General features: G+C 37.0%; 90 protein-coding genes, 4 tRNA genes and 3 pseudogenes. 58 read left to right on the plus strand and 39 right to left on the minus strand.

Annotated features, from left to right (window positions below):
- Positions 1-104: 104 nt before the first annotated feature.
- Together BZK16_RS07040 and ygfZ are read right to left on the minus strand one after the other, a co-directional pair.
- A complete protein-coding gene (locus tag BZK16_RS07040) occupies positions 105-1,133 on the minus strand; it encodes a 6-phosphofructokinase (RefSeq protein WP_077928197.1) in 1,029 nt (342 codons plus the stop codon).
- A 24-nt stretch (positions 1,134-1,157) separates the two neighbouring features.
- Positions 1,158-1,838, minus strand: coding sequence for a CAF17-like 4Fe-4S cluster assembly/insertion protein YgfZ (gene ygfZ / locus BZK16_RS07045; RefSeq protein WP_077928198.1), 681 nt, complete (start codon positions 1,836-1,838; stop codon positions 1,158-1,160).
- Positions 1,839-1,991: 153 nt separating this feature from the next.
- Here ygfZ and alr point away from each other — a divergent pair, with 153 nt between their 5' ends.
- Positions 1,992-3,059, plus strand: a complete 1,068-nt coding sequence (gene alr, locus BZK16_RS07050) for an alanine racemase (RefSeq protein ID WP_077928199.1) — start codon at positions 1,992-1,994, stop codon at positions 3,057-3,059.
- A 77-nt stretch (positions 3,060-3,136) separates the two neighbouring features.
- On the opposite strand, the gene BZK16_RS07055 is transcribed toward alr, so the two are convergent.
- From BZK16_RS07055 to BZK16_RS07065, 3 genes are read right to left on the minus strand one after another with little or no spacing between them, the layout of a single operon-like run.
- Entirely contained in the window at positions 3,137-3,886 is a 750-nt protein-coding gene (locus BZK16_RS07055) for an SDR family NAD(P)-dependent oxidoreductase (RefSeq protein WP_077928200.1), read from the minus strand.
- Between the two features lie 35 nt (positions 3,887-3,921).
- Positions 3,922-4,872: an EF-P lysine aminoacylase EpmA gene (gene epmA, locus BZK16_RS07060; RefSeq protein ID WP_077928201.1), complete on the minus strand. Its 951-nt coding sequence runs from the start codon at positions 4,870-4,872 to the stop codon at positions 3,922-3,924.
- A 60-nt stretch (positions 4,873-4,932) separates the two neighbouring features.
- Positions 4,933-5,640, minus strand: a complete 708-nt coding sequence (locus BZK16_RS07065) for a FimV/HubP family polar landmark protein (RefSeq protein WP_077928202.1) — start codon at positions 5,638-5,640, stop codon at positions 4,933-4,935.
- Between the two features lie 3,193 nt (positions 5,641-8,833).
- Between BZK16_RS07065 and BZK16_RS07075 the strand changes: the two genes are divergently transcribed.
- Positions 8,834-9,769, plus strand: coding sequence for a 2-hydroxyacid dehydrogenase (locus BZK16_RS07075; protein WP_077928204.1), 936 nt, complete (start codon positions 8,834-8,836; stop codon positions 9,767-9,769).
- Between the two features lie 42 nt (positions 9,770-9,811).
- Positions 9,812-10,072: a hypothetical protein gene (locus tag BZK16_RS07080; RefSeq protein ID WP_077926498.1), complete on the plus strand. Its 261-nt coding sequence runs from the start codon at positions 9,812-9,814 to the stop codon at positions 10,070-10,072.
- 84 nt (positions 10,073-10,156) lie between these two features.
- Here BZK16_RS07080 and rlmB read toward each other — a convergent pair whose 3' ends face one another.
- The gene (rlmB, locus tag BZK16_RS07085) at positions 10,157-10,906 is read right to left on the minus strand and encodes a 23S rRNA (guanosine(2251)-2'-O)-methyltransferase RlmB (RefSeq protein WP_077928205.1); all 750 of its coding nucleotides are present in this window, start codon (positions 10,904-10,906) and stop codon (positions 10,157-10,159) included.
- Between the two features lie 70 nt (positions 10,907-10,976).
- Positions 10,977-12,053 (minus strand): class II fructose-bisphosphate aldolase, encoded by a 1,077-nt coding sequence (gene fbaA / locus BZK16_RS07090; protein WP_077928206.1) that lies wholly within the window; start codon positions 12,051-12,053, stop codon positions 10,977-10,979.
- A gap of 445 nt (positions 12,054-12,498) precedes the next feature.
- On the opposite strand from fbaA, the gene BZK16_RS07095 reads away from it, so the two are divergent.
- Positions 12,499-13,365, plus strand: a complete 867-nt coding sequence (locus BZK16_RS07095) for a hypothetical protein (protein ID WP_077928207.1) — start codon at positions 12,499-12,501, stop codon at positions 13,363-13,365.
- A 20-nt stretch (positions 13,366-13,385) separates the two neighbouring features.
- Here the strand turns inward: BZK16_RS07095 and mfd are convergent, their stop codons facing one another.
- Positions 13,386-16,757, minus strand: coding sequence for a transcription-repair coupling factor (gene mfd, locus BZK16_RS07100; RefSeq protein ID WP_077928208.1), 3,372 nt, complete (start codon positions 16,755-16,757; stop codon positions 13,386-13,388).
- A 43-nt stretch (positions 16,758-16,800) separates the two neighbouring features.
- Complete coding sequence (locus BZK16_RS07105; RefSeq protein ID WP_143691151.1) at positions 16,801-17,391, minus strand: hypothetical protein; 591 nt, start codon at positions 17,389-17,391, stop codon at positions 16,801-16,803.
- A gap of 1,200 nt (positions 17,392-18,591) precedes the next feature.
- Between BZK16_RS07105 and rlmKL the strand changes: the two genes are divergently transcribed.
- From rlmKL to BZK16_RS07140, 6 genes are all read left to right on the plus strand, one after another.
- Complete coding sequence (gene rlmKL / locus BZK16_RS07115; protein ID WP_077928211.1) at positions 18,592-20,793, plus strand: bifunctional 23S rRNA (guanine(2069)-N(7))-methyltransferase RlmK/23S rRNA (guanine(2445)-N(2))-methyltransferase RlmL; 2,202 nt, start codon at positions 18,592-18,594, stop codon at positions 20,791-20,793.
- Positions 20,794-21,011: 218 nt separating this feature from the next.
- Positions 21,012-21,464, plus strand: a complete 453-nt coding sequence (locus tag BZK16_RS07120) for an SUF system Fe-S cluster assembly regulator (RefSeq protein ID WP_077928212.1) — start codon at positions 21,012-21,014, stop codon at positions 21,462-21,464.
- A 10-nt stretch (positions 21,465-21,474) separates the two neighbouring features.
- Positions 21,475-22,923: a Fe-S cluster assembly protein SufB gene (gene sufB / locus BZK16_RS07125; protein ID WP_077928213.1), complete on the plus strand. Its 1,449-nt coding sequence runs from the start codon at positions 21,475-21,477 to the stop codon at positions 22,921-22,923.
- A 25-nt stretch (positions 22,924-22,948) separates the two neighbouring features.
- Entirely contained in the window at positions 22,949-23,716 is a 768-nt protein-coding gene (gene sufC / locus BZK16_RS07130; RefSeq protein ID WP_077928214.1) for a Fe-S cluster assembly ATPase SufC, read from the plus strand.
- 10 nt (positions 23,717-23,726) lie between these two features.
- Complete coding sequence (locus BZK16_RS07135; RefSeq protein ID WP_077928215.1) at positions 23,727-24,818, plus strand: SufB/SufD family protein; 1,092 nt, start codon at positions 23,727-23,729, stop codon at positions 24,816-24,818.
- A gap of 14 nt (positions 24,819-24,832) precedes the next feature.
- On the plus strand, positions 24,833-26,050 hold the full coding sequence (locus BZK16_RS07140; RefSeq protein WP_077928216.1) for an aminotransferase class V-fold PLP-dependent enzyme: 1,218 nt from the start codon (positions 24,833-24,835) through the stop codon (positions 26,048-26,050).
- Positions 26,051-26,117: 67 nt separating this feature from the next.
- Here the strand turns inward: BZK16_RS07140 and BZK16_RS07145 are convergent, their stop codons facing one another.
- On the minus strand, positions 26,118-27,497 hold the full coding sequence (locus tag BZK16_RS07145; RefSeq protein WP_077928217.1) for a toxin-antitoxin system YwqK family antitoxin: 1,380 nt from the start codon (positions 27,495-27,497) through the stop codon (positions 26,118-26,120).
- Positions 27,498-27,708: 211 nt separating this feature from the next.
- On the opposite strand from BZK16_RS07145, the gene BZK16_RS07150 reads away from it, so the two are divergent.
- Complete coding sequence (locus tag BZK16_RS07150; protein ID WP_077928218.1) at positions 27,709-28,659, plus strand: DMT family transporter; 951 nt, start codon at positions 27,709-27,711, stop codon at positions 28,657-28,659.
- A gap of 89 nt (positions 28,660-28,748) precedes the next feature.
- Here the strand turns inward: BZK16_RS07150 and BZK16_RS07155 are convergent, their stop codons facing one another.
- Together BZK16_RS07155 and BZK16_RS07160 are read right to left on the minus strand one after the other, a co-directional pair.
- Positions 28,749-29,492 (minus strand): alpha/beta hydrolase, encoded by a 744-nt coding sequence (locus BZK16_RS07155; protein WP_077928219.1) that lies wholly within the window; start codon positions 29,490-29,492, stop codon positions 28,749-28,751.
- Positions 29,493-29,563: 71 nt separating this feature from the next.
- On the minus strand, positions 29,564-30,043 hold the full coding sequence (locus BZK16_RS07160) for a hypothetical protein (protein WP_143691152.1): 480 nt from the start codon (positions 30,041-30,043) through the stop codon (positions 29,564-29,566).
- Between the two features lie 237 nt (positions 30,044-30,280).
- On the opposite strand from BZK16_RS07160, the gene BZK16_RS07165 reads away from it, so the two are divergent.
- From BZK16_RS07165 to BZK16_RS07185, 5 genes are all read left to right on the plus strand, one after another.
- A complete protein-coding gene (locus BZK16_RS07165; protein WP_077928221.1) occupies positions 30,281-30,904 on the plus strand; it encodes a DMT family transporter in 624 nt (207 codons plus the stop codon).
- Positions 30,905-30,942: 38 nt separating this feature from the next.
- Entirely contained in the window at positions 30,943-31,386 is a 444-nt protein-coding gene (locus tag BZK16_RS07170) for a DMT family transporter (RefSeq protein ID WP_077928222.1), read from the plus strand.
- Positions 31,387-31,652: 266 nt separating this feature from the next.
- Positions 31,653-33,188 (plus strand): AbgT family transporter, encoded by a 1,536-nt coding sequence (locus BZK16_RS07175; protein ID WP_077928223.1) that lies wholly within the window; start codon positions 31,653-31,655, stop codon positions 33,186-33,188.
- 26 nt (positions 33,189-33,214) lie between these two features.
- A complete protein-coding gene (locus BZK16_RS07180) occupies positions 33,215-34,402 on the plus strand; it encodes a M20 metallopeptidase family protein (protein ID WP_077928224.1) in 1,188 nt (395 codons plus the stop codon).
- 257 nt (positions 34,403-34,659) lie between these two features.
- Entirely contained in the window at positions 34,660-35,970 is a 1,311-nt protein-coding gene (locus tag BZK16_RS07185; RefSeq protein ID WP_077928225.1) for an MFS transporter, read from the plus strand.
- Positions 35,971-36,049: 79 nt separating this feature from the next.
- Here BZK16_RS07185 and BZK16_RS07190 read toward each other — a convergent pair whose 3' ends face one another.
- Positions 36,050-40,024, minus strand: coding sequence for an SEL1-like repeat protein (locus tag BZK16_RS07190; RefSeq protein WP_077928226.1), 3,975 nt, complete (start codon positions 40,022-40,024; stop codon positions 36,050-36,052).
- Between the two features lie 154 nt (positions 40,025-40,178).
- Between BZK16_RS07190 and BZK16_RS07195 the strand changes: the two genes are divergently transcribed.
- The 18 genes and pseudogenes from BZK16_RS07195 (at position 40,179) to BZK16_RS07275 (ending at position 54,208) form a co-directional block, all read left to right on the plus strand.
- Entirely contained in the window at positions 40,179-40,601 is a 423-nt protein-coding gene (locus tag BZK16_RS07195; protein WP_233145222.1) for a rhodanese-like domain-containing protein, read from the plus strand.
- A gap of 9 nt (positions 40,602-40,610) precedes the next feature.
- Complete coding sequence (gene grxC, locus BZK16_RS07200) at positions 40,611-40,862, plus strand: glutaredoxin 3 (protein ID WP_077928228.1); 252 nt, start codon at positions 40,611-40,613, stop codon at positions 40,860-40,862.
- A 40-nt stretch (positions 40,863-40,902) separates the two neighbouring features.
- Positions 40,903-41,361, plus strand: coding sequence for a protein-export chaperone SecB (gene secB, locus BZK16_RS07205; RefSeq protein ID WP_077928229.1), 459 nt, complete (start codon positions 40,903-40,905; stop codon positions 41,359-41,361).
- A 65-nt stretch (positions 41,362-41,426) separates the two neighbouring features.
- Complete coding sequence (holA, locus tag BZK16_RS07210) at positions 41,427-42,458, plus strand: DNA polymerase III subunit delta (RefSeq protein WP_077928230.1); 1,032 nt, start codon at positions 41,427-41,429, stop codon at positions 42,456-42,458.
- Positions 42,455-43,036 carry an SMC-Scp complex subunit ScpB gene (gene scpB / locus BZK16_RS07215; protein WP_077928231.1) on the plus strand — a complete coding sequence of 194 codons (582 nt, stop codon included), beginning with the start codon at positions 42,455-42,457 and terminating at the stop codon, positions 43,034-43,036. The genes holA and scpB overlap by 4 nt, the downstream gene beginning before the upstream one ends.
- Positions 43,037-44,302 carry a lipoprotein-releasing ABC transporter permease subunit gene (locus BZK16_RS07220; protein WP_077928232.1) on the plus strand — a complete coding sequence of 422 codons (1,266 nt, stop codon included), beginning with the start codon at positions 43,037-43,039 and terminating at the stop codon, positions 44,300-44,302. It abuts the gene before it with no gap.
- Entirely contained in the window at positions 44,295-45,389 is a 1,095-nt protein-coding gene (locus BZK16_RS07225) for an ABC transporter permease (RefSeq protein ID WP_077928233.1), read from the plus strand. The genes BZK16_RS07220 and BZK16_RS07225 overlap by 8 nt, the downstream gene beginning before the upstream one ends.
- Before the next feature lie 20 nt (positions 45,390-45,409).
- On the plus strand, positions 45,410-45,772 hold the full coding sequence (locus BZK16_RS07230; RefSeq protein WP_233145223.1) for an FtsX-like permease family protein: 363 nt from the start codon (positions 45,410-45,412) through the stop codon (positions 45,770-45,772).
- Positions 45,765-46,448 carry a lipoprotein-releasing ABC transporter ATP-binding protein LolD gene (gene lolD / locus BZK16_RS07235; RefSeq protein WP_077928235.1) on the plus strand — a complete coding sequence of 228 codons (684 nt, stop codon included), beginning with the start codon at positions 45,765-45,767 and terminating at the stop codon, positions 46,446-46,448. The genes BZK16_RS07230 and lolD overlap by 8 nt, the downstream gene beginning before the upstream one ends.
- Before the next feature lie 2 nt (positions 46,449-46,450).
- Positions 46,451-47,110: a DedA family protein gene (locus tag BZK16_RS07240; protein WP_077928236.1), complete on the plus strand. Its 660-nt coding sequence runs from the start codon at positions 46,451-46,453 to the stop codon at positions 47,108-47,110.
- Positions 47,111-47,269: 159 nt separating this feature from the next.
- Complete coding sequence (gene rho, locus BZK16_RS07245) at positions 47,270-48,529, plus strand: transcription termination factor Rho (protein WP_077928237.1); 1,260 nt, start codon at positions 47,270-47,272, stop codon at positions 48,527-48,529.
- A gap of 100 nt (positions 48,530-48,629) precedes the next feature.
- Positions 48,630-48,872: a type B 50S ribosomal protein L31 gene (locus BZK16_RS07250; protein WP_077928238.1), complete on the plus strand. Its 243-nt coding sequence runs from the start codon at positions 48,630-48,632 to the stop codon at positions 48,870-48,872.
- 154 nt (positions 48,873-49,026) lie between these two features.
- Positions 49,027-49,332 (plus strand): annotated as a pseudogene (locus BZK16_RS14970) (citrate/2-methylcitrate synthase); the annotation flags it as partial.
- A 27-nt stretch (positions 49,333-49,359) separates the two neighbouring features.
- Positions 49,360-50,493 (plus strand): annotated as a pseudogene (locus BZK16_RS07255) (citrate synthase); the annotation flags it as partial.
- 5 nt (positions 50,494-50,498) lie between these two features.
- Positions 50,499-51,071: pseudogene (locus BZK16_RS07260) on the plus strand (citrate/2-methylcitrate synthase); the annotation flags it as partial.
- Positions 51,072-51,140: 69 nt separating this feature from the next.
- Complete coding sequence (pyrB, locus tag BZK16_RS07265) at positions 51,141-52,148, plus strand: aspartate carbamoyltransferase (RefSeq protein WP_077928240.1); 1,008 nt, start codon at positions 51,141-51,143, stop codon at positions 52,146-52,148.
- Positions 52,149-52,227: 79 nt separating this feature from the next.
- A complete protein-coding gene (gene eno, locus BZK16_RS07270; RefSeq protein ID WP_077928241.1) occupies positions 52,228-53,514 on the plus strand; it encodes a phosphopyruvate hydratase in 1,287 nt (428 codons plus the stop codon).
- A 118-nt stretch (positions 53,515-53,632) separates the two neighbouring features.
- Positions 53,633-54,208 (plus strand): GNAT family N-acetyltransferase, encoded by a 576-nt coding sequence (locus tag BZK16_RS07275; protein ID WP_077928242.1) that lies wholly within the window; start codon positions 53,633-53,635, stop codon positions 54,206-54,208.
- A gap of 54 nt (positions 54,209-54,262) precedes the next feature.
- Here BZK16_RS07275 and BZK16_RS07280 read toward each other — a convergent pair whose 3' ends face one another.
- The 12 genes from BZK16_RS07280 to BZK16_RS07335 form a co-directional block, all read right to left on the minus strand.
- On the minus strand, positions 54,263-54,688 hold the full coding sequence (locus BZK16_RS07280; protein WP_077928243.1) for a hypothetical protein: 426 nt from the start codon (positions 54,686-54,688) through the stop codon (positions 54,263-54,265).
- A gap of 25 nt (positions 54,689-54,713) precedes the next feature.
- Positions 54,714-54,986, minus strand: coding sequence for a hypothetical protein (locus BZK16_RS07285; protein ID WP_077928244.1), 273 nt, complete (start codon positions 54,984-54,986; stop codon positions 54,714-54,716).
- Positions 54,987-55,056: 70 nt separating this feature from the next.
- Positions 55,057-55,971, minus strand: a complete 915-nt coding sequence (truB, locus tag BZK16_RS07290) for a tRNA pseudouridine(55) synthase TruB (protein ID WP_077928245.1) — start codon at positions 55,969-55,971, stop codon at positions 55,057-55,059.
- Positions 55,964-56,341, minus strand: coding sequence for a 30S ribosome-binding factor RbfA (gene rbfA, locus BZK16_RS07295; protein ID WP_077928246.1), 378 nt, complete (start codon positions 56,339-56,341; stop codon positions 55,964-55,966). The genes truB and rbfA overlap by 8 nt, the downstream gene beginning before the upstream one ends.
- Positions 56,342-56,353: 12 nt before the next feature.
- Positions 56,354-59,026 (minus strand): translation initiation factor IF-2, encoded by a 2,673-nt coding sequence (infB, locus tag BZK16_RS07300; protein ID WP_077928247.1) that lies wholly within the window; start codon positions 59,024-59,026, stop codon positions 56,354-56,356.
- 11 nt (positions 59,027-59,037) lie between these two features.
- The gene (locus BZK16_RS07305; RefSeq protein WP_077928248.1) at positions 59,038-59,280 is read right to left on the minus strand and encodes a helix-hairpin-helix domain-containing protein; all 243 of its coding nucleotides are present in this window, start codon (positions 59,278-59,280) and stop codon (positions 59,038-59,040) included.
- Between the two features lie 27 nt (positions 59,281-59,307).
- Positions 59,308-60,798, minus strand: a complete 1,491-nt coding sequence (gene nusA / locus BZK16_RS07310; RefSeq protein ID WP_077928249.1) for a transcription termination factor NusA — start codon at positions 60,796-60,798, stop codon at positions 59,308-59,310.
- A gap of 23 nt (positions 60,799-60,821) precedes the next feature.
- A complete protein-coding gene (locus tag BZK16_RS07315) occupies positions 60,822-61,337 on the minus strand; it encodes a ribosome maturation factor RimP (protein WP_143691153.1) in 516 nt (171 codons plus the stop codon).
- Between the two features lie 65 nt (positions 61,338-61,402).
- Positions 61,403-61,479: transfer RNA gene (locus BZK16_RS07320), tRNA-Met, on the minus strand.
- A gap of 62 nt (positions 61,480-61,541) precedes the next feature.
- A complete protein-coding gene (locus BZK16_RS07325; protein WP_077928251.1) occupies positions 61,542-62,774 on the minus strand; it encodes an extracellular solute-binding protein in 1,233 nt (410 codons plus the stop codon).
- A complete protein-coding gene (locus BZK16_RS07330; protein ID WP_077928252.1) occupies positions 62,771-63,154 on the minus strand; it encodes a hypothetical protein in 384 nt (127 codons plus the stop codon). Before BZK16_RS07330 ends, BZK16_RS07325 begins: the two co-directional genes overlap by 4 nt.
- 13 nt (positions 63,155-63,167) lie before the next feature.
- Positions 63,168-63,482 carry a hypothetical protein gene (locus tag BZK16_RS07335; protein WP_077928253.1) on the minus strand — a complete coding sequence of 105 codons (315 nt, stop codon included), beginning with the start codon at positions 63,480-63,482 and terminating at the stop codon, positions 63,168-63,170.
- Positions 63,483-64,174: 692 nt separating this feature from the next.
- On the opposite strand from BZK16_RS07335, the gene BZK16_RS07340 reads away from it, so the two are divergent.
- Together BZK16_RS07340 and rdgB are read left to right on the plus strand one after the other, a co-directional pair.
- Entirely contained in the window at positions 64,175-64,939 is a 765-nt protein-coding gene (locus BZK16_RS07340) for a transporter substrate-binding domain-containing protein (protein WP_077928254.1), read from the plus strand.
- 151 nt (positions 64,940-65,090) lie between these two features.
- Positions 65,091-65,702, plus strand: a complete 612-nt coding sequence (gene rdgB, locus BZK16_RS07345; RefSeq protein WP_077928255.1) for an RdgB/HAM1 family non-canonical purine NTP pyrophosphatase — start codon at positions 65,091-65,093, stop codon at positions 65,700-65,702.
- Here the strand turns inward: rdgB and BZK16_RS07350 are convergent.
- The 5 genes from BZK16_RS07350 to BZK16_RS07370 all read right to left on the minus strand — a co-directional run bounded on the left by BZK16_RS07350 (position 65,647) and on the right by BZK16_RS07370 (position 68,786).
- The gene (locus BZK16_RS07350) at positions 65,647-66,480 is read right to left on the minus strand and encodes an endonuclease/exonuclease/phosphatase family protein (RefSeq protein WP_233145225.1); all 834 of its coding nucleotides are present in this window, start codon (positions 66,478-66,480) and stop codon (positions 65,647-65,649) included. The two genes, rdgB and BZK16_RS07350, sit on opposite strands and share 56 nt — an antisense overlap.
- 123 nt (positions 66,481-66,603) lie before the next feature.
- Positions 66,604-66,679: transfer RNA gene (locus tag BZK16_RS07355), tRNA-Thr, on the minus strand.
- 94 nt (positions 66,680-66,773) lie between these two features.
- Positions 66,774-68,519 (minus strand): GNAT family N-acetyltransferase, encoded by a 1,746-nt coding sequence (locus BZK16_RS07360; protein WP_096777508.1) that lies wholly within the window; start codon positions 68,517-68,519, stop codon positions 66,774-66,776.
- Between the two features lie 53 nt (positions 68,520-68,572).
- Positions 68,573-68,648 (minus strand) — tRNA-Lys (locus BZK16_RS07365).
- A gap of 62 nt (positions 68,649-68,710) precedes the next feature.
- Positions 68,711-68,786, minus strand: a tRNA-Lys gene (locus tag BZK16_RS07370).
- Between the two features lie 164 nt (positions 68,787-68,950).
- Here BZK16_RS07370 and BZK16_RS07375 point away from each other — a divergent pair.
- The 7 genes from BZK16_RS07375 (at position 68,951) to BZK16_RS07405 (ending at position 74,596) form a co-directional block, all read left to right on the plus strand.
- Complete coding sequence (locus BZK16_RS07375) at positions 68,951-69,889, plus strand: asparaginase (protein ID WP_077928257.1); 939 nt, start codon at positions 68,951-68,953, stop codon at positions 69,887-69,889.
- Positions 69,890-69,905: 16 nt separating this feature from the next.
- Positions 69,906-70,025 carry an LPS translocon maturation chaperone LptM gene (lptM, locus tag BZK16_RS07380; protein ID WP_077926554.1) on the plus strand — a complete coding sequence of 40 codons (120 nt, stop codon included), beginning with the start codon at positions 69,906-69,908 and terminating at the stop codon, positions 70,023-70,025.
- Complete coding sequence (lysA, locus tag BZK16_RS07385; RefSeq protein WP_077928258.1) at positions 70,026-71,267, plus strand: diaminopimelate decarboxylase; 1,242 nt, start codon at positions 70,026-70,028, stop codon at positions 71,265-71,267. It begins immediately after the preceding gene.
- Positions 71,257-72,279, plus strand: a complete 1,023-nt coding sequence (gene queA, locus BZK16_RS07390) for a tRNA preQ1(34) S-adenosylmethionine ribosyltransferase-isomerase QueA (protein WP_077928259.1) — start codon at positions 71,257-71,259, stop codon at positions 72,277-72,279. Before lysA ends, queA begins: the two co-directional genes overlap by 11 nt.
- Before the next feature lie 10 nt (positions 72,280-72,289).
- Positions 72,290-72,706, plus strand: coding sequence for a GNAT family N-acetyltransferase (locus tag BZK16_RS07395; RefSeq protein ID WP_077928260.1), 417 nt, complete (start codon positions 72,290-72,292; stop codon positions 72,704-72,706).
- Between the two features lie 525 nt (positions 72,707-73,231).
- Positions 73,232-73,888: an IS1595 family transposase gene (locus tag BZK16_RS07400; protein ID WP_077928261.1), complete on the plus strand. Its 657-nt coding sequence runs from the start codon at positions 73,232-73,234 to the stop codon at positions 73,886-73,888.
- Positions 73,889-73,933: 45 nt separating this feature from the next.
- Complete coding sequence (locus tag BZK16_RS07405) at positions 73,934-74,596, plus strand: HEAT repeat domain-containing protein (RefSeq protein ID WP_143691154.1); 663 nt, start codon at positions 73,934-73,936, stop codon at positions 74,594-74,596.
- A gap of 47 nt (positions 74,597-74,643) precedes the next feature.
- Here BZK16_RS07405 and clpB read toward each other — a convergent pair whose 3' ends face one another.
- The 4 genes from clpB to focA form a co-directional block, all read right to left on the minus strand.
- Positions 74,644-77,247, minus strand: a complete 2,604-nt coding sequence (clpB, locus tag BZK16_RS07410; RefSeq protein ID WP_077928263.1) for an ATP-dependent chaperone ClpB — start codon at positions 77,245-77,247, stop codon at positions 74,644-74,646.
- A gap of 109 nt (positions 77,248-77,356) precedes the next feature.
- Positions 77,357-78,223, minus strand: a complete 867-nt coding sequence (locus BZK16_RS07415) for a class II glutamine amidotransferase (RefSeq protein WP_077928264.1) — start codon at positions 78,221-78,223, stop codon at positions 77,357-77,359.
- 143 nt (positions 78,224-78,366) lie between these two features.
- Entirely contained in the window at positions 78,367-78,570 is a 204-nt protein-coding gene (locus tag BZK16_RS07420; protein ID WP_008316013.1) for a cold-shock protein, read from the minus strand.
- 181 nt (positions 78,571-78,751) lie between these two features.
- Entirely contained in the window at positions 78,752-79,561 is an 810-nt protein-coding gene (focA, locus tag BZK16_RS07425; RefSeq protein ID WP_077928265.1) for a formate transporter FocA, read from the minus strand.
- Between the two features lie 104 nt (positions 79,562-79,665).
- Between focA and folK the strand changes: the two genes are divergently transcribed.
- Positions 79,666-80,178, plus strand: a complete 513-nt coding sequence (gene folK, locus BZK16_RS07430) for a 2-amino-4-hydroxy-6-hydroxymethyldihydropteridine diphosphokinase (RefSeq protein ID WP_077928266.1) — start codon at positions 79,666-79,668, stop codon at positions 80,176-80,178.
- Here folK and BZK16_RS07435 read toward each other — a convergent pair.
- Positions 80,146-81,411 carry an MFS transporter gene (locus tag BZK16_RS07435; RefSeq protein ID WP_077928267.1) on the minus strand — a complete coding sequence of 422 codons (1,266 nt, stop codon included), beginning with the start codon at positions 81,409-81,411 and terminating at the stop codon, positions 80,146-80,148. The genes folK and BZK16_RS07435 overlap by 33 nt on opposite strands.
- Before the next feature lie 374 nt (positions 81,412-81,785).
- Here BZK16_RS07435 and BZK16_RS07440 point away from each other — a divergent pair, with 374 nt between their 5' ends.
- The 4 genes from BZK16_RS07440 (at position 81,786) to BZK16_RS14705 (ending at position 97,458) form a co-directional block, all read left to right on the plus strand.
- Positions 81,786-81,998, plus strand: a complete 213-nt coding sequence (locus BZK16_RS07440) for an ESPR-type extended signal peptide-containing protein (protein WP_077928268.1) — start codon at positions 81,786-81,788, stop codon at positions 81,996-81,998.
- 87 nt (positions 81,999-82,085) lie between these two features.
- Positions 82,086-89,696 carry an autotransporter outer membrane beta-barrel domain-containing protein gene (locus BZK16_RS07445; RefSeq protein WP_077928269.1) on the plus strand — a complete coding sequence of 2,537 codons (7,611 nt, stop codon included), beginning with the start codon at positions 82,086-82,088 and terminating at the stop codon, positions 89,694-89,696.
- Between the two features lie 4,944 nt (positions 89,697-94,640).
- Entirely contained in the window at positions 94,641-96,959 is a 2,319-nt protein-coding gene (locus BZK16_RS14975; RefSeq protein ID WP_456300686.1) for an autotransporter outer membrane beta-barrel domain-containing protein, read from the plus strand.
- A gap of 7 nt (positions 96,960-96,966) precedes the next feature.
- Positions 96,967-97,458 (plus strand): autotransporter outer membrane beta-barrel domain-containing protein, encoded by a 492-nt coding sequence (locus BZK16_RS14705; RefSeq protein WP_077928271.1) that lies wholly within the window; start codon positions 96,967-96,969, stop codon positions 97,456-97,458.
- Positions 97,459-97,512: 54 nt separating this feature from the next.
- Here the strand turns inward: BZK16_RS14705 and BZK16_RS07460 are convergent, their stop codons facing one another.
- Positions 97,513-97,977 carry a GNAT family N-acetyltransferase gene (locus BZK16_RS07460; RefSeq protein WP_077928272.1) on the minus strand — a complete coding sequence of 155 codons (465 nt, stop codon included), beginning with the start codon at positions 97,975-97,977 and terminating at the stop codon, positions 97,513-97,515.
- Positions 97,978-98,123: 146 nt separating this feature from the next.
- Between BZK16_RS07460 and bioB the strand changes: the two genes are divergently transcribed.
- The 8 genes from bioB (at position 98,124) to torD (ending at position 105,752) form a co-directional block, all read left to right on the plus strand.
- Positions 98,124-99,086 (plus strand): biotin synthase BioB, encoded by a 963-nt coding sequence (gene bioB / locus BZK16_RS07465; protein WP_077928273.1) that lies wholly within the window; start codon positions 98,124-98,126, stop codon positions 99,084-99,086.
- A gap of 195 nt (positions 99,087-99,281) precedes the next feature.
- Complete coding sequence (gene aroA, locus BZK16_RS07470; protein WP_077928274.1) at positions 99,282-100,559, plus strand: 3-phosphoshikimate 1-carboxyvinyltransferase; 1,278 nt, start codon at positions 99,282-99,284, stop codon at positions 100,557-100,559.
- Positions 100,560-100,564: 5 nt separating this feature from the next.
- Entirely contained in the window at positions 100,565-100,945 is a 381-nt protein-coding gene (locus tag BZK16_RS07475) for a type II secretion system protein GspG (RefSeq protein WP_077928275.1), read from the plus strand.
- A 185-nt stretch (positions 100,946-101,130) separates the two neighbouring features.
- Entirely contained in the window at positions 101,131-101,289 is a 159-nt protein-coding gene (locus tag BZK16_RS07480) for a periplasmic nitrate reductase, NapE protein (protein ID WP_233145226.1), read from the plus strand.
- 106 nt (positions 101,290-101,395) lie between these two features.
- Complete coding sequence (locus tag BZK16_RS14765; protein ID WP_456300687.1) at positions 101,396-101,770, plus strand: NapC/NirT family cytochrome c; 375 nt, start codon at positions 101,396-101,398, stop codon at positions 101,768-101,770.
- Positions 101,692-102,585 carry a NapC/NirT family cytochrome c gene (locus BZK16_RS07485; RefSeq protein WP_332881385.1) on the plus strand — a complete coding sequence of 298 codons (894 nt, stop codon included), beginning with the start codon at positions 101,692-101,694 and terminating at the stop codon, positions 102,583-102,585. The genes BZK16_RS14765 and BZK16_RS07485 overlap by 79 nt, the downstream gene beginning before the upstream one ends.
- Positions 102,586-102,612: 27 nt before the next feature.
- A complete protein-coding gene (gene torA / locus BZK16_RS07490) occupies positions 102,613-105,111 on the plus strand; it encodes a trimethylamine-N-oxide reductase TorA (protein ID WP_077928277.1) in 2,499 nt (832 codons plus the stop codon).
- Positions 105,108-105,752, plus strand: a complete 645-nt coding sequence (gene torD / locus BZK16_RS07495) for a molecular chaperone TorD (protein WP_077928278.1) — start codon at positions 105,108-105,110, stop codon at positions 105,750-105,752. Before torA ends, torD begins: the two co-directional genes overlap by 4 nt.
- A 41-nt stretch (positions 105,753-105,793) precedes the next feature.
- Here torD and BZK16_RS07500 read toward each other — a convergent pair whose 3' ends face one another.
- Together BZK16_RS07500 and pbpC are read right to left on the minus strand one after the other, a co-directional pair.
- Positions 105,794-106,315, minus strand: coding sequence for a GNAT family N-acetyltransferase (locus BZK16_RS07500; RefSeq protein ID WP_077928279.1), 522 nt, complete (start codon positions 106,313-106,315; stop codon positions 105,794-105,796).
- 267 nt (positions 106,316-106,582) lie between these two features.
- Complete coding sequence (gene pbpC / locus BZK16_RS07505) at positions 106,583-108,712, minus strand: penicillin-binding protein 1C (RefSeq protein ID WP_077928280.1); 2,130 nt, start codon at positions 108,710-108,712, stop codon at positions 106,583-106,585.
- A 136-nt stretch (positions 108,713-108,848) separates the two neighbouring features.
- Between pbpC and msrA the strand changes: the two genes are divergently transcribed.
- Entirely contained in the window at positions 108,849-109,361 is a 513-nt protein-coding gene (gene msrA, locus BZK16_RS07510; protein ID WP_077928352.1) for a peptide-methionine (S)-S-oxide reductase MsrA, read from the plus strand.
- A 338-nt stretch (positions 109,362-109,699) separates the two neighbouring features.
- Entirely contained in the window at positions 109,700-113,200 is a 3,501-nt protein-coding gene (locus tag BZK16_RS07515; RefSeq protein WP_077928281.1) for a hypothetical protein, read from the plus strand.
- A gap of 66 nt (positions 113,201-113,266) precedes the next feature.
- On the opposite strand, the gene BZK16_RS07520 is transcribed toward BZK16_RS07515, so the two are convergent.
- Positions 113,267-114,712: a catalase gene (locus BZK16_RS07520; RefSeq protein ID WP_077928282.1), complete on the minus strand. Its 1,446-nt coding sequence runs from the start codon at positions 114,710-114,712 to the stop codon at positions 113,267-113,269.
- Positions 114,713-115,343: the final 631 nt, after the last annotated feature.

Genomic DNA, 115,343 nt, shown 5'->3' on the forward strand with positions numbered 1-115,343 from the left:
TCAATTCATGCAGTATTTGCACTAACAATACTTCTATTAAAGAAAAAGCCTTCGTAAACGAAGGCTTTTATATACATATAATATGGCTAACATATATAAGAGGATTAAACCCCCATGCAAACGCCTGTTGCTTTTAATGTCTCTACTAATAAATGATCTTTTGGTAATAGACGAGGCTTACCCGCAACTTTCTCTAATGGTACAGCAACTAAATCACCGCCTTGACTCGCAACCATCACGCCAGTGATATTTTTCTTTAAGAACTCAATGGCTTTACTACCGCATTGTGTTGCGAAAATACGATCATTAGCCGTTGGCGTGCCGCCACGGCTCACATAGCCCAATGTTGTTAAACGTGCTTCAATCCCTGTTAACTCAGGAATTTGATCCACTAACTTCATAGCAGCAGCATGTTTCTTAGGTTTTAAACCTAACAATGCATCTTCTTGAGAAATCGCCCCTTCCGCTACAACTAATAAAGCAGCCTTATGCTCAAAAATTTGTGCTTTCAATGATTTCACAATTGCAGTTGTTGAATAAGGAATTTCTGGCACTAAACAAATATCCGCACCACCAGCCAATGCAGCACCTGCTGCTAACCAACCAGCATCACGCCCCATCACTTCCAAAATCATTAAACGATGATGAGAATCTGCTGTTGTACGTAAACGATCCAGAGCCATCACAGAAACCTGAACAGCAGTATCGTAACCAAATGTGATATCCGTTTGAGCAATATCGTTATCAATCGTCTTAGGCAATGTCACAACTGGAATGCCTTTCTTAGACAACTCATAAGAAAAACGTTGCGTTCCATCACCACCTAAACATACTAGCGCATCTAAACCCAATGCTTCAAAACTACGTACACAGTTATCGACAGCTTCTTCTGTACCTTTTGCACGACCGCCACCGCGACCTGTACCTAAAATTGTACCGCCCAAACCAATAATTGGGCTAACTGCTGCCTTATCCAAAGGCATCACACAACCTTCAGCCAAGCCTAAGAAGCCATCATGAATACCAGTAACTTTCCAGCCTTCATTAAGCGCGGCCAACGTTACTGCTCTCAATGCAGCATTCAATCCCTGACAATCACCACCAGCTGTTAAAATACCGATATTCTTACTCATTCAATCTGCCTCTTAAAATTGATTTTATTCGTTATCGTCTTTCCAGACGTTCAATAACTCTATATTATCAGAAAGCTTAAGCGTTTGATGCAATTCAGCCAAAACTAAAACCGCCAAAGCTTCATTTTCTTGTACTAGAACAATTTCACCTGCCACAACATCATTATCCGTGTGAATTGTGTCACCAATATTAATATTGCTATTTTGCCCTAAAGAAATTTTGCCCAAACGCTTTTTATTCTTACCTAAATCACGTAAACGCGTCACAATTTCTTGCCCGATGTAACAACCTTTACGAGGGTGAACACCTTTTAATACATCCAAGCTCACCATTTGCGGCACATATTTACCTTGTGTTGCTTCGATGATCCAAGGAATATTAAAATCTTGCGGCACAACTGTTGCAAATTCATCATTTGCATCCACAATTTCAATCGTCACCTTTGAACGAAACACAAAACGCTTCAATAATGTTGCAATACTTTCGCTGATGCATTTTGGCAAATAGAGATCAAAACCATTCTCGATCTTCTGAATCCAAAACACCGCTTCCAATCGGCCTTTGATATTACATAAACCGCCCAAGCCTGAGTTTTCAGGATGATCATACAAATAATCTAAATGATCCATATCCGCTGTCAATTGCCCATGCAAAAAATTACGCGCATCCGCACCTGTTACAACCAACTTTGCAAAATCCATCATCGCTTCATTCCTTAATCAACTGTTCTATTGAGAACTTACTCCTTTATTATAGTGGCTATTTTATAATTTCCACTTATTCGTTTGCATGCTGCATTCTTTCCAAGCATAATCATTGCGCTCTTTATATTACCCAAACAGCCAACTGAGGTTTATATGCGTCCCTTAAAAGCTTATCTCTCTAAAAGTGCATTACAACACAATGTCGCCTTTTTAAAACAACAAGCGCCACAAAGCAACTTGTGTACAGTTTTAAAGGCAAATGCATATGGTCATCGAGTGGAACTCGTTGCCCCAATTATTGAGAACCACGCAGATTATTTTGCAGTCGCAGCCATCGAAGAAGCACAAGCTATTCGTGAAGTTAGCCCAAACATTCCTATCATTTTACTCGAAGGCGTATTCGAGCATTATGAATATAACTTATGTGATGAATTCAATTTTTGGCCAGCAATTGGCAATGAACATCAACTAAATGGTTTACTAGAAGCTAAATTACAAAACCCAATCAATGTATTCATCAAAGTGAATAGCGGAATGAATCGCTTAGGCATTCAAGCTGAACAATTGGCACATTATCATCGCTTATTATCTGAATCAGCGAATGTGAAAAGCATCCAACTGATGACGCATTTATCTTCAGCAGATGAAAAGCTATCACCTGAAACTGAGAAACAACTATCTATCATGGCAAAGTTGGATCCTACGATCCAAGCAACAATTTCTAACTCTGCTCACATTTTCTATGATGATAAACCTGCTCAATCTATCGTACGTGCAGGATTATCTCTATATGGCGCATCACCTTTTGATGGTAAAACAGGCTCAGACATTGGCTTGAAACCAATTTTAGAATTACGTTCTAAGATCATTCATATCAATCACCTCAAATCTGGTGATCATGTTGGCTATGGTGCAACATTTACAGCAAAAAATGATATGCCAATTGGTGTTGTAGCCTGCGGTTACGCAGATGGTTATCCAAGAGAAGTCAAAGATGCGTATGTATTGATTGATGGTTATAAAGCACCATTGGTTGGTCGTGTTGCGATGGATATGTTTATGGTGGATTTAAGTAATGTACCTGAATCAAAATGGCAGCATGATGTGATTCTATTTGGTGAGCAATTACCAATCGAGCATGTGGCAACTTGGGCGAATACGATTCCTTATACAATTTTCACACATCTAGCGAAGCGCATTCGCTTCCACGTGATTGACTAAATTATCTAGGCTCAAAAAACTTTAAGCCATCTTCTTTATGGGAAGATGGCTTTATTTATTTCAAAACATTATCTTTATTACTCAGCGTAATGAACTTTCAAGCCACCAAATGTTTGGCTCGTTGGCATCACTTCGATGCTATTAATATTAATATGTTTTGGTTGATTCGCTAGCCAAAACACAATATCGGCAATGTCTTTACCTGTCACAGGATGTGCGTTTTGATATAAAGCTGCGGCTTTATCATCATCCCCTTTAAAGCGAACATTAGAAAATTCTGTTTCACCACATAAACCTGGTTCAACATTCGTCACTCGAATATTTTTACCAAATAAATCTGCACGTAAATTTAAACTGAACTGTTTCACAAATGCTTTTGTTGCGCCATAAACATTGCCACCAGGATAAGGCCAGTTACCTGCAATCGAGCCCATATTAATCACATAACCTTCATTTCTTTCTGCCATATATGGCAAAAATAGCTGTGTTAATGAGATTAAGCCTAAAACATTCGTTTGCACCATTGTCTGCCAATCGTCAAAATTAGCTTCATGCGCACCTTCCAAACCTAATGCTAAACCTGCGTTGTTCACCAAGATATCCACACGCCCAAACTGTGCCATGATCTCTTTCACAACAATCTCTGCATTAGCACGATTGGAAACATCCAATTCAAACCCATGAAAACGCTCACCCAATTCTGTACGAATTGCTTCTAAACGATCTTGTCTGCGTGCAATGCCAATCACTGTATGACCAGCTCGTGCAAAAACCTTTGCCATTTCATACCCAAAACCTGATGATACGCCCGTAATCACTATATTCATTCCATTCTCTCCCTGCTGATATTGGTGGATTTTATTTAACTCTCTTCAAAAGCAAATAAAATGACATCATTAATATTATGCGCATTTTCAACTGCCATCAATAGGCGATCAATTCCCATTGCAACACCGCTGACTAATGTTGGCATCTGTGCCATTTCTTGTAAAAACAGTTCATCAATTTCTACAGGTGCTAAACCATATTCTTGGCGCAGAATATTTTCTTTCTCAAACCTTGCCCGCTGTTCAATAGGATCAGTCAGCTCCTCATAACCATTAGCAAGCTCTAAACCTTTCCAATAAATTTCAAAACGTTTGCCAATCGAATGACCAGCACAATCTTTAGCAATCTTTGCCAATGAAGCTTGTGATACAGGATAGCTATGCAACACTGTAATCACGTCAGGATCAAAGCTTGGCTCCAAAATATGGCTCATGATCAGATCCAAATATTCATCTTTTGTTTTGGGTTCAAATGCTAGATCTATATTGTACTGAGCTAATAAATGCTTCAATTCACCTTCCGTTGCAAAAAAGGGATTAATGCTGAGCTTTTCCATAAATAAATTCAGATAGCTATATTCTTTCACAGCTAAATCTTGCTGTGCCATTAAACGCACAATGTGGATGACTTCTTTAATGAGATCAAATAAATCATAATCCACACGATACCATTCTAGCATTGTGAATTCTGGCGTATGTTTTCGGCTGAGTTCTCCATCACGAAATACTTTGCCCAAAAAATAAATAGAGCCAGCATCCTGTGCCAATAAGCGTTTCATATGATATTCGGGCGATGTGATCAAATAAGTTGTGGCATTGAACAGCTTCCCTGGGCCATTAAACTTGCTTGTAAAATTTAATAACGCAGGATCGCTATTGCCAAATTGGCTCATAATTGGCGTATCCACTTCCATCACTTGTTCAGCCCAGAAATATTCTCGCAATGATCTTAAAAACATTGCTCGCTTTTGCACAACCTGATTCACATCTTTCTCCCAATAAAAAAGCCTAGATAATTATCTAGGCTTTATCACATTAAGTCATTATTAATTTATTTGCGCTAATAATGCTTGTGCTCTTGCTATTTGACTAGGACTACCATCTTTCACAACTTCATCCAATAATGGTTTTGCTAAACTCTTATCAAAATCCATATAAGCAACAGCCAATTCCAATTTCACTTGTTCAGATTCAAAGTCAGCATCATGCGCTGTATCCAATGCTTCAACCATAACCGTAGGATGTGCCACTAGTTCAATGATTGGTTCAGGCATAACAACTTCTTCGATAACTGGCTCAGCAATTGTAATTTCAGGAATTGTAACTTCTTCTACGACAGGTGCTTCAATCACTGGTTCTACCAAAGTAATTTCTGGTATTTCAATTTCTGCCACGATAGGTTCTTCAACCTGTACTTCTTCTACAACACCTGCATCCAATATAGGTAAAGCTAATGTATCTAAATCAATTGCTATTGGTTCAGGAACATCAATTTCTTCCATAGATTGCGCAACATTATCTTTCACAGAACTATTAATTGGATCATCCAACATAACTTCATTTGTCGTATCTAATGAATCTAAGAACGCAAGGCTTGCAGCATCTTCATCGGCATCTGCAACAAAAGCTAAGTCTAATTTAGGTTCTGCTTCAGATTGTTTAGAAACTTCCATCAAGTTTGCTAAACCAGCTTCTTCATCCTCTAAGAAATTACCAAAATCTAAAGGTTTTTCAGCTTCAATATCATCTTTCACTAGAGTATCTTCAGCATTTTCCAATAAATCAGGGAAGCTGATATATTCTTCAGGCTCGCTCGAATCAGATGTTTCTTCATCTNAACATCAATTTCTTCCATAGATTGCGCAACATTATCTTTCACAGAACTATTAATTGGATCATCCAACATAACTTCATTTGTCGTATCTAATGAATCTAAGAACGCAAGGCTTGCAGCATCTTCATCGGCATCTGCAACAAAAGCTAAGTCTAATTTAGGTTCTGCTTCAGATTGTTTAGAAACTTCCATCAAGTTTGCTAAACCAGCTTCTTCATCCTCTAAGAAATTACCAAAATCTAAAGGTTTTTCAGCTTCAATATCATCTTTCACTAGAGTATCTTCAGCATTTTCCAATAAATCAGGGAAGCTGATATATTCTTCAGGCTCGCTCGAATCAGATGTTTCTTCATCTGCAATTGCTTCAATAGCATTCACTGTGCCTGTTTGTGGTGCAAACAATGGATTGTTTTCACCAAAACTATCTTCTACCACAACTGATGCCGTTGGTACCTCAGTCGCTTCTTCAACCACAGCTTCAACAACAGGCGTTTCTTCAACTTTGAAATCACCCAAATCAAAATCTAAAGTCGCACCCATATCAAAAGATTCTTCTTTCGGTGTAGAAGCTTCTACTGCTGGTGTTGAAAATGCAGAAAGATCAAAATCTAAACCGCCATATTCTTCAGCTTTAGTTTCTTCTCCTGGTGCAGGTGTTGATCCTAAATCCAATGAAGATAAGTCAAAGTCTAAACCGTCCATTGATTTTTCAACTTTAGGCTCGTCTACTTCAAGAGATGTTGTGCCAAGATCCAATGATGATAAGTCAAAATCTAGTCCACCTGTTGATTCTTCTGCCTTAGGAACTTCTGCTTCAACAACTGTTGTACCTAAATCCAATGATGATAGATCAAAATCTAAAGCATCCATCGCTTCTTCAACTTTAGGTGCTTCTGCTTCAACCGTTACAGTACCTAAGTCTAAAGATGATAAATCAAAGTCTAAACCTGCTTCTTCTTTTTCTTCAACAACAGCTGTAACAGCTGGTACTACATCATCAGTGAAAGATAGATCAAAATCTAAGCTCTCAATCGTTGTTTCATCTTTTGTTTCTGCTACAGCTGTAGCAACCGCCGCGGTTGCAATAGCAGCTGCAACTGGTGCCACTTGTGGTTTTGCTACTGCTTTCACTTCAGCTGGCTGCGCTACTGGCACAGCCTGTACTTCAACAACATCATCTTCTACAGGTACAGCCTCTGCTTTTTTCTTACCTAAACCAAATAGGCCTTTAGATGCTTTTTCTTTTTTCTCTTTCTTTGCCTTCGGCGCTGACGTTTCTGCTGATGCATCTTTCTTCTTACCAAATAAACTTAAGCCTTTTTTCTTTGGCTTTTCTGTTTGTTCAACTTCTTCAGAATACTCAGCAACATCTGCAGTTGCTTTAGCTACCTTTGCAACTTTCGCTTTTTTCTCTTTCGGCTGCTTTGGCCCATCACCTTTACGGCGGCGCATTACAACTGCTAATAAACCTAAAATTAATACAAGTGCACCCGCACCAATATAAACAATATTTTCGAAAATTAATTCAACAATACCTGGCTCTGGTTCTGGCTCAGGCATAATGTAAACAGGACGTTTCTTTGGCGGTTCTACAGGCTTAACTGCTTCTTCTTTCGCAGGCTCGACAACTTTTACTGGTTCTGTTTTTACAGTTTCTACTACTGGTTCCGTTGCAGGCGCAACAGTTTCAACTGGTTTTGCCACTTCTACTACTGTAGCAACTACGCTAGCATCTGCTTGTTCTCTTTTTTGGCTTTCTGCCAGTAGCTCTTCTGCCATTTGAGCATTTTCTGGTGTTAAATCCTGTAATAAATCAGTATTCATGACCACAGTAGTAGTTCCATTATCCACTGGGCGAACAACCTTTACAGTCACTTCTTCATTATTTTCAACAATAGCAACTTCTGGCTCTACTACTTTAGCAGGCTCAGCAACTTGTTGCACAGGTGGTTCTGGTAATTCATAAATATACCCAATGCGAACATCTGATTTTTCATTTGTATCTGCCGAAGCAACAAAATTATGTTTAACCTTCGGCGTTTCTGTTGGGATCAACAATGTAACATCTGCGCGTAAAACACCGCCTGCTGTAAATGCAGAAGGGTTATTTGCTTTGATGATTTCAATCATTTTCTGTGGCGTTACATTTGCAGGGCGAACTTTATTCGCAATGCTCCACAACGTTTCCCCTTTTTCTACAGGATAACGTTTCAATAAGTCTGGATTAGTGTTGCTAGCTTTTGGCAACGCTTTAGTTGGTGCTTTTGCAGGCGCTTTAGCTTCTTCTTTTTCTACTTTAGCAACTTCAGTTTTTGCCTTTGCTTTTTCAGGCTCTGCCTTCACTGCGACTGCAACTGGTTTTTCAGCAACTTTCGGTTTCACCTTTGTTTCTTCTTTCGCAACAGTTGGCACTTCAGCCAAAGCGACTTTATCTGTTGCTGTTGTTGCAACTGGTGCATCCACTGCAACGCCATCAATCACAATTTCAGAATCCGTTGCTTCTGCAACCACAGGTTCAGCAGTTGGTTCTGGTTTGAAATCTAAAATAATCGGTAATTCGAATAATTGTCTACGATTATCTTTATCACGGCTTTCTAACAATAATGTTAGCGCGGGAGATTCGATCTCTTCTGTAGTTGTTAATACAACTTGTTTTTGTCCGTTTTGTTCAACAATATTAACGGATAAATCATAGCTTGGAATAGGATGATTGAGTCGCAAATATTCCGTTGGCGCAGCCAGAATAATTTCACCTTCGCCAACAACATCGGCTTGCAAGCGTAGTGGCTCGTTCAGATATGAAAGGGTTCTTAAGTTCTCAACATCTGCTGCGTGAGATAACCCAAAAACGCCCAATAATGCAATTGCTAGTATATTTTTTCTTATCATAATTTGTTCCGAGTACTCAGTCTGAATTCGTCCTAAAAGATTGGAGCGAGCTTTAAAATCGCAAAACTACTTATATTCTAACGAAAATTTTTAAAAACTGTTATAAAAAAAGTAATATTAGTGCGCAACATGATTTATCTTATAGTTTATGCATTTTTGTATATACTCGGACATTATAATATTAATAACAATAACAATCCCATTTTTAATTTCAGGAGTTTGATATGGCTATTTTATGTTTGAGTAATGTACTACCAAATTTTGACCAATGGATCAAAAACTTACATGCAATTGATCCAACGTTTGATTTGAGAACAATGGATAATCCTGGAGATTTATCTGAGATTACCACGGTCTTAGCTTGGAAACCAGATGATGCTCAATTTAAAAAACTCCCAAATTTAAAATTTGTACAATCCACAGGTATGGGCATTGATCACTTAGTTGAATGCCCAAGCATTCCCAAAGACGCAATGATCGCTCGCATCATTGATCATGATATGCGCGAGCAAATGGCTGAATATGCGTTATATGGCGCATTGAAAGCTTATCGTAATATTCAATATTACAACCAATATCAAGCAGAAAACCTTTGGAAGATGAAACGCCGTCCTTTTAAAGAAGATTTAACTGTAGGTGTTTTAGGCTTAGGTGAATTAGGTGCTTATGTTGCGAATGCACTGAAAGATTATGGCTTCAATGTGATTGGTTGGAAAAATAGCGCATCCAAACCAGATAGCGATATCTCTTATTATCATGGAAAAGATCAACTCCCTGAATTTTTAAAGCAGTGCAATATTCTCGTTTGCCTATTGCCATTAACAGAAGATACACGACACATTTTAAACAAAGATACTTTCGCATTATTACCAGAAGGCGCTTATTTAATTAATCCTGCACGCGGTGGTCATGTGAATGAGCAAGATTTATTAGCAGTAATCCAATCTAAGCATTTAAGCGGTGCACTTTTAGACGTATTCCAAACTGAGCCACTACCAACTGATCATCCTTTCTGGAATGAATCCTCAATTGAAATCACACCGCACATTGCAGCGATGACAAACCCCATCACAGCTAGCCAACAAGTTGCTGAAAACTTTAAACTTGTTCGGGAAGGCAAGTTACCGAATAATCTTGTGGACTTAAACCTCGGCTATTAACTTATGTTATAATGATAGGAATTAAGAAACGGCGAGGTCATCATGCTTAAATTTAATACTGTTATTTTTTATCTCGGCATCGTACTAACTGCGATTGGTGTTTTAGTGGGATTTCCGCTGATTTTCTGGGGTAATCAGGATGTTGGCATGTACTTTGTAACGATGATTGGTCCATTGGGCTTTTTGTTATTCTTCACAGGCTTTATTGGTGCAATTGCTTTCAGACCGCACACAGATCGTATGCAATCTGAAGTGGAATCTCGCAAGAAAGCAGAAGCATATCAAAGAACTGTTCCAGACTAATCTACAGTTAATCCAAATCATTTAAAATAAAACCGCCTGATGGCGGTTTTATTTTGTCACACAATCAATTTAATGATATTTATATTACTTACGTTTATGAAAACGCTGACGATGGCTTTCTGATAACACAACGCCCGTTGCCACAGAAACGTTCAAGCTCTCGATTCTGCCTTCCATTGGAATCTTCAACAAGAAATCACAAGCTTCTTTCGTCAAACGGCGCATGCCTTCGCCTTCTGAACCCATAATGATTGCCATTGCGCCCGTTAAGTTAGCTTCGTAAATAGTTTCAGTTGCTTCACCCGCTAAGCCCGCTAACCAAACACCGCGCTCTTTTAGATCATCAATGGTACGTGCTAAGTTTGTCACTTCGATGAATGGCACACGCTCAGAACTACCGCTTGAGATTTTACGCACAACTGGTGTTAAACCACATGCGCGATCTCTAGGTGCAATCACTGCATGCACGCCAAATGCTTCTGCACTACGTAAGCATGCACCCACATTATGCGGATCAGTCACGCCATCCAAAATCAATAATAGTGGTGATGATTGTTCTTCCAACAATTCAAATAAGAAGTTCTCATTCTTAGCACCCATTACTCGTACTTCTGCTGCAATGCCTTGATGACGCGCTTCTTCACCTGTTTTAGATTCCAACATTTTTTGGTTAACCATATTCACAGGCACTTTTTGGTCTTTTAATTTTGCCAAAAATGCTTGTGCGCGCTTATCCAAACGCTGGTCATTCAACCAAATTTGTACAACAGAGCCTTCATCAAAAGCTGCTTCCACAGCATGGAAACCGTGAATCCATATCGTTGTATTACTCATAAAGTTACCTTTATATTATTTAAATGCAAAAAACCGCACCCAGTGCGGTTTTTAGATATTCAAGTTAAAATTAGTTGCGGTTCATAGCATTCAAATCTTCGAATGCTTCTAATACGCGGTTCACTAAAGATACTTGACCTGCACGCAACCATGCACGTGGATCATAATATTTCTTGTTTGGCTTTTCTTCGCCTTCAGGATTACCCAATTGACCTTGTAAGTAATCTTTATGTTCGTTGTAGTAGCCTAATACACCTTCCCAAGTTGCCCATTGTGTATCAGTATCAATGTTCATTTTGATTACACCGTAAGAGATTGCATCACGGATATCTTGTAAATCAGAACCTGAACCACCGTGGAATACGAAATCTAAATGCTTAGCTGGTAAGTTGAATTTCTCAGAAACGTATTTCTGTGAGTTATCCAAAATTACTGGCGTCAAACGTACGTTACCTGGCTTATAAACGCCATGAACATTACCGAATGAAGCTGCGATTGTAATGCGTGGACTGATTGCTACTAATTTTTCATAAGCATATGCAACGTCAGCAGGTTGTGTGTATAGCAATGAGTTATCGATGTCTGTGTTATCCACGCCATCTTCTTCACCGCCAGTACAACCCAATTCGATTTCCAATGTCATACCCATTTTAGCCATACGCTCTAGGTATTTACCTGAAATTTCGATGTTTTCTTCTAATGATTCTTCAGATAAATCAATCATGTGAGATGAGAATAATGGCTTACCTGTTTCTTTAAAGAATTGCTCACCAGCATCCAACAAACCATCGATCCATGGCAATAATTTTTTAGCTGCGTGATCCGTATGTAGAATTACTGGAACACCATAAGTTTCAGCAACAGCATGAACATATTTAGCGCCTGCGATTGTGCCCAAAATAGCAGCTTGCTGACCTTCTAATTTTAAACCTTTACCAACGAAAAACTGACCACCACCATTAGAGAACTGAATAATCACTGGTGATTTTGCTTTTGCAGCTGCTTCTAAAACACCGTTTACTGATTCTGTGTTCACAACATTCACTGCTGGTAATGCAAAACCTTCTGCTTTTGCGATTTCAAATACTTTCTGTACATCATCACCAAATAAAACACCTGGTTTCACTGCGTCTAAAATTTTAGCCATTGCTGGATCTCCTAAATTACAGATAATTTCTCGCCGTATTCTACCACAAGGAACAATATTTTTTTCCTTTCTAAAATGATATTCTCAGTAATGATTCGGGAACGTGCTATTTCCCATAATTTACCTATAATAATTATCCATTCAGATTAGTTATCACAATAATATAAGGCTCAACATCATGAGTGATTACTTAAATAACCNAAATACTTTCTGTACATCATCACCAAATAAAACACCTGGTTTCACTGCGTCTAAAATTTTAGCCATTGCTGGATCTCCTAAATTACAGATAATTTCTCGCCGTATTCTACCACAAGGAACAATATTTTTTTCCTTTCTAAAATGATATTCTCAGTAATGATTCGGGAACGTGCTATTTCCCATAATTTACCTATAATAATTATCCATTCAGATTAGTTATCACAATAATATAAGGCTCAACATCATGAGTGATTACTTAAATAACCCACAAAAAATCCATTCAGACATCATGAATGCGCTCAAAGCTGTTTCAGTTTTGATCATTCCAGCCGCGGGATTATTTCTATTTAATATCGCTATTTATACTTATAAAATGGCATATTTTGATACATTTCATTTGCCATTCATTCCGCTAGAATCTTCTTTGTGGCTCGATGTTGTGCAGAATAAAACTTTAGTGATTCTGCTCATCACATTATTATTCTTTGCGATTGGCTTCATTGTGGGCGGTGTTTTCATGTTTCGCCACAGCATTGAAAAAGTATCAGCTCAAGAATTTTCATGGCCTGTATTCATTGCAACATTTACATTATTGAGCCCTTTTGTATTCAGCTTGCCAGGGCTTGCTGTGAGCACTCAAGTATTAATTATATTGTTATATGCTTTCTTTATTCCTTTTGTATTTACTAAGCATTTTCATAATGGATTACATTATTTTAGTAAAATTTTGCCTCGTAAATTCTTTTTAGAAAAGAAAGAAAAAGCTGTATTGCATGATATCTCTTTCATCATTTTAGGCATTACGTATTTATTCATAATATTTATATTATTCATTTTGTTAATGGAATTTGTGGCAAGTAAATTGGGCGAATATCATGCCAAGGAAAAAGAGAAGATTATGCTTTCAGGCGCATATCTCACAATGCCAAACCATATCCGCATTGGTAATGATTCTATTTATTTAGAAGGCTGTGACTATAAAAAGTGTGTCGGCTATCAAGCTATCAAAAAAGGCGAAGATACAATCATCCAACCACGCTTTTTCACAGTACAAGAGATCAATTTTCTCAATCCTGAAACAATTGAGGATGGTATCGTTACTTTTGAATAACTTAAACTAGGAATTAAAGCCTAAACAGGTTTTAATTCCTCAATCAATTTCAAAATGCTATTGATGCGTACTTCTTCATTTTCCATCGGCAATTTATAGCGCAAGACTTCTTGCCCTTGGAGTTGATAGAAATTGGGTTTCTGCTGAATCAAATCGATCATTGCTCTTAAATTGATGTGTGGTTTAGAGCCAAAGATAATGCGAACACCATCAGCAGTTGCTTCAATTTTCTCTAAATTCAGTGGCGCTGCTTTTAATTTAATCTCTGCGATTTTGAATAAGCGCTTCGTTTGATCTGACAACAAGCCAAAGCGATCAATCATTTCGATGTGAATATTATTCAAATCATCCAAGCTTTCTGCACTTGCGATGCGTTTATACAATGATAAACGCGTTGGAATATCACCAATGTAATCTTCGGGAATCAACGCAGGTACACCAATCGAAACTTCCATGCCTTGCTTGAATGGCTGATTCACATCCAATATTTCACCACGTTTAATAGCTTCTACTGCACGCGTTAATAATTCCATATAGAGTGAGAAGCCCATTTCTGTGATCTGCCCACTTTGTGAATCGCCCAATAATTCACCTGCACCACGAATTTCTAAGTCATGGTTGGCAATCATAAAGCCAGCACCCAAAATTTCCGTTTCTGTTAATGCTTCAATACGTTTAACAGCATCTTTCGTCATCTGTTTTTCAGGTGGCACAATCAAATAACAATAAGCACGATGATGTGATCGACCAACTCGCCCACGCAACTGATGTAACTGCGCTAAGCCTAATTTATCCGCTCTATTGATGATCATTGTATTGGCATTCGGTACATCGATCCCCGATTCCACGATCGTCGTACAGAGCAATACTTGAATACGATGATGGTAGAAATCCAACATTACTTTCTCAAGTTCTGCTTCTTTCATCTGCCCATGCGCGATGCCCACTTTGATTTCTGGCATCAAGCGCTCTAACGTATCTTGCATTAATCCAATGGTTTCCACTTCATTGTGCAATACATACATTTGTCCGCCACGTTTTAACTCACGATTCATGGCTTCAATCATCAGCTCTTCATTCCATTCATTGACGAATGTTTTCACAGCGATTCTTTCCATCGGCGGTGTTGCGATGATGGATAATTCACGCAAACCTGACAAACCCATGTTCAATGTCCGTGGAATCGGCGTTGCTGTCATTGTCAGCAAATTCACTTCTGTGCGGAGTGATTTTAATTGCTCTTTGTGCTTCACACCAAAACGATGCTCTTCATCGATGATCACTAATCCCAAGTTTTTAAACTTCACATCTTTCGATAACAGCTTGTGTGTACCGATGACAATATCAACGCGCCCTTCTGCCAATAATTCTAATGTTTCTTTAGTTTCTTTCGATGATCTAAAGCGTGACAAACCTGCAATTTTTACAGGCCAATCAGCAAAGCGATCCATAAAATCTTGAACGTGTTGCTCTGCCAACAATGTTGTCGGTGCAAGCAAAGCCACTTGATAACCATTCATCACAGCCATAAAAGCGCCACGCATCGCAACTTCAGTTTTACCAAAGCCCACATCACCACAAATGATGCGATCCATTTTGCCAACGGTTAAATCTTTTAATACATCATCAATCGCCCGTTGCTGATCTGGCGTTGTTTGGAATGGAAAGCTTGCTGCAAATTGATCATATTCATCCAACAATTTCATACCGCGTGCTTCTTGCAGTTCACGGCGTGAATAGATATCCAATAATTCAGCCGCTGTATCATGAATTTTTTCAGAGGCTTTTTTACAGATTTTTTCCCATTGATCCGAACCCAATCGATGCCAAGGCGCGCTCTCTTTTGATCCACCTGTATATAGAGACAAATCATTCAGATCCATGATTGGAATATACAACTTCGAATTACCTTTATATTCAATCACTAACAGTTCATTATCATCAATGCTATCCAAGCCCACATAGCGCCCAACACCATGTTTCAAATGCACAATCGGATCACCTTCTTTTAAGTGATCAATGCTTGTGAGCATGGATTTAACATCCACAGTTTTCTGCTGTTTCTTGCGCATCGTCTGCATTGGGATACCAAGCAGACTATTCTCTGTGACTAATGCAAATTGATTCTGATAGCTGAAGCTATTACTCAATGCACCTGTTAACAATGTGAAAGGCTCAGGTGCTTTTGTGATATCCGAAAATTTATCGCGCACAGCGGGCGATAATGATAATTCCTTTAAGCGCTCTAATAAAATTTCCCTGCGCCCTGTTGTTTCTGTTGTGAGAATCAACGCACTTTTTTCATTATCCTTGAGCCAAGCTTCCACTTGATTAATCTGGCGAACCACAGGCGCATCGCCTGAAAAGCTCAAAGTAATCTTTGGTTTATTCGCTAAGATTTTCTCTAAACCATTAAAGTTGATGTATAACCTTGCAGGCGATAATAATGGGCGCTCGATATCATGGCGATAGCGCTCGTATCTTGTATCAATAAGCTTTTGAAAGCTTTCCGCACTTTTATATAAATTGGGATAAGTGATGAAGGTTGTCTCTTCACCCAAATAATCGAAGAGCGTTGCCGTATCATCAAAAAATAGTGGCAAATAGTTTTCAACGCCCGCAGGCAAGTTGCCATTCACAATCTCTTTATAGAGATTGCATTTCGTTGTATCCACTTCAAAGCTATTTTTAAATTTCTTCTGAAACAGCTCCAATGCTTTCGGGCTTGTATCAAATTCACGCGCAGGCAAAATGGATAATTCAGGAATTGTTTCCACAGTGCGCTGAGTTTCAGGATCAAACGTGCGAATACTTTCCACTTCATCATCAAACAGATCCACCCGAATCGGTGTTGAAATCCCCATCGGGAATAGATCAATGATCGCGCCACGAATCGCAAATTCACCTGGCTCCATCACTTGCTTCACATTTTGGTAACCTGAAGCCTCTAAACCCAATCGCCATTGATCACGATCCACAATATCGCCTGGCTTTAATACTAAAACATGACCATCCAAGAATTGTAATGGCGCTAAATGTTGCATTAAAGTGGGAATTGTTACGATCAACGTATTGATCGCACCTTGGCGCAATCTTGCCAATGTCGCTAAGCGCTCTGAAATGATATTCAGTTGTGGCGAAAAGCTATCATATGGCAATGTTTCTGTATCAGGGAAGATCGTAGCTGTATGTCCAAAGAAAGCCAAATCTTGTAATAAGCTCTCTGCTTGCTGCATGTTTTCAACAATCGTAACAATTTTTTGTTGGCTATTCTTAGCTGAATTGCTCAACGTAAATGCAAACGAAGCGCTATTCTGCTGTTGCCATTCCACCGTTTTATTAGTCGTTGGAATGGATTCAGAGGCAATCACAAATGGTTTTTGTTTGGACATAATTATTCAATGGCTGATAAAAATATAATCACGATTGTATGCGTTACTCAGCTTTAGAACAACTTTGAATCAATTGCTCGATCTGTTGTTGGCTCATAAAGTTTTCATAAGTGCCTACAATGATGGATTCAATACCTGTATTTTTTAACAGTTGATAGGTTGCTTTTTCTGATTGGCAGAATGAATTCAACTCTTCCACGCTCACGCCTGAAATTTCTTTGGTTTCACAGATGTAATCACTCACAGCTTTCTGTGCTTCTAATGCTTTCTCGAAATCAGCTTTCAATGCTGTTTGATCGTAGCATTTCAATAAATCTTGATGCTTCGTTAAATCCTGAATTGCATTTCCGTGATTTGTAAATTCAATGTATGCACTTTTGCCCATTGTAAAAGTACGAATACCGCCATCTTTTGATAACCACGTTGCAAGACCATTATTAATATTTGGGTTATTCGCTTTGCCATAATGTTGCGTTAAAGAGTTGACAGCTTTGGGTAGGTCATCAGGTTTTACGATCAATGTCACAGAAGCTAAGCCCAAAAGATTTCTATGGAAAGAGATGCCATAAGGCACTGCATCGACATTTGTGAAAAACTCTTTTTGGAATGTTTGATTGAATGTCTCTGCTGGCATGAAATTTTNGTGCTTCTAATGCTTTCTCGAAATCAGCTTTCAATGCTGTTTGATCGTAGCATTTCAATAAATCTTGATGCTTCGTTAAATCCTGAATTGCATTTCCGTGATTTGTAAATTCAATGTATGCACTTTTGCCCATTGTAAAAGTACGAATACCGCCATCTTTTGATAACCACGTTGCAAGACCATTATTAATATTTGGGTTATTCGCTTTGCCATAATGTTGCGTTAAAGAGTTGACAGCTTTGGGTAGGTCATCAGGTTTTACGATCAATGTCACAGAAGCTAAGCCCAAAAGATTTCTATGGAAAGAGATGCCATAAGGCACTGCATCGACATTTGTGAAAAACTCTTTTTGGAATGTTTGATTGAATGTCTCTGCTGGCATGAAATTTTTCACTGTATATTCCATCGAACATTCACCATCGTAGCAGTTCGATAGCAATACAGTTTCTTTGCCATTACTTAAAACATTATCTTCTTCAGATACATTCTCTTTAAAGTAATCATTCAATGCACCAATGATATTGTCCAAATCATCTTCTTTCAGATGGAAATACGCCACCAATTCTTGTGGCTCTAATGTCACAAACAAACGCACATTATTCATTGGCATATCTAACAATAGAAATTGCTCTGTGGATTCCTCATAAGCCATCAATGATTGTGCATCCTTCAACCATGAATATGTATAAGGTGTTGACCATTGATATTCACCAACGCCATCAATAGCTTTAGTTAATTGTGGCTGAATATCCTGCCCCAATTGAATGTTCTTTTGCGCCTCAAACCAATGGGAAAAGCTATTCGCCACAAGATGTTTATAGTTTAACTCAGACATCTCTTTCATCATGGCAACAACAGCATCATTCTGAGAATGCTTTTCCACAATCTCACGTACACTTGGATTGGGCCATTTTTTAGATAAACTCTGTTGAAATTGATCAACTGTCATCACTGCTGGCGCTTCTGTCGTTGTTTCTGCCAATGCAGATGAACACATCAATGTTAAACCAACCATCAAAGCTGTACATTTCATATCATTCCCTTTCATATTGATTAGATAACAAATTATAGAATGAAATCGCATGAAAGAAATTTAATTATCACGCCAATCACATGAACTAAATCAGACAAATTGCGCATTTTTTCGCTATAATGATCCGTTATACGTAAAATTTTCATGGTGATTGATCAATGTCCTCTTTCTTTATTACTTGCGCACAAGGTTTAGCGCCCTATGTTATCGATGAATTAGCAGCTTTAGGCATCGAATCTACAAGCGATGCAACTGGCGTGCGCTTTGAAGGTGGGCTAAAAGAGGCTTATCAAGCACTATTATGGACACGCTGTGGTTCACGTGTTTTGCTCCAATTGAAAGAAGGCAACATGAAAGATCTCGATGATCTTCATTTGCAATTATCAGGCTTTCCTTGGTCAACGCACATGTCAGACAGTCACACATTTGTGATTCAAGTGACCACTAAGCGTGCTCAGCACATTCATACACAATATGCAGCACAACGTGTGAAAGATGCCATTGTTGATTATTTTGATATGACAACGGGCGGTCGCCCTTCTGTGGATAAAGATGACCCGAACTTGCGTTTCTATGTGCACATTCAAGATACAAGCTACACATTGTATTTAGATTTAAGTGGCGAGCCTTTACATAAGCGTGGCTTCCGTACTGAACAAGGTGCTGCACCGATTAAAGAAAACTTAGCGGCAGCACTGTTGTATCGTTCAAAATGGCCTGAAAAAGCGAAAGAGCATCAAGATTTCATCGATCCATTATGTGGTGCAGGTACAATTCTAATTGAAGCAGCATTGATGGCACGTGATATTGCACCAGGTTTATATCGCCCAACATTTGGCTTTGAAAACTGGCGCTTACATGATGCTCATCTTTGGAGCGAATGCGTTAAATTTGCTAAGCATCGTGCGGAAGTTGGTAAAGATCAATACCAAGGGAAATTATACGGCGTTGAGCGTAATGCGCGCATGATCGGTATCACTAAAGCCAATGCGGATAGAGCTGGCGTATTGAAAAATATGTCTTTCTCTCACCAAATGTTCCAACATTTCAAAAAACCTGAAAACTTAGGTGAAAAAGGTTTAATCGTGACAAACCCGCCTTATGGTGAGCGTTTGGGCGAAAAAGAAGAATTGAAACCAACTTATATGGAATTAGGTGATTGGTTGCGCCCTTATATTGGCTTTGAAGCTGGCATCATCACTTCTGAAGTTGAACTCGGCAAACAAATGGGCTTACGTGCTCGCAAAGTGAACAAGTTCTACAATGGTGCTTTGGAATGTGTTTACTTGCAGTTTGCGATTGAAGAACAATACTTTGTGGATCGTAAAGCTGCTGATAGTCGCCAAGAAAAACGTAACCTTGAAGAATTAATGTCTGAAGGCGGCGAAGACTTCTTCAATCGCTTAACTAAGAACAAAAAGAAATGGGAAAAATGGGCGAAGCAGAATGATGTAATGTGTTATCGCACATACGATTCTGATCTGCCTGAATTTAACGTAGCAATTGATCGTTATGATCAATCGTTAGTGATCTACGAATTCAAAGCACCAAAAAGTATTGATGCAGATAAAGCAGCCAAGCGCTTAGAAAAAATCCAAGCGATCGTACCTTTAGTTTTCTCAGAGATTGATGTGAAAAATATCCATTTCAAATTGCGTGAGCGCCAAAAAGGCACCAACCAATATGAGAAAGAAGAAGAGCGCGGTGAATTCTTCCCTGTGGAAGAAACAGGCGCGAAATTGTGGGTGAACTTAGTTAACTACTTAGATACAGGTTTATTCTTGGATCACCGCAATGTGCGTAAGATGATTAAAGAGAAAGCACGTGGCACAAACTTTTTAAATCTATTTGCATATACAGGTAGCGCTAGCGTTTTAGCGGCCATTGGTGGCGCTAAAGCAGTAACAACTGTGGATATGTCCAAAACTTATCTAAAGTGGGCAGAAAACAACTTTGCATTGAATGGTTTATCAGGCAAGCAATATGAGTTCATCCAAAAAGATGTTTTAGAATGGTTGAAGACAATGGCTTTGCATGTGAGTGAATTGCCATTGATGCAAAAGCGCGATGCTCGTTATGATTTGATCTTTATGGATCCACCATCATTTTCTAACTCAAAACGCATGGCTGATGTTTTAGACATTCAGCGTGATCATGTTCGTTTAATTGAAGATGCAATGGAAATCTTGGCAAAAGATGGTTTGTTAATTTTCTCCACCAACTTACGCAACTTCAAAATGGATCCTTTGATCACAGAAAATTTTGATGTGAAAGATGTTTCTCGCGAAACTTTACCGATGGATTTTGCACGTGATCCTAAGATTCGCCAATGTTTTATGATTAAACATCGTTCAAACTAAAACTATTTTGAAATTTTTTTCCTGAACATTTTCGTGTTCAGGAGAAATTTCAAAAATCAGTCCTCAGCATACATGCATTAACTCAGAGTTTATGAGAATCATTAACATAAAGAAAAGATTCTTATATCAGCCTGATAAATAAATATACTATGTAAAGAGAACGAAAATGGTGCTATATTAGCCGCACCTTATCTTTATCGGGAAGTAGTAAATTTCAAATGTTAAAAATCACACGTGAAACAGATTATGCTCTGCTCATCATGACCCATTTAGCAAAGCATGAATTGGCACAGAGTGCATCGCAGATTGCGACAGATTGTCACTTGAGCCCAGCGTTTACGAGTAAGATTTTAAAAATTCTCACCAAAGAGAATTTATTAACCTCTATCCGAGGCTCTCAAGGCGGATATCTTCTGAACAAAAAGCCAGAAGCAATTACATTGCTTGAAATCATTGTGGCAATCGAAGGACCAATGTCCATCAACGATTGTGTCAGTGATCATTCAATGTGCGAACGTTCGCATAGCTGTGAGTTAACGCCACATTGGGCGTTGATTAATAGAATTCTCCATCGAGAATTTTCCAACATTTCTCTTGCATCTTTAGCGGTTATGCCCAAAAAAGGTCTGCGAGGCGAAATCAACATTCCCATTACAAAAGTTACTGTTTAGAGAGTTATTTATGGAACAAATTCAGAAATTAACTGAGGAAGAGTACGCGTACGGTTTCGTCACGGACATTCCACAGGAAACCTTACCACCAGGTTTGGATGAAGATGTGATTCGTAAAATTTCAGCGATGAAAAAAGAACCACAGTGGTTATTAGACTATCGTTTGAAAGCTTACGCAGCATGGCTTGAAATGGAAATGCCTGATTGGGCGCATTTGAAAATCGACCCGATTGATTATCAAGCAATCTCTTACTATTCTGCACCAAAATCATTGTCAGAATTGCAAGAAGAAGCACCAAAAAGCTTAGATGAAGTGGATCCTGAATTATTGCGCACGTATGAGCGTTTAGGTATTCCTTTAGAAGAGCAAGAAATTTTAGCCGGCGTTGCAGTTGATGCGGTATTTGACTCCGTTTCTGTTGCGACAAGCTATAAAGGCAAATTACTTGAACAAGGCATCATCTTCTGTTCATTCAGTGAAGCTGTTCAGGAATATCCTGATTTAGTGCAAAAATATTTAGGCACAGTGGTTTCTTTCAAAGATAACTTCTTTGCTGCATTGAATGCTGCGGTATTTACAGATGGTTCGTTTGTTTACATTCCTAAAGGCACACGTTGCCCAATGGAATTATCCACATATTTCCGTATCAATGCGGCAAATACAGGACAATTCGAACGTACATTGATCATTGCAGATGATCAAAGCTATGTATCTTACTTAGAAGGTTGTACAGCGCCACAGCGTGATGAAAACCAATTGCATGCTGCAGTGGTTGAATTGATCGCGATGGAAGATGCAACAATTAAATATTCAACGGTGCAAAACTGGTACCCAGGCGATAAAAACGGTGTTGGTGGTATTTACAACTTCGTAACTAAGCGCGGGATCTGCCAAGGCGACCGTTCTAAAATCTCTTGGACACAAGTGGAAACAGGTTCTGCCATCACTTGGAAATACCCAAGCTGTATTTTAAAAGGTGATGATTCAGTGGGTGAATTCTACTCTGTTGCAGTTGCACGCGATTGCCAACAAGCAGATACAGGCACGAAGATGATTCACATTGGTAAAAATACTCGTTCAACGATTATTTCTAAAGGTATTTCAGCAGGCGTTGCTCAAAATATCTATCGTGGTTTGGTTCGTATCAACCCAAGCGCAACAGGTGCACACAACTATTCACAATGTGATTCTATGTTGATGGGCGATCGTTGCGGTGCGCACACTTTCCCTTACATTGATGTGCGTAACTCACAATCCAAAGTTGAGCATGAAGCATCGACATCAAAAATCTCTGAAGAGCAATTGTTCTACTGTCAGCAAAGAGGTTTGTCACAAGAAGATGCGATTAGCTTAATTGTTAACGGATTCTGTAAAGAAGTTTTCCAAGAGTTGCCAATGGAGTTTGCGGTAGAAGCACAGAAACTCATTGAGCTCAAACTCGAAGGCAGCGTTGGTTAATTAGATCATTATTGGGAACAAAACAATGTTAGAAATTAAAAATTTAAAAGTAGCGGTTGAAGATCACGTAATCCTAAAAGGCGTATCATTAACGGTTAAAGATGGCGAAATTCACGCAATCATGGGACCAAATGGTTCTGGTAAAAGTACTTTAGCAAACATCATCGCAGGTAAAGATGGCTACGAAATCTTGGATGGCGAAATCCTTTTAGATGGCGTAAATATCTTAGAAATCGATCCTGAAGAGCGTGCGCATAAAGGCTTATTCTTGGGCTTCCAACATCCTGCTGAGTTGCCAGGTGTTAACAACATGTACTTCTTGAAAAGTGCTGTGAACAGCATTCGTAAAGCGCGCGGCCAAGAAGAGATGGATGCTTTGGAATTCTACGAATTCTTACAAGATCGCATGAAAAAAGTAAAAATGGATCCTGCTTTCTTGAAGCGCTTCGTGAACGAAGGCTTCTCTGGCGGTGAGAAAAAACGTAATGAAATCCTACAGATGCTTGTATTAGAACCAACAACTGTGATTTTAGATGAAACTGACTCAGGTTTGGATATCGATGCGTTGAAAGTAATCTCTGATGGTATCAATACATTGCGTGACGAAAGCCGTTCTTTCTTGTTGATCACTCACTACCAACGTTTGTTGAACTACGTTTCCCCTGATGTTGTTCACGTTTTAGTAGATGGCGAACTAGTAGCAACTGGCGATAAATCATTGGCACTCGACTTAGAGAAAAATGGTTATATCTCTTACCGTGGTGACAACGCAGGCGGTTCTCGTAAAGAATAAGGAATTCAACATGCTACAGACATTAACGGATAAAATCCGATTAGAACGTTGGAGAGAAACGCCTTTAAAACGAGTTTTATCGACTGAGTGGAAAGGCGAAGTTATTTCTAATCCACAGTTCATGCCAACACAACACACAATGCCTGAAAAGTGCTTTGTATTAACAGTTGTGAATGGTGAAGTGAATCCACAATGGTTTGATGAAAGCTTAGTGCCAGAAGGCGTTTTAGTGACGCTCGAAAAAGGCAAAATTCAAATCAAAGTAATTCCAAATACTGAAGTTTTAACACCATTTGTAATCTACAACTACACAAATTCAAGCGATGCTGCACATACGACATCTTTGAATGTTGCGGTAGAAGTGGGTGATGAATCTAAATTCTCAGTGCTCTTTGTAGAAGCTGGTGAAGGCGAATACGTTTCGTTACCAAAAGTTTCCACAAAAGTTGGCAAAGCTGCATCCATGAACTGGTTGAAAATCAGCTTAAACCCTGATCAAGCTTCAAGTTTCTATGACTTTGAATGTGATCAAGCAGCTGAAAGCCATAGTACAATTTTGCATTATCAAACAGGCGGTGATGTTGTACGTTCTGACTTAGTGGTTCATTTAAAAGGCGAAGAAGCGCACACTAACTTCATCGCATTGAACTTAGGTAAAGATCAACAGTCACTCGAAAATGTGATGACACTTCATCACGAAGTGCCACATTGTACAAGTGAACAGAACATCAAAAACCTATTAACAGATAAAGCTAATGCTCTATTTGACGGTATGATTCACGTTCACCAAGATGCACAAAAAACAGATGCAAACCAGCTAACTCGCTCAATCTTGTTGAGTGACAAAGCACGTGCAATGACGATTCCTCGCTTAGAAATTTATGCTGATGATGTTCGTTGTACACATGGTGCAACTGTAGGTTTCTTGGAACCTGAATCACTCTTTTACCTACGTTCTCGTGGCATTGAGTTACCTGAAGCGCAAGCAATGCTTTTATTATCTTATACTGCTGAATTCTTAGGAATGATCGACAATGAGATCGTAAAAGATTGGATGCTTCATCAATTAGAAAATGACTTAACACGCGTTCGCCCTGCTTAATTAAAGGATTTCTCATGTCAAAGATCGACACAATTCGCCAAGCCTTCCCTATTTTAAATGAAACTGTTCATGGTAAACCATTAGCGTTTTTAGATACGGGTGCCTCGGCACAAAAGCCGTTGTGTGTGATCAATGCAGAGAAAGAAGTGTATGAAAAGTACTACGCCAACATTCATCGTGGCGTGTACTTTTTCAGCCAAGAATCCACAGAGCGTTATGAGAATGTTCGTAAAGTTGTGTGCGAGTTAATTGGCAGTCATGACCCGCGTGAAATTATTTTCACAAAAGGCACAACAGAAAGCATTAACCTCGTTGCTCACAGCTTGGGCAACTTGTTATTGGATCGAGGTGATCGTGTGATGATCACAGAAATGGAACATCACGCGAACATCGTACCTTGGCAGATGATTTGCCAAGCAAAAGGCTCACAACTCATTGTTGTACCAGTATTGGATGATGGTAGCTTGGATATGGATTTCCTCCATGCTAACTTGGATTCCACAGTTAAAATCGTAGCAGTAACACAAATTTCTAATGCACTTGGCACAATCAATGACATTGCAGCAATCACTAAAAAAGCTCACGAAGTGGGTGCAAAAATTTTAGTGGATGGCGCGCAAGGTGTTGTTCATGAGCCATTGAATGTTAAAGAATTGGATCTCGATTTTTACGTTTTCTCAGCACATAAATTATATGGCCCAACTGGCGTTGGCGTGTTATATGGCAAAAAAGAGTTATTAAATGCTATGCCACCTTACCAAACTGGTGGCGATATGATTGATGAAGTAACATTTGAGAAAACAACATTCGCACCATTACCGAATAAATTTGAAGCAGGCACACCCAATATTGCTGGCGTGATTGCTTTTGAAACAGCCATTCGCTTTGTACAAGAAGTTGGCTTTGATTATATCGTTGAACACGAAAAAGAATTATTGGATTACGCAACTGCTGAATTATCAAAATTGCCTGAAGTGCGTTTGATTGGTACAGCTAAAAATAAAGTTGGCGTGATTTCGTTTGTGGTTAAAGGCGTTCATCCACATGATATCGGCACGATGCTCGATCATTTCGGCGTTGCGATTCGTGTTGGGCATCACTGCGCACAGCCAATCATGAAACGCTTCGGCGTTCCTGCAACTGCGCGCGTTTCATTTGGCATGTACAACACTAAAGCCGAAGTTGATCAATTGATCGATGGCTTAAAGAAAATCATTGAGATGTTTAGTTAATAAACATCTTCAACAATTCCAAATATTAAAAACTCCAATTTGAGCAATCAAATTGGAGTTTTTAGTGTTAATCATTAATATTAGAAACATGTGTGTATGGAATAAATTTACCAAATTTTGCACCAAAAATTTGTTTCAACTCTTCATCCGATAACTGACAATTTGTACCACCTCTAATGACTTTATAATCATAGCGCCAACCTTTCATTCCTGTATCATCATATTCAATAATATCTGAAGGATAAGTACTATTTCCTGCAATCCATTTAGTACATTTTCCTGATTTCTCACCCTGACCATTATAAAAAGCTTCTAATAATAACTGCCCATTTTGTGCATAAAACCTCACGAAATCTACAAATACAAAAGCTGGTGCATCACCATATTTATTTTCAACTTGACGCTTATAAGCCTCCATACTAACAGCCCCGTCTTTGTACCACTGAGTTACTTTAATACGATCTTCTTCAGGGATATATTCTTCTAAAGAACGCGGCTCTCCCGTCGAATAAGTGCTACTAACTTTAATCAAACGATTCATATCATATATTTCATGATAGTTTGATCGATTTGCAGCACTATTGCCAACAAGATTCCTCTCTTCACCATCCCAAGAATAATTATCACCATCCAAAAGCCCATCTACATAATAGTATTCTTCTTTTGGGTCATTATTAAGATACCTAGTCTTATAAATACCATGCCGTTTACCTAATTTATAAAAAGAATCTTCTACTTTATTTTTGTTATATAACTCAAGATAAGCACCTTCTCGCAAACCATTCTGATAAAAAGCATCTACAGTTTTACTATACTTATTATAAATGCGATGAATACCATGAAGCTTTCCCTCCACATAATATTTTTCTTCGACTAGTACACCTTTGTCATAATCTAAATCTTTTCCATGATTTTTATTATCTTTATATTCTGTTTCAGATGACTTATCCCCATTCTCATCCCAATAAGTACTCAATCCATCTTTTAAATCATCTTTATATGAAATTTCTGACTTTTTTTGCCCATTTTCAAGCCATTTTGTCTCTACGCCATTTTTCAAACCATTCTTATAATTAGTTTCTATTTCTTTATTACCATTGAAATACCACATCGTTTTTATTCCCTCAACTTTACCTTCTAATAAAGTAAATTGAGCTTTCTTTTTTTGTGAGCCTGGATAATAAGTAGTTTTTTCTTCAATAATGGGATTACCATTAGCAATGCGTAATTGTCTAGCAACCTCTTCTTCCTCTTCTCTAATTTTATCTTGCTCTTGTTTAATAAGATTTTCTCTCTGTTCTATAATCATACGAGCAATGCTTTCATCTCTCTCTTTCAATAAACGAATATATTCTTGCTTTTGATAATCTCTATAACTTACATACCCCCAATATCCACTTCCCGTAATACCAACTAGTCCAAGGGCAATAAGAGCTTTCTTTAACATTTTCTTCCTCATCAATAATCTATTATTGTTTAATATTTTTTTGTAATTATAGCGATAATGTTTAAATTATGTTTACTCTTTAGTAAGTCACCCGAGACTAACAACTAACGCAATGAACATTTCTACTCAGCTCAGTAGAAATTTTATTACTGACCGCTCAGGCATTCACTCGTATAATGAATTTATTCAATCTATTCGTTGAGCGCTCGCTATGACAACCCCACTCAAAAATGCCAAACTTGGCTTTATTCTGTCCGTTTTTACCGCATTTATCTGGGGAAATGTGCCAATCGCCCTCAAAGAAATGATGCAAGTGCTCGATGCACCAACATTAGTTTGGTATCGTTTTTTGATTGCATTTTTAATTCTATTACCAATTTTAGCAGTCAAAAAAGATCTACCCTTTCGTAAAATTCAGAAGAACCCCAAATTTCTAATTTTATTATCCATATTAACGCTAGGCATCATTGGTAACTTTATATTACTAAGCAAATCCCTCGTTTATACAACGCCAACAGTTGTACAGATCGTGATTCAGCTCTCCAGCGTTGGCTTATTATTTGCAGGCGTGATTGTATTTAAAGAGCGATTATCTCGCACGCAATTATTAGGCGTAATCATCTTAGTAATTGGATTATTGCTGTTCTTCAATACAAACTTGATCGAAATGATTTCATCATTCAATGATTATTCTCTTGGTGTGGTTTTAGCATTATTGGGTGCATTATCTTGGGTATTTTTTGCTTTGGCACAAAAAGTTGCTTTGCGTGATTTTAGCTCGCTACAAATTCTATTAATCCTCAACGGCATTGGCATGATCTTTTTATTGCCATTTGTGAATTTCTCAGCAGTATTAACCTTATCCACAACGAAGTTAATGATCCTTGCTTATTGTGGCTTAAATACAGTATTAGGTTATGGCGCTTTGGCTGAAGCAATGCGCCTTTGGGAAGTTTCTAAAGTGAGCGCAATGATCACATTTACACCATTATTCACACTAGGCTTTTCATTGGCATTTGCTGCAATGTGGCCAACGGTATTCGAGCACCCAAGCTTAAATTTCTTAGGTTATATCGGTGTATTCACAGTAGTATTTGGTGCAATGTTTATGGTGATCGGTGAAACATTGATCCGATCACTCACACAAAAACGCGCAAAATAATTATCATTAAGCTCATTCAAAAACGCGCTATACAGCATAATTCCCGTAAGGGAATTATGCTGAGAAGTTATTATTTTAGAGCAGTTTGGCTATGGTTTATTCGCTTCAATGAATGCAATGGCTTCTTCCACAATTAATGGCAAATCATTATCCAATGTTGCCACATGATAACTTTCAGGTAATGACACAAGTTTCTTATTTGCACTACTGATGCGATCTAGAATTTCTTGTGAATTGCTTGGTGGCACAACGTGATCAATGTTCGATGAGAATATCAACGTTGGCACAGTAATCTTCGGTAAATCCACACGAACCATCGCCATTAAAGCAACAATATCGCCCATCGATTTAATCGGTGTTCTTTCATAAGCCAATTCGATCACATTGGGCTTTTTAATATCTGAACCAATCCCCGCTATGAATTCTTCTTTACCATATTGTGCATCATAAATCTCTTTCAAAGCTGGCATATCAATCGCCGCATTGATCGGCATAATACCCAATAACTCAGGGTGAGTTTCACCCAAATAGCATGTCAAAGCGCCGCCCATGGATAAACCCAAAACGAAGATTTTTTTGGCACGCTTTTTCAATTCAACCAAAGCAGATTCCACATCATTGATCCAATCTTTATAACTTGCTTTTGCCATATCTTCTGGTGTTGTGCCATGCCCAGTTAAGCGTGGTGCAAGAACTGTATAGCCTGCTTTTGCTAATGCCTCACCCACTAAAGACATACTTTGCGTTGTGCCTGTGAAACCATGAATCACTAAAACTCCAATATCATTCCCTTGATAAAAGAATGGTTCTGCATTTTTTAAGATATTTGTCATGATTTGCTCCTAGATCAGATTCGTAGAATCCTTTCATATTACACATAGAAAGCAAAAATATTAAAATTTAATCACTGCGCTGCTAGATTGCTCTTTTCCAATCGTGCCATAAATACCTTAGATAAATATAAGAGTGATGCTTTACCATTATTAGTCGATGCATCAGGTAAAAAATTGATCATCGCTAACATGCCATCATCCATACTAATAGAATAAGCACCAAAGCCATCATCCTGAGTTTCACCATATTGTGCATGCACTTGCTGAAGAATATTCGCTTTCTCTTCATCTGTCATAGAGCGTTCAGTTGTGAAATCAATGCCCTCAATACTGCCATCGATAATATAAACCTCGACTGTATCAAACACACCATCATCTAGCTGTTTCTCATATCGAGCTAAATCATTTTTCTGATACGTTTGCTGAAAGCTTTCATCTGCAAATGGACAACCCATTTTATAACCATTCACTTCACTATATGCCGTACAATCTGCCATTGCCATGCCACTTAAAAGAAAAAGCAACATACTCATTTTTATTAGTATTTTCATAATGTGCCCTTTATAATTTTCTAATGACTTTTTATTTTTGTTGTTGAGCTATATCGTTCAAGCAGTATCGCATCTGCACATATTTTTTGCTCATAAAAAAACATAATGATGTGCTAAAACTATTTGTTTAAACATATTATTAACATACCAATAACGTAGACATTAAATATCGCAATCCTCCAAGAAATCGCTATACTTAATCATCAACCCTCTCGTTACATCTAATTAGGATATTTCATGGCTCCAACTGCACTGCTTGGTATTTTTTTCGTTGTCTTATCTCAAATGGCTTTTGCAGGCATGGATAGTGTGATTAAGTGGTTGAGCACAGATTTATCCACAGCAACTATTATCTTCTTCCGCAATCTCATCACATTGATTTGGGTTGCACCGCTGTTTTTCAGCTCTGGTGAATTTAAAAATTCATTGAAGCGATTGCCACTGCATGCGATTCGCTCATTATCAGGGCAAATCGGGATGATATTCATCTTCCTATCATTGGCATTGTTACCTTTATCCGATGCTTCTGTCCTTCGATCATTGACACCATTATTTGTGCCGATTTTGGCTGCAATTTGGCTCAAAGAAAAACTCTCTTGGCTATTAATTCCAAGTTTTATTCTTGCCATCATTGGTTCTTGGATATTGGCAGGCGTTGATAAACCTCAATTCTCTATGTATTCATTCTTGCCAATCATTGCAGGTATTTTCGTTGCAATGGCGATGGTTGCCATTAAACGCATTAGTAGCGTTGCGAGTGGCTCAGAAATTGTTTTCTACTTCTCATTAACAGGCGTTGTATTTGCGATCGGCATGGCACTATTTACAGAGTTCACAATGCCAACGNCTCTTGGCTATTAATTCCAAGTTTTATTCTTGCCATCATTGGTTCTTGGATATTGGCAGGCGTTGATAAACCTCAATTCTCTATGTATTCATTCTTGCCAATCATTGCAGGTATTTTCGTTGCAATGGCGATGGTTGCCATTAAACGCATTAGTAGCGTTGCGAGTGGCTCAGAAATTGTTTTCTACTTCTCATTAACAGGCGTTGTATTTGCGATCGGCATGGCACTATTTACAGAGTTCACAATGCCAACGGATTACCGTATTTGGTTAATGGTTTTATTAATGGGGATATTTGGTTCAGTTGGGCAAATATGGATCACTAAAGCCAATCAACTCACAGATGCCTCCTTACTCGCACCTTTCTATTATTTGAATGCAGTATTTGGCGCAATCCTTTCTCATTTCTTTTGGAATGAAAAGTTGGGTGTTTGGGGTTGGCTGGGCGCTGCTATCATCATTGCAGCGGGGTTGTTGGTTGTACTTAAAAAGAAGTAGATAAAACTTCTAAAAGCTCCACATAAAAATAAGGTAAAACTAAGCGCATAAAAACCAATAGGTTAATTGATTCATTCAAATGCCATCTACAATTTAATTATTTATATTTTTATTATAAAAGAGCATTATTATATTAAAATATAGATAAATACTAGATTTGTGTAGCCATAATGATTTACCTCATTCCCTTTTTCTGTTAATAATCTTTAAATGCCCGCTCTGCGGGTTAATAAATATTTTAAATATGAGTAAGGTGGATATGTATTATGGCAACAACGGCAAAACCTAGCCTATTTACGAGATTCTTAGATAGAATCGAGTATTGGGGCAACAAACTTCCCGACCCTGTGATGATCTTCATAGGATTATGTATCTTAATCGTTGTGTGTTCTGGGATTTTCAGTGCAATGGGCGTATCTGCCTATAACCCTGTCACCAAAGAAACCATTCAAGTTGTGAATCTTCTAACTTTGGATGGCTTAACCCAAATCATCACAAAAGCCACAACAAACTTTACAGGCTTCCCTGCATTGGGCGTTGTATTAGTTGTAATGTTTGGTATTGGCGTTGCTGAGCACAGTGGTTACTTCAAATCCTTGATGATTGCAGCAGTTGAAAAAGCCCCATTTAAAATCATTGTGCCCATTCTGATTCTTGTTGCGATGCTTGGAACAGTTGCAGGCGATGCGTCACAAATCGTTGTACCACCAATTGCCGCGATGATTTTTTTACGTTTAGGTTATCACCCAATTGCAGGTTTAGTGATGGCTTATGCTGCGGCATTGGGTGCATTTGCAGCGAATGCAATTATCGGAATGGCAGATGCATTAGCGTTATCATTCACTGAAGCGGGCTTGAAAGCGATTGGCGCGAATGTACCTGTGAATATTGCGATGAACTGGTACTTCATGACTGTATCCATGTTCTTACTCTTATTTGTGATCCTATTTGTGACTTATAAAGTCATCATTCCAAGATTAGGCACTTATGATGCAGGTGATTTACACCAAGAATCTATGACAGAGCTCACAGATATTGAAAAACGCGGTTTACGATATGCGAACTACAGCATTGTGATTACATTGGCTTTGATTGCAGTTGCAGCCATTCCTGAAACAAGTTTCTTACGTAACCCAAATACAGGTAGCATCATTGATGGGCCATTAGTACAAGGCGTTGCCATTACTATGGCAGTGATCTTCTTTATCCCAGGTTTAGTTTATGCAGTTGTAACGAAAACGGCAAAATCCTCTAAAGATATCGTCCACATGATGAATCAATCCATGGCAGGCATGAGCGGATTCATCGTGATCGTGTTTTTCGCAGCGCAAATGATTGCACTTTTTGCATGGAGTAATTTAGGTTTGATCATCGCAATCAAAGGCGCAAATCTATTGGAAGGTCAAAATGGCGTAACATTAATTGTGGGCTTCATTTTCTTAACTGCTATTTTGAACTTATTCATTGGTAGTGCTTCTGCAAAATGGGCATTATTAGCACCAATCTTTGTACCAATGTTCTTATTCTTAGGTTATCACCCAGCATTTGCACAAGCGATTTATCGTGTCGGTGATTCCATTACAAACCCAATTACGCCAATGTTCCCATATTTACCATTACTTTTATCCTATGCGAAAAAATATGATAAAGATGTTGGCTTGGGTACATTGATTGCCAACCTATTCCCTTACACTCTAGCGCTTGGTATTGTATGGACAATCTTCGTTTTGATTTGGTACTGGTTAGGTATTCCTGTTGGACCTGGCGGACCAATTCATATCGATCCAAGTGCGTTTAACTAAATTTTACCTTTGCTTAGGAAGAAATTATGAACATTATTCATCAAGATGCACTCGCTGCATATCAAACAAAACTTTTGGAATACCGACGTTACTTGCATGCGCATCCAGAACTGTCATTCCAAGAAGTAGAAACACAAAAGTACATCATTGAACACATGAGCAAATTGAAACACGCTGAAATCATTAAGCCTGTTGGCACAAGTGTTTTAGTAAAATTTGTAACTGGCAAAGCTGGTCCAAAAATTGGTTTAAGAGCAGATATTGATGCTTTGCCTATTTTAGAAGAGCGCCATGAATTAGAGTTTAAATCTAAACGCGATGGTGTAATGCATGCTTGTGGTCATGACATTCATACCAGTATGTTAATGACAGCTTGCCATTACTTTGATGAGCACTTTGACAATTTAACAGGCGAAGTTTGGGCGATCTTCCAACATGCAGAAGAGTTATTGCCAGGTGGCGCACAGGAAATGGTTGCAACTGGATTATTCAATGAGCTAGATTTCATTTATGGTCAGCACATTTGGTCAAACTTGCCAATCGGCACAATTGATGTAAAAGATGGTCCAGCAAGTTCTAATACAGATGCATACATCATTAAGATTCAAGGTAAAGGTGGACATGCTTCACAGCCTGAGAATTCTATTGATCCTGTGATCATCGGTGCCATGATTGTACAAAAGCTCCAGACTATTGTTTCTCGCATGATCTCGCCACAAGAAGCTGGCGTGATTAGTAATACTTACTTTAACTCTGGTCGCAAAGAAGCTATCAATGTCATTCCTGATGTTTGCTATTTAGGTGGCAGTGTTCGTTCATCCAGTGAAGCTATGCGTCATTTATTCAAAGATACCATCACTAAAATGGTCAATTCCACTTGTGCTGAATATGGTGCAACGTGTGAGATCGATTACACATTGGGTTATGGCGTAACTTACAACAATCCTGAAAAAACAGCATTTGTGCGTGCAATTGCAAATGGAGTGGAAGGTGCAACGGTAATTGCTGATAAATGTATGTTAGGTGGTGAAGATTTCAGTGCATTTTCTTCAATCGTACCTTCAACATTCGTTTTTGTGGGCGGTGGCAATCCTAAATTAGATTTTGATTATCCACATCATCATCCTAAGTTTGGTATCGATGAAGACGGTATGATGCACGGTTTACAGCTATTAATTAATGTTGTTGAACAATATCCTGCTTATTTCAAATAAATTCATATAAAAATTTACGCCGCTTATTTGTAAAAAATAGCGGTGTTTTTTTATTACAAAAAAAATTCAAAATCAACAAGATAATCATAGTTTGTAGCCTGATAAGTATTCTCATCCACAAGAAAAAACTTCATAACATTAAGATTTTTATGATTGCGTAATATTAAAGCTATCTGCTATCTTGCCACGTCGCAAAAGCAATCTGTTGCTCTTCTGTAGGCAAGCAGAGCACTGAAATATTAATCAAAGGAGTTTTTATGGGTTCGCAACATAATGACCATTTAAAAGCAGCGGTCATTAGAAAAGCATTCATTAAGTTGATGCCAATTCTATTGTTTTCATATGTTTTATCTTATCTCGATCGCGTTAATATCAGCTTTGCTGCATTAACAATGATGGAAGACTTAGCACTCTCAGCTAAATTATTCGGTTATGGTACAGGTATTTTCTTCATCGGCTACTTTCTATTCGAAGTACCAAGCAACTTATTATTAACAAAATTCGGTGCTCGCAAATGGATTTCTCGCATCATGATCACATGGGGCATGGTTTCTGTTGGTATGGCATTCGTACAAGGTGAAATGAGTTTCTTGGTGATGCGATTTTTATTGGGCGCTGCTGAAGCTGGTTTCTTCCCTGGTGTTATTTTGTATTTAACATTCTGGTTCCCACAAGAGTTTCGCGCACGAATCATCTCTGTATTCATGCTTTCAATCCCATTATCATTAGCAATTGGTGCACCTTTATCAACTGCATTATTAGGCTTAAATGGTATCGGTGGCTTACATGGTTGGCAGTGGTTATTCATCATCGAAGGCTTGCCAACAATCATTGTGGGCTTAATTTTCTTATTTGTTATGCCTGATCGTCCAAAAGATGCAAAATGGTTAAACTCTGAAGAAAAAACATATCTTCAAGGCATTTTAGATGCAGAAAGCTTAAAAGTTGCCAAAAAAGCAGGCACAAATGTATCGATGGCATTCAAACATCCAATCGTATGGATTTTAGCAATCATCTATATTTCTAACGTAACTGCTAACATTGGTTTATCAAGCTTCTTACCAAGAATCATCAAAGAGCAAGGTACATTCACGAATATGCAAATTGGTTGGATCACATCCATTCCTTATTTCGTAGGTGTATTAGGTAGCTTGGCGTTTGGCTTCTTAACTGATAAATACAAAAAACCATTCATTTTCTTGTTGGTTGCAATTCTATTGACAGGCTTTGGTTTGATTTTTGCAGGCTACTTATATGCACAAACAGTTATTGCTATGGCGATTATTTCTGTCTCTGTTGCAGGGATCGGTATTTACGGCTTTAAAGCGCCGTTCTGGTCATTACCTTCAATGTTCTTAACAGGTGCTGCTGCTGCAACTGGTATCGCAATGATCAACTCAATCGGTAACTTAGGTGGTTTCATTGGTCCATCAGTAATCGGTTATGTAAGAGATGCGACAGGAAGCTATGCTTCAGGTTTATATTTCTTAGGTGGTTTAAGTATTTTTGCATCATTGTTATCGATGTTCCTAATGGCAAAATACTCTAAAATTGCACAAGAAGATTAATATTCAGCTCTACTGAAATTAATTAGCACATGAAAAAGCAGAGCCGAAGCTCTGCTTTTTTTACATCTATATCAATCCATTAATACGGCCAGCTCACTTGCTGTTTATAAGCTTCCACTGCTTTATTCTGTGCTTCAATCTCTTCAGCACCCAGTTGTTCAATCAACTCATCGAGCGCCCAGCTCTCAATTAATTTCAAATAGAAATACTCTTTTGCAGTATCACCTTTCTCTTTGTAATAATCTGATAAAGTGGCACCCGCATAAACATTACCTTCTGATAATATTTTCTCTGCCCACTCTAGGCCAAATTGTTCCATTTCTAGCGTTTTATCAAAGCCATCGATACCTTTGATTGCACTATTCACTATCGCAATTACTTCATCTAATGCATAAGGGCTTTCAGATTCCATTGCTTGATTCAATACTTCAGTGAAAAGCGCCATACCTTCTGCTTTTTTCGGTGCAATCGGATCATTTAAATATAATGAAACCATATTAACGCCTGATTTTATATCCCCTTTATCATAGGCCTTTTGATAAAACTCTAATGCCTTTTGATTGCTTCTTGGCAATGCACCATTGCTATATTCATACCAGCGAGCAATATTTGTATATTGGTATGTTCTCTCTTCTTCAGACAAAGTTGGTAATATTTTGTCTGCTTCAGCCACCATATTTTGACTGTAATAAAAACGCAATAAACCCAACTTCGCTTCTGGCAATGTTTTGGCTGCCGCAGAATACAATCGGATCACTTCTTTGACTTGTACTTCTGATAATGGCGTTTCAATTTCTAAATGTTGCGCTAACATTTGTTGCGCTTCAGCGTGACCATTATCCGCAGCTTTCTGTAACCATTCATTGCGTTGATAATTCGTTAAACCTACATAGTTATAAGATAAACTTAGGAAGTATTGTGCATCCACAACACCTTTCTCAGCTGCTTTCAATACTAACTGATAACCTTCAGCACGGGCTTTAGGTTGATCGGAATAAGCATAATCTTCTAAGTAATATTTACCCAATTTGAATGTCGCATTCATATCACCTTTTTGTGCAGGTGCAACAACATCTTTGTAGAAATCTATATTTTCCAATGCATAAGCGTAGCCTTCATCTGGCAACAACTTGTAGTAATGCACAGCTTTATCCCAATTGAGTGGAACATCTTTACCTGTACGATATGCTTCAGCCATTTGATATGCAGCACTTTCATCTTTCAATTCTACCAACTGCTCTAAGATTTTAAAATGCTTCGCGGAATCTCGTTGTGTACCAATGCCCATTTGATAAGCATAATCCAATTCACTGAGTGCATCTCTTTTGACTCGTTTTTGTGAGCTATGGCTCTTCTGTAAAATATCATCAAAGCCATTCATGCTATTTAAATAAACTTTAGCATCTTCTGCATTGATCACTGCATATTGTGCAATCCAATCCAACATCTGTTGGCGCGTAATATTACGATCTCTTGCTTCTGCATAACGCTGATACAATATTGCAAAATCAGTGGTTTGATTGATCAATACATTCTTAGCCAATTGCTTTGTGGCTTTGCTGATATGTTCAGGGTCAGCTGATTGATCCAACAAATAGATCCACTCATTCAATGTTTCTTCATTATTCAAATCGCCCCATTTTTCTATTGCTTCAATGGCAAGATCAGGTCGTTTATTATTTTGATACATATAGAACAGTGTTCTCACTGCTTCATCGTCTTTTTGTTCTGCTCGTGTTAATAAGCCTTCTAAATATTCACGCTCAGTAGGAATGCGTTCTTGATCGTATTCTGCACGTTCAGAAGGATTCTCTATTTTTTGATAAGTTTGATCTGCTAAATCATAGTCTAATTGGAAGAAATAGAACTCTGCTAACTGTTGATAGTTATCATCATTGGGTTCTAAGGCAACTAGCTTTTCTGTCAAAATTCTTTGTGCTGGGTAATTGTATTTCTCTTTTGCATGATCCAATAACGCACGCACAGCATTCACATTTCCTTTATCCGCTGAAGCATTCAGCAGTTGATAAGCTTCATCTGTATTGATCTGCTTGCCTAGCATCCAACGAGCATAATTCACGCAAGCCAATGTATTACCTGCATCACAGCTTTTTTTAATTTCTGCTAATGCATCAAAATTCGCACGATAAGGTTCAACAGTCACAAGTTTGTATAACCATTCCTGAACAATTGGCGATTTATCCTTGAAAGATAACAATAATGCTAATGTTTCGGCATCAACTTTTTGTGATTCAGCAACGCTGATGATCAAATCCAAACCTTCAGCTTGCAATACTGCATCGTCACTTTGTACTAATAACATGCCCAATGGCACATGCGCATTCATATTGGTTGTTAAGCGATATAACTCGATTGCTTTATTGAGATCTTTTTCTACGCCTTTACCATGATGATAGCTATCTGCTAATTCATACAATGCTTGGTAATCTTCAGGGTATTTTTCGATGATTTCAGAGAATAAGACATTGGCTGTTTTCTCATCCTTAGCAACATTGCCTTCACCATATTTGAGCATCATGGCTTGGAATAAACGTGCTTGATCTGCTTCAAGATCATCATTATTCAAGCTGATGATTTGCTGATATAGCACTAATGCTGTAGCAGCATCACCATACTGAGCATCAATTTGATAAATCTGTGCTAAATGCATCAACGCCTTAGAATCTTGAGGATTCAATTCGATCGCGTGATTCAAATCTGCAAAGATTGCTGGCATCACTTCGCTACGAATACCTAAATCATTGTAAAGTAACCACGCTTTTTCACGATATGCTGTCGCATCGTTGGGGAATTGCTCAATCAATTTGTTGTACCAATCTAGAGCTTCCTTTAATGATGTTTTGCTATATAAAGCATTATCACCATGATATCGAGCTAAATTCACCATTGAAACAAAATCACCAGATTCTGCTGCCTTCGTTAAATATGGGATTGCATCACTACCTGTTAAGTTTTGGCTCAAAAATAGATTTGCTTGCATATCACCAGATTTCGCCAGTTGAGCGATCTGTTCAATCACTTCAGTTTTGTCTGCATACCAACCTTCGTCTAAATAATACATAGCGATCGCAGCGCTTTTATCGCCTAAATCCACAGCCTTTTGGAAATATTCCTTGGCAACTTTTGGATCTTGGCTCAATGCACCCATCATTCTTGCTGCATTGGCATTGGTTTCGGATGCTTTTTTAAACTTTGCCACAACATCATCTGCCACTTTTTGTGTGCGCGTATTTAATGGCGAAATATCTCTAACATGAAAATAAACAGGATCATTAATCTCTGAAAAATTTTCATAATAGATTTTGGCATATTCATTGTATTTGGCTTTATCCGCAGGAAAACCTTCATAATCGCCACTGTATAAAGCTTTCAAAAGATGAACACTGCTTTTTGCACCCGACTGATAAGCAGCTTCCAAATATTGTGCTGCCTTTTGTGGTTCATACGGAATATCATCAAACATTGTATGACCTTGTAAAGCCATCACACCCACATAATAATTGGTCATAGCTGTTGGTTGAATCTCATGCACCTTGGTAATTAAGGCAACTAACTCTTTAGGATCTTCTATGCCAAAAAGCTCTTGGCTACTCATACCATTATTAATGGTGAACTCATAAGCTTCAGGCAAATTTGCATCCAATGCCATTTGCACATATTTTTGAAATTCCTCAACTGTTGCAGGACTTTTAACAATATCGCTGTCCCAACTACTATTACTCAATGATTTAAAAAGACTATATGCTAAATTATAAGCAGCTTTTGCATCACCAGCATCCGCAGCTTTTTTTAACCATTCTCTTCCCTCAGTTTGATCATACTCAGGAAATGATGGATTCAATAACAGTGAACCATAAATAAAAGCAGCATCTTTTTCGTTATTTTCTGCAGATATTTTAAACTCCGCAAAGCTTGTGACTAAGTCAGCGCTATCAAAAGCATCCCAAGCTTTATCCACATCTGCCCATGAGATCGCGGATAAACATAATAAGGAAACTGCTAATGCACTGCGTTTATAAGTGGGAAACTTCATAAAAAACCTTTGAGCAAAGTGGAGTCATTCTATCTGTGAATAAATAGCATAATCGTTGTAAAATATGAATAACAATTATTCTGTGTTTACTGATAGAATAGCGGTTTTACGATTTTTGTATGATCTCAAGGGATATATCATCACTATGACTTTTATGGAATTTTTTCGCGCTGAATGGATGTGGTTTGCAGGTTTAGCTGTTGTATTCATTTTGATCATTATGAATGAAATTAAATCTGTTAGACAAAAGGCTTTCGTAATTTCAGCGGCTAAAGCATTACAATTATCTAACAATGATGAAGCGGTTTTTGTCGACATGCGTGATGCAGATACTTTTAAAAGATCTCACATCCCAAGCGCAGTTCATGTTTCATCAGACCAACTTGCAACCAAATTAGTGGATGGCACGCGCTTTAAAGACAAAGTGATTGTGCTTTACTGTGATTCAGGCGCAACTTCAACAGAGAAAGTTGAAAAATTACGCAAAGAACACGCAAATTTAAGCCTTTTCTCACTTCAAGGTGGCTTAAATGGTTGGTTACAAACAAATTTACCAGTTGAATCATCGAAGAAATAGGAGTTCACTATGTCAGTTGAAATGTATTATTTACCTTCTTGTCCATACTGCAAACGCGCATTAGATCTTTTGAAAAAGAAAGGTGCAGAAGTAAAAATTTATGACGTTAACCAAGATGCTAAATATTGGGAAGAGAGCAAAAAGCGCACAGGTCGCGATACTGTTCCTCAAATTTTCATTGATGGTCAGCACATTGGTGGCTGTGATGACCTTCACGCATTAGATGCAAAAGGTGGATTAGATCCATTATTAAATAAATAATTGATTCACTTTTATTCATTTCATTAATTAAGGAAACATTATGTCTGAAAATGCAGCAAACGAAACTGGTCCAGTTTTTAACATTCACAAACTATACAGCAAGAACATTTCTGTAGAAGTTCCAAACGCACCAGCATGCTTCAAAAATGAAACTGCACCAGAAATTTCTGTGCAATTAGCAAACATCGCTGCACAAGTTGAAGAAAATGTAACAGAAGTTGCATTACGTTTAACTGTAACGGCTAAAGTTGGCGAAGAAATCTTGTATTTGGTAGAAATCGAACAAGCAGGTGTTTTCACAATTGAAGGCTTCAATGAAGAGCAACGCGGACACATGGAAGGTGCATTCTGCCCTAACATCTTGTTCCCATATGCACGTGAAACATTAGATGCAATGATTTTGAAAGCAGGTTTCCCACCATTAACATTGGCACCTGTTAACTTCGATTTGCTCTACGCACAGCGTTTAGAACAAATGCAAACTGAAGGCAATGCATAATATAATATGCATTCCGTAAAAACCCTCTTTCGGAGGGTTTTTCTTTATAACGAGAATGGAAAACTATGCGGATTGCTCAAGACTTTGTCACAAAAGAATTACCCAAAATTATCAAACTTCCTTATTGCGTCATTGCGGGCGATGAACCTGCGCTAATGCTCAATACTGAGCAAAAGATTAAAGATGCAATCATGAATTCAGGCGAATATGAGCGTGAAGTTTTTGATGTGGATAATAAATTTGATTGGTCAGATATTATTAATACAAGCCAAAGCCTTTCATTATTTTCAACGCAAAAGCTCATTCAGCTCAGATTTACCAATAAACCCGATGCCAAAACATTCAAAATATTGCATGAATGTTTGGATAAAACGAACCCCGATCTTTTTTATCTCATCACAACGCCAAAGCTTGATAGCAATACTTTAAAGAATAAAACACTATCAATGGTTGAGAGAAATGGCTGTTTAATTACAATCTATCCGCCAGATCACACAAAACTCCCGAGCTGGATTCAAAATAGAGCGAATGAATTGCGTGTGAATTTATCACAAGAATCGGTATCCTTCATCGCAGCTCATAATGAAGGTAATTTCTTGGCGATTGAACAACTTTTAAATCAATTATCATTTTTATATGAGCATCAACAGATTTCCAATGAAATGATCGCTGAACTCAGCTCAGAAAACTCTAACTTTGTGGCATTTGATTTAAGCTCTGCTTTGTTAACAGGCGATATTTCCCGTATTTATCGTATTATTCAGGGGTTGCGCTCAGAAGGCGATGTACCAACTTTAGTGAACTGGGTTTTACAAAAAGAGATCGCAACATTACAAAAGATGTATGCCAAAATGGATGCTGGTGCCACAATCGAAATGGCATTGAATGATGTTTGGCAAAATCAAAAACCATTATATCGCTCTGCTTTGAATCGTATGAATGCTAATCGTTTACGTAATTTAAGCAGCATGGTGGTACAAATCGACTTGTCTATCAAAGGCCAAATGAACGAAAATCCTTGGAATGCTATTATGCGTACAGCCTTTGCCTTCGCAGGTAAAAGACTTCTTCCATTAAGCGCAGAGATTAAACTATGAATGCTTTACCGCCTTTAAATATTTTATTAGAAGCTATTTTAAGTGCCGCACAAACGCCGCTTAAAATCAGTGATATTCAAACATTGTTTGATGTTCACGAACAACCCACAACAGAAGATATCAAAGAAGCCTTACAAGTTTTGAAATACAAATTGGATGGTCGCGGTGTTGAATTAGTGGAAGTCGCTTCAGGTTATCGCATTCAAGTGCCACAACAATATTCACAATGGGTTTCACGTTTATATGATGAAAAACCACAACGCTACAGCCGTGCTTTGTTGGAAACATTAGCATTGATTGCTTATCGCCAACCCATTAGCCGTGGTGATATTGAAGAGATTCGTGGCGTTTCTGTCAGCAGTAACATCATGAAAACATTGCAAGAGCGCGAATGGATTAAAGTACTTGGTCAACGTGAAGTTCCTGGGCGCCCTAATTTATATGGCACAACCAAGCAATTTTTAGATGATTTCAATCTTAAGCAATTAAGCGAGCTCCCGCCATTAATCGAATTGGAAAAGCTCGATAAAACGGTCGAACAGATGGGATTATCCTTCAACGCAACTGAGGAAGCTTAAATGTTTCGCCCATTAACGTTATTCATTGGATTGCGTTATACGCGCGCCAAGCGAAAAAAGAACTTTATCTCCTTCATCTCTTTCATTTCCATTGGTGGAATTGCTCTCGGGATGATGACGATGATTGTTGTGTTATCTGTGATGAATGGCTTTCAAAATGAAGTTCGCCAACGCAATCTTGCCATGGCTTATGATCTATCCATTCGCAATAGTAATCCACAGGGCTTTGTGGAAAACTGGCAGGAATCATATTCAGAGATTAAAGATAATCCCAATATCATAGCAGCTGCACCTTTCAATAATGGTGAAGGATTAATGGCAGCCAATGGGCAATTCTTCCCTGTGAAAATTCAGGGTGTTGATCCTGATTATGAATCAGCTGTTTCTAGTATCAGCGATTCTATGACAACTGATTTTATTTCAGGCGCTGATTTCACTATTCTGGAAGAAGGTGAGTTTGGCACAGTTTTAGGTTCTGATCTCGCACTGAATTTAGGCTTAAATGTTGGTGATTATGTCACATTGATCACACCCAAAATTCAGATCACAGCAGCTGGTGCCATTCCTCGTATGAAGCGCCTAAAAGTTGTGGGCGTTTTTCGCTTAGGTGCTTATGAATATGATTCTGTGATGGCTTTAATGAACTATAAAGACAGTGGCAGAATCTATCAAATCCCTAAAAATAGCGTTTCGGGCTTTCGTTTGAAATTGAATGATCCTATGGTTGCTCGTGAAACTGCAGAACAAGCGCAAGCTAAACTTGGCGATGAATACAGTACAATGACATGGATTGAAGAGTTCAAAACCCTTTTCAAAATGATCGAAATTGAAAAACTCACGATGTTCACGATTATGAGTTTGATCGTTGCTGTTGCTGTATTTAACGTTGTATCCACATTAGTGATGGTTGTGACAGAAAAGCGCCCTGAAATTGCGATCTTACGCACGTTGGGCATGTCGCCTGCGCAAATCATGATGATATTCATGGTGCAAGGCGTATTCATTGGTTTCTTTGGCGCAATTATCGGTATTCTTTTGGGATTATTAATTGCCTTTAATGTGAATTCCATCATTACATTCATCGAAGGTATTTTTGGTGGCAATGTGGGCAATGCATTCTATGTAATGGAAATTCCATCCATCGTTGTGTGGAGTGATATTTATGTGGTTGCCTTAATCACATTTGGCTTAGCAAGTGTTGCAACGCTCTACCCTGCTTGGAAAGCTTCTAGAACTCAACCTGCAGAGGCGCTCCGTTATGATTAAATTATTTAAGCCATTAAGTTTATCCATTGGGCTTCGCTATACCGCAGCACAACGTAAGAATAACTTTATTTCTTTCATTTCTTTCATTTCCATTGGTGGAATTGCACTCGGATTAACAGCGATTATCGTTGTATTATCTGTGATGAATGGCTTCCAACAAGGCATTACAGAAGTAAGCCAATCGGTTGCTTATGATCTCAAAATCACAAAGCGCCCCAATAGTGGTTATTTTAATGATTGGCAAATGATGTACAACAGAGCAGCGAACCATGAAAATGTTATCGCAGGCGCACCTTTCACCAATGGTGAAGGATTAATGAGCGCCAATGGCTTAATGCGCCCTGTTCGCATTGAAGGCGTTGATCCTCGTTATCAATCCAATGTCTCACACATCATGCCAAGCTTCGATGCCCTCAATCAAACTGAAGCAGGTATTATTCTCGGTAAAGACTTAGCACAATTATTGGATGCTAACGTTGGTGATTACATTACATTAGTCACACCAGAAGTTGCTGAACATTCTGAAGCTGTGATTCCTCGCGTGAAAGGCTTCACTGTTGTGGATATCTTCAGCGTTGGTATGTATGAATACGATGCCAATACAGCAATCATTCATATTAATGAAGCCAATCAAGTGTTCAAAGTCCCTGAAAATGAGGCTCAAGGCATTCGTTTAAAATTGCATGATATTAACGTTGCAAGAGCAACCGCAATGGATATTGTGGATAACCTTGAGGATAACTCTGTGATGATTTATAGCTGGGTGGATCAATTTGCCACTTTAGCCAATATGATTGAAACAGAAAAGCGCACAATTTTTGTCATCATGAGCTTAATTGTCGCTGTCGCCGTTTTCAACGTAGTTTCTACTTTAGTAATGGTGGTGAATGATAAACGCTCTGAAATTGCGATTCTCAGAACTTTAGGCTTAGCACCAAAATCCATCATGGCAATCTTTATGGTGCAAGGCATTGTGATTGGTTTCTGGGGCGTTTTAATTGGCACAGGTTTAGGGTTATTGATCAGCATGAATGTGAATAATCTTATTCATTGGATCGAATCACTTTTGGNGCCGTTTTCAACGTAGTTTCTACTTTAGTAATGGTGGTGAATGATAAACGCTCTGAAATTGCGATTCTCAGAACTTTAGGCTTAGCACCAAAATCCATCATGGCAATCTTTATGGTGCAAGGCATTGTGATTGGTTTCTGGGGCGTTTTAATTGGCACAGGTTTAGGGTTATTGATCAGCATGAATGTGAATAATCTTATTCATTGGATCGAATCACTTTTGGGCTACACCGTATTTGAGCCAAGTGTTTATCCTTTATCTCATATTCCTACCATTATTCGTTGGGGCGATATTTGTATGATCTCCTTAATGGCATTTTTATTGGCAAGCTTAGCAACGCTTTACCCTGCATGGAAAGCTGCTAAAACTCAACCAGCTGAGGCTTTACGTTATGAGTAATCCTGTTTTAGTTGCAACAAATTTAGCAAAATCCTATTTTGACCATAAAAATGAAGTCAAAGTTTTTGAGAATCTTAACTTTACAATTAACCCTAAAGATCGTGTTGCAATTATTGGTGCATCAGGCTCTGGTAAAAGTACGTTATTACATATATTATCAGGTTTGGATCAGCCAACTTCTGGTGAAGTATTATTGAATGGTAAAGCATTTAGCAAAGGCTCTGAAAAAGAGCGTGGCATATGGCGCAATCAATATTTAGGCTTCATTTATCAATTTCACCATTTATTACCAGAATTCACAGCATTGGATAATGTTGCGATTCCTTGTGTGATTGGTGGTATGGCTGTGAAAGAAGCTCAAGAACGCGCAAAAGAGATGTTGGTGCGCGTGGGATTATCTCACCGCATTGATCATAAACCTTCGGCATTATCAGGTGGTGAACGCCAGCGTGTTGCCATTGCTCGTGCTTTAGTGACAAAACCATTAGCAGTGTTAGCAGATGAGCCAACGGGCAATCTAGATGCTGAAAATGCTCGAGCTATTTTTGATTTAATGTGTGAAATCAATGAAGAAATTGGCACTGCGCTCGTGGTTGTCACGCATGATTTAGAATTGGCTCACAAAATGGATCACCGTTTTCGTTTAGATAATCACCAACTCATTCAGGAACAATAATCATGACTGAAATTTTTATGCAATTTATAGATCTATTTCTACATTTAGATAAATACTTAGAAATGGCTGTACAGCAATACGGTGTTTGGATCTATATCATATTGATTGCAATTATTTTCTGCGAAACAGGCTTGGTTGTGACACCGATTCTACCTGGTGATTCTCTGTTATTTGCAGCAGGTGCTTTGGCTGCCATGGGATTATTGGATATTTATATTCTATTTTTCACATTATTAATTGCCGCGATTTTGGGCGATGCACTCAATTATCAGATTGGGCATTATGTGGGATTAAAAGTATTTAAAAAAGACGCCAAAATATTTAAATTAAAATATTTAGAAAAAACCCATAATTTCTATGAAAAATATGGCAGTAAGACTATTGTGATTGCTCGTTTTGTACCAATTGTTCGCACATTTGCACCTTTTGTGGCGGGTGCTAGTAAAATGACTTATAAAACATTTGCAACTTACAATATTTTTGGTGCATTTTTGTGGATGTTTTTAATGTTGGGTGCAGGTTATCTATTTGGCACAATTCCTTGGATTAAAAATAACTTCTCCATCATCGTGCTAGGTATTATCTTTATTTCCATCCTACCAATGGTTTATGAAATCGGAAAAGCTCTCTTAGAAAATCGTAAAAAAAATATGGAAAATTGATCAGATTATTTGCAAAATGTCCGTAAAGCTTATAGAATTTGCGGACAAACAAATAATGGTCAATCTTTCCGACTAAATCAATTCCCTAATTTATTTTGCTTGGCTAAATCGGTAGCCGACAATATTAATTTATCCTTTATTTAAATCTAGAATTAATCTATGAACTTAACTGAATTAAAACAAATGCCAGCTGCTGAGCTAATTCGTATTGCTCAAGAAATGCAGTTAGAAGGCATCGCCCGTGCTAAAAAACACGATTTGATTTTCTCTATTTTAAAAGCACATGCTAAAAATGGCGAAGAAATTTCTGGCGATGGCGTTCTAGAAATTTTGAACGATGGCTATGGCTTCCTTCGTGGCGTAGACAGCTCTTATATGGCTGGCCCTGATGATGTTTACATCAGCCCATCACAAATTCGTAAGTTTAACTTAAGAACAGGTGATACTGTTTCAGGTAAAATTCGTCCACCTAAGGATAATGAAAAATACTTTTCACTCTCAAAAGTTGACACAATTAACTATGAGCCTGTGGAAAACTCTGTGCGCAAAGTAGCATTTGAAAACTTAACGCCAATCCACCCAAATCAATTATTAAAAATGGAACGTGGTAATGGTTCAAGTGAAGACATTACAGCACGTTTGATTGATATGGTTTCCCCAATTGGTAAAGGCCAACGTAGCTTAATCGTTGCACCGCCAAAAACGGGTAAAACAGTAATGCTGCAGAACATTGCACAATCTATCGAAACTAACTTCCCAGAGTGTTATCTCATCGTATTATTGATCGATGAACGCCCGGAAGAAGTGACAGAAATGAAGCGTCTATTGAGAAATGGTGATGTGATCGCATCAACATTCGATGAACCAGCTGTTCGTCACGTTCAAGTGGCTGAAATGGTGATCGAGAAAGCTCGCCGTTTAGTAGAACATGGTCGCGATGTTGTGATCTTATTAGACTCAATTACACGTTTAGCACGTGCATATAACGCGGTTGTACCTTCATCAGGTAAAGTGTTATCAGGTGGTGTGGATGCCAATGCATTGCATCGTCCTAAGCGCTTCTTTGGTGCAGCACGTAACATCGAAAATGGTGGTAGCTTAACCATTATTGCAACAGCATTAGTAGATACTGGCTCAAAAATGGATGAAGTTATTTATGAAGAATTTAAAGGTACAGGTAACTCTGAACTTCATTTAGATCGCTCAGTAGCTGAAAAACGAATTTTCCCTGCAATTGACATTAATCGTTCCGGTACGCGTAAAGAAGAACTCTTAACAGATCCTGACGATTTGGCGAAAATGTGGATTCTCCGTAAGATTTTATATCCTATGGATGAGATCCAATCAATGGAGTTTGTTCTAGAACGACTCAAAGAAACGAAAACAAATCAAGCATTTTTTGACGCAATGAAACGCTAAGTATTGCGCAAAAAATATCTTTTTGTTAGAATATCGTGCTATTTTAAACTAAGTAGGCTTTTTATTAGCCGTTGTTTTTTACTTATTACTGGATTTTATTATGAAAGCAGAAGGTCATCCTAACTATCGCCCAGTTGTTTTCCAAGACAGCTCAAGCGATTTCGCGGTTTTAACGCGTTCAACAATTTCAACGAAAGACACTATCGTTTGGACAGATGGTAAAGAATACCCTCTTTACAAAATCGAAGTTTCTTCACAATCACACCCTTTCTTCACTGGTAAACAAAATATCGTGGATACAGAAGGTCGTGTTGATCGCTTCCGTAAAAAATACGGTCGCTAATCGATTCAAATTAAAAAGCATCTATTGTAGATGCTTTTTTTTTGAACATTTGAATTTTGCTAAGTTGCTCAAGCTCGTTTATATTAGTCCCATGTGTTATTAGCCATAACATATTTATTGGAAGATCTTATAAAGATCACTATGGAGGATAAAAATGACAACTACCAATAGAAATAGCGTTACCTATATTGATAACCGCACACAAAAACAAGGTGAATTCCCAATTTTGGAATCGGTATATGGTGATGATGTTGTAGATATCGCAACAATGAATCGTACTTTGAACTTATTCAGTTACGATCCTGGTTTCGTTTCAACAGCAAGCTGTGAAAGTGCTATCACTTATTTGGATGGAGATAAAGGTGAACTACTTTACCGTGGTTACCCTATTGAGCAATTAGCAGAAAGATCAAGCTATCTTGATGTTTGTTATTTGATTTTTAACGGCGAATTACCGACGTTAACNAGATCACTATGGAGGATAAAAATGACAACTACCAATAGAAATAGCGTTACCTATATTGATAACCGCACACAAAAACAAGGTGAATTCCCAATTTTGGAATCGGTATATGGTGATGATGTTGTAGATATCGCAACAATGAATCGTACTTTGAACTTATTCAGTTACGATCCTGGTTTCGTTTCAACAGCAAGCTGTGAAAGTGCTATCACTTATTTGGATGGAGATAAAGGTGAACTACTTTACCGTGGTTACCCTATTGAGCAATTAGCAGAAAGATCAAGCTATCTTGATGTTTGTTATTTGATTTTTAACGGCGAATTACCGACGTTAACAGAATCAAAAGAATTTGAAAACATCATCATGACGCACAGCTTAATGCATGAAAACCTAAAAGTATTCCTGCAAGGCTTTAGATATGACTCTCACCCAATGGCAATTCTTGCGGGTACTGTTGCATCGATGGCAGGCTTCTATCATGATAAGTTAGACATTCACAACCCAGAACACCGTATGATCACAGCACATCGCTTGATCTCAAAAATGCCAACATTAGTTGCGGCTGCGTATAAACATTCAATCGGTATGCCATTGGTTTATCCAACGAACTCTTTATCATACGCTGGCAACTTCATGAACATGATGTTCAGTTCACCATGTGCACCTTATGAAATTGATCCAATTGCTGAGAAAGCGATGGATGTATTGTTCATTTTACATGCTGACCATGAGCAAAATGCTTCAACGTCTACAGTACGTATGGCTGGTTCTTCTGGTGCAAACCCTTATGCTGCAATCTCTGCTGGTATCTCATCTTTATGGGGTGCATCGCATGGTGGTGCAAACGAAGCTGTATTAACAATGTTAGCTGAAATCGGTTCAGTTGATAATGTTGCTAAATTCGTTGCAAAAGCAAAAGATAAAGAAGATCCATTCCGTTTGATGGGCTTTGGACACCGTGTTTATAAAAACTTCGATCCACGTGCTAAATTAATTAAAGGCATTGCAGATGAAGTATTGGCAAAATATGGTAATGATCCATTGATGGAAGTTGCAAAACGTTTAGAAGAAGTTGCATTGAAAGATGAATACTTCATCGAACGTAAATTGTATCCTAACGTAGACTTCTACTCAGGCATCATCTACAAAGCATTGGGCTTCCNCAAAATGCTTCAACGTCTACAGTACGTATGGCTGGTTCTTCTGGTGCAAACCCTTATGCTGCAATCTCTGCTGGTATCTCATCTTTATGGGGTGCATCGCATGGTGGTGCAAACGAAGCTGTATTAACAATGTTAGCTGAAATCGGTTCAGTTGATAATGTTGCTAAATTCGTTGCAAAAGCAAAAGATAAAGAAGATCCATTCCGTTTGATGGGCTTTGGACACCGTGTTTATAAAAACTTCGATCCACGTGCTAAATTAATTAAAGGCATTGCAGATGAAGTATTGGCAAAATATGGTAATGATCCATTGATGGAAGTTGCAAAACGTTTAGAAGAAGTTGCATTGAAAGATGAATACTTCATCGAACGTAAATTGTATCCTAACGTAGACTTCTACTCAGGCATCATCTACAAAGCATTGGGCTTCCCAACACAAATGTTCACACCATTGTTCGCATTAGCACGTACAGTTGGTTGGATTACACACTGGAATGAGATGATCGCAGATCCTAAAATGAAGATCTCTCGCCCAAGACAACGTTACATCGGACACACTCTCCGAAATATGTAATTTATTTAATTTTAAAACCGCCAGATATGGCGGTTTTTTTTGGAAACTTTCAGACTTAAAAGGAAAATTATGAACGCTCTACTAGGCCAATCTGTATTATCATGCGAACAATTCGATCTTCATACATTGAATAAATTGTTTACATTGGCAGATATTTTACAGCCTGTTGCATATGGCAAAGCCTATACCAAAGTACTAGATGGCGCTGTAATGGGCAGCCTTTTCTTCGAAGCAAGTACGCGTACACGTTTAAGCTTCGATGCTGCTTTCATGCGTTTAGGCGGTAAAGTATCTAGTACTACGGGTGTTTCATTCTCCTCAATTGTTAAAGGTGAATCTATTGAGGATACAGCACGTGTAATTTCAGGTTATTTTGATGTATTAGTGGTTCGTCACCCAGAAGAACAAGCAATCTACAAAATGGCACAATCTACAGATATTCCTGTAATCAACGGTGGTAATGGCGCGGGTGAACATCCAACGCAAGCATTATTAGATGCTTATACAATCCATAATGAATTCAAATTGAATGGCAAAACAATGGATGGCTGTAAAATTGCAATGATTGGTGATTTACGTTATGGACGTACTGTTCATTCATTAGTAAAATTGATGTCATTGTACAAAAACATCACTTTCACATTTGCATCACCTGATTTCTTAAAAATGCCTGAATACATCACTGAATTTGCACGTGAACGTGGCCATACTATAATTGAAACAGATGAGTTGAAACATGGTATCCATAACAATGATGTGATTTATGCAACACGTATTCAAAAAGAGCGTTTCACAGAAGGTGAAGAGACTCGTAAGCCTGAATTAAGCTTCCGCATTAACCAATCAATGATTGATCAATATGCAATGAAAGATGCCATCATCATGCACCCATTACCGCGTGATAGCCGTGAAAATGCTAACGACTTAAGCAACGATCTAGATCAAGACCCACGTTTGGCAATTTTCCGCCAATCTGATGCCGGTGTTCCTGCTCGTATGGCATTATTTGCAATGGTTTTAGGTGTGGATAATGGCATTGAAAACACAATCAAACCAGCAGGTTGGTTTGTTCCTTAATTTCAGAGGTTAACGGTTCTGAGATTATCAGCTATAATTAGGATTTACATTTCATTCATGCATCCTCTAGGAGAGAATTATGTCAGCCATTAAACAATTAGTTGCTCGAGAAATCATTGATTCACGTGGAAATCCAACCGTTTGGGTAGAAGCAACTTTAGAATCTGGTGTAAAAGGCGTTGCTGCTGTACCAAGTGGTGCATCAACAGGTGCAAGAGAAGCAATTGAATTGCGTGATGGTGATAAATCACGTTACGGCGGTAAAGGCGTATTAAAAGCATGTGAAAATGTGAATGGTGAAATCTTAACAGCTGTTCGTGGTATGGATGCGGCTGATCAAAAAGCATTGGATGCAAAATTGATCGCATTAGATGGTACAGACAATAAAGCTCGTTTAGGTGCGAATGCATTATTGGGCGTTTCATTAGCAGTTGCACATGCTGCTGCAAACGAAAAAGGTATCCCTTTATATCGTCATTTAAACGATGCAGCACAATATGTATTGCCTGTACCAATGATGAACATCTTAAACGGTGGTTCTCATGCTGATAACTCAGTAGATGTTCAAGAATTCATGATTTTGCCTGTTGGCGCACCTTCTTTCAAAGAAGCTGTACGTTGGGGTGCTGAAATTTTCCATGAACTGAAAAATGTATTGAATGCTCGTGGTTTAGCAACAACCGTTGGTGATGAAGGTGGTTTCGCACCTAACTTGTCTTCTAACGAAGAAGCTTTAGAAGTAATCATGACTGCGATCAAAGACGCAGGTTATACACCTGGTAAAGATGTATTCCTAGGTTTAGACGTTGCATCATCTGAATTCTACAAAGATGGTAAATACGTTTTAGAATCAGAAGGTAAATCTTTCACATCTGAAGAATTTGCTGATTTCTTAGCTGATTGGGTTGCTCGTTACCCTATCATCACAATCGAAGATGGTATGGATGAAGCTGACTGGGCTGGTTGGAAAGTATTGACTGAAAAATTAGGCGATAAAATCCAATTAGTGGGTGATGATTTATTCGTAACTAATACAAAGATTTTGAAAGAAGGCATTGATAAAAACATTGCTAACTCAATCTTAATCAAGTTCAACCAAATCGGTACATTAACTGAAACTTTAGAAGCTATTAAAATGGCTGATGATGCGAACTATACATCTGTTGTATCTCACCGTTCAGGCGAAACATCAGACGTAACAATTGCTGACTTAGCAGCTGCAGCATTGAGTACACAGTTGAAAACAGGTTCATTGTGCCGTTCTGACCGTGTTGAAAAATACAACCGCTTGATCTGCATCGAAGAAGAATTGGGCAGCAATGCTATCTATGCAGGCAAGTCTGCATTTAAAGCAGTTAAATTCTAATTTAAAAATTCTTAAATATTAATATTATTGCTCAAATAGCAATAATATTAGAAAGATAAACCAAGTGATGGATATAATCAATCCATCACTTTTTTATTGCTTCAACTAAGGCTCAATCATGAATGATACTCACAAGATTATCCACACTTTATCCACAGATCGTTTAATTATGCGTGAATGGCGAGATTCTGATCTACCAAGCTTATATCAAATGGTCTCTGATCCTGATGTGATGGAATTCTTCCCGTCTGTATTATCTGAACCTGAAGCTCAAGATTTCCTCAAAGCTATTCAAGATAGAATGAACCAACATGGTTGGGGAATGTGGGCATGCGAATTAAAATCTACACAAGAAGTTATTGGCTTTGTTGGATTAAATATCCCTAAAGATGATTTTTACTTTAATCCTTGTGTAGAGATTGGTTGGCGTTTACGCAAAGAGTTTTGGCATCAAGGCTTGGCACAAGAAGCCGCTCGAGAAGCACTCAAATTTGGTTTCACAGAACTAAATTTAGATAAAATTGTGGTATTCACAACTGTCACTAATCTTCCATCACAAGCTTTGATGACAAGATTAAATATGGTTAAAAATGCTCAACACTTTAATCATCCGAGGCTAGCTGAAGATCACCCTTTAGCTGAACATGTATTGTATGAACTATCAAAAGATTCATGGCTGAATCACCAAAGATAAAATAAAAAAAGCTGATGTTTCATGTGAAACATCGGCTTTTTTTGAATCTATAATTTATAAAGAATTTAATATCTCTTGGCGCATCATTAAAGCTTTTACGCCTTGATCGAATAACTCCATCAATGATTTATCTTTCATTGCATCTTTAAGCATATCCATCCCGCTTTGATTAGGGTCTAAATGATTAAATTGCTCTGAACCTTTTCCTTTGACTGGATAGGGTGAACCATTTTGTAAAATAACTTCTTTTTGAGTGGGTGTCGAAAAAGTAATATTAGTTTGATCAATCCATTTTTTATCTGCTTTCGTTGCAGTCTCACTACATTCAAATTGTGTATAAACAACTTTATTATTTTCATCAATACACTTATTCAATGCCTTTGATTTAGGCATTTGAATCGTGGATGAATCTAACATAGGCACTTGAGCCGCAGCGATAGCCGAGATGCAAAAAATCATTAAGGTAATATAATATTTCATCATTCACCCCTTTTTATAAATAAAATTATTCTAAAACTTTATCAACAGGTCGAATATTAGTATCACGAATTTGTTCTTCTATTTTAGATTCATCGCCAAATTTTTCTGCTGTTGTCATATTCGTTTCGCTCAACCAGCTATCCACAACAACTTCATATCCTTCTGGGCAATCAAATTCTGTATAAACAATAGGATCTTTGCCATTACTGCATTTATTAATGGTTGAATCAGAGCTTTGTGCAAATGCTGACGTCATGCCGAAAGATAATAAGCTGACAACTGCCAATGTCTTATACATATATGAATCCTCTTCTTTGATTATTTTTCAATATATTAATCCGACAGATTATAACAAATTATTCACCAAGTCATTTAATTTGAATCAATCGACTAGCTTTAATAACATGTGGTAAATGTCTTTCACCTAAACCTAAAAATGACTCATCGAATGCATATAGACGATAAAACTGTTCATCTAAAGTATGTGGCAATGCAATCTTCTGCCCATTTTTCAAACGCGCAGTATCTTCTTCACTGAATGTTAAAATTGGGTAATCTGCAATTGCACTATCAACAGCCAACAATAATTCATCGGCATTATTTGCTTCTAATGCTTGTTCCAATATATCCATTGTGACTAAATTAGGCTTAAAGTAAGGCGCAACTTCAGTTCGTCTTAGCATTGTTAAATGGCCAAGCGTTCCTAGTGATTTCGCAATATCTTCCGCCAATACACGAACATACGTACCTTTAGAACATGTTACTTCAGCTGTGAAACTTACATCATCAAAGTTAATTAAATTGAGCTGGTAAATTGTAATGTCCCGCGCAGGACGTTCTACTTCAATGCCTTCACGAGCCAATTCATATAAACGTTTACCTTCATGATGCAAAGCAGAAACCATTGGTGGTACTTGTTTAATATCGCCCACAAACTTATCCAAAGCTTCTTTGAATAACTCTGTGGATAATTCAGGAATAGATTTCTCTTCAATGATGCCACCTTCAGCATCGCCAGTATTGGTTGCAGCACCCAATAAGCACGTAAACTCGTAAGTTTTACGATTATTCAATAACTGATGATTGAATTTACTTGCTTCACCAAAGCAAATGGGTAATAAGCCTGTTGCCATTGGATCTAAAGTGCCTGCATGCCCCGCTTTTTCAGCTTTATATAGCCATTTTACTTTTTGTAGAATGTCATTGCTCGATATGCCTTTTGGTTTATCCAAAAGTAAAACGCCATCCAAAGGACGGCGCTTGATTTTAGCTTGTTTACTCATCGTGATCTTTATTTTTAGCTTCGTCTTCTTGAATTGCCTCGGTAATCAGAGCAGATAATTCATTACCTTTCTCTAATTGCTCATCGTATTCAAACTCAAACTTAGGAATTTTACGGAGTTTTAAAACCTTGCCCAACATTCTTTGGAACATTGGGGCATATTCATTCAAAAGCGCGATCATTTCTTTACGCTCTTCTGTCGGTCCTAAATACGTCACTAAAACTTTAGCTTGAGAGAGATCTCTCACCACTCTGACAAGAGTGATGGAGATCATCATAATACGTGAGTCACCGATTTCCTTACGGATCAACATAGACAATTCTTGTTTCAATTGCTCATCAATACGACGAGTTCTTGAGATATTAGCCATGTTTCGCTCCTTTTAGAGAGTGCGTTCTACTTGAACACGCTCATAAACTTCGATTTGGTCACCTACTTTAACATCGTTATAGTTCTTAACGCCAATACCACATTCCATACCGCTACGAACTTCTGATACATCATCTTTAAAGCGACGTAATGATTCTAACGCACCTTCATAGATTACAACGTTATCACGCAATACGCGAATTGGGTTATTACGTTTGATCAAGCCTTCAGTTACCATACAGCCTGCAATCGCACCGATCTTAGGTGATCTGAATACGTCACGAACTTCCGCAACACCAATGATTGATTCTTTGAATTCTGGTGCTAATTTACCAATCAATGCTGTTTTGATTTCATCGATTACATCATAGATGATGCTGTAGTAATGTAATGCTAAACCTTCATCTTCGATGATTTTCTTCGCTGAGTTATCTGCACGAACGTTAAAGCCGATCACAATTGCTTCAGAAGCAACAGCTAAGTTCGCATCTGATTCATTGATACCGCCTACGCCGCTTGAAACAACTTTCACTGAAACTTCATCTGTTGATAACTCTTCCAATGCATTAATCAATGCTTCTACCGAACCTTGAACGTCTGCTTTTAACACAACGTTAACAACGCTCATTGCACCTTCATTGATGTTAGCAAACAAGTTTTCCAACTTAGATTTCTGTTGTCTTGCCAATTTCACTTCACGGAATTTACCTTGACGGAACAATGCAATTTCACGTGCTTTACGTTCATCAGCAACGACAGTAACTTCATCACCTGCATTTGGTACGCCAGATAAGCCCAATACTTCAACAGGAATGGAAGGACCAGCTTCTGGAACTTGCTCGCCTTTTTCATTGATCAAAGCGCGCACTTTACCATATTCGAAACCTGCTAATACAACGTCACCTTTTTTCAATAAACCTGATTGAACTAAGATAGTTGCAACTGCACCACGGCCACGATCCAAGCGTGATTCAACAACTGCACCACGAGCAGGACCTTCGCCAACTGCTGTTAATTCTAAAACTTCAGCTTGTACTAAAATTTGATCTAACAAATTATCAATACCTTCACCTGATTTAGAAGAAACGTATGCAAATAAGTTCTCACCGCCCCACTCTTCAGAGATGATGCCTTGTTGTGATAATTCAGACAAGATACGATCACGATCAGCAGTAGGCTTATCAATCTTAGTCACAGCAACGATGATTGGAACACCTGCTGCTTTTGCATGCTGAATCGCTTCGATTGTTTGTGGCATTACACCATCATCCGATGCAACAACCAACACAACGATATCTGTTACTTTCGCACCACGTGCACGCATTGCTGTAAACGCGCTATGTCCTGGTGTATCTAGGAATGTGATAACACCTTTTGGTGTTGTTACGTGATAAGCACCAATGTGCTGAGTAATACCACCAGCTTCGCCTTTTACAACGTGTGCTTTACGCAAGTAATCCAACAATGATGTTTTACCATGATCAACGTGACCCATGATTGTCACAACTGGTGGACGATTTTCAGGTACTAAATCGCTCTCGTTGAAACCTTTCATCAATTCATCTTCAAGAACGTTCTCGCTCACAACTTTGTAAGTATGACCCATTTCTTCCACAACGATTGCTGCAGTATCTTGATCCAATACTTGGTTAATTGTGACCATTGAGCCCATTTTCATCAATGTTTTGATCACTTCAGCTGCTTTCACTGACATTTTATGTGCCAAATCTGCAACTGTAACTGTTTCACCTAAAATCACTTCACTTTTCTGTGGTGCAACAGGTTTTGTGAAACCATGTTTACCTTGTTGTGGTGAAGCTTTACGCTTTTTACCACCACGACGGCTGCTGCCTTCTTCATCATAGTCTGCAAAGCTTGCACGGCCTTTTTCTTTACCACGCTTACCTGCTGATTTTTTACCATCTTCACGCAAATCATCCAAATCGCGAGCACCTGTTTTACGTGGCGCTTTACGCTCTGTTGATACAACTGGTTCAGCTGCTGTTGGTGTTACTGGTGCAGCAGGACGTCTGTCATCTTTCTTCGCTGGACGAGAATCACTGCGTGAATCATTATTTCTTGGTCTATTGTTGTTACTATTAGACTTTTGAGTATTGCTAGAAGGTTTCTTCTTAGCTTTATCTTCAGTCTTATCAGTATTATTAAAACTGATTTGGACCTTAGAAACTGTACTTTCGCTTGCCATTCTTGCTGCATCCGCAATTTTCTGAATTTCTTCGTGTTGTTTACGCTCTTCTTGCTGTTTACGGCGCTCAATTACTTCTTGAGCTGCACGTTCTTCAGCTTCTGCACGTTCTTTTGCAACGCGTAAACGCTCTTGTTGAGCTTTATCAGGACCATTGTCTTTCTTAGCAGGTGCTTTAGCTTTTGGTGCTTCTGCCACTACTTTTTCTTCAATAATCTTTGGCTCAACTTTCTTTGTATCTTTCACAACTTCTGATGTTTCAGCTGAAGCATCTGCTTCAACATTCACGTCTTCCACCAAGTTGTTATCTAAATCTGAATCAACAGGAGATGCATCACGTTTTACGTACGTTCTTTTCTTACGTACTTCAACGGCTACAGTTTTTGTTTGCCCTGGTGCACTTGAAACTTTCAACTCAGTATGAATTTTACGATTCAATGTGATTTTGTTTGGTGCCTTGTCATCTGTTTTTTCTGTCATATTTCCACCCCCTATTCAAACCAACTTTTTCTTGCTGTCATGATGTATTGGCTTGCACGTTCTTCGTCCATTCCAACCATTTCTGATAATTCATCTGATGCTAATTCAGCTAAATCATCTAAAGAACTTACACCTTTCTTAGCAAGTTTATAGGCGAGGATATGATCTCCTTCCAACAATTGAATCAAATCAGCACTTGGTGCTTTATCGCCTAACTCTTGTTTTAATGTTGCGTAAGATTCNTGCCTTGTCATCTGTTTTTTCTGTCATATTTCCACCCCCTATTCAAACCAACTTTTTCTTGCTGTCATGATGTATTGGCTTGCACGTTCTTCGTCCATTCCAACCATTTCTGATAATTCATCTGATGCTAATTCAGCTAAATCATCTAAAGAACTTACACCTTTCTTAGCAAGTTTATAGGCGAGGATATGATCTCCTTCCAACAATTGAATCAAATCAGCACTTGGTGCTTTATCGCCTAACTCTTGTTTTAATGTTGCGTAAGATTCTAATGCAGTTTTCGCTGCATCACGAAGCGCTTCAACAATTTCTTCGTCAAACTCTTCAATCTCTAACATTTCCGCAATTGGAACGTACGCAACTTCTTCTAATGATGAGAAACCTTCGCGAACTAAGATTTCTGCAACTTCCTCATCCACACCCAATTCATCTACAAATAAACTGTTGATGCGTGATGATTCTTTATTTTGTTTGTTTTCAGCTTCTTCAGAGCTCATTACATTGAGCACCCAACCTGTTAATTCAGATGCTAAACGAACGTTTTGACCATTACGGCCGATTGCTTGAGATAATTTCTCTTGCTCTACCGCAATATCCATCATGTGGCGATCTTCATCCACAACAATAGATACAACTTCTGCTGGGCTCATTGCATTGATCACGAATTGGATAGGATTATCATCCCAAAGAATGATATCTACGCGCTCACCATTCAATTCTTTAGTGATGTTTTGTACACGTGAACCACGCATACCAACACAAGCACCCACAGGATCGATACGCTGATCAAATGATTTTACTGCAATTTTTGCACGACTACCTGGATCACGACTTGCATTCAAAATTTCAATGCTGCCTTGGCTGATTTCAGGTACTTCGATTTCAAATAATGCTTTGATTAATTTAGGTGTTGTACGTGACAATACGATTTGTGGACCACGAACATCTTGAACGATGTCTTCCAAAATCGCACGAACTTGATCACCCATTTTTAACATTTCACGTGGAATCATGTTTTCTTTTGGCAATAATGCTTCAACATTTTCACCCAAATCTACATAGATATTGCCACGCTCAACTTTTTTGATTGTACCGCGAACCAACTGACCCAATTTTTGGCTATACAATTCAGCCATTTGATTGCGTTCAGCTTCACGAATTTTTTGATAAATGATCTGTTTTGCAGTTTGTGCGCCAATACGTGCAAAAGGAATGTTATCCACTTCATCTTCCACAATCGCCCCAACTTCAATGTTTGGATCATCCAATTGTGCTGCAGATAAAGAGATTTGTTTGGTTGCCATTTGTTCTTCTAAAGGCAAGTCATCTGGCACAACTTTCCATTGACGGAAAGTTTTATAGTGACCAGTTCTTTGATCAATTTCAATACGTAAATCTACTTCTACAGGGTATGAGCGTTTTGCAGCTGCTGCCAATGCTAATTCCAATGCCTCAAAAATAATTCCGCGAGAAACGCCTTTTTCATTGGACACTGTTTCTGCAACTGTCATCACTTCTTTATTATTCATAGCTCTATTCTCTTAATAAATGATTATTTTTTCGAAAAGTTTGGGGAAAGATTGACCTTATCTAGCATGCTGTAATCAACTGTTAATTCTTCGCCTTCAGTTAATGAAGCTTGTCTAGCAGCCTTGCCTTTTTTACCTGTAATCTTAGGAATAAAAAATGTTAAGTTTTCACCTTCGATTTTGCTTAATATAGCTTTAAATCGACGACGGTTATTCACTACGCTGATCAATTGGACATCCATCTCTGATCCCATGTATGCCATCATTTGCTCAATTGAGAAAAATGAACGATCTAAACCTGGAGATGAAACTTCTAGAGTATATGCTGTGCTGATAGGGTCATTCACATCTAATAGGCCTTCCACTTGATGACTGACATCTGCACAATCATCCACTGATACGCCTGATTCTTTATCGATGAATATACGTAAAAGCGCATTCACAGAGTTTGCATGAAACTCAACGCCCCATAAAGTATAGCCCATCGCTGTAATGGATGGCTCAAGTAATTCAGTTAATCCAAAAGGATCTTTGCGCATAACAATACCTCCAAAATGATCAGCAACGAAAAAGCCCACTTTTTTCAAGTGGGCTTCATTATAATTGGTTGCGGGAGCCGGATTTGAACCAACGACCTTCGGGTTATGAGCCCGACGAGCTACCAGACTGCTCCATCCCGCGTCTGTGAAGTTAAGTACTATACATTAAATTTTAATTAATGCAAATTTTAATTATAGTTAATTCTATTTATGCTCAATATTATCAACAGAATCAATTAATTGTGGACCTATAAAATTTTGATCCAATAATTCTAATCTTGGCCCAATAAGGTCAATTTCTTCGCTCACAATTGAAATATCTAAGTTTTCTGCGCCATCTGTTAGCTTTTTCACTATAGAACGCTTGCCATCTGCCATCGAAACTCTTTTGACAGGTGCTTCTTTCTCAATTAACCACTCATTGAATCGCTTTTCTAACGTTGCACCATGCTCAGCATAAAAATCATAATCCAATAAAATACCGCCCTGAAGATTTTTGGGGTTATTAGTAATGTATTCTGCGGTGTTTGGAGAGACTAAACGCCAAGCTTGCTTAATTGTTGGACCATAATATTGTTGGTTAGCTAATTTCAATTGCTGATCAGGCTGTGTTGCATAAGAGATAAATGCATACGCTAAATCCTTCTGCTGTGATGATTTCAACATGGCATAGTATTTCATTTCATACATTACTTGTTGCCTTGAAACACCAATCGTATCAACACCATCTTTAGATAGCATTGCACCATCAGGCGCTATCGACATTGAAACTAATCCTTGCTCTAGCCATAGCTTAAGATTATTAACATCACTCCACCATAGAATTTCATCATAGATCAAATCCAATTTATTGAATGCACGATCTTGACCTTCTTTGGTTGCCAATAATGGATAAAGATAACTTGGCTGCACACCATCTGCCAATAAAGCAGCTTCTAATAAATATTTAGGCTGCTTAGGTAAAGCTCGCTTACCTGGAAAACGGTTAAAATCAAACAAGTCCACCCAATGTGTTGGTGGCACACCGTATTTATGCACCAAAGCATAGTTCAAAGTCATACCTTGAACACTAAAGCCAACACCACATTGTTGAATCGCCCCAATCGTAAGTAGATCCTTATGGGGTAAATTTTCATAATCTAAAACTTCTAGTTGGCCATTGGGTTTACACTCTTGCTCAAGAACATCTCGACCAACGACAACCACATCCCAATAATCTGGCAAATTTTTGGGAAGATAGCTTTGGCTATTAGAAAAATTATTTTCTCTAATAGATACCAAACCTTGATAAGAAAAAGGATATAAAACTGTCGCGGGCAATTCTTGATAGCTCATCTGATCATAGCTCACACTCAATGCAGCTACACTTAGATTAGGCAACATTGCACCTAACGATAATACTAATACTGCCTTAGACAATTTTATTTTTTTTCTCATTCTGCCTGCCATATTATTTCTAGATCACCATCAATGAATCCGACAGCAACTGCATCTGAATCACACAATGCATCTGATAACTCATTGTCCACTTCAATTAAAGCTTCTAATGATTCAGCAATAGTATCGTGAATTTCTTCCCAATCGCCCTCAAATTTTTCTTTAGGAATAATGAAAAGTTCTTCACCAGAATCCCAATTGATAGATTCAGTCCAACTTTCATTGGCTTCATCATAATCTGTTGTACCCGTAATATCCACCAGATAAGCATCATTTTCTTCATAAATATTGAAGACAAATGCATTTGTTTCATCTGGTATTTCCACAAGTACGTCAGAAACCCAATCTGAAAATGGTTGCAATATTTGGAGTTGATCCATGATTTACCTCACCTTAAGGATGTTGAAGCAGCTGAGTTAGCTGTTGGCCACACAGTAGAACATCTTGAACATTGACTTCACCTTGTTCCACTAATTTCAAAAACTCTCTTGTCTTACCTGCTAACTGATTTTGTTCGTAAGTCAGTGCAGAACTATTTAGTTGGTAAACAAAATGGTGCAGATCTTTTAAAGCCACACTATTTTCTTCAGACACAAGACATTGCCCATCGTTCATCAATAAATTCAACAACGATGTTAATGACTGCTCTTTTTCACTAAATGATTGAAGATATTTCTCAACCAATGCTTCTGGGATCTTTGAAGTCATATCCTAATTTTACTATTGCCTAAACCTCATATTTTACCCCAGATTGAGTTGAGAGGGAAAAGATTCATTCAAGATATTCTCAAAACACGAGTTTAGAATATTAAACTTCGTGAGAATTTACACTTCTCTTGATATTTACATTTCTAAATAAAACATAGATTGGAAACATGCCTAATTTATACTCAATTTTAGCATTTTTTGGATAAACTTGTGGATAACTTTGACCATAATATTGCAGACAAATTGTTTAGAAAAAATTAAAGAATTTATCCAAAACTAAAAGATCTAAATACATACATAGTTATCCACAGCCAATTTACATTATAACCAATTAATATTAAAAGAATATTTATATTTAATGTTAATAAATAGCATGACTTATCATCATCTATTTATATATATAGATAAAAGAAATTAGATAGAAGATAAGCATATAAAATTTAGATTAAATATAGAGATATGTGAATAAAACTGTGGATAAAGTTATTTAAAAATCTATGTATAGAAGGTGTATAAAAATCATTACTTTTTATAAAGATTTTATATGAATAGTTCTACAGAATTTATGCACAATCAAAAAGATAGCTATGTCAATGAATTTATTATACTTATTTTTACTCATGTGGATAACTTGTCAAACCTATCATCATCCTATATATATAAGAGGTTAATTAATATAAAGGAGAAAGATGATGTTGAAGAAAGTATTATTAGGAATTGCTTTAACAGGTTCTTTGGCATTTGCTCAAGATACTGTGAAAATTGGGATTGAAGGCTCATATCCTCCATTTAGCTATATGAATCCAGATAAATCCTTGGGTGGATTTGAACCAGACTTAGCTAAATTGTTCTGTGAACAAGTTGAATTGAAGTGTGAAATCGTTCAAGTAGAGTTCGATGCTTTGATTCCTTCTTTGAATACAAAGAAAATTGATGCAATCTTAGCATCCATGTCTATTACTGATCAGCGTAAGCAAGCTATTAATTTTACTCAAAAATATTATCAAACACCTGCGAAATTCGTGGCATCAAAAGGTGAATATACAGAAGTTAATGCTGATATTTTGAAAGGCAAATCCATTGGTGTTCAAAGTGGAACTATTCATGAAACTTACGCAAATAGTGAATTTGCAAAATATGCTGATGTTAGAAGTTACCGTAATTTAGATGAAGCAATCTTTGATCTAGATTCGGGTCGCATTGATTTAGTGTTCGCAGATAGCGTTCCACTAGATGACGGATACTTGCGTAAAGGTTATGATAAAACTTTAGAATTCGTTGGTGGTGATTATAACGATCCAACGGTATTTGGTGATGGTATTGGCATTGGTTTGCGTAAAGGCGATGATGCATTGATGGAAAAATTCAACGAAGCAATTTTAAAATCACGTGCTGATGGCAGCTATAAAAAAGTCGCAGACCAATATTTCTCTATTGACGTTTATGGTGCGGAATAATGGAAATAATTTTAGCAAGTAATAATGTTGGCAAGATTCGTGAATTCAATGATCTNAAATTCAACGAAGAAATTTTAAAATCACGTGCTGATGGCAGCTATAAAAAAGTCGCAGACCAATATTTCTCTATTGACGTTTATGGTGCGGAATAATGGAAATAATTTTAGCAAGTAATAATGTTGGCAAGATTCGTGAATTCAATGATCTATTTGCTTCATTGGATATCACGGTTCGTCCACAGAGTGATTTTAATGTCGAAGATGCTGATGAATGCGGCTTAAGTTTCATTGAAAATGCAATAATTAAAGCAAGACATGCTGCGAAAAAAAGTGGAATGGCTGCAATTGCAGATGATTCTGGGATTGTTGTACCTTATTTAAAAGGTGCGCCTGGTATTCATTCTGCGCGTTATAGTCCTGTGAAAGAAGAGAAAGCTAACAATCAATTATTGCTAAAAAATTTAGAAGGCGTTGTTGATAAAGATCGCGTGGCATTCTTTATTTCTGTTTTAGCATTTGTGCGTTATGCAGAGGATCCAACGCCTTTGATTGCTGAAGGGCGCATTTATGGCCGTATTTTGACAGAAGAGAGAGGATCAGAAGGATTTGGTTACGATCCTCTTTTCTTGATAGATGGTTTGGAAAAAAGTATGGCTGAGCTTGAATTAGCACAGAAGAATCAAATTTCTCATCGTGCTAAAGCATTAGCTAATATGCGCGATCAGTTAAAATTTGTGGTTCGTAAGCCAATTTCAAACGAATAGGGTTATGATCAGAAGCCGAAATATCATATGTTTTGGCTTCTTTTATTTGTAGTCCACGAATAAAAATGTGATCTAATATTTTACCCATAACTTTGGTTCTTTGATCGATGGGATAATCGATTTCTTTAAGGTTCAGCTCTCTAATCATGCGCTTAATATATAAATAACGAGATTTGCGCCAAGTGTTGAAATCACCACCTAACACGATTGGTCCTGAGTGCTTTTGCAAAATATCAAAAATTGTTCGCAATTGGCGAATAAAGTCTTTTAAACCCAATGAAAAATTCACGGCATGGAAATTAGCCACCATTAATTGCTGTCCATTGGATAAAGGATACGTTGAGATTAACCCAGATTTAGGAAAACGGATCCAAGGCTCTGAATATTTTTGTGCGGTATAGCTTACAGGAGGAATTTTACTAATGGTCATTACGCCATTGGCATAATAGCCATCCTTAAATGCCACAACATGAATTGCTTTGAATTCATTGCTTGTGATCATGGACATGAGCGTTTCGCTTTCACGTGCTTCTTGCAGTAACACAATATCAGCTTTACCCAGCATATAAGAGAGCTCAGGAATAGAATTTTCTAGTTTTTGCTTATAAATATTCCATGAATAGAGCACGATATGATTAGCATCTAGAGCTTCATTAGGCATTTGTTCAATGCAATATTGATGTGTGGCTTTATTGAGATGATATTTTTGTGAGATGCCGTAGATATTAACGTGATTGACTTTGAAGTGAGAATATTTATAACGAATCTTGTTCAACATATTTTGAAATATCATTGTGTGCCACTTTAAAAATATTGGAATAACTATAGTGGTTATGATAACTTAATTCATTAAATTTTAGGCAATAAAAAACCCTGTCTTAAACAGGGTCTTCTATTTGTATGGTGCCGGCACACGGAATCGAACTGTGGACCTACTGATTACAAGTCAGTTGCTCTACCAGCTGAGCTATACCGGCTTTGTTTTTCTTCGTTGTTGCTGTGAAGAGGTTTGCATTATAGGGATGAAGGTATAGGTTGTCAAATATATTTGTAAATAAAATTGCATAATTGTTAGTCAATGGTGTTTTTCTTCCGTTCTAACGCTGAAAACACTGCTTCTACAGGCTTTTTGTGATGTAAATGTGTATGTAAAATTACTTCATCTAATGAATCAGAAGAACCTTTAATTGATTGTTCTTTCAATAAATAATGAATTTTAGGATGAACAAAAGGCGCATTCACTAAGTGAAAAGCATCGTTTTGCCATTTTTTTTGAATGAGAGAAGTTTTTTCGATCATTTCCACTGAAATGGGTTGCAATAATATTGCTGCATGCAATCCAGTCGTTTTATCTCTGTGTGATCCTAAGTGAACCCAAGTGAATTGACACTGTTGCCAAAATTGTAATAAAGGCTCTGTTAAGCCAAAGCTTGTGGATAAGAAATCATAATGATTATTTTGTGCATAGTGCTTGAGTTGCTCAAGCATTTTCTTAGCAATGCCTTGTGTGCGATGATGATGATCCACTGCAATGCGAGAAATGCGTAAGTTCTTTAATGTCATCAATTCAGGATAATAACTGTGCGCTGCCAATGTTTGTACCACTAAATTGCCTTTAGGGCGGCGATAGCCATTGAATACATCCTGAGCAAGCTCTGATGATAATTTACCTTCACGAATGCCCCAAATTCCACCAATGATTGCTTGATTTCGAATCATGATCATAAATATCTGATCAGGTGAATCCAATAATCTACGAATATCTTGTGCATTGGTTTGATAATGATGCTGATTCATAAATTGATAGAAAGCTTGCACTAAAGCATGATTGCCTTGGAATTCATGCAGATTTTCATCTGAATAAAGATGAATTCCATCGTTAATATTAATCTCAGGCTTATTCTGAAAGCTAATATATTCACAAAATTGTGCGAGCGGATCTTGTAACTCAAAGCGTTGGCGCTCAGTCAATGTCAATGCTGAATCGATCTCAATAATGTCTTGTAACTTGCTCTCTAAACCCTTGCCTGTGCCTTCATAGTTTTCTATTGATGAAATTAACAAAACATTTTCAGCCAATAGAGAAAGTTTCTCTAAATGAGCAATCGGCATTTGAGCGGCTTCTTCGATGATTAGCCATTTTTGTGGCAGAAGATCATCATGGTTTAAAAATAGATAGTCAGGTGCTTTGAAATTAAGTTTGATGTTTTGATAGCTTTGCAATGCTGTTTGATTCGGTGCTGTGATGACATAGTCATCGTTCAATGAGCGAATGAATTCAGCAATGACAAAGGATTTTCCTGTGCCACGTGTTGCAAATAGTGTTGTGATGCCTTTTTTTTGCTTTTGCAGGGAAGTTAATACAGCTATTTGTTCATGATTTAGATGATCGTGTTGCTTTTGGATTGCTATCGGTGCGAGATATTGTTCTATATTCCAAGGTTCACTAAATTTTTGAAGCCCTTTCGTTAAATAACTCTGAAAATTTGGTGTTGGAATAGATTCAGTATGGAATCGTGAACTTTGTTCATCACGATCATTGGGTTGCCAAATGAGAATAAAAGTACCATTAGATTGAATGGTATTGGTTGCACAGAGGAAAAAATCTAAGGGAAATCCAATCCTGCAATCCAAAACAATACAATTTAATGTATGACCCAATAAGCCTTTTGCATGATGCAAAGGTTTAGCTAAAAATAGGGAAGAATCAGGTGATAGAACGATTAAATCAGCACATTGATGATGTAATTGTATGAGTGCTTGATTAATAGTATCTGTATTTGTTTCTGATAGAAGGAATAACTTTCTCACAAGCATCTCCGACAGCAGATAAAAGAAAACCTTCTAGGAATATAGAAGGTTTCTAAAAATGGTGGGTCATGAAGGATTCGAACCTTCGACCAATTGGTTAAAAGCCAACTGCTCTACCGACTGAGCTAATGACCCGTTAAATCGGTGTTCTAACGGAAAAAGAAAAGCACCTAGTTTGCTAGATGCTTCTATAAATATGGTGGGTCATGAAGGATTCGAACCTTCGACCAATTGGTTAAAAGCCAACTGCTCTACCGACTGAGCTAATGACCCGGAAGAGGTTTGCTATTATAGGGGAAAAAATAGGTACGTCAAACTTTTTTTCAAAAAAATATATATAAAAATATTTATATTTGTAAATCAATGATATATAAATTACGTTTTTTGATGGTTTTCAGTCATAATACTAGGCTGTATTAGTTTAAAGGCGTTTTAATATGTCCGAAGTTGTAAAAAAAATAGTCATTATTGGCACGGGTGGAACGATTGCGGGTAATGCAGCCAGCGAAAAAGAGTTCGTTAATTATTCAGCAGGTGAGAAAGAAGCTGCTGAATTATTGCTCGGTATTCCAATGCCTGACAATATTGAAATAGAAACCATTGAGCTTTGCCAGATTGATAGTAAAGATATGACTTTTTCTATTTTGAAAAAAATGGCTGTAGTTTTGAATGATTTGATGGGTCGCGATGATATTACAGGTGTTGTGATCACACATGGTACAGATACATTAGAGGAAACAAGTGTTTTCTTAAATTGCACAGTTGTACCAACGAAACCTATTGTATTAACAGCATCCATGCGCCCATCTACCGCATTGAGCGCAGATGGCCCACTAAATTTATTGGATAGTATCATGCTCGCATCCAGTGATCATGTGGGTATTTTTGCATTGATCAACAATACAATTTATTTAGCTGAAGAAGTCATTAAATCCCATACCTTAAAAGTGGATGGATTTTACGCTGGTGATTTTGGGGCGATTGGTCATGTTTATAACTCTGAAGTGGAGTTTTTTAGGAATGTTAAACATGATAAAAAAATGAATGTTAGTTTGGATAAGCTACCAGATGAGGATAAATCCTATCCTTGGGTGGAAATCATATATAGTGATGTTTCTGCCAATGGGCAATTAATTTCGCTTCTTGTGGATAATGGTGTGGATGGCTTTATCATTAATGGCACTGGCAATGGCACAGTTCATCAAAATCTATTGAATGTTTTAAAATCTATGGATATAACAGTGCCAACAGCTGTGACAACACGCGTTCCCACAGGGAAAATCATGAATGATCAATATGGATTGATAGTTTCCCCTTATTCACACGCAGCTAAAGCCAGAATGTGGTTAACATTATGGTTATTGAATTCACGTTAATATAGAGATTGACAAGATGAAGAAGATATTATTAATTATTGGATTAGCTTGTTTAGTACAAGCTTGTGGGCAGAAAGGTCCACTTTATTTACCTGATGCGAATCAGCAATCACAACAGCAATCAACGGAGCGTTAAATGTCTAGCATTACATCTCATATTGAAAATGTATCGGTTTCAGATTTAGTTAACAGATATGGTACACCTTTATATGTGTATTCTAAGAACAATATTGAGAAGGCATTTAAACTGTATAAACAGGCATTTGGCGATAAAGAACATCTCATTTGCTATGCAGTGAAAGCTAATAGTAATTTATCTGTGATCGCATTGTTAGCTAAATTAGGTGCAGGTTTTGACATTGTTTCACGAGGGGAACTCTTACGTGTATTAAAAGCAGGTGGTAATCCTCAAAAAGTTATTTTCTCTGGTGTTGGTAAAACACGTGAAGATTTACGCTTTGCACTAGAAACAGGCATTCATTGCTTCAATGTGGAATCTGAAGCTGAGATTTATATGCTGAATGAAGAAGCTGAGAGACTAGGTAAACAAGCACCCGTTTCATTTCGTGTGAATCCTGACGTGGATGCAAAAACACATCCTTATATTTCTACAGGGTTGCGTGAAAATAAATTCGGCATTCCTTATGACGAAGCTGTGCGTATATATAAGGCTGCACATGCTTTACCAAATATTGAGATCAAAGGGATTGATTGCCATATTGGCTCTCAATTAACAGAATTAGCGCCATATTGTGATGCTGTGGATCGTATGTTGAAGCTCATTGATGAATTATCAGCAAATGGCATTCAGCTATCTCATTTTGATATGGGTGGCGGTGTTGGTATTGATTATGAAGGTGAAGAATTAATCAATCTACAAGATTTAGTGGATATGATTTATGAAAAATTGGGCAATCGTCCATTAAGCATTGCAATGGAACCTGGCCGTTCAATCGTGGGTGATTCTGGTTATCTATTAGCAGAAGTGATTTTAACGAAAGAAAACGAAGGCAAACATTTTGCTGTTGTGGATGCTGCGATGAATGATTTAATTCGCCCTGCATTGTATGAATCTTGGATGCGTATCGAGCAAACAAAAGAGAGCAGTGCAAAAATTGAAAATTATGACATCGTTGGCCCAATCTGCGAAACAGGTGATTTCCTCGGGAAAGAGCGTGAATTAGCATTAGAAACTGGCGATATTCTTGCAATCAAACAAGCAGGTGCGTATGGTTTTGTGATGAGTTCAAACTATAATACTCGTGGGCGTGCTGCTGAAATATTAGTAGATAATGATCAAGCTTATTTAATCCGTGAGCGTGAGCGCCTAGAAGATTTGTTTGCCAATGAAAAAGTAGTGAGTTTTGATGAAAAATAAAATTTCCGATTATGATTACCATTTACCAGAATCATTAATCGCGCAGTTCCCAAAAGAAGATCGTGAATCATCCCGTTTATTGGTTGCTCAAGGCTACAATATGGAAGATAAAGTGTTTAAAGACATTATCGACTATATTGAGCCGGGCGATCTGTTGGTGATCAATAATACGCGCGTTTTACCTGCGCGTGTATTTGCTCATAAGGAAACGGGCGGGGCAGTGGAGATTTTAGTTGAGCGTTTACTCACAGAAACTTCATTTTTAGCACAAACTCGCGCAAGCAAGTCACCAAAAGTTGGGCAGATTGTTTATGTAGAGAACGAACCTATTTTTAAAATGATTGAACGTGATGATGCTTTCTTTATTTATGAAACTGTAGATAGCTCACCAGTATTTCCTATTTTGGAAAGAATGGGACATATGCCATTACCACCATATATTACGCGCAATGATAGTGATTTCGATAAAGAGCGATATCAAACTGTTTTCAATAAAGAAAAAGGTGCGGTTGCTGCACCAACAGCAGGTTTGCATTTCACAAAAGCTTTGATGAAAGCAATTGAAGAGAAAGGTGCCTCATTCACTGAAGTGACTTTGCATGTGGGTGCAGGAACATTCAAACCTGTGCGTGAAGAAGATTTAGATAAGCATGTGATGCACAAAGAATGGATTTCTGTTTCACGTGAAACAGTTGATAAAATTAAAGAAACTAAAGCGAATGGTAAAAAAGTGATCGCTGTGGGAACGACCGTTTGCCGCTCATTGGAAACAGCAGCGTTAGATGGTGAATTGAAACCATTTGAAGGTGATACCAATATTTTCATTAAACCTGGTTTTGAGTTTCATGTGATTGATGCTTTGGTGACGAATTTCCATTTACCCAAATCGACTTTATTGGTATTAGTTTCAATGTTTATGGGCTATGATCGTATTCAGAAAATTTATCAACATGCTGTAGAAGATGAATATCGCTTCTTTAGTTATGGTGATGCAATGTTATTAATGCCATAAGTGAGGAAATATGAGTTATATCGCCCGTTATCAAACCATCGAGCCACAAACGTACATTGACTTGCGTGTGAATTGTGGCTTATCTGCAAAAACAGTGAAGGCTGCAACGATAGGATTAAATCATTCATTGTGTTCAGTGGTTGTTATCAATGAAGATAATGATGAAATTATTGGTATGGGGCGATTGATTGGTGATGGAGGTTGCCATTGCCAAGTGGCTGATATATGTATTTTGCCACCGCATCAAGGTAAAGGCTTGAGTAAACTCATCATGCAAAAATTGGATAAATTTATTCAAGAAAACATTCCTGAAACTTGCTATATCAACCTAATTGCAGATGGTGAAGCTTATAAATTGTATCAACAATACCGTTTTAAAGAAGTTTGGCCTGCTTCACGTGGTATGGGATATACCTTGAAAAAGTAAACATAGCTTTCTTTATGTCATATATATGATAACGTTAGGTTCTATCGTTATCATTTTATGGCAATTACTATGTATTTCAATGAGCTTAAAATAAAATTTAAAGAAAAATCTTCGCATCTACCTGATCACGTTCAACATAGAATTTATCGTACATTAAGTTGGCTGAATCAAGCGGATGATATAGAAAATAGAGATAAGAAATTTCCTGATTTGGATTCACAATTTATCAGCTTGTGGATTGCTTAAGAATTAGTACCACTATTTGCATTGGTGGTTTTGAATAACCCAAATGATGATAACTGGGGACATCCTTTCTATCCTGTGATTGAGGATTAGTAGAGTAATTTGAGATTATCCATTTCTAATGAGGGATAAAAGGGTGCAACGATATAAGAGATTAAGTCGACAATATCAAAAATTAACAACTAAAAGTTTAATTGGCGTGGCACTGCAGAATTTAGAGCCTTACAGAGAAATATTTTAGGGGCTGACATAGATAATACACTTTGAGGTATTATTTAGGTCATGAGAAAAAGCAGATTAAGCCAACAAAAACAAAATAAATTAATTGAACATTTTGTAGCAGGTACGACAGCTAGATGTGCTGCTGAGATTGTTAATGTTAATCGTAATACAGCAATTTATTTATATCACCGTTTAAGACTACTAATATTTGGCCATCAAAAAAAGTTTGAAACAGAGCTGTTCGAAGGAAAAATTGAAGTGGATGAGTCTTATTTTGGTGGAATTAGAAAAGGAAAAATAGGTAGAGGGTCTGCTGGTAAAATTCCTGTATTTGGCTTGTTAAAACGTGGTGGCAAGGTTTATACCAAAGTAATTCCTAATGCTAAATCTGAAACTTTAATCCCTATTATTGAAGATAAAGTTATTCCTGACAGTATTATTTATTCAGATTCATTCAAAAGCTACAATGTGCTTGATGTAAGTGAGTTTAAGCATTATAGGATTAACCACAGTAAACATTTTGCTAAAGCACAGAATCATATCAATGGAATTGAGAATTTTTGGAATCAAGCAAAGCGTCATATGAGAAAATTTAACGGTGTTCCAAAAGAGCATTTTGAGTTATTTTTAAAGGAGTGTGAGCGGAGATTTAACACTCCTAATTATAAAGAGCAACTAAGCCAGCTAAAATCTATGGTTAAAGAGAATTTAAACTAGCTTATCTATGTCAGCCCCATATTTTATGTATGTGCCATATATCAATTGCAATGTAGAGCCAATCCTCAAAGTGTTGCTATCCTAGAAAAACTTTTTAAATCCAAAAATTGGCGAAAAAGAGTTGTAGCTATTAATGCCATTAGTCAAATGTGTATCCCTAAAAGACCTTTTTCACATTATGCTGTGAAAGAAGCACAAAATATTTTAGCCATGGCTATTAAAGATACAAATATAAATATTGTCATTGAAGGACTTTATGGAATAAGTTTTAGAAAGACTGATGAAGCATTGCCAAATATTATATCTCTAGCTGATCATGAGAATAGAGATGTTCGCCGAGCTGTTGTAAGTGCTTTATATTCATTCTCTGAGAAAATTTTTATTCAAACATTGATAAAACTTGCAACAGATGTAGATGATTATATTCGTGAATATGCTACTTTTGGATTAGGACAAATGCATGTCGATGTTGATATACCCGAAGTGAGAGAAAGATTATTCTTAAATTGTGATGATCATTGTCATTATGTTGCGGATGATGCATTAACAGGATTGATTTATAGGAAAGATCCTAGAATATTCGATTTATTGCAAAAGCGCTTAGTAAGAGTAGAAGAACTTAATAATTGTATTGAATATGCCATTAGTGATACAAAAAGTTTAGTTTTAGCAAAATTATTGAATATTAAATTAGAATTATTTCAGTAGTAAATAAAAAAGCTCGGCAATACCGAGCTTTTTGTTATGAGTAAAAATTAATCATTATGTTTCACGTGGAACGTTAAATCATCTTGAATTAATACATCATCTTTTGGTTTGAAATCACCATTCAAGAAGGCTTTCGCTAATGGGTTTTCTAAATGAATCTGAATCGCACGTTTCAATGGGCGCGCACCAAATACTGGATCATAGCCCACTTCACCCAATTCATCTAAAGCATCGTCTGTAATGGATAAATAGATGTCTTGATCTGCTAAACGTTTAATCACACGATCCACTTGTAACTTAGCAATTTGACGAATGTTGCTCTTATCCAATGGATGGAATACAACGATATCATCAATACGGTTGATAAATTCTGGGCGGAAATGTTGTCCCACAACATCCATCACAGAGGCTTTGATTGCTTCATATTGATCTTTCGCATCCAATCCTACCAATGCATGTGTTTGCTCTTGAATAATGCTTGAACCTAAGTTAGATGTCATCACGATCACAGTATTTTTGAAATCAACTGTACGACCTTGTCCATCGGTTAAGCGACCATCATCTAATACTTGCAACAAGATGTTGAAGACATCAGGATGCGCTTTTTCAACTTCATCCAATAGAATGACAGAATAAGGACGACGACGAACAGCTTCTGTTAAATAGCCACCTTCTTCATAACCCACATAGCCAGGAGGCGCACCAATCAAACGAGCCACAGAATGTTTCTCCATAAACTCAGACATATCAATACGAATCATTGCAGCTTCAGAATCAAACAAGAAGTTTGCCAATGCTTTGGTTAATTCTGTTTTACCAACACCAGTTGGTCCTAAGAATAAGAAAGAACCAATCGGACGATTAGGATCAGATAAACCTGCACGTGAACGACGAACTGCATCAGCTACAGCAGTAATCGCTTCTTTTTGACCAATCACTTGGTTACCAATGAATTGTTCCATGTGAAGCAATTTTTCACGTTCACCTTCCAGCATTCTTGTTACAGGAATACCTGTCCATTTAGAAACAATCTCTGCAATTTCTTCAGAAGTAACATTGGTACGCACTAACTGATTTTTAGCACCTGCATTATCTTCATTTGCTTGAGCTTCTTTCAATTGTGCTTCCAAGGTTGGAATCTTGCCATATTGCAATTCACTCATTTTCGCTAAATCACCAGAACGCTTTGCAACTTCCATTTCATTGCGAGCTTTTTCTAAATCTTCTTTTAAAGATGTTGCGCCTTGCATCACACTTTTTTCTTTCTTCCAAATCTCTTCTAAAGATTCATATTCTTTAGATAAATCTGCGATTTCTTGCTCTAAAATTTCTAAACGCTTTTTAGAAGCTTCATCTTTCTCTTTACGAATGGCTTCACGTTCGATTTTTAGCTGAATCAAGCGACGATCCAATTTATCCATTTCTTCAGGTTTGGAATCAATTTCCATACGAACCAAGCTTGCTGCTTCATCGATTAAGTCGATGGCTTTATCAGGCAACTGGCGATCTGTAATGTAACGATTCGACAAAGTTGCAGCTGCCACAATTGCAGGGTCAGTGATTTCAACGCCATGATGGATTTCGTAGCGCTCTTTCAAACCACGCAAAATTGCAATGGTATCTTCAACAGTTGGTTCTTCCACTAATACACGTTGGAAACGGCGTTCAAGCGCAGGATCTTTTTCAATGTATTGACGATATTCATCCAATGTTGTTGCACCAATACAATGTAATTCACCACGAGATAATGCAGGTTTTAACATATTGCCAGCATCCATCGCACCATCGCCTTTACCTGCGCCAACCATTGTATGGATTTCATCGATGAATAGAATGATTTGGCCATCATGTTTGCCTAATTCATTTAAGACAGCTTTTAAGCGTTCCTCAAATTCACCACGGAATTTAGCGCCCGCGATTAATGCACCCATATCCAATGATAAAACTGATTTATTTTTCAATCCTTCAGGTACTTCACCATTGATAATGCGCTGCGCTAAACCCTCAATGATGGCAGTTTTACCCACGCCTGGTTCACCAATTAATACTGGGTTATTTTTAGTACGGCGAGATAAAACCTGAATACAACGGCGAATTTCATCATCACGGCCAATGACAGGATCTAATTTACCTTCTTCAGCACGCTTAGTTAAATCTACAGTGTATTTAGATAAAGCCTGACGATTTTCTTCTGAATTTGCATCATTCACTGAATCACCACCTCGTAAGTTATCGATCACTTGAGACAATGTCTCTTTCTTCAATCCTGCTTCTTTAAGAATATCTGCAAGCTTGCTCTTTTCATCTAAAATTCCCATTAAGAAAATTTCAGATGAAATGTATTGATCACCACGAGCATTCGCAGATTTTTCTGCTGCAATTAATGTGCGTTGAAAATCTTTACTTACTTGGAAGTCATTTGTGCCTTCCACTTGTGGGTATTTTTTCACCAAGTTATCCACATCTTCTGTGAGGCGATTTATGTTCACTCGACACTGGCGTAATAGTGGCAAAATTGAACCATCTTTTTGACGCAACATTGCCAATAAAACATGTGCAGGTTCTAAGAACTGATTGTGGTGTTCGATAGCAATACTCTGTGCTTCAGCAAAAGCAGAGGATAAGGTTGTTGTGAATTTTTCTGAACTCATATTGAGATCTCCTTATGATTTTTAATTTTAATATTTGACAAAATCATAATGGGATCAGTTTTGAGGATTTCAAGAGTTACCCACAAAGTTATCCACAAGTTGTGAAAATTTAAGTCACAATATTGGCAGAAGCCCCGACAGCACGCGCCATCGTTAAAGCATCTTCGACACTTAACATCATCGTCTCATCAGGGCAATTTCGTAAAATAATTTCACCTTCTTTAAACATCACTAATTCATTGCGCGCCATTTGTGTCCATTCTTCATTGACGGTTAATGGCATTGTGGCAATCACAGCAACGCGGTCTTGCTGTGTGGTGACTGAGGTAAAATCAATGCTGACATCATCATCTAATAACTTTGCTTCACCAAATGGCGCTTGGCGAATGATGTAATGTAATAACGTATTCGCATGGGCAATCATCCATTCACCATTGGTTAATGTGTAATTAAAAATGCCTGAAGTTCTGATTTTCTCTGTGAGGAGCTTAATTTCATGAAAAAGCACTTCATCACTAGGCTTATGTTCATATTTCTGGCGTAAATTTTCCAAAATATAACAAAAAGTTTGCTCTGAATCTGTTGTGCCCACAGGGCGATAATATTGTTGTTGGCTATCTGAAAAGAGATCATCTAATGATTGTAGATGCCCATTGTGTGCGAATAACCAATATTCGCCCCATAATTCACGCATAAAAGGATGTGTATTAGCGAGGGAAACTTGCCCAAAGGTTGCTTTGCGAATGTGAGCGATGACATTTTTGGATTTGATTTGGTAGCTTTTGATTAAATCAGCGACAGGTGATGATGCACTTGGGCGATCATCTTGATAAATGCGCACACCTTTGCCTTCAAAGAATGCAACGCCAAAGCCATCCACATGAACATCTGTGACACCGCCACGGCGGCGAAAGCCTTCAAATGAAAAGACGATGTCTGTTGGTGTGTTGCAATTCATTCCTAACAATTGGCACATTATTGAGCTCCCATAAAAAAACCCTGATAAATCAGGGTTTAATTATACAGAAAGATACGTTTTAATTCTTATTCACACTTCAGTGAGATCAACAGCTTAAAACTAAATTTTTCTTATTATTTTATTTAAAGTAGTTGAATCTATTAAAGACCACGGCAAACAGTAGTTTGCAAACCTTTGTCGCCTTCTTTAGCTTCGAATTCTACTTTTTGGCCTTCCGCTAAAGTACGGAAACCATCGCCTTGGATAGTTGAGAAATGTACGAATACATCTGGTGAACCATCTTCAGGAGTAATAAAACCAAAGCCTTTAGACTCATTGAACCACTTTACAGTTCCGATACGCATATGTTAAAACCTCAAACAAAGAGTGACTAAATTCTTAGTCGTTTTTAAACCACTTACCGATGAATTCGATAAGTATCTTCATGACTTATGAAGATGTAAATACATTACGTGGTATTTAATCGATTTGCAAGAATTTTGATCAAATAAAGCCTAAATAATCAAGATTAATTCTAATTATTAATTACGATTCATTTTTTAAATATATAAACCATTGATATATGGCAATAAAAAAAGACCCACCGATAATATTTCCTAATGTCACTGGAATTAAATTTTGAATAAAAAAGTTCTGCCAAGTTAATGTTGTTCTTAATATTTCTACATTGGTCATAGCATCTAGCATTTCGGGCGTTGCTAACATTAAAGAATAAATGCCTGCAGGCACCATGAACATATTGGCGACGCTATGTTCAAATCCAGCTGCTATGAATAAACCCACAGGGAATAAGACAGCCACCATTTTATCTGTCAGTGATTTTGCGCTGAAGCTCATCCAAACAGCTAAGCACACCATAATGTTACATAAAATGCCTAAACCTACAGCTTCCATAAATGTATGAGCTAATTTATGTTCGGATGTTGAAATATAATATAAGCCAATTTTACCGCCATAATCGAAAGGGTGGCCACTCATAATGATTAAACCAACAAGAATAAGTGCACCAATAAAATTACCAAGGTAAACAGCACCCCAATTGGCTAACATTTTATTTAAGGTGATTTTCTTGCTCGCAACAGCCATTGTTGTCATTGTTGTTGATGTGAATAGATCAGCGCCCAATACAATTGTTAATAACAATCCTAAGCTAAAGACTAAACCACCAACAATTTTACCTGCGCCTTGAACATTGGCAATGACACAATAAACAAAGCCCAAACCAATGAAAACGCCTGCCATGATTGCTAATAAAAAAGCCTTTTGATGTAGTTTATTGGCCTTGGTTACCATTATATCCAACGCTTTTTCTGCCACTACTTTATAATTATTCATAATAACTCTCTAACTAGGGTTATTTAAAAGGCATACTTTACTTTACTTTACTTTTATTTTTATAAAACTTACTTTGATCAAACTACACTGCAGAACATCATAACATGAGTCAATTATTTATCAGTTATATTGCTTTGGGTTCAAATTTGGAAGATCCCATTGTGCATTTAAACGAAGCATTGCTGGAAATTAAAGCATTACCCAATACAAAGATCACGCAAGCTTCTCAATTCTATAGAACGAAACCTATTGGACCAGAGCAGCCAGATATTATCAATGCTGTGATTAAAGTAGAAACAGGATTGGCACCATATGATTTGTTGCATGCTTTGCAAAAGATCGAACTAGAACATGGGCGCGAGCGTATTATTCGTTTTGGTGCGCGTACTTTGGATTTGGATATTTTATTATTTAATGATGTTCAAATGAATGATGCTGAGTTAACGATTCCTCACCCTAGAATGCAGGATCGTAATTTTGTTTTAATTCCATTAAAAGAAATAGCGCCAGATTTGCATCTAGCGCCATTTGGTCATATTGATGATTTAATCACTCGAAATGATCCTGAGGATTATGTGATTCCTTTAGATTTTGAAGCGCTTGGCAATAAATCCTAGCCAAATACCTAAAGCACACAAGAATATTAGATAATAGCTAACAAAATTTTCACTGAATCCTTGTGCAATCACAGGCACAAGGAAAGTGGTTAAACCGCCAAAGAATGCATTACCAATATTATAAGAGAAACTCATGCCAGATAAACGCACTTGTGGTTCGTACAACTTCACGATGAAAATCGGCACACAAGCAACCAATCCTAAAAATAGTGAGCTGAAAATATATAAGCCACCAATTAATAATGTATTGGCATCCGTACCTAAATAACTAAAGAAGATTGTGCTGCTTGTGCCTAAAACGATTGAGAAGAAGATCATAGTCTTTGATAAACCAATGCGATCCACTAATAAACCAGCAGCAACACTGCCAATGATATTCATTGCTGTTGCAAGTAGTGCGATTTTATTCACAAAAGGTGCTGCTAATCCATAAAGCTCGGATTTCATCAGATTTGGGATTAATAACACCATGATAACGCCTGTCATTAATAACCATGTGGTTAAAATGCCAAAGAAGCTTTCTTTTAAATATTTTTTCAATACGATTTTAATCGGGAATTCACTGCTTTTTTCGCGTTCTGCTTTAAATTGTAAAAATACAGGCGTTTCTTGTAGATAACGGCGTAAATAAAGTGCAAATAAACCCAATCCACCACCAATAATGAACGGAATTCGCCATGCAAAGTCTTTCACTTCTTGCTCAGTAAAAATTACATTCAATGATGTTGAAATTGCATAGCCAATCAATACGCCAAACGTTAATCCAGCGGCGATTAAACTATTCGCTAGACCTAAATGATTGGATTTCACATGCTCTGTGACAAAAACATGGGCGCTTGGCACTTCGCCACCTAAGGCAATGCCTTGTAATAAGCGCATGAATAGCAATAATAATGGTGCTAGAATTCCCACACTTTCATAAGTGGGTAATAAACCGATCATTAGTGTTGGTACTGCCATTAAAAATAGAGACAGCATGAACATTCGTTTACGGCCAACAATGTCACCAAAGTGTGCCAAAATGATACCGCTCAATGGTCTCACAAAATAGGCGACTGCATAAATACCATAGATGCTCATCAGTGAACCTAATTCTGATTGTTCAGGGAAGAAATGCAGTTTCAGAATAGGGATAAATGTTAAAAAAACGATAAAGTCATAGAACTCTAAAGCACCACCCAATGAAGATAACGACAAAGTTTTGATGTCCGATCTCGTCAAAGAATTACTCATATTTTTATGTATCCAAAAATGACAAAAAATCATAGTACATCAATCAAAGTATCATTGCTTTAATCAAATTTTAAGCGGTAGCTTATATAAGATTTTTTTATAAAATTTTGATGAAAATATATTATTTAAATATGTAAATAAAAAATATTGATAATGTTTGATTATTAATCAAACAAATACCTCTAAACATATCGATAAAATCTGACTTAAATCATGTTTAAAATTTTTTACTCTTAAAAACCATAAATATTCTTTATGTACTAAGCTTAGGCTTGATTACAAGTTAGCTAAGTATTGCGCGTTACACAACGGCCAAGAAAAGGTTAATGCTTTAGAAGAGATATTGATTTTAAACGTTTAAGAGTAGTTAAGTAATGAATTTGTCGTATAAACTGGTTAAAAATAAAGTTTCAGGTGAGTTAGTTGTTGTATCAGAATTAGCGAAAGGTCATAAAAAGAATACAAGAAAGGTAGCAATATCATTGTTATTATTAACGTCTATAGGACTAGTCCATGCAGATATTGATCTTAGTAATATAGAATATAAAGCAGGAGTGTTTACAGGAGATAAAAATNTTACAAGTTAGCTAAGTATTGCGCGTTACACAACGGCCAAGAAAAGGTTAATGCTTTAGAAGAGATATTGATTTTAAACGTTTAAGAGTAGTTAAGTAATGAATTTGTCGTATAAACTGGTTAAAAATAAAGTTTCAGGTGAGTTAGTTGTTGTATCAGAATTAGCGAAAGGTCATAAAAAGAATACAAGAAAGGTAGCAATATCATTGTTATTATTAACGTCTATAGGACTAGTCCATGCAGATATTGATCTTAGTAATATAGAATATAAAGCAGGAGTGTTTACAGGAGATAAAAATAATCCTACATTTATTGATAACAACAATAACAGTCAAAAACAGGCTGATAAGTTAGGTAAAGAACATTTCTTAATTCATGATGGTTCTACTCAAGATGTAACGTTTGGTGATGTTAAGGTGACTCATGTTAACATGCCAAGAAATGAATATTTTCAAAAAATTACTAATGAAGAATTAGTAAAATCTCATGCTATTACCATTAAAAATGGCAAAGGTGAAACAATACAAAGACTACCAGAATCTTGGAGTGATTATAATCTGTCATTAACAGACTTTGATTTCGACACAAATAATGGTGAATCTAGCAGTATTCGAATCCATGATATTAAAAGTGTAAAGATAATCGCCCCAGATTTAAGTAAAATTACAGCAGAAGTTTTAAAGAAACAACCACCTGTCCCATATTTTAATTTCAATGTTATTACTGGGACTAATGGCACTATTAATCTAAATGATACAAAAAATGCTTTAAACTGGGACCTCGGCCAAATCAAACAAAGTAGTCTATTTGTTGTGGATTCAATATCGGGTAGTACTACAACAATTAATGTTGGTGATGATACAACTACCGATAAAGTTATCATGAATGTTAAGTTTGAACCAGGCTATAGAGCAACAGATAAAGATATAAAAGTTGAACAAACACATAAATTTGGCCCCACAAAAGTACTAGCAGGTGAGTTTAAGAATACACAATTAGCTGATGAGTTAACTAGAAATCAATATACAGGGAACTACGCTGAGGATGGAAACTTTACTATTAATACTGTTGAAGACCTACAAACTTATCAAAATGCAATTCTCTTTTTGGTCGAAAAAAACGGCTTAACACAGCAGGACTATGATAAGTATTTTGGGCAAGCGATTAAAACCGTTCAACAAGAATATACTGTAGAGGTTAATTATGATGCTGGCACAAATGGTGGTTTATATTTGGATGGTATTTTTGGTGAAGATGTTGGAATTTTAAGTATCTTAAAGGCTAGCGGCGAAAAATCAGATGTAGTGATTCATCAAAATGCAAATATGCACGTGTCAAATGGACATATTGCATATTTGGCAGATAAAGCAGGTATCCACATACATAAAGGCGCTGAAGTTACATCTAAAAATGGTGATATTATTCATGCAGCTAGTAATAATGATATTAAAATCGAACAAGGAACTAAATTAGAAGCTCATAATGGTCGAATTATCAATGCAACAAATAGTTCAATTGCATCTAATAGTGCAGATACAGTTATTGATAGCAATATGGGTAACGTTGCATTGAGTGATCAATCTCAATATACAAATGAATCAGACACAACATTAACTTATCAAAATAGATTTAATACAGATGATATTCGTGGTGGCTCTACATTTGAGAACAAAGGTACAATAGTTGTTGGTACATCAGAACGTAATGGTACAAATGCTCGAAGTGCGACAACTGTTACAGGGGGTGATTATCATAATGTTGGTGCAATGTATATTGGTGTAACTGATTTTGAAAATACGGGAAGGATTGAACAAGGTGGTCAGTTAGCTGGTGGTGTTGCTATTGATGGTAGCGGTACATTTACGAACGATGGCAATGCTTTTTTAGGTAAAAAAGAAAATGGTAGTAATGCGAAGATTAAGTATAAATTACCAGAGAAACCAACAGAAAATGATTTCTCGTTGAAAGATACTAATACTATTGTGGCAGCAGTAGTTTCTGAAAATGCTAAAGTAACTATCATTAATAACCAAACTATGACAGTTGGTGATCAATTCACCAAAACCCAAGATGCCCATATTCAACATGGTGCTGCAATCAACGTTGAAGCCTCTACCATTGATGGCCACAGTTCTAATGTAGAAATTACTAATAAAGGTACCATTCAAGTGGGTGGTTATCATTCAGTTGGTCTACGAGCAAGCGGTCAAATTGGTGTTGAAAAAGGGCAAGGAAAAACGATTAGTAATAATGGCATTATTAATGTAATAGGTGCTAATAGTATTGGTATTGTCGCCAATAATGGTGCAGTTATTTATAATGATGGAATAATTAATGTTGCAGGTGATAATAGCAATCTCGATTCACATATGAGCCGTCGTAACTATGGTTTAAAAGCAGATGGTTTAGCGACGATTTATACGAATACTAATATTAATTTATTATCTGATAATACAGTAGGTGCATATGCACGTGCAGGTGGCCAAATTATCATTGATGGTGATGCAAGTTCATTGATTTCGAGTACGGCTAAAGATAATGTTGTGTATTACTGGATTTCTGGCGCTCATGCTAATGGTCAAACAAGTACAATCACATTTGCTAATGATGAAATTAAATTATCTTCAACAGATACTAGTTCTACATTCTTTCGCATAGATCAAGGTGCTAAATTTTCCCAAGAAGAACAATTAAAGAATACATATGAATTTGATATTAATGGTGAAGGCTCATCTGCCATGTATGTTGCAGGACAAGGAACTACTGTCTCTGCTGATAAAGGCATGACATTTAACATTAATGGTGAAAATACAACAGGTGTATATGTGACCTCTGGTGCAGGTTTAGCCGATGATTCAGTGCAACCAGTAAAACCAGGTCGTGTTGTGCTAGGAAAAGATGCAACTATCAATGTATCAGGTAAAAATACATCAGCAGCAGTTGTCGATGGTGCTGAATATGATGTGAATAAAAATGTAACTGGTAGGTTTATTGGAGCTATTTTAGATTCAGCAGCTGATTTTGTTGCTACACAATTTAAAGGTGAAAATTCAGTTGCATATAAGCTGATTAATACAGGACGTTTAAATCATAGTGGTACTATTGATTTTACAGGTGCAAAGAATGCAACAGGTATTCATATTGAAGGTGGTACTTTAAATAATACTATAGATGCTAAAGTTGAAGTTAATGGGATTGGTGTTGATATTTATAAGTCAGTGCATAATTCAAAAGTAGAAAATTTAGGTAATATTACGGCAGTGGATGGAATAGCTGCTATACGTATCAATGAAGGCGCAACATTGAATGTTGATGGAAAAGCTGGCAGCGGCCTGATTAAAGGTGAAAAAACAGCTGATGCAATTCGTGTTCATAATGGTGCAACTTTAAATACTAAAGATGCACAAATCGCTGTTAATGGTTCAGGTTCTGGTATTAATTTTATGAATACTGATGATAATGGTGAAACTTTTACACTCAAAGGTTCTGGTAATATTACAGTTCAAGGTAAAGATGCTAAAGGTATTTTAGTACAAGGTAAAAATGATTCTGTTGCAAATGCTAACTTTGACTCATCTGGCTCTAAGCTTCAAATTAATGTAAAGGATGCAGGTGGTAATGGTATTGTTACAAATACTAATGGTTATGTTTACAGCGGTTCAAATGTTACTATTGACTCAGAGGATGGTGGCTCCGCATTAATTGTTAAAGGAAAAACAACAGACATAAAGCAGTCTGGTTACTTAAAATCTAATTCAAAAACAGCTGTTGTAGATCTAACTAATCTAGATACCTCTGCAGGGCAAACTATATTTTTAAATACAGGTAAGATTGAATCTACCCATAAAGATGGCATTGCAGTGCAAGCAACTGCTGGTGAAAATATCAATTTTACTAATCAGGGTGAAATTATTGGGCGATTGGATTTATGGGCTGACGAAGATAAAAAGATTTCGTTGGTAAACTCTAAAGATGCCAAAATTACGGGAACGCTTGTTATAGGTGATAAACAAGATGGAGATATTGCTAAAAGGGAAAATTTTGTAACTTTAGAGGGCGGATCACAAGCCGCTAAAATTTTGGCCGAATCAGGCGATACAACCATTACATTGAATAATGTGAAAGAAACGGAACGTTTAATTGCAGGTGCAGCCAATAATCCTGTAAAAGATAAGTATGTTTTTGAAGAGGTTACCGCAAATGGAGGCACTAAAGATACGATTGCACTTAAAAATAGCCATTATGTCTTGAATCATGATGTTGCAGGTAAAATTAATGGTTTTGAAATTTTAGATATTGGTGCTAAATCAACATTTGAATTATATGAAACAGATTTCAAATTGAATGAATCAGTGGGTAATAAAAATAGTGGCATTAGTTTATCTGCAGCAGATTCAATATTATTCATTAATAATAGTAATGATTTTGATATTAAACATAAAGTTTATGGCAGTGGTACTGTCAAAACTGACCTTAGTGGTAAAGAATTAAATTTTGATACAAAAGTAAACCCTAGTTTTGTGACAGATATTGGTAATAACTTTAAAGGAAAGTTATGGCTAGAAAATACTCTTTATAATTTGGATGGTGCAAATGCTGTAGCATTAAGAAATGCTATGTTACAAGTTGGCAATGATGCGAAAGTGATTGTTGCTAATGGTAAAGGTGATCAACATATTGGTGGTCTTACATTTGATGGTGGTCGAGTTGAGTTCCAAAATCCATTATCAAACTTAGAGTTATCTCAGCCTGTTGGCGATCGTGCAAATAGCTTAATTAAAGTTGATACATTAGATACAGTAAATGCTAAAGGTACTATTTCTGTTACTCTAGATGATATGTATAATACGCCAAAGGGCTCTATAGATGTGTTTAAACCAATCATTGAACATGATCAAGGTAAATCATTAATTCATATTGTGGAGGCTCAAGACTATAAAGGAATTTCTGCTGGTGATTTACAGTTAGAAATTAATTATAACGGCAAAGTTACTGGCAAATATGATCAAGAACATGAAATTATTCAAGATATTAAGCAAGGTCAAGATGTTGCTGCAAAAGGTTATTATGACTACGGCTTAGAGTTGAAAGAAAATAGTGGTTTACATGTGACTTATAAATTAAATCGACTAGATTTACAGGAAAACCAAAGTTTCATTTTGGTAACAAATCCAGATTCGAAAGATACAGATCTATCAGCAAAAGTTACTGGGTCTGGTGATTTGGTTATTAAGGGTGCAAAAGATATTTCTCTATCTAATAATGGTAATACTTATACAGGTAAAACGATTGTTGAATCAGGTCATTTTTATTTAGAAGCTGATAACGTTTTGGGGCAAACATCTGAGTTAACAATAAAATCAGGTACAGAAGTTTCTGTACTAGATAAAGCTGGTCATATTAATGGTACATCACAAACGGTGGGAGCTTTAAATATTGATAATGGTTCTAAGTTAAATCTAGGCAGTAAAGGTGGTTTAACCATTACAGGTCTGACAGATTCAATAATTACTGGAACAGTAACAGGAGAAATAGGTTCAGATTTAATCTTTGAAAATGGTAAAGCGACAATTAACAATGCTAATTCAGGTTTAAATTCTAATGTTCAGTTGAAAAATGCATCAACAGTTCAGGCTTATAATGCAGAAGCTTTAGGTAAAACTGGCACAGTAGATATTGCTGCAGCAGCTGAATTGAAAATGGGTAATAGTAATCCTAATACAACAGTATTGGGTAAAAATTTAATGGGTGCAGGTACATTTACTGTTACAACTGGTCTAGATAAAGGTATTGTGACAGATTCCACAGTTGAATTATTAGGGGATAATTCTGGCTTTACTGGTAATATTGTTATCGGCAATGCTCAAGATAGTGCGCGAACTCGCTTAGTAGCAAATGAAACATCTTTAGGTGGTCAATCCATTTCAATCAATAATCGAGGTACATTAGATCTTAATCATTCAGGCACATCTGAATGGGTATTGAACAAATCGGTATCAGGTAAAGGTAACCTTGAAAAATCAGGCCATGGTATTTTAGAGTTAACAGAAGACTCATCTAAATATGTAGGTACAACAGTTATTAAAGATGGCACATTAGTTGCAGGTAAAGATAAGGCTTTGAATTTGCAAAGTACATCTTTAGTGGTTGAAAATGGTGCTCGTTTTGCTGGTACAGGTAGTATTAATGGTTCTGTAACTAACTATGGTGAGTTTGTGGTTGGCACACTAGATAAGCAAACAAGCAATGATGAAAATTATAAGTTTGAGTATGTGGTAAATGGCAATTTTACAAATACTGGCACAATTCGTTTGAATAATGAATATCCTGAGGGTGTAAACACAAGCAAGGATCAAACAACACCAAACGAGTATGGCAATATCGGTAATAAACTAATAATCAGCAATAACTATATTGCTAATGGTGGTTCAATTTACTTAAACACAGTATTGAATGAGGGATTTGCTGATACAAAAACGGATAGTATTTATGTGAAAGGTAGTATTCTTAAACAAGGCAATAGTACGCAATTATTTGTTCAAAATTATGGTGGAAAAGGTGCATTTGCACAGGTTGATGCTATTGAAATCATTAAAGTAGATGGAACTTCTGATTATGGTGCTTTTGTATTGGGTGCACCTGCAACAATTGGTGTATATGAATATACATTGCATAAAGGTCAGAAAGATAATAGTTGGTACTTGTATTCAAACCCTGATTATCCTATATACGATAAGCCAAATCAGCGTAATATTAACCCATTAATTGGTGGTTACCTAGCTAATGCTGCGACAGCATTTGAAATGTTTAATGTAACATTACATGACCGTTTAGGTAATCCAACTTATGGTCAAAGCTTCTTAAATGCTGATGATAGTGGTATTAGTACATGGGGTCGTCTAGCTACTGTGCATAGAAAATATCATGCAGCGAGTAATGGGTTAGCTATTTCGGGTGATTTCTATATTGCTCAAGTAGGTGCTGATTTAATCAAAGTAGCAGCAGAAAATGATGGTAGTTATCGTTTTGGTGTAATGGCAGGCTATGGTAACAGTGATTTTACAAGTAGATCTCGTACAACAGGTAGTGAATCTAAAGGTAAAATTGATCAAGCATTAAGTATTGGTCTTTATGGAACTTGGTATCAACCTGAAGGCTGGTTTGTAGATGCATGGTTACAGTACGCACACTATAAGAATGAAATTACTATGAAGAATGCTTCATCTAGTAAATATAACAGTAATCTCTGGAGCGCTTCTGTTGAAGTGGGTTATAACTATAAAACAGACCTTTTTGATAATGGCGATTACCTGATCATTCAACCAAATGCTCAAGTAATTTTTGGTCGTTTATCAACAGATTCATATGCTGATGATGCAAGTCGTATTTATGCTAAGAGTAATAACCAAAAGAACATTCAAACACGTTTAGGTATGAAATTATTTTATGTGCCACATAGTGAAGATAACAAAGGCTTTAGGCCTTATGTAGAAGCTAACTGGATTCACAATGGTTCAAATGCATCTGTGATCTTTAATGATAAATTTAGTTTCTCTAGCAATGTACCAAAAGATATCTATGAACTTAAAATTGGTATAGAGGGAAATTTATCTAAAGATTGGTCGATGTGGGGCAATGTTGGTTATCAGATGGGTAAGCAAAAATATAAAGGGTATAAAGCAACAATTGGAGCTAAGTATACTTGGTAATTTAATCTTAAATTATTTACAAAAAAAATAAAAAAGGCATGTTAGAAATAACATGCTTTTTTTATTGAGATAATTTCAAATAGATCACTTATTCGTTTCATGTCGTGAGTCAAAAATTTTTTTTAATATTTGTTATAATAAGAGTAATAGATTAAAAATATGCAAATAAAAATAATTAATATTGGATCAAAAGAGGTTGCTATGAATATAACGTATAAGTTAATTAAAAATAGAAATGGACAAACAGTTGTTGCATCAGAATTAGCAAAAGGGCATAAAAATGCAATTAAATCTGTTATGAATATTGCGATATTGGCATCTTTGTTGTCCATAGGATATGCAGCAGATAATTGGACTGTTGAAGGGCATTATGATTCTGCTAAATTTATATATGGTGATTCATCTAAGCCAGATAAAGCTACAGGTTCTAGTGATATTAATAATAACCAAACAGGTACCAAAGTTCTGAATAAGGACACCAATATAACATTTGGAAATGTGACAACTGAAGATATACAGCCAAATCTCCAAAGGAAAAGTTATACATTGGATTACCTTTTTAAAAATGGATTTATTAAAATTTATGATCAGAATAACCTAGAATTATCAGATGTCCCTACTTGGGATGTTTTGGCTTTTGATAAGAAAAAAGTTGTCGAATGGAAGCAAGGTGATGAGATACAGAAAATAGAAGTTGAAGATTTAGATGAATCTATTATTAAACAAGTTGGACCAAATTATTCTGTTGATTTACTTTCATCACAACCTAATATTCCATACAGCGATATTGCTTTTGCTAAAATAAACAATGGGACAATGTTTATTAATGATACAAAAAATCCGCTGAATGTTCATTTTTCGTATATCAAAAATAGTTCATTATTTAGAGCAGAAAATTCAGGGAATATCGTTGTTGGTGGCCTTTCTGATACTGAAAAAGTAAAGATGAGTGTAAAATTTACATCCGCACCATCTTTGACAGATGCTTTGAATACAATTGCAAAAGATGATGAATTTAAAGCAGGACCAACACGTGTTTATGCTGGAGATATTTCAACACCATTGAAATTCACATATATAGATCCTGAAACTAATCAAAAGATTTCATATACTGGTGACTTTACAATTAACAATATTAACGATTTAAAATACTACCAACAGGCAATTCTTGCTGGTATTCAGCAAAATATTGTTGCTAAAGGTGATTATCAAAGTTTATTCAATCAAGCATTTAAATCTGTAAAATCAGAAGACTTACCTTATGACGTGAAGTTTAAATATGATCAGTCTCTACAAGCTCAGGAATTTTTATTTACAGATGCTATGAAGGCGCCAACAGGTATTTTATCTATATTTAAAGCAGATGGTGCTAATACAACATTGACTTTTAATAATCATATAGATGTTCAAGCTATAGGTGGGCACATAGCTTATGGTGATAATAATGCTAAAATTATCAATAATACTAATATAAATTTATTGGGTGATATGGGTAATATCGCCATTAGCAACCGTGCCCAATATGATAATAATGACATTCTAGTTTATGGCTATGTCTCAAAAAATGGCATTGCCACGGATGATAAAATTTATTCTACTTTATCTGATGTTGTGACAACAGGTGCACGATATATTAATCATAATAAAATGTTTATTGGCTCACAAAATAGCACAGCTGTTGCGGTTGAAAGCGATGGCACATTTATCAATGATACTGGTGCTGAAATGTACATTGGTAGTGTTTCAGCTCCAAATTATCGTTCAAATGGTGTGAGTGTAAATAATGCTAATTGGGAAAATCATGGCACTATTTATTTAGGTAAGGGTATTGAAAAAAGTACGGGTACATTAAAAAATGTAGATGTTTATAGCAATGCTAAATTAGTTGCATTGTCCGATTTGTCTATTAAAGATACTAATAATGCTGTTTATTCTTATAATGTAGCGCAGGGTAATCATATTCACAATATTGGTACTATCAATATTGGTGATAGAGTCACTTTTACTTGTGGCACAGGGACATCTATGTGTGCGCATATCAAAAATGCTGTAGGTATTAATGTCGAAAATAGTAATGCCAATCATGCTATAGATTCGGATATTTTAAATACAGGAACAATTAATGTTGGCGGTATTAATAGTATTGGTATGCGCATTTCTGGTGCGCTAGGTAATAGTGATTCAACAGGAAAGTTTATTGGTAATACAGGAACAATTAATGTTTTCGGTATTAACAGTGCCGGGATTGTGGCATTAAAGGGAGCGGTTGTACATAATAAAGGTTCAATTATTGTCAATGATAGTGGTAGTGGTACGGGTATAGATAGTTACTCAATGTATGGTAATTATGGTATTCGAGCAGAAGAAAACGCCAAAGTATACGTTGATGGTCCAATAAGTTTAGACGGGAATAATGCTATAGGGGTATTTGCACGTTTAGGAGCCACTGTGCATATGAAAAATATTGCATCTGTGGGAGCAAATAATGGCAAAGAGCATCAAATTCATTATTGGATTTCAGGTAGAAATATTATTTCAGGTACGACAAGCTCTATCATTTTTGATGATACTGTGGGAAACCCTAATCAAACTAATGAGCTTGTGTTAAAAAATAATAAATCAACAATTTTTAGAATTGATAATGGTGCTAGCTTTGGTGAAAGTGCTTCTGGAAATAACAATCAAAATTTTAAATTTCTTGTTGAAGGCAATGATTCTATTGGTATGCATATTTCAGATGCAGGAACACAAGTTAATGCAAATGAAAATTTAGAGTTGGAAGTTACAGGTGAAAATTCTATAGGGTTATTTGTAACTAATGGTGCAGGTACGGATCTTAAAAATTCTAGTGGCGGAATTGAGCTGGCTGGAAAAGTATTACTTGGAAAAGATGCAAAAATAATCGTTAATGGTCAAAATGCATCTGCTGTTGTAGTAGATGGTAAGTCCTATGATTTACATGGTGAGCCAATCAATAACTTAGAGAGAGAAACAATTGTCATTTCTGAAGCAGATTTATCTACGAATATAGCTTATAACCAAGGTGCTATTGGTTATAAGCTTATCAATAAAGGAACTCTAGAGCATAAGGGTAATATTGATTTCACAGCAGGATCAAATGGAAATGCAGTAGGTATTTATATTAATGGTGGTGTGTTAGATAACCAAGCTTCTGCAAAAGTCAATGTTAATGGTGTGGGTATTGATGTTTACGGCCAGAATTCTGTGATTAAGAATTTAGGCTCTGTTACTGCTGTAGACGGGATTGCGGCTGTTCGTTTGAACCAAGGAGCGTCATTAACTGTTGAAGGTAAAAACACTGGTGATTTTATTAAAGGTGAAAATAATGCCGATGCTGTACTCGTACACGCGGGGTCGACATTAATAACAAGTAATGCACAAATTGCTGTGGATGGTAAAGGTGCAGGTATTCACTTCTTAAATATGGATCAAGATGGATCAGGGCAATTTAAATTGTCGGGTTCAGGTACTATTACAGTCAAAGGAAATGATGCAACAGGTATTTTAGTTGAAGGCGAAGATGGTAATAAACAGCCAATAATGGGAACTTCTGACTTTATCTCTGATAATTCTTCAGGTTTAGTCATTAATGTCGAAGATGTGGGTGGTAATGGTATTACAGTGAATACAAGTGGTAAAGTTCACAGTGGTGCAAGTGTTAATATTCAATCTAAACAAGGACAATCTGCTTTAGTATTGAAAGGTGATACGACTCAGATTACTCAATCAGGCAATTTATCATCCAATTCTGAAAGCTCTCCTGTAGTAGAGCTAAAAGACTTAACATCAACTCAAGATATTAATTTCACTAATCTAGGTTCTATTAAAGTTAGTAATGACGCAACTGCACCAGCAGGATTGGTTGCGATCAATGCGAATATTGGTAAAAATATTAACCTAACAAATGGTGAAAGTGGTACGAGTAAAGGCGAAATTACAGGTGTTGTGGCTTTAGGTGATCAGAAAAATCAAGTAACTTTATTGGGTGGCTCTAAAGCAGATGTGATTACAGCTACAGCTGGTGAAACGTCCATCGTGCTCAAAGATGTTCAACGTAGCCAAAGCGATCGCCTATTCAATAAATTATCTGCAGGTGGTGGAGCTAATGACTCAGTTGAATTATCAGCATCAGCAGGTAAAACAAGTCATTATGCTTTAACACAAGCTAAAGCCGATGAAATTAAAGGTTTTGAACAATTAAAAATCCATGCAAATTCAACATTTGAATTGGATAATTCGGACATTACCTTGAATGAATCTGCATTAAATGGTGGCATTCATTTGGAAGATGCAACAGGCACTTTGTTTGTTAATCAATCTCAAGCGATGGGTAAAAATACATTCAACCATAATTTATATGGCAATGGTGTAGTCAAAACAGACATTAATGGTCAAGAATTTACATTTAATGCATCTAAAGCTAATTTAATTGGTGAGAAATTTACAGGTAAATTACAGCTTGAAAATGCCGTATTCAACTTGAAGAATGAAAATACTAAAGCATTAACTAACGCCACTTTAAGAATTGGTCAGAAAGCTCAAACTATTGTCGAAGATGGTATTGGTAAACAAAATATTGGTGGATTATCATTTGATAGTGGCAGATTAACTTTCAATGATTTGATTCCAAATATGGAAACGACTGGGCAGGTTGCAGATGGATCGATTCATACTAAACACTTAGATCTCACCAATGCAAAAGGTACTGTGGATATTCATGTAGGTGATATTAATAACACTCCAACTTTTGATACTGATAAACCTTTACTCGAGCAAGATACAGGCGAGTCCATTATACAGCTTGTGAGTGCTGATAAAGTAACAGGTATATCTGCTGGTGGCTTAGCATTGGAGATTTACGATGTGAATGGTAATCTTGTACCACACACTGGCACTGATATCATGAATGATATTGTTCAGGATATGGGGCAGGGTAAGGAAAAAGTAGCCAATGGTAAATATGGCTATGGTTTACAGCTATTTAAAAATACGAATAACATTGCTGACGGTTTACATGTTGCCTATCTTCTCAAAGAAGTTGAATTGCTTACAAAAGGTCATAAGGCATTAATTCTTCATGCTGCTGCAGGAAAAATAGGGGATGCTGCTGATTTTTCTGCGAAAGTTACAGGTACAGGTGATTTAGCTATTGTTGCAGATAGTGATTATATTTCATTGTCCAATGGCGCTAATGATTATACTGGTGTCACTGATGTGCGCAAAGGGCATTTAAAACTTGAGGCTGATGGTGTGTTAGGCCATACATCTTTATTAAAACTAAGTGGTAATACTCAAGTTTCACTATTTGGTAATTTTACAAATCAACAAGGTGTGACACAAACTGTTGGTGCTGTGCAATCTACACAAAATTCTTTATTGAATTTAGGTAATCAAGGCAAATTAACTATACAGGGTCAACTTGCTAATGGTGATGCACAGAATTCAGTTATTGAAGGTTATATTGCTGGCAATACAGGTGCACAATTAATTTTTAATGGTGCACATAATACAGTGTTAGCTCAAAATTTAGGCTTGAAAGCTCAAATTGACATCAATGGGGCAACAACTGTGCAAACTTATCATGCCCAATCTTTGGGGATTTCTGGTGATGTAAACTTAGCAAACAATGCAATATTATTGCTAGGTAATCATGATTTGAATAATACTATTTTTAATAAAACATTACATGGCAGAGGTGATGTTATTATCACCGAAAGCCTATTGAATGGTCAGAAAACAGATTCGGAAGTTGCATTTACAGCGGATAATACTAACTTCACAGGAACCTTAACTGTTGGACAAAGCACAGACTCGCATAAAACTAAGTTGACTGTTTTTAATGACTCAACATTAGGTGCAAGTGATATTGTGACTGTGAATCTGCATGGTATTTTAAATCTTCAATATGGGGATCATACTCAAGATTGGTTAGTTGATAGAGATATTATAGGTGCTGGTGGGCTGGAAAAGAGTGGTGAAGGGATTGCTATTTTAACGGATAAATCAGCTCAATACACAGGAATAACTACTATTAGCCAAGGGAAGTTAATAGTTGGTGCTTTTGATAAACCGTTAACTTTAAATAGCCAATTATTGAATATTGAAAATGGTGGTGAATTTTTGGGTTCGGGCCAGATTAAGGGCTCTGTTAACAATAAAGGAACATTCTCTATTGATCGTGCTGATGGAAAAAATAACTATCAATATGTTGTTAATGGTGATTTTATCAACCAAGGTACGATTAATCTTAATACTAAATACCCAAATAGTAATACAGCACCAACAGGTAATATTGGTAATAAATTAGTTATTACAGGTAACTATACGGCTAATGGTGGATCAATTTATTTAAATACAGTCTTAAATAAAGGTAAAGGTAATGGTTTTGATGAGACATCCACAGATAGTATTCAAGTGGATGGCAATGTTTTAAGACGAGGTTATGCAACTCAGCTCTTTATCCAGAATTATGGTGGAGTTGGTGCTGCAACATTGCCAAATGCAATTGAAATTATCTCTGTTGGTGGGCATTCAGATATTGGGGCTTTTGTTTTAGGCAAACCTGCAACAATTGGGATATATGAATATGTTTTGAGAAAAGGGCAGTATGATAATAATTGGTATTTATCGTCTAATACAGATGCTCCAGTTATTGATCCTGAAAGAAAGATAAATCCACGTGTTGGTGCATATCTAGCAAATATGGCAATGGCATTTGAAATGTTCAATGTGACCTTGCATGATCGCTTAGGTAATCCTGACTATGGTCAAGGCTTCTTAACAGGTGATGAAGATGGTATCAGTGCTTGGGGTAGAATTGTAACTGTTCATAAAAATTACACTGCTGTTGATAAACGTTTAAACATTTCTGGTGATTACTATGTTGCACAAGTGGGTGCTGATTTAATTAAAGTTGCTGCTGCAAATGATGCTCAATATCGCTTTGGTATGATGGCAGGCTATGGTAATAGTGATTTTACAAGCACTTCACGTCATACAAGTAGTAAAGCAGATGCGAAAATTGATCAAGCAATGAGCGTGGGTATTTATGGTACTTGGTATCAACCTGAAAGTTGGTTTGTGGATACATGGATTCAGTATTCTCACTTTAAAAATGAGATTTCCATGAAAAATTCAACAACGTCTAAATACAATAGTAATTTGATCAGTGCTTCTATTGAATTGGGCTATAACCATAGAACAGATGACTTGAGTAATGGTGATCATTTAATCTTACNATGAGATTTCCATGAAAAATTCAACAACGTCTAAATACAATAGTAATTTGATCAGTGCTTCTATTGAATTGGGCTATAACCATAGAACAGATGACTTGAGTAATGGTGATCATTTAATCTTACAACCTAATGCTCAAGTGATTTATGGTCATTTATCCACTAAAGAATATGAAGATATGGATAGCGGATTGCGCGTTGCAAGTAATAAGAAAAATAATGTACAAACTCGCTTAGGTATGAAAGTATTCTATATACCAAAAGATAGTAATTTCCGCCCTTATGTAGAAGGTAATTGGATTTATAACTCATCAGATATGGGTGTTAACTTCAATGATAAATTCACATTCTCAAGTAATGCACCAAAAAGTCGCTATGAAGTGAAATTAGGTGTGGAAGGTGAATTGTCTAAAGAGTGGTCATTATGGGGTAATGTGAGTTATCAATTCGGTAAGGATAAGTACAAAGGCTATAAAGCAATGTTAGGTGCTAAATATACTTGGTAATTTGATAGCTTGTAAAAGCTAAAGAGAAAGCGGTAAGTTCATTACCGCTTTTTTTTATAAAGATTTTCTCATGATGTTTGTAGCATTTGTATAGCCAATATTTTCATATAATTTATGAGCTTCAGTATTGTTACTTAATACACTAAGTTCTATGTAGTCTAAATTACGAGATTTTGCCCATGCTTCTATGGCGTTTATCAATTGTTTACCAATGCCTAATCCACGAGCTTGTTCAGTTACTACAAAATCAAAAATATAAGCAAATTTATGTGGGGCAATACAATTATAAGATGGTGTTGCTTGTTCTTGTGCCATGATAAAACCTAAAATTGAATGATCTTTTTTAGCAATCAATAAAGCAGAATCATTAGCTTCAATCATCGTTTGAATAAAAGCAGGATCTTGTGATGCTTTTAAGTAATAATCAGGTTGTAGCTCTGCCATATGTGCAAATAATTCTCTGTATATGCTTTCAATCATTGGTAAATCAGAGAGATTAGCATGCTGAATATTGATCATGATTATTCCTTAAAACTATAAATGACATCGAAAGTATAACCAAACCATTTAATATTATGTAAATCTATAAATATTAATTTAGTTTACATTGATGCAGTGTTTCATCTATGATGTGCTCATTCTATTAATGTGACGAGCAATAAATTATGAGTAAAAAAGTTTGGACAATTGAGGATGCTGAAAGCTTATTCCATAAACCTCTATTTGAATTACTGTTTGAAGCACAAAAAGTACATCGTGAAAACTTTGATCCCACCAAGATTCAAGTGAGCCGTTTGTTATCCATCAAAACGGGTAAATGTTCAGAAGACTGTAAATACTGTTCTCAAAGCGTGCGCTATGATACAGGTTTGGATGCTGAAAAATTGATGGAAGTACAAAAAGTTATCGAAGCTGCGAAAAAAGCGAAAAAAGATGGTGCAAGCCGTTTCTGTATGGGCGCTGCTTGGCGCAATCCCAAAGATCGCGATATGCCATATATTCAAAAGATGATCGAAGAAGTGAAAGGCCTTGGCATGGAAACATGCATGACATTGGGAAGCTTAACTTCTGAACAAGCTAAAACTCTAGCGGAAACAGGTTTGGATTATTACAATCATAATGTGGATACTTCACCAGAATTTTATGGTGAAATTGTGACAACTCATAGTTACCAAAATCGTTTGGATACTTTGGATCATGTTCGTGAGTCTGGCATGAAAATCTGTTCAGGTGGCATTATTGGCTTGGGTGAAACGGAGCGCGATCGTGCATCCATGTTGGCACAATTGGCAAATATGTTAACGCCACCAGAAAGTGTGCCAATCAACCGTTTAATTCCTATTAAAGGCACGCCATTGGGTGATAATAAACCTGTGGATGATTTTGATTTTGTGCGCACGATTGCTGTGGCAAGAATCATGATGCCAAAATCAATGGTACGTTTGTCGGCAGGCCGTGAAAATATGTCATCAGAATTGCAAGCATTGTGCTTTATGGCAGGTGCAAACTCTATTTTTTATGGTGCAAAATTGTTAACAAGCCCCAATGCAGATCAAGATGATGATAATGCACTGTTTGAGCGTTTAAATTTAACACCAGCAGAAAGCCCTATGTTGGATGCTTGTTAATTGGATGTTTAAGCATTAATAATTTACTTTCCGCTCATCGGGCGGAAAGCTGATAAAGCAATTTAATATTAGAATTTAAATTTTAAAGCTAGAATTCTCCGTATTTGATAGATTTACCTTGAAAATATTGGCTGAATCGAGAAGAATGGTGAATTAGTATTTGTTCAACCATGATGTTCTTGATGTGGATAAAGTATGGAAATTCTAGCGCTCTCTAAAGTTACACAAGCCAATGGCGAGATGACATTGCCAGGCTCTAAAAGTATTTCAAATCGTGCTCTTCTTTTGGCTGCATTGTCAGAAGGACAAACACATTTGCGTGGATTATTGCAAAGTGATGATGTGCATTACATGAAAGAAGCTTTGACGACGCTTGGCATTATAATCAACACATTGAGTGATACAGAATGCATTTTAACTGGCAATGCGAATGGTTTTCCTAATAAAGATGCTGAATTATTCTTAGGTAATGCAGGTACAGCCTTTCGTTCTTTGACAGCTGCAACAGCTTTAAGCAAAGGATATTATATTTTAAAAGGCATTCCAAGAATGCATGAGCGCCCAATTAAGGATTTAGTGTCTGCATTGCATGAAATGGGTTTGTCCATTAATTATTTAGAGAATGAAGGTTATCCACCTTTAGAAATTTTCCCTGCTGAAATCACAGCAGATACAGTTTCTGTCAAAGGCTCTGTTTCCAGTCAATTCTTAACAGCTTTATTGTTATCAATCCCAATGACACAAAAAGCTATGACCATTAGGATTGATGGCGAGCTAATTTCTAAGCCTTATATTACGATCACATTATCTATGCTCAAAGATTTTGGCATTGTGGTGGAAAATCGTAATTGGAAATCCTTTTACATCCCTGCTCACCAAGAGTATCAATCACCTAAGGATTATTATGTGGAAGGTGATGCATCAAGTGCATCATATTTTTCAGCATTGGGCGCGATTGGTGGCGAAATCACAATGCATGGCATTGGCACTAAAACCATTCAAGGTGATGTTGAATTCTTACGTGCTTTAGAAATGATGGGGGCGATTGTTGAATGGGATGAGCATCAAGTTGTGGTAAAAAAACCTGCAACAGGTTTAAAAGGCATCGATTTAGATTGCAATCACATTCCAGATGCAGCGATGACTTTGGCTGTATTAGCCTTGTTTGCTGAAGGTAAAACAACATTACGCAACATTGGTAGCTGGCGCGTGAAAGAAACAGATCGCATTCATGCAATGGCAACAGAATTGAAAAAACTCGGTGCAGATGTTGTAGAAGGTGAAGATTTTATTGAGGTTTCAGCAGTTGCTGAGCTTAATGAAAATGTTTCTATCTTTACTTATGATGATCATCGCATCGCAATGTGCTTTTCACTCTGTAGTTTCTTAGTACCTGTGATTATTGAAGATCCAAAATGTGTGAATAAAACGTTCCCAACATATTTTGATGTCTTTAATCAGTTAGTGAGCTAATCATTATGATTAAACAGCCATTAAGCGCATTATATTCTCGATCATTATCTCTTGTGGAGTTGATGATCATTTCTGTCATTGTGGCAATCGTGATTACGATTTTAGGGCAGAAATTTTTAGGATTTGATGATGATAGTAAATTGGTGGCTGTTAAACAGGATATTCGCTCCATTGAAGGTGCTTTGAACCTTTATTATAAAGATATCGGCGAATATCCAACAACAGAGCAAGGTTTACAAAGCCTCATAGAAAATCCAAATCTTGATCATTGGGGTGGGCCTTATTTATCAAAGGATTTAATCATTAATCCTTGGGGTAAATCCTACCAATATGAATCTTTAGGTCGAGAATATGTAATTTTCTCAGATCAGCAACATAATCATTAATTTAAATAATGCACGATTATTAATTTATCCAATTAATTAATGGGTTGTTATTATAAGAAAAAACTGTTTTATATTACAATTCATTACAAATTGATGTCCATCAAATAAGACAGGCAATGCTCAGCGTGTTAGACTCTAATCATCTATTCTTATATAAATCATAAAATTAGAGTAAGGAGATGATTATGACAAGTAAAGTTTCCACGTCAGAGAAGAAAAAAGATTGGCGTAATTTTTTAGTGCTAGGTTTCATTGGATTGCCCATTACCGCAATTTTATTAATATGTGCTTATGGCTTTATTATCTGGTTTATGCAGCTCCTTTTCTGGGGGCCACCTCATTAAGCATTAATAAAACATAAGAGTAATAAATTATAATTGAGGGAATTATAATATGCAGTTTATAAAGAAAATATTAATACAATTAAAAAACCTATTTCTCAAGCCATCCATGACGATTGGATTGGGTATTTTAGTCACAGGTGGTTTCTTGGCAGGTTTGCTGTTTTGGCAGGCTTTCAACACAGGCATGGAATATACCAACTCAGAGCAATTTTGCGTGAGTTGCCACACAATGTCCCATAACGAAGCTGAACTACAAGAAACAGTTCACTGGAAAAACCGTACAGGTGTTCGTGCTTATTGTGCTGATTGCCATGTACCACATAATTTTACAGATAAAATTGCTCGTAAAATGCAGGCAAGCCGNATGTACCACATAATTGTACAGATAAAATTGCTCGTAAAATGCAGGCAAGACGTGAAGTGTTGTCTCACATCATGGGTGATATTGATACGAAAGAAAAATTTGAAGAGAAACGTTTAGTGCTAGCGCAACGAGAATGGAAACGTTTAACAGCGAATGGGTCTAAGGAATGCCGTGCTTGTCATGATTATAATCAGATGGATTTTGACAAGATGAGCATCATGGCGCAAATGCAGATGAAAAATGCTGCACAATTGAATACGCCATGTATTGAATGTCATAAAGGAATCGCTCATAAATTACCTGAAATTAAACAGCAGAAGAGCCCAGAATTGACAAAATTAATTGCTTCTGCGAAAAATGAAAAAATTGGTGTGAACCAAGTAGGTTATAACGTATTAGCACAGCCAATTTATGCAGATTCAGCCATGAAAGAGCGCATTGGTACATTGGAAGTCGCAACAGCTGTTAAAGTTTTAGAAACCACAAAAGATGCAGACAAGGTTGAGTTATCTTTATGGCGCAAGAGCAAAGGTTTCAGTCGAGTTTGGTATGAAAAATTTGGATTAAATGTTGTGAGTGCAGTATTTGAGAAAGAATTTGCACAGAATAAAGATAATTTCACCGTGATGGATACGAAAGAAGATCCATTAACAGGATTAGGTTGGGAACATGTAAAAACTGATGTTTGGGTGAAAAAAGGTGATTTAACATCATCGAGTGATGGCTTGTGGGATGTTGCAAAAGCAAGCTTCAATACAAGCTGTAGTGTATGTCATAGACCACCAGCAGTAGATCATTTTGATACCAATACATGGCCAGGTATTTTCAGCGGCATGGTTGGCTTCACTAATATGGACAATGATACCCAAAAATTAGTGCTCAAATATTTACAGTTCCATTCATCAGACTTTGATAGCGACAAGCGTCATTAATCTATTGTTGCTAGAGGAGATATATTTATGAATACAAATCAATCACGCCGTGGCTTCTTGAAAGCTTTAGGTTTGGCATCAGCTGCAACATTAATTCCAAGCGTTGCCTTAGGACAGAATATTTTAAAAGGCTCAACAGGTGATAATGTTCACAATTTAGTGAAATGGAAATTCTCAGGTGCTCATTGGGGCGCTTTTAGAGCCAAAATTGCAGGTGATAAATTATTAGAAGTAAAGCCTTTTGAATTTGATCAGCATCCGACAGATATGATCTATAACATCCCTGGGCTTGTCTATAACTCATCACGTGTGCGTTATCCAATGGTGCGTTTGGACTGGTTCAAGAATGGTTATAAAAGTGATACAACGCAACGTGGCGATAATCGCTTTGTGCGTGTGACTTGGGATCAAGCTTTGGATTTGGTGTATAACGAATTAGAGCGCATTCAAACACAACATGGTGCTTGGGCATTGCATATAGGTAACGTTGGTTGGCGCTCAGTTGGACAGTTGCATAGTTGTGGTAATAATATGTTACGTGCTTTAGCAATGCATGGTTCTGGTGTAACAACGGCAGGTGATTATTCAACAGGTGCAGGGCAAACAATTCTGCCATATGTTTTAGGTTCTACAGAAGTTTATTCACAAGGAACATCTTGGCCTTTAATTCTTGATAACAGTGATGTGATTGTTTTCTGGGGCAATGATCCGATTAAGAATCTTCAAGTGGGTTGGAATACTGAAACCCATGAAGCTTATGCATATTACGAGCAATTGAGAGATAAAATTGCGAAAGGCGAAATTCAAGTTATTTCTGTGGATCCTGTGAAAAGCAAAACCCAGAATTTTTTAAATTGTGAACAGCAATATGTTAATCCACTCACGGATGTAGCATTAATGCTCGCGATTGCTCATACAATGGTGAAAGAAAATCTACATGATAAAGAGTTCTTAGCGACTTATTCTGTGGGCTTTGATCAATTTGAACCTTATTTGATGGGTAAAACGATTGATAACATTGAGAAAACTCCAGAATGGGCTGAACCAATCTGTGGTGTCAAAGCTGATCGCATTCGTGAATTAGCAAGGTTATTCACTAAAGGTCGTACTCAATTAATTTTTGGTTGGGCAACACAGCGCCAGCAACATGGTGAACAACCTTATTGGATGGGCGCAGTTTTAGCGACAATGATTGGGCAAATTGGTTTGCCAGGTGGCGGAATTAGTTATTCGCATCATTATTGTTCTGTTGGTGTACCAACGTCGGGCGCATCTATGCCGGGAGCATTCCCGTTGGCGCTTGATTTTGGTCGTAAAGCTAAATACGATCAACCTGATTATCAAGGTTATTCTGCAATCATTCCTGTTGCACGCGTTGTGGATGCACTATTAGAGCCAGGAAAAGAGATCAATTACAATGGCTCTACAGTAAAATTACCACCATACAAAATGGCAATGTTCTCTGGCGCGAATCAATGGCATCGTCAGCAAGATCGCAATAAAATGAAGCGTGCTTATCAAAAGCTCGAAACAATTGTTTATACGGATTATAACTGGACAGCATCTTGTCGCTTTGCAGATATTGTATTGCCTGCTTGTACGCCATATGAGCGCAATGACTTAGATATTTATGGAACATATAGCAATCGTGGTGTGATCGCGATGCATAAATTGGTGGATCCTTTGTATCATTCCAAACCAGATTTAGAAATTTGGGCACAATTTGCGAAGCGTTTAGGCCGTGAAGAAGAGTACCGTCAAGGCTTAACAGAAATGGAGTGGCTTGAAAAACTCTATAACGAATGCCGAGATGCTAATAAAGCTTCAGGCTTTGAAATGCCTGAGTTTGCAACATTCTGGGAAGAAGGTTATGTATTATTTCCAGAGGGACCATTGTGGACACGCCATGCAGATTTCCGAGAAGATCCTGAAGTGAATGCATTGGGTACGCCATCAGGCTTTATCGAAATTTTCAGCCGTAAGATCGCAAGTTATGACTATGAAAATTGTAAAGGGCATCCGATTTGGATCGAAAAAGCTGAACGTTCTCATGGAGGGCCAAAATCAGATAAATACCCATTCTGGTTACAATCACCGCATCCTGATTCACGCTTGCATTCACAAATGTGTGAAGTGGATAGTGCTCGGGAAAAATATTCAATCGCGGGGCGTGAACCTGTTTATATGAATGAAGATGATGCTAAAGCAAAAGGCATCAAACATGGTGATGTTGTTTTAGTTTTTAATGATCGTGGTTCATTGATTGCAGGGGCGAATATTTCACCAAATTTCCCGAAAGGTGTATTAAGAATCTTCGAAGGTGCTTGGTATGGGCCATTGAATGAAGAAATTGGTTCTGTGGATACTTATGGTGATCCGAATACTGTCACAATGGATGTAGGCACATCGGATTTGGCGCAAGCCACAAGTGCGAATACTTGTATTGTGGATATTCGTAAATATGAAGGGCCAGCACCAGCTGTGACATCTTTTGGTGGGCCAATAGAAGTGGATCCAATTGTATGATGAAACAAGAAGAATGGCTCGCTGTGAATGAACAGCGAGCTGCTATTTACCAATGGTTCAGCGCATGGTTTGCATTAGAGCAAACGCAAGCACAATTAGATTGCTATCAATCAGAAGGATTGAATGGTTTATATGAGCTATTTGACCAAATTGGTTTAGCATCTGAATGTACTCATTTTCAAAAAGCTATGGCTACTTTGTTGAAAGATCCAGATGCAGTTTTAGAGCTATCTGCCGATTTTGCTCAGCACTTTTTGTTAGATGATAAAGTTTCAGCATTGCCTTATGCATCTTTTTATTTAGAAGATGGTAAATTGTATGGTGATATCGAAACCAAAATGAGAGAGTTTTTATCAGAAAATAAGCTATCAGTTTCTTCTGAGTTTAAAGAACCCGCAGATCACTTAGCTGTTTATTTAGAATTAATGGCGCATTGGATTCAAACAGAAATTAATTTCTCAGAACACTCACGAATCAATGCAGAGCAAGCGCTGTTTCTAACCAATGGATTGTTATCTTGGTTGCCAGATTTTGTCGCTGCAAGCCAAAAGCAGAAGCTCAAGTACGATGTTTATCCCGCTTTAACTCATTTGTTATTGGCATTCATCCGAGTTGATCTTTTAGTTTTAAAAGAAGATTAAATTTTACATAAGAAAAAGCCCTGATTTTCAGGGCTTTTTGATTAGAGTGTTTTTTGCATAGCGCATCGGCTATGTGGATCCAATCCTGCTTCTGCCTCTTCATCCAGAATATCCATTAAGAAGATGGATAAATCACCTTCTTCTAATGTTACATAACCCTGTTTCTCATAAAAAGGAGCATTCCAAGGCACATCTTTAAATGTGGTCAATGTAATCGTTGCAATCCCACGATCACGCATGATTTGTTCAACAGCATTCAATAATGCACGGCCAACGCCTTGGCTTTGCCATGCTTCTGTCACTGATAATTCACAAATGTGGAATGTTTTGTTGTATTCCACGCCATTGATGAATCCCACAGGAATATCATCATGCACAGCAACCCAGCTATTTCGTGATTGGATATAGTTTTGGTGCAATGATGTTGGTTGAACATCATCGTCAGCTAACCATGCCAAATCTTTATCTTGTTTAAAGATCTGAGCAGCTGATCGCTCAATCTCTGGCAGATGTTCAACATCGCCTGATCGGGCTTCACGAATTTGAATGGATAGTTCGTCCATAGATGCAATAACCTACATAATTAACTAAATGTTTGGGGAGTTTACGCTAAATGCGGAGTGTAGCGTATTAATTTTAGTTCAATACTATAAAAATTTAGATATTGAAGGTGCAATATTTAGCACTATTTACTCATCAAATTGAGCAAAATTAGCCGATCTTGGTCAATTTGGATGTTCCGCAGCATGTTCCAATACGAAGGCTAATTTTTCCATAGAATAAATGATTAACCCATAATATTCAATCAAAGCTTTTTGGATATAAAGAGATTACTCTCTAATTTCAAATGAAACTTTATCGACTTTCTGTAGGGAATCTTGCACGCTCAACGTATGAATGCCTATTTTTAATGATTGAATATCCAGTTCAGGATTCTCAAGTAACTGTCCATCCAAATACCAACGAAATGGTGCATTGCCTTGAGCGTTTAACTGAATTGTATATGGGCTTTTGAAAATAATACTCTCATTTTGCAATGTGAGGATTTGTACAGATTGCATTGTCACATCTTCAATGTTTAATAGTTTTGGCCAGCCAGAATGTGGCATTTCTCCAGAAGCATCGTATAACGTTGGTGGTGTTTTGCCATCAATCGTATCAATATCATAGCGTTCTAAGCATGATTCAATCGGCACTTCGGTAATTTTCCGACCACTTGGCCAACAAATTGTTGCAGTTTGAATCCCGTAAGGTTTAGTTAGAGTGGTTTTATCTTTTGGTAAATAATTAAAAATATCAAAGAGCATGGGCGTTGCATAACGATTGGCTAATGCACCAACATTTGGCACGCCATCAGGTCGGCCAATCCATACGCCAACAGTCCAATCAGGCGTTGTGCCAATTGCCCAACCATCACGATAGCCATAACTGGTACCTGTTTTCCATGCAATCTTTCTAGGGTTGAAGCGGTTAGCAGGTCGCACTTGGCTTAGAATTTTATGGGTAATCCATGCAGATTCTGGTGATAGGATGGGTTTGCCACTCGTTATTGCTTTTGGCGTTGTGGTGATTGGATAAACTCTACCTTCTGTGGATAAACTCGAGAATAATCGTACTTGTTCCCATAAAGAAATACCAACGCCACCTAAGATGATACTTAAAGTTGGCTCAGCCACATGTAATTCAATATTGGCATCTCTTAGTTTTTTGACAAAATAATGCGGCGTTAAATGTTGAAATACTTGTACGACAGGCACATTTAAAGATGTTTGCAATGCTTTGAACATTGGCACTGCACCACGAAATTGGTCATCAAAGTTTTTAGGGAAATAACCATCAAAGCCACGTTTCACATCTGTGAGTAAACTTGCTTCATGAATGATGCCATAATCCATCGCCATACCATAAGCAAAAGGTTTGAGGGTGGAACCTGGCGAACGAATGGCTCTGACGATATCTACATAACCAAAACGATCACGATCAAATAGATCAGAAGAACCTATATATGCATATACTTGATGGTCATGATTATTCACAATCAATACGGCAGATGAAATCTTTTCAGGCCATGTTTGACTTTGATTTTTAATAAATCGCTCAAGTTTTTTCTGTAAATTAGCATCAATGGTTGTATGAATAATATGTTGATCAGGTTGTTGTTTATGAAGCTCTTCTGAGAGCAATGGCGCTGAAAATTGTGTTTTAGATGGTCGATAGTTCACAGGCTCTTGTTTGTAGCGCTTTACATCTTCAGCAGAGAGATGATCAAATTCATCTAATCGGTCTAATACTTTATTGCGTGCAGTTTTAGCTTTTTCTAATGATTGGTCGGGGCGATAAATACTTGGGCGCTGTGGTAAAGCTACTAATAAAGCACTTTCTGCAATGTTCAAACTATTAGCATCTTTGGAAAAATAGCGCCAACTTGCAGTTTGTACACCTTCGATATTCCCGCCCATTGGTGCAATATTTACATATAAAGTGAGAATTTCTTCTTTAGTTAATGCCATTTCTAGTTGAATGGCACGGAACATTTGCTCTGTTTTGCCCAACATTGTTCGTTCATGAGGATACAGTAAACGTGCCACTTGCATCGTTAATGTAGAGCTACCAGAAATGACTTTACGATGGGTGATAAATTGCCCAAAGGCACGAATGGTTGCAAGTGGATTCACACCAAAATGTTGGTAAAAATAGCGATCTTCATAATTAATGAGAGCATTGAGATATAAAGGATTAATCTCTTTTAATTCGACCCAGTGGCGGAAAATACCATCATGATCAGAAAATTGCCTTAAGATTTGCCCATCTCTATCCACAACGACAGTGGATGGCTCAATTTTAGGAATCACTAATGGATTCAGATAATTAAATATACCAAAAGCTCCCATAATAGAGATTGATCCTGCAACAACAGTGTAGGCTGAATATTTGAGAAATTTCTTAAAAATACGATGCATGGGGGTACTTTTGGATAAATATTGTGTGGTGATTATATCGGTAAATATACAACGTATGAAGTTTCACTGTAATAATTATGAAATATTCACACTATAATATATATGAGCATTATCAATTAATAAGGAGTCAAATATGATGGAACGTGCAATTTTTGCAGGTGGATGTTTTTGGTGTATGGTTCATCCATTTGATGAGTTATCAGGCATAGAAAGTGTTTTATCTGGTTATACAGGCGGTACAACAGAAAACCCAACGTATCGAGATGTTTGCAGTGGGCAAACAGGCCATACAGAAGCAGTTGAGATTCTATTTAATCCTGAATTAATTGATTACAAAACATTGCTAGAGATTTACTGGCAACAAGTGGATCCAACCGATGCTTTGGGGCAATTTCAAGATCGTGGTGATACTTATCGCCCTGTGATTTTTTATACGTCAGAAGAACAGAAACAACAGGCTGAAGAAAGCAAGAGAGCATTACAGCTGAGTGGTAAATTTAATGCTGATATTGTGGTAACCATTGAACCTGCACAAGAATTTTATGTGGCTGAAGATTATCATCAGGATTTTTATAAAAAAGATCCTCAACGCTATGCATTGACATCAGCGCTTCGTCATCATTTTTTAAATAAAATTTGGCAAGAATAGCAAAAAACTGCCTAAAAAAGCACAGAAAATGAATGTGTGTACTATAATTATATCTAGAAATTTTAAATTATGGATAGAAATATTAAGTGAAAATTACTTCAATAATAATTTCTACATTATTATTTTTAGACATAAGTCATAAAACCATCTTTTTTATTATTAAATCATTTATCTATTTAGCTGATTATTCCTGATAATTGCAAGGTTTATCATAAAACCTAATCTTTTTATAAAAGAAATTTATAGTAAACCTTTATTTGCATTAGGATAAATTAATGTTATTGGCGGTATAATGCAAAGTAATATAGATGATAATTTAGTTGTGAGAGATATATATAGTGAAAGATCGTAAAATATTATACAAAATGTTAGTTTTAGCGCTTCCAGTGCTTGGGCTATCATTCGTGCAAGCAGATACTGCTAAAGTATTTAAACCTTCTCCTGAGCCTGTATTTAGTACACCTCGTGCTAAGCCAAATATCCATATGGTATTGGATGATTCTGGGTCAATGGGGGCAAGAGATGTAAAGTTGCAAGGGCAGAATGTTACACGTGTTCAGGCACTGGAATATACTGTTGAGTCTTTAATTAAAAAGTATAACGATAAAGCATATTTAGGTATTTCACTTTTAAATCAACCAGGTAAAGATGGAAGAGGCAGCGCTCGTCAAGGTGGCGTTGTTCGATTGAAATTGGCCGACTATTCGAAAGATGATATGTCAGTATTAACAAATTATACAAACGGTTTAATACGTGCAAGTGGTGGTACGCCAGTAAGACCTTCAATCTATGAAACAATAAAAATGTTTCGTGGGCAACCTGTATCGTATAGTGGTACAAGCGGTAGCCGAGATAGAATTTATCATAATAACGGCACATATTCTGATTTTTATAAATATGCTCAATTGGATACCCCTTTACGTTATCGTTGTCAGCAGAATCATTTAGTTGTGATGACGGATGGTGATCCAAATGGTGAAACAGCTTATGGTATAGGGGTAAATGATTATAAAACTTTTGGTCTTGTAAACTCTAATAGAGGTTATGAATATGGTGATGTAAATTTGTCTGATACTATAAGTTTGGGTTCTAGAGGTGCAGCACTAGGTAAAATTGCTGCAGATACTGATTTACGTTATGCACGAAAGCCGGTTTGTGATGCTACTGGACAAAACTGTAACGAAAAATTACTTGATGATGCCGGTAAACCTTGGAATGATGAACTTTCATTGCCAATGCCTATTAATATGCATACAGTAAGTTTACAGATTAACCCTAAAGCAACATTTTATACTGAATTAACAAAAGCTACAGGTGGCATGAATTTAGGGTTTGCGCAAGGGCAAGGGTCAGCCGAAGATTTATTATTAGCTTTTGATACTATTTTCTCATCAATTATTTTAAGTACCAGTAGTACATTATCTATGAATGACCGTATCCATTCAGATATATTGGAGGGCACCCCTAAGATAGATGCAAATGGCAATGTTGATCTGAAATCGCTAGGCACAATTCGTTATGACACTATTTATGATTTTAGACAAAATTTTGGTAGTGTGCGTGCAATAGTGCCTTATATTAGCTCATATGATACTTCAAAGAAAGACCCTAAAAATCCCAAAGATAAGGGAGAGGCTGTCGTTTCTACATATGAATTATGGAGCACTGATAAATCTATAACACCTACTCAAGGGCGCTATGTAACATTGTCAGATACAAAGCCAGGATTGAATTTAGTTGAGTTAGCTGCGAAGAAAGATAATATCGGTTATAAGCAGTTTCATGCTATTGATAAATCTTTTGAGGTTAATCATATGGATTGGTTGACCAACTTTAAGAAAACTGAAAACTTGGATGGTTTACGTGGGCGATTAAATCCATTGGGTAGTATCACAAATTCTGATATCACAACTGTTAATAAAGATATTTTGAGTATTAATGTTAGTGAAAAAATGATGGGTAGGAGCCTAAGTTCCGGTTTGAATCAATGGTTGTTATATAAAGCCCGTCATCAGCCTAAGAATCTATTAATTGTGGGGGACAATGATGGCTTTATTAGTTTTATTAATGCGCAACGGGGTTTAACAGGTCTGCATAAAGGAGGGCATCGTGATACTGCATATTTTCCTCAAATGTTGGTGCCGCGTTTTCAAGAGATTGCTGGTGCATTACGTACCGAAACATTGGTGATGGATGGGCGTACTAATCTTGTAGACGCACAAGTATTTCAAGATGGAGGTAAAGATAATGGGCATTTATATGCAACACTGGGGCTAACTGCTATGGGCGGTGGTGGTAGAGGACTTGTTGGTTACCGTATTTACTCTGATAGTGTAACATCTGTACAAAATTGGGTGAAATCTGGTAAGAAAAAAAGTGGCCCAAAAGAAGATGAAATTTATCACAAAGTGACACCTTTATTTGAAATCACAAATAATACCAAAGGTTTTGAAGATTTAGGTTATACATACTCTGGATTTGAATTTTTTAATCGTATTGCAGAACGTAGCAATGTTCCTGGTCATGATACGATTGAAAAAGCACAGGCTGTAGCTGTATTTGGTAATGGATTTGGGACTGATAAGTCAGTTTTATATTTTATTGATGCTTATACAGGTAAAAAGTTGCATGAAATTATTTTGGATCCTAAGGGTATGGGGGCAGCAACACCATCTATTATTGTGAGCTCAGATGGTTTGATGGGGCAAAAAATTGACCGTTTATATGTTGGTGATTATTCAGGTACTTTGTATAAAGTGGAGTTTGTTAATGGTGACTTTGCATCTTCAACAGCAAAAGTGACAGCTTTATTTAAAGCACCAAAAACTAATTTTGGGCAATCTGCTATTTCTGTTAAGCCTTTGGTTGTGAGAGCTAAGAATTCAAATTTATATCGTATCTTTTTTGGAACAGGGCTAGCAGCAAGCCTCGAGTTAGATCGAGGGGATCATTCATTGGTAACACATGGTTTGTATGGTATTACGGATATTCCTGGGAAATTTAATGCTAATGCTACCAAATTCGTAAGTGAGAAAAATAAATCCTTGAGCCCTTTGTTAACAGTTAACAGCTTAAAGAAAGGGGTTGTTAACTATAGTGGGGCTAAAAAACCTAATTATGAAGTATTGGATAAATATGAATTAGAGTTACAAACACCAACAAATGGTGCGAATGATCAAGGAGATCAGAACGAAAATGGTTGGTATATGGTCTTAGCATCAGATAATGATGGTATAAAAGGCTCTAAAGGTGCATATGGTAGTGATGTTGGTGATGTTGGTTCAGGTGAACGTGTAATACGTGATCCACAATATGATGCTTATCATGACGCTGTTGTTTTTTCTACATGGGCAATTCGTGAACGAGAAGGTGAGTTAACAGTTGATGCAAGTATTGATCCATGTGTTTCAGACTTGGCATATGGTAAGATATTATCATTTAAAACAAGAACAGGTGGGCACTCTTCTGGTATTAGCCTTGTTAACAAAGGCTTAACAGGAACAGCCCAAGGCGTTTTAACGGGGGATAATATTTTGAATGCCCCAGAAGGTAATAATTCTTCAGCGCTTTCAGATTTAGATAAAGATACCCAAACGGAGTTGGTTGATCAGAAAGATAAAGATAAAGTAACTTCAGAAGGTGTTGTTAATAGCGAAAATAGCTCATATGAGATGAGTGAGGATAATTCGGGTGTTTATTGTGTCAGTGGTATCGATGGAAAAGCAGAATGTGAAGAAATAAAACGTTCAAGCTCAGGAGATCCAGATAAGCCTAATCCTGGTGGATCAGGTACGAAAAAACCGTTTCGCCTTAGTATCCAAACTTTATTAAATTCTTAACTCAAGTACAAAAAACCTGATCAAATGATCAGGTTTTTTCTTATCTGCTATTTAAAACTTACTAGCTTAGAGCTTCAATCCCAAACCTTTAGCAACGCCTTCGCCATAAGCTGGATCCGCTTTCAAGAAATGCTCAATTTGTCTACGTTGAATATATTCATCAATACCTGTCATTGCATCGACTAAGTTATCAATCAATAATTGTTTTTGTTCATCATTCATCAAGCGGAATAAATCCCCTGCTTGGCTATAATAATCCGAATCTTCACGATGATCATATTGATAAACTGCACCATCTTGGCCTTTGTTGTAAGCAGGTGCTTTCTCATTGGTTTGTTTTGGTGCATTGTCAAAGCTATTTGGCTCATAGTTTGGCGCACTACCTTGGTTGCCATCAAAACGCATAGATCCATCACGTTGATAATTATGGTACGGGCATTTTGGTACATTCACAGGTAATTGCTGATAGTTTGTGCCAATACGATAACGCTGAGCATCCGCATAAGCAAATACACGACCTTGTAACATACGATCTGGTGATAAACCTGTACCTGGAATGATATTGCTCGGTGACATTGCCACTTGCTCAACATCTGCAAAGTAGTTATCAGGATTACGGTTTAATACAAATTCCCCTACTTCAATCAACGGATATTCTTTTTGTGACCAAACTTTTGTCACATCAAAAGGATTTTCAGCACGGTTTGCAGCCTCCTCCTCATTCATCACTTGAATGTAAACACCCCATTTTGGATAGTTGCCAGATTCAATTGCATGATACAAGTCATCTTGTGCATAATCAGGATTTGTACCGCCTAATTCTTCAGCCAATTTAGGATGAATGTTTTTAATGCCTTGTTTTGTTCTAAAGTGCCATTTGATCCAAGTACGAACACCATCTTTATTCACTAAGCTATAAGTGTGGCTACCATAACCATGCATATGACGGAAACCATCTGGAATACCACGATCAGAGAATAATATAGTAACTTGATGTAATGATTCAGGAGACAACGACCAAAAATCCCACATTGCACGTGGTGATTTTAAGTTTGTGCGAGGATCACGTTTTTGTGTGTGAATAAAATCAGGGAATTTGATTGCATCACGAATGAAGAATACTGGTGTGTTATTACCTACAACGTCAAAGTTACCTTCTTTTGTATAAAATTTTACAGCAAAACCACGAGGATCACGGGCAGTATCAGCAGAACCACGTTCACCACCAACAGTTGAGAAACGCACAAACATTGGCGTTTCTTTACCGATTTCTGATAAGAACGCTGCATGAGAATATTTTGTTACATTGCCAGTTACAGTGAAAATACCATGTGCACCACCACCTTTTGCATGAACACGACGTTCAGGAATGTTCTCGCGGTTGAAGTGAGCTAATTTTTCAACCAAATGATAATCTTCTAATGAAACAGGACCACGGCTGCCTGCTGTAATGGAGTTTTGGTTATCTGCAATTGGTGCGCCGCTTGCGCTCGTTAAAATAGTTTTACTCATTTATTATTTCTCCTTAGTGAAGTGAATGCTTAAAATCATGAATAAATTCTAATCAAGGAAAGAGATGCTGGCTAATTAAGAGTTTCTCTCTGCCTTATAAGAAATATTTATGGGTAAACTGCCTGTTTTGTGGATAACTATATTTTTATTTTATTTTGATAAAAATAAAATGATATATATCAATATTATATTGATCATTGAATTTTTATATAGAATATATAATGTTTATCATTCAATGGCATAATAAATAAGCAACTATATGCGATAATTACACAATTTTATAACGCCATAGGAAGATATTAATGAAACTTTTCAGAAAATCTTTACTTGCGGCTTCGCTATCCATGCTCCCCATGTTTGCCTATGCTCAAGTGGAATCCATCAACTTAGCAAAATTCAATGATCAAGAAACGATCACTGTATTTTTTGATTCACCACAAGTATTCAAAACAGACCAATTACAAAACTTATTCAAAGTCGAAAAATACGATTATGAAGATTGGCAAAGAAAACCTGATACTCAAGGCAAATGGCATTTGAGTAAAGATGGCTATCGTTTATCTTATTATCCTGTGGGTTCTGGTGATTACTTAGTGCGTTCAGGTGATTTTAAAGATAAAAATAATTCTGA

Source organism: Wohlfahrtiimonas populi (genome assembly GCF_002006795.1).
GTDB lineage: Bacteria > Pseudomonadota > Gammaproteobacteria > Cardiobacteriales > Wohlfahrtiimonadaceae > Wohlfahrtiimonas > Wohlfahrtiimonas populi.

Coding starts and splice junctions, on each gene's coding strand:
- BZK16_RS07040 (WP_077928197.1), bottom strand. CDS start 1,133: ATGAGTAAGAATATCGGTATTTTAACAGCTGGTGGTGATTGTCAGGGA.
- ygfZ (WP_077928198.1), bottom strand. CDS start 1,838: ATGATGGATTTTGCAAAGTTGGTTGTAACAGGTGCGGATGCGCGTAAT.
- alr (WP_077928199.1), top strand. CDS start 1,992: ATGCGTCCCTTAAAAGCTTATCTCTCTAAAAGTGCATTACAACACAAT.
- BZK16_RS07055 (WP_077928200.1), bottom strand. CDS start 3,886: ATGAATATAGTGATTACGGGCGTATCATCAGGTTTTGGGTATGAAATG.
- BZK16_RS07075 (WP_077928204.1), top strand. CDS start 8,834: ATGGCTATTTTATGTTTGAGTAATGTACTACCAAATTTTGACCAATGG.
- BZK16_RS07080 (WP_077926498.1), top strand. CDS start 9,812: ATGCTTAAATTTAATACTGTTATTTTTTATCTCGGCATCGTACTAACT.
- rlmB (WP_077928205.1), bottom strand. CDS start 10,906: ATGAGTAATACAACGATATGGATTCACGGTTTCCATGCTGTGGAAGCA.
- fbaA (WP_077928206.1), bottom strand. CDS start 12,053: ATGGCTAAAATTTTAGACGCAGTGAAACCAGGTGTTTTATTTGGTGAT.
- BZK16_RS07095 (WP_077928207.1), top strand. CDS start 12,499: ATGAGTGATTACTTAAATAACCCACAAAAAATCCATTCAGACATCATG.
- mfd (WP_077928208.1), bottom strand. CDS start 16,757: ATGTCCAAACAAAAACCATTTGTGATTGCCTCTGAATCCATTCCAACG.
- BZK16_RS07105 (WP_143691151.1), bottom strand. CDS start 17,391: ATGCCAGCAGAGACATTCAATCAAACATTCCAAAAAGAGTTTTTCACA.
- rlmKL (WP_077928211.1), top strand. CDS start 18,592: ATGTCCTCTTTCTTTATTACTTGCGCACAAGGTTTAGCGCCCTATGTT.
- BZK16_RS07120 (WP_077928212.1), top strand. CDS start 21,012: ATGTTAAAAATCACACGTGAAACAGATTATGCTCTGCTCATCATGACC.
- sufB (WP_077928213.1), top strand. CDS start 21,475: ATGGAACAAATTCAGAAATTAACTGAGGAAGAGTACGCGTACGGTTTC.
- sufC (WP_077928214.1), top strand. CDS start 22,949: ATGTTAGAAATTAAAAATTTAAAAGTAGCGGTTGAAGATCACGTAATC.
- BZK16_RS07135 (WP_077928215.1), top strand. CDS start 23,727: ATGCTACAGACATTAACGGATAAAATCCGATTAGAACGTTGGAGAGAA.
- BZK16_RS07140 (WP_077928216.1), top strand. CDS start 24,833: ATGTCAAAGATCGACACAATTCGCCAAGCCTTCCCTATTTTAAATGAA.
- BZK16_RS07145 (WP_077928217.1), bottom strand. CDS start 27,497: ATGTTAAAGAAAGCTCTTATTGCCCTTGGACTAGTTGGTATTACGGGA.
- BZK16_RS07150 (WP_077928218.1), top strand. CDS start 27,709: ATGACAACCCCACTCAAAAATGCCAAACTTGGCTTTATTCTGTCCGTT.
- BZK16_RS07155 (WP_077928219.1), bottom strand. CDS start 29,492: ATGACAAATATCTTAAAAAATGCAGAACCATTCTTTTATCAAGGGAAT.
- BZK16_RS07160 (WP_143691152.1), bottom strand. CDS start 30,043: ATGAAAATACTAATAAAAATGAGTATGTTGCTTTTTCTTTTAAGTGGC.
- BZK16_RS07175 (WP_077928223.1), top strand. CDS start 31,653: ATGGCAACAACGGCAAAACCTAGCCTATTTACGAGATTCTTAGATAGA.
- BZK16_RS07180 (WP_077928224.1), top strand. CDS start 33,215: ATGAACATTATTCATCAAGATGCACTCGCTGCATATCAAACAAAACTT.
- BZK16_RS07185 (WP_077928225.1), top strand. CDS start 34,660: ATGGGTTCGCAACATAATGACCATTTAAAAGCAGCGGTCATTAGAAAA.
- BZK16_RS07190 (WP_077928226.1), bottom strand. CDS start 40,024: ATGAAGTTTCCCACTTATAAACGCAGTGCATTAGCAGTTTCCTTATTA.
- BZK16_RS07195 (WP_233145222.1), top strand. CDS start 40,179: ATGGAATTTTTTCGCGCTGAATGGATGTGGTTTGCAGGTTTAGCTGTT.
- grxC (WP_077928228.1), top strand. CDS start 40,611: ATGTCAGTTGAAATGTATTATTTACCTTCTTGTCCATACTGCAAACGC.
- secB (WP_077928229.1), top strand. CDS start 40,903: ATGTCTGAAAATGCAGCAAACGAAACTGGTCCAGTTTTTAACATTCAC.
- holA (WP_077928230.1), top strand. CDS start 41,427: ATGCGGATTGCTCAAGACTTTGTCACAAAAGAATTACCCAAAATTATC.
- scpB (WP_077928231.1), top strand. CDS start 42,455: ATGAATGCTTTACCGCCTTTAAATATTTTATTAGAAGCTATTTTAAGT.
- BZK16_RS07220 (WP_077928232.1), top strand. CDS start 43,037: ATGTTTCGCCCATTAACGTTATTCATTGGATTGCGTTATACGCGCGCC.
- lolD (WP_077928235.1), top strand. CDS start 45,765: ATGAGTAATCCTGTTTTAGTTGCAACAAATTTAGCAAAATCCTATTTT.
- BZK16_RS07240 (WP_077928236.1), top strand. CDS start 46,451: ATGACTGAAATTTTTATGCAATTTATAGATCTATTTCTACATTTAGAT.
- rho (WP_077928237.1), top strand. CDS start 47,270: ATGAACTTAACTGAATTAAAACAAATGCCAGCTGCTGAGCTAATTCGT.
- BZK16_RS07250 (WP_077928238.1), top strand. CDS start 48,630: ATGAAAGCAGAAGGTCATCCTAACTATCGCCCAGTTGTTTTCCAAGAC.
- pyrB (WP_077928240.1), top strand. CDS start 51,141: ATGAACGCTCTACTAGGCCAATCTGTATTATCATGCGAACAATTCGAT.
- eno (WP_077928241.1), top strand. CDS start 52,228: ATGTCAGCCATTAAACAATTAGTTGCTCGAGAAATCATTGATTCACGT.
- BZK16_RS07275 (WP_077928242.1), top strand. CDS start 53,633: ATGAATGATACTCACAAGATTATCCACACTTTATCCACAGATCGTTTA.
- BZK16_RS07280 (WP_077928243.1), bottom strand. CDS start 54,688: ATGAAATATTATATTACCTTAATGATTTTTTGCATCTCGGCTATCGCT.
- BZK16_RS07285 (WP_077928244.1), bottom strand. CDS start 54,986: ATGTATAAGACATTGGCAGTTGTCAGCTTATTATCTTTCGGCATGACG.
- truB (WP_077928245.1), bottom strand. CDS start 55,971: ATGAGTAAACAAGCTAAAATCAAGCGCCGTCCTTTGGATGGCGTTTTA.
- rbfA (WP_077928246.1), bottom strand. CDS start 56,341: ATGGCTAATATCTCAAGAACTCGTCGTATTGATGAGCAATTGAAACAA.
- infB (WP_077928247.1), bottom strand. CDS start 59,026: ATGACAGAAAAAACAGATGACAAGGCACCAAACAAAATCACATTGAAT.
- nusA (WP_077928249.1), bottom strand. CDS start 60,798: ATGAATAATAAAGAAGTGATGACAGTTGCAGAAACAGTGTCCAATGAA.
- BZK16_RS07315 (WP_143691153.1), bottom strand. CDS start 61,337: ATGCGCAAAGATCCTTTTGGATTAACTGAATTACTTGAGCCATCCATT.
- BZK16_RS07325 (WP_077928251.1), bottom strand. CDS start 62,774: ATGAGAAAAAAAATAAAATTGTCTAAGGCAGTATTAGTATTATCGTTA.
- BZK16_RS07330 (WP_077928252.1), bottom strand. CDS start 63,154: ATGGATCAACTCCAAATATTGCAACCATTTTCAGATTGGGTTTCTGAC.
- BZK16_RS07335 (WP_077928253.1), bottom strand. CDS start 63,482: ATGACTTCAAAGATCCCAGAAGCATTGGTTGAGAAATATCTTCAATCA.
- BZK16_RS07340 (WP_077928254.1), top strand. CDS start 64,175: ATGTTGAAGAAAGTATTATTAGGAATTGCTTTAACAGGTTCTTTGGCA.
- rdgB (WP_077928255.1), top strand. CDS start 65,091: ATGGAAATAATTTTAGCAAGTAATAATGTTGGCAAGATTCGTGAATTC.
- BZK16_RS07350 (WP_233145225.1), bottom strand. CDS start 66,480: ATGTTGAACAAGATTCGTTATAAATATTCTCACTTCAAAGTCAATCAC.
- BZK16_RS07360 (WP_096777508.1), bottom strand. CDS start 68,519: ATGCTTGTGAGAAAGTTATTCCTTCTATCAGAAACAAATACAGATACT.
- BZK16_RS07375 (WP_077928257.1), top strand. CDS start 68,951: ATGTCCGAAGTTGTAAAAAAAATAGTCATTATTGGCACGGGTGGAACG.
- lptM (WP_077926554.1), top strand. CDS start 69,906: ATGAAGAAGATATTATTAATTATTGGATTAGCTTGTTTAGTACAAGCT.
- lysA (WP_077928258.1), top strand. CDS start 70,026: ATGTCTAGCATTACATCTCATATTGAAAATGTATCGGTTTCAGATTTA.
- queA (WP_077928259.1), top strand. CDS start 71,257: ATGAAAAATAAAATTTCCGATTATGATTACCATTTACCAGAATCATTA.
- BZK16_RS07395 (WP_077928260.1), top strand. CDS start 72,290: ATGAGTTATATCGCCCGTTATCAAACCATCGAGCCACAAACGTACATT.
- BZK16_RS07400 (WP_077928261.1), top strand. CDS start 73,232: ATGAGAAAAAGCAGATTAAGCCAACAAAAACAAAATAAATTAATTGAA.
- clpB (WP_077928263.1), bottom strand. CDS start 77,247: ATGAGTTCAGAAAAATTCACAACAACCTTATCCTCTGCTTTTGCTGAA.
- BZK16_RS07415 (WP_077928264.1), bottom strand. CDS start 78,223: ATGTGCCAATTGTTAGGAATGAATTGCAACACACCAACAGACATCGTC.
- BZK16_RS07420 (WP_008316013.1), bottom strand. CDS start 78,570: ATGCGTATCGGAACTGTAAAGTGGTTCAATGAGTCTAAAGGCTTTGGT.
- focA (WP_077928265.1), bottom strand. CDS start 79,561: ATGAATAATTATAAAGTAGTGGCAGAAAAAGCGTTGGATATAATGGTA.
- folK (WP_077928266.1), top strand. CDS start 79,666: ATGAGTCAATTATTTATCAGTTATATTGCTTTGGGTTCAAATTTGGAA.
- BZK16_RS07435 (WP_077928267.1), bottom strand. CDS start 81,411: ATGAGTAATTCTTTGACGAGATCGGACATCAAAACTTTGTCGTTATCT.
- BZK16_RS07445 (WP_077928269.1), top strand. CDS start 82,086: ATGAATTTGTCGTATAAACTGGTTAAAAATAAAGTTTCAGGTGAGTTA.
- BZK16_RS14705 (WP_077928271.1), top strand. CDS start 96,967: ATGAAAAATTCAACAACGTCTAAATACAATAGTAATTTGATCAGTGCT.
- BZK16_RS07460 (WP_077928272.1), bottom strand. CDS start 97,977: ATGATCAATATTCAGCATGCTAATCTCTCTGATTTACCAATGATTGAA.
- bioB (WP_077928273.1), top strand. CDS start 98,124: ATGAGTAAAAAAGTTTGGACAATTGAGGATGCTGAAAGCTTATTCCAT.
- aroA (WP_077928274.1), top strand. CDS start 99,282: ATGGAAATTCTAGCGCTCTCTAAAGTTACACAAGCCAATGGCGAGATG.
- BZK16_RS07475 (WP_077928275.1), top strand. CDS start 100,565: ATGATTAAACAGCCATTAAGCGCATTATATTCTCGATCATTATCTCTT.
- BZK16_RS07480 (WP_233145226.1), top strand. CDS start 101,131: ATGACAAGTAAAGTTTCCACGTCAGAGAAGAAAAAAGATTGGCGTAAT.
- BZK16_RS07485 (WP_332881385.1), top strand. CDS start 101,692: ATGCAGGCAAGACGTGAAGTGTTGTCTCACATCATGGGTGATATTGAT.
- torA (WP_077928277.1), top strand. CDS start 102,613: ATGAATACAAATCAATCACGCCGTGGCTTCTTGAAAGCTTTAGGTTTG.
- torD (WP_077928278.1), top strand. CDS start 105,108: ATGATGAAACAAGAAGAATGGCTCGCTGTGAATGAACAGCGAGCTGCT.
- BZK16_RS07500 (WP_077928279.1), bottom strand. CDS start 106,315: ATGGACGAACTATCCATTCAAATTCGTGAAGCCCGATCAGGCGATGTT.
- pbpC (WP_077928280.1), bottom strand. CDS start 108,712: ATGCATCGTATTTTTAAGAAATTTCTCAAATATTCAGCCTACACTGTT.
- msrA (WP_077928352.1), top strand. CDS start 108,849: ATGGAACGTGCAATTTTTGCAGGTGGATGTTTTTGGTGTATGGTTCAT.
- BZK16_RS07520 (WP_077928282.1), bottom strand. CDS start 114,712: ATGAGTAAAACTATTTTAACGAGCGCAAGCGGCGCACCAATTGCAGAT.